Annotated in this window: 92 protein-coding genes and 1 pseudogene (1 of these 93 running past the window's edge); 67 read left to right on the forward strand and 26 right to left on the reverse strand. The window is 58.5% G+C overall.

Features of this window, described 5'->3' with window-relative positions; all coding sequences use genetic code 11:
• From H8699_RS08965 to H8699_RS09070, 22 genes are all read left to right on the forward strand, one after another.
• A protein-coding gene (locus H8699_RS08965; RefSeq protein WP_249285381.1) for a D-alanyl-D-alanine carboxypeptidase family protein crosses the window boundary here: on the forward strand, positions 1-129 show its 3' portion. Its footprint begins 1,209 nt before the window's first position; the window shows 129 of its 1,338 coding nt (coding positions 1,210-1,338); its start codon lies off the left edge, out of view; the stop codon is at positions 127-129.
• Positions 130-160: 31 nt separating this feature from the next.
• Positions 161-820 carry a YveK family protein gene (locus H8699_RS08970; protein WP_138294453.1) on the forward strand — a complete coding sequence of 220 codons (660 nt, stop codon included), beginning with the start codon at positions 161-163 and terminating at the stop codon, positions 818-820.
• Between the two features lie 20 nt (positions 821-840).
• Complete coding sequence (locus H8699_RS08975) at positions 841-1,545, forward strand: CpsD/CapB family tyrosine-protein kinase (RefSeq protein ID WP_138294452.1); 705 nt, start codon at positions 841-843, stop codon at positions 1,543-1,545.
• 24 nt (positions 1,546-1,569) lie between these two features.
• The gene (locus H8699_RS08980) at positions 1,570-2,250 is read left to right on the forward strand and encodes a tyrosine-protein phosphatase (protein WP_249285382.1); all 681 of its coding nucleotides are present in this window, start codon (positions 1,570-1,572) and stop codon (positions 2,248-2,250) included.
• Between the two features lie 25 nt (positions 2,251-2,275).
• The gene (locus H8699_RS08985; RefSeq protein ID WP_249285383.1) at positions 2,276-4,216 is read left to right on the forward strand and encodes a polysaccharide biosynthesis protein; all 1,941 of its coding nucleotides are present in this window, start codon (positions 2,276-2,278) and stop codon (positions 4,214-4,216) included.
• Between the two features lie 32 nt (positions 4,217-4,248).
• Positions 4,249-5,373 carry a DegT/DnrJ/EryC1/StrS family aminotransferase gene (locus tag H8699_RS08990; RefSeq protein WP_249285384.1) on the forward strand — a complete coding sequence of 375 codons (1,125 nt, stop codon included), beginning with the start codon at positions 4,249-4,251 and terminating at the stop codon, positions 5,371-5,373.
• Positions 5,374-5,545: 172 nt separating this feature from the next.
• Positions 5,546-6,325 (forward strand): sugar transferase, encoded by a 780-nt coding sequence (locus H8699_RS08995; RefSeq protein ID WP_283244182.1) that lies wholly within the window; start codon positions 5,546-5,548, stop codon positions 6,323-6,325.
• 7 nt (positions 6,326-6,332) lie between these two features.
• Complete coding sequence (locus tag H8699_RS09000; RefSeq protein ID WP_249285385.1) at positions 6,333-7,580, forward strand: glycosyltransferase family 4 protein; 1,248 nt, start codon at positions 6,333-6,335, stop codon at positions 7,578-7,580.
• A gap of 101 nt (positions 7,581-7,681) precedes the next feature.
• Complete coding sequence (locus tag H8699_RS09005; RefSeq protein WP_249285386.1) at positions 7,682-8,929, forward strand: glycosyltransferase; 1,248 nt, start codon at positions 7,682-7,684, stop codon at positions 8,927-8,929.
• 18 nt (positions 8,930-8,947) lie between these two features.
• The gene (locus H8699_RS09010; RefSeq protein WP_249285387.1) at positions 8,948-10,042 is read left to right on the forward strand and encodes a glycosyltransferase; all 1,095 of its coding nucleotides are present in this window, start codon (positions 8,948-8,950) and stop codon (positions 10,040-10,042) included.
• A gap of 17 nt (positions 10,043-10,059) precedes the next feature.
• The gene (locus H8699_RS09015) at positions 10,060-11,217 is read left to right on the forward strand and encodes an O-antigen ligase family protein (RefSeq protein ID WP_249285388.1); all 1,158 of its coding nucleotides are present in this window, start codon (positions 10,060-10,062) and stop codon (positions 11,215-11,217) included.
• Positions 11,214-12,488 (forward strand): glycosyltransferase, encoded by a 1,275-nt coding sequence (locus tag H8699_RS09020; protein WP_249285389.1) that lies wholly within the window; start codon positions 11,214-11,216, stop codon positions 12,486-12,488. The genes H8699_RS09015 and H8699_RS09020 overlap by 4 nt, the downstream gene beginning before the upstream one ends.
• A 1-nt stretch (position 12,489) precedes the next feature.
• Entirely contained in the window at positions 12,490-13,785 is a 1,296-nt protein-coding gene (locus tag H8699_RS09025) for an oligosaccharide flippase family protein (protein ID WP_249285390.1), read from the forward strand.
• Positions 13,785-15,374, forward strand: coding sequence for an asparagine synthetase B family protein (locus H8699_RS09030; protein ID WP_249285391.1), 1,590 nt, complete (start codon positions 13,785-13,787; stop codon positions 15,372-15,374). The genes H8699_RS09025 and H8699_RS09030 overlap by 1 nt, the downstream gene beginning before the upstream one ends.
• 153 nt (positions 15,375-15,527) lie before the next feature.
• Positions 15,528-15,971, forward strand: a complete 444-nt coding sequence (locus H8699_RS12540) for an acyltransferase (RefSeq protein ID WP_249285392.1) — start codon at positions 15,528-15,530, stop codon at positions 15,969-15,971.
• 201 nt (positions 15,972-16,172) lie between these two features.
• Entirely contained in the window at positions 16,173-16,673 is a 501-nt protein-coding gene (locus H8699_RS09040) for a GDSL-type esterase/lipase family protein (RefSeq protein WP_249285393.1), read from the forward strand.
• 14 nt (positions 16,674-16,687) lie between these two features.
• On the forward strand, positions 16,688-17,770 hold the full coding sequence (wecB, locus tag H8699_RS09045) for a non-hydrolyzing UDP-N-acetylglucosamine 2-epimerase (protein WP_249285394.1): 1,083 nt from the start codon (positions 16,688-16,690) through the stop codon (positions 17,768-17,770).
• A gap of 12 nt (positions 17,771-17,782) precedes the next feature.
• Positions 17,783-19,087: a nucleotide sugar dehydrogenase gene (locus H8699_RS09050; protein ID WP_249285395.1), complete on the forward strand. Its 1,305-nt coding sequence runs from the start codon at positions 17,783-17,785 to the stop codon at positions 19,085-19,087.
• A 15-nt stretch (positions 19,088-19,102) separates the two neighbouring features.
• Positions 19,103-20,203, forward strand: coding sequence for a Gfo/Idh/MocA family protein (locus H8699_RS09055; RefSeq protein ID WP_283244183.1), 1,101 nt, complete (start codon positions 19,103-19,105; stop codon positions 20,201-20,203).
• Positions 20,200-20,763: an N-acetyltransferase gene (locus H8699_RS09060; protein ID WP_249285396.1), complete on the forward strand. Its 564-nt coding sequence runs from the start codon at positions 20,200-20,202 to the stop codon at positions 20,761-20,763. Before H8699_RS09055 ends, H8699_RS09060 begins: the two co-directional genes overlap by 4 nt.
• Positions 20,764-20,767: 4 nt before the next feature.
• Entirely contained in the window at positions 20,768-21,901 is a 1,134-nt protein-coding gene (locus tag H8699_RS09065) for a DegT/DnrJ/EryC1/StrS family aminotransferase (protein WP_249285397.1), read from the forward strand.
• A 198-nt stretch (positions 21,902-22,099) separates the two neighbouring features.
• Complete coding sequence (locus H8699_RS09070; RefSeq protein ID WP_249285398.1) at positions 22,100-22,990, forward strand: class II fructose-bisphosphate aldolase; 891 nt, start codon at positions 22,100-22,102, stop codon at positions 22,988-22,990.
• Positions 22,991-24,085: 1,095 nt separating this feature from the next.
• Here the strand turns inward: H8699_RS09070 and H8699_RS09075 are convergent.
• Positions 24,086-24,469 (reverse strand): hypothetical protein, encoded by a 384-nt coding sequence (locus H8699_RS09075; RefSeq protein WP_138294437.1) that lies wholly within the window; start codon positions 24,467-24,469, stop codon positions 24,086-24,088.
• Between the two features lie 314 nt (positions 24,470-24,783).
• On the opposite strand from H8699_RS09075, the gene H8699_RS09085 reads away from it, so the two are divergent.
• From H8699_RS09085 to H8699_RS09110, 6 genes are all read left to right on the forward strand, one after another.
• Entirely contained in the window at positions 24,784-25,068 is a 285-nt protein-coding gene (locus H8699_RS09085) for a barstar family protein (RefSeq protein ID WP_249285399.1), read from the forward strand.
• 228 nt (positions 25,069-25,296) lie between these two features.
• Positions 25,297-25,500, forward strand: coding sequence for a barstar family protein (locus tag H8699_RS09090; protein WP_249285400.1), 204 nt, complete (start codon positions 25,297-25,299; stop codon positions 25,498-25,500).
• 279 nt (positions 25,501-25,779) lie between these two features.
• On the forward strand, positions 25,780-26,730 hold the full coding sequence (locus H8699_RS09095; protein WP_249285401.1) for an aldo/keto reductase: 951 nt from the start codon (positions 25,780-25,782) through the stop codon (positions 26,728-26,730).
• A gap of 156 nt (positions 26,731-26,886) precedes the next feature.
• Positions 26,887-28,269 carry an MATE family efflux transporter gene (locus tag H8699_RS09100; RefSeq protein WP_249285402.1) on the forward strand — a complete coding sequence of 461 codons (1,383 nt, stop codon included), beginning with the start codon at positions 26,887-26,889 and terminating at the stop codon, positions 28,267-28,269.
• Positions 28,270-28,347: 78 nt separating this feature from the next.
• A complete protein-coding gene (locus H8699_RS09105) occupies positions 28,348-29,484 on the forward strand; it encodes a serine hydrolase domain-containing protein (protein WP_249285403.1) in 1,137 nt (378 codons plus the stop codon).
• A gap of 43 nt (positions 29,485-29,527) precedes the next feature.
• Positions 29,528-30,100, forward strand: coding sequence for a GNAT family N-acetyltransferase (locus H8699_RS09110; RefSeq protein WP_249285404.1), 573 nt, complete (start codon positions 29,528-29,530; stop codon positions 30,098-30,100).
• A gap of 52 nt (positions 30,101-30,152) precedes the next feature.
• On the opposite strand, the gene H8699_RS09115 is transcribed toward H8699_RS09110, so the two are convergent.
• The 3 genes from H8699_RS09115 to spoVAD all read right to left on the reverse strand — a co-directional run bounded on the left by H8699_RS09115 (position 30,153) and on the right by spoVAD (position 32,745).
• Positions 30,153-30,554, reverse strand: coding sequence for a hypothetical protein (locus H8699_RS09115; RefSeq protein WP_249285405.1), 402 nt, complete (start codon positions 30,552-30,554; stop codon positions 30,153-30,155).
• A gap of 791 nt (positions 30,555-31,345) precedes the next feature.
• On the reverse strand, positions 31,346-31,711 hold the full coding sequence (spoVAE, locus tag H8699_RS09120; protein ID WP_249285406.1) for a stage V sporulation protein AE: 366 nt from the start codon (positions 31,709-31,711) through the stop codon (positions 31,346-31,348).
• A gap of 2 nt (positions 31,712-31,713) precedes the next feature.
• Entirely contained in the window at positions 31,714-32,745 is a 1,032-nt protein-coding gene (spoVAD, locus tag H8699_RS09125) for a stage V sporulation protein AD (protein ID WP_249285407.1), read from the reverse strand.
• A 57-nt stretch (positions 32,746-32,802) separates the two neighbouring features.
• On the opposite strand from spoVAD, the gene H8699_RS09130 reads away from it, so the two are divergent.
• From H8699_RS09130 to H8699_RS09150, 5 genes are all read left to right on the forward strand, one after another.
• On the forward strand, positions 32,803-33,042 hold the full coding sequence (locus tag H8699_RS09130) for a hypothetical protein (protein ID WP_249285408.1): 240 nt from the start codon (positions 32,803-32,805) through the stop codon (positions 33,040-33,042).
• A gap of 88 nt (positions 33,043-33,130) precedes the next feature.
• Positions 33,131-34,432 carry an MFS transporter gene (locus tag H8699_RS09135; RefSeq protein WP_249285409.1) on the forward strand — a complete coding sequence of 434 codons (1,302 nt, stop codon included), beginning with the start codon at positions 33,131-33,133 and terminating at the stop codon, positions 34,430-34,432.
• A gap of 208 nt (positions 34,433-34,640) precedes the next feature.
• On the forward strand, positions 34,641-35,630 hold the full coding sequence (locus tag H8699_RS09140; RefSeq protein WP_249285410.1) for an anti-sigma-I factor RsgI family protein: 990 nt from the start codon (positions 34,641-34,643) through the stop codon (positions 35,628-35,630).
• A 109-nt stretch (positions 35,631-35,739) separates the two neighbouring features.
• Entirely contained in the window at positions 35,740-36,321 is a 582-nt protein-coding gene (locus H8699_RS09145) for an RNA polymerase sigma factor (protein ID WP_283244184.1), read from the forward strand.
• Complete coding sequence (locus tag H8699_RS09150; protein WP_249285411.1) at positions 36,311-37,276, forward strand: anti-sigma-I factor RsgI family protein; 966 nt, start codon at positions 36,311-36,313, stop codon at positions 37,274-37,276. Before H8699_RS09145 ends, H8699_RS09150 begins: the two co-directional genes overlap by 11 nt.
• A gap of 66 nt (positions 37,277-37,342) precedes the next feature.
• Here the strand turns inward: H8699_RS09150 and spoVAC are convergent, their stop codons facing one another.
• The 4 genes from spoVAC to H8699_RS09170 all read right to left on the reverse strand — a co-directional run bounded on the left by spoVAC (position 37,343) and on the right by H8699_RS09170 (position 39,130).
• Entirely contained in the window at positions 37,343-37,807 is a 465-nt protein-coding gene (gene spoVAC / locus H8699_RS09155) for a stage V sporulation protein AC (RefSeq protein WP_249285412.1), read from the reverse strand.
• Between the two features lie 148 nt (positions 37,808-37,955).
• Positions 37,956-38,378: a stage V sporulation protein AB gene (locus H8699_RS09160; protein ID WP_249285413.1), complete on the reverse strand. Its 423-nt coding sequence runs from the start codon at positions 38,376-38,378 to the stop codon at positions 37,956-37,958.
• Complete coding sequence (locus tag H8699_RS09165; protein ID WP_249285414.1) at positions 38,375-38,974, reverse strand: stage V sporulation protein AA; 600 nt, start codon at positions 38,972-38,974, stop codon at positions 38,375-38,377. Before H8699_RS09165 ends, H8699_RS09160 begins: the two co-directional genes overlap by 4 nt.
• Positions 38,975-39,130: a hypothetical protein gene (locus H8699_RS09170; protein ID WP_171025885.1), complete on the reverse strand. Its 156-nt coding sequence runs from the start codon at positions 39,128-39,130 to the stop codon at positions 38,975-38,977.
• A 168-nt stretch (positions 39,131-39,298) separates the two neighbouring features.
• On the opposite strand from H8699_RS09170, the gene H8699_RS09175 reads away from it, so the two are divergent.
• Positions 39,299-40,150, forward strand: coding sequence for a pyridoxamine kinase (locus H8699_RS09175; RefSeq protein WP_249285415.1), 852 nt, complete (start codon positions 39,299-39,301; stop codon positions 40,148-40,150).
• Between the two features lie 643 nt (positions 40,151-40,793).
• Here the strand turns inward: H8699_RS09175 and H8699_RS09180 are convergent.
• A complete protein-coding gene (locus tag H8699_RS09180) occupies positions 40,794-41,798 on the reverse strand; it encodes an NAD-dependent epimerase/dehydratase family protein (protein WP_249285416.1) in 1,005 nt (334 codons plus the stop codon).
• A gap of 183 nt (positions 41,799-41,981) precedes the next feature.
• Here H8699_RS09180 and H8699_RS09185 point away from each other — a divergent pair, with 183 nt between their 5' ends.
• Together H8699_RS09185 and H8699_RS09190 are read left to right on the forward strand one after the other, a co-directional pair.
• Positions 41,982-42,563 (forward strand): TetR/AcrR family transcriptional regulator, encoded by a 582-nt coding sequence (locus tag H8699_RS09185; RefSeq protein ID WP_249285417.1) that lies wholly within the window; start codon positions 41,982-41,984, stop codon positions 42,561-42,563.
• A gap of 68 nt (positions 42,564-42,631) precedes the next feature.
• The gene (locus H8699_RS09190; RefSeq protein ID WP_249285474.1) at positions 42,632-43,213 is read left to right on the forward strand and encodes a hydrolase; all 582 of its coding nucleotides are present in this window, start codon (positions 42,632-42,634) and stop codon (positions 43,211-43,213) included.
• A gap of 51 nt (positions 43,214-43,264) precedes the next feature.
• Here H8699_RS09190 and H8699_RS09195 read toward each other — a convergent pair whose 3' ends face one another.
• The 4 genes from H8699_RS09195 to H8699_RS09210 form a co-directional block, all read right to left on the reverse strand.
• Positions 43,265-43,450 carry a hypothetical protein gene (locus tag H8699_RS09195; RefSeq protein WP_249285418.1) on the reverse strand — a complete coding sequence of 62 codons (186 nt, stop codon included), beginning with the start codon at positions 43,448-43,450 and terminating at the stop codon, positions 43,265-43,267.
• 4 nt (positions 43,451-43,454) lie between these two features.
• Entirely contained in the window at positions 43,455-43,661 is a 207-nt protein-coding gene (locus H8699_RS09200) for a CopG family ribbon-helix-helix protein (protein ID WP_249285419.1), read from the reverse strand.
• 236 nt (positions 43,662-43,897) lie between these two features.
• Positions 43,898-45,076 (reverse strand): iron-containing alcohol dehydrogenase, encoded by a 1,179-nt coding sequence (locus H8699_RS09205; protein WP_249285420.1) that lies wholly within the window; start codon positions 45,074-45,076, stop codon positions 43,898-43,900.
• Positions 45,077-45,270: 194 nt separating this feature from the next.
• Entirely contained in the window at positions 45,271-46,065 is a 795-nt protein-coding gene (locus H8699_RS09210) for a helix-turn-helix transcriptional regulator (protein ID WP_249285421.1), read from the reverse strand.
• Between the two features lie 150 nt (positions 46,066-46,215).
• Here H8699_RS09210 and H8699_RS09215 point away from each other — a divergent pair, with 150 nt between their 5' ends.
• Together H8699_RS09215 and H8699_RS09220 are read left to right on the forward strand one after the other, a co-directional pair.
• Positions 46,216-47,322 carry a Gfo/Idh/MocA family protein gene (locus H8699_RS09215; protein WP_249285422.1) on the forward strand — a complete coding sequence of 369 codons (1,107 nt, stop codon included), beginning with the start codon at positions 46,216-46,218 and terminating at the stop codon, positions 47,320-47,322.
• Positions 47,323-47,621: 299 nt separating this feature from the next.
• Entirely contained in the window at positions 47,622-48,440 is an 819-nt protein-coding gene (locus tag H8699_RS09220) for a sugar phosphate isomerase/epimerase family protein (RefSeq protein WP_249285423.1), read from the forward strand.
• A 107-nt stretch (positions 48,441-48,547) separates the two neighbouring features.
• Here the strand turns inward: H8699_RS09220 and H8699_RS09225 are convergent, their stop codons facing one another.
• From H8699_RS09225 to H8699_RS09240, 4 genes are all read right to left on the reverse strand, one after another.
• Positions 48,548-49,891 (reverse strand): MATE family efflux transporter, encoded by a 1,344-nt coding sequence (locus H8699_RS09225; RefSeq protein ID WP_249285424.1) that lies wholly within the window; start codon positions 49,889-49,891, stop codon positions 48,548-48,550.
• 51 nt (positions 49,892-49,942) lie between these two features.
• Positions 49,943-50,356 (reverse strand): MerR family DNA-binding transcriptional regulator, encoded by a 414-nt coding sequence (locus H8699_RS09230; protein ID WP_249285425.1) that lies wholly within the window; start codon positions 50,354-50,356, stop codon positions 49,943-49,945.
• 128 nt (positions 50,357-50,484) lie between these two features.
• Positions 50,485-51,360 (reverse strand): LysR family transcriptional regulator, encoded by an 876-nt coding sequence (locus tag H8699_RS09235; protein WP_249285426.1) that lies wholly within the window; start codon positions 51,358-51,360, stop codon positions 50,485-50,487.
• Positions 51,361-51,476: 116 nt separating this feature from the next.
• Entirely contained in the window at positions 51,477-52,301 is an 825-nt protein-coding gene (locus H8699_RS09240) for an alpha/beta hydrolase (RefSeq protein WP_249285427.1), read from the reverse strand.
• Positions 52,302-52,927: 626 nt separating this feature from the next.
• Here H8699_RS09240 and H8699_RS09245 point away from each other — a divergent pair.
• The 3 genes and pseudogenes from H8699_RS09245 to H8699_RS09255 form a co-directional block, all read left to right on the forward strand.
• Positions 52,928-53,716, forward strand: a pseudogene (locus H8699_RS09245) (sigma-E processing peptidase SpoIIGA); the annotation flags it as partial.
• Positions 53,717-53,849: 133 nt separating this feature from the next.
• Complete coding sequence (sigE, locus tag H8699_RS09250; protein WP_249285428.1) at positions 53,850-54,527, forward strand: RNA polymerase sporulation sigma factor SigE; 678 nt, start codon at positions 53,850-53,852, stop codon at positions 54,525-54,527.
• A gap of 229 nt (positions 54,528-54,756) precedes the next feature.
• Entirely contained in the window at positions 54,757-55,851 is a 1,095-nt protein-coding gene (locus tag H8699_RS09255) for an LPXTG cell wall anchor domain-containing protein (protein ID WP_249285429.1), read from the forward strand.
• Between the two features lie 154 nt (positions 55,852-56,005).
• Here H8699_RS09255 and H8699_RS09260 read toward each other — a convergent pair whose 3' ends face one another.
• Positions 56,006-56,836 (reverse strand): pyrroline-5-carboxylate reductase family protein, encoded by an 831-nt coding sequence (locus H8699_RS09260; RefSeq protein ID WP_249285430.1) that lies wholly within the window; start codon positions 56,834-56,836, stop codon positions 56,006-56,008.
• A gap of 1,006 nt (positions 56,837-57,842) precedes the next feature.
• Between H8699_RS09260 and H8699_RS09265 the strand changes: the two genes are divergently transcribed.
• The 5 genes from H8699_RS09265 (at position 57,843) to H8699_RS09285 (ending at position 63,287) form a co-directional block, all read left to right on the forward strand.
• Entirely contained in the window at positions 57,843-58,883 is a 1,041-nt protein-coding gene (locus tag H8699_RS09265; protein ID WP_249285431.1) for an ROK family protein, read from the forward strand.
• Between the two features lie 122 nt (positions 58,884-59,005).
• On the forward strand, positions 59,006-60,214 hold the full coding sequence (locus H8699_RS09270) for a glycosyltransferase (RefSeq protein ID WP_249285432.1): 1,209 nt from the start codon (positions 59,006-59,008) through the stop codon (positions 60,212-60,214).
• 47 nt (positions 60,215-60,261) lie between these two features.
• Complete coding sequence (locus tag H8699_RS09275) at positions 60,262-61,752, forward strand: amino acid adenylation domain-containing protein (protein ID WP_249285433.1); 1,491 nt, start codon at positions 60,262-60,264, stop codon at positions 61,750-61,752.
• Positions 61,753-61,755: 3 nt separating this feature from the next.
• Positions 61,756-62,253, forward strand: a complete 498-nt coding sequence (locus H8699_RS09280; RefSeq protein ID WP_249285434.1) for a GNAT family N-acetyltransferase — start codon at positions 61,756-61,758, stop codon at positions 62,251-62,253.
• Entirely contained in the window at positions 62,250-63,287 is a 1,038-nt protein-coding gene (locus H8699_RS09285) for a S66 family peptidase (protein ID WP_249285435.1), read from the forward strand. The genes H8699_RS09280 and H8699_RS09285 overlap by 4 nt, the downstream gene beginning before the upstream one ends.
• A 56-nt stretch (positions 63,288-63,343) precedes the next feature.
• Here H8699_RS09285 and H8699_RS09290 read toward each other — a convergent pair whose 3' ends face one another.
• Both H8699_RS09290 and H8699_RS09295 read right to left on the reverse strand, forming a co-directional pair.
• On the reverse strand, positions 63,344-64,288 hold the full coding sequence (locus H8699_RS09290; RefSeq protein ID WP_249285436.1) for a M15 family metallopeptidase: 945 nt from the start codon (positions 64,286-64,288) through the stop codon (positions 63,344-63,346).
• 124 nt (positions 64,289-64,412) lie between these two features.
• Positions 64,413-67,148 carry a transglycosylase domain-containing protein gene (locus H8699_RS09295; protein ID WP_249285437.1) on the reverse strand — a complete coding sequence of 912 codons (2,736 nt, stop codon included), beginning with the start codon at positions 67,146-67,148 and terminating at the stop codon, positions 64,413-64,415.
• A gap of 235 nt (positions 67,149-67,383) precedes the next feature.
• Between H8699_RS09295 and yunB the strand changes: the two genes are divergently transcribed.
• The 7 genes from yunB (at position 67,384) to H8699_RS09330 (ending at position 72,687) form a co-directional block, all read left to right on the forward strand.
• Positions 67,384-68,055 carry a sporulation protein YunB gene (yunB, locus tag H8699_RS09300; RefSeq protein WP_249285438.1) on the forward strand — a complete coding sequence of 224 codons (672 nt, stop codon included), beginning with the start codon at positions 67,384-67,386 and terminating at the stop codon, positions 68,053-68,055.
• Between the two features lie 133 nt (positions 68,056-68,188).
• A complete protein-coding gene (locus tag H8699_RS09305) occupies positions 68,189-68,614 on the forward strand; it encodes an NUDIX hydrolase (RefSeq protein WP_249285439.1) in 426 nt (141 codons plus the stop codon).
• 217 nt (positions 68,615-68,831) lie between these two features.
• Complete coding sequence (locus H8699_RS09310) at positions 68,832-69,572, forward strand: YebC/PmpR family DNA-binding transcriptional regulator (RefSeq protein WP_138294396.1); 741 nt, start codon at positions 68,832-68,834, stop codon at positions 69,570-69,572.
• A 138-nt stretch (positions 69,573-69,710) separates the two neighbouring features.
• Positions 69,711-70,601 carry a DMT family transporter gene (locus H8699_RS09315; RefSeq protein WP_249285440.1) on the forward strand — a complete coding sequence of 297 codons (891 nt, stop codon included), beginning with the start codon at positions 69,711-69,713 and terminating at the stop codon, positions 70,599-70,601.
• A gap of 253 nt (positions 70,602-70,854) precedes the next feature.
• Entirely contained in the window at positions 70,855-71,169 is a 315-nt protein-coding gene (locus H8699_RS09320; RefSeq protein WP_147517150.1) for a PadR family transcriptional regulator, read from the forward strand.
• The gene (locus H8699_RS09325) at positions 71,166-71,756 is read left to right on the forward strand and encodes a DUF1700 domain-containing protein (protein WP_249285441.1); all 591 of its coding nucleotides are present in this window, start codon (positions 71,166-71,168) and stop codon (positions 71,754-71,756) included. The genes H8699_RS09320 and H8699_RS09325 overlap by 4 nt, the downstream gene beginning before the upstream one ends.
• Before the next feature lies 1 nt (position 71,757).
• Positions 71,758-72,687 carry a DUF4097 family beta strand repeat-containing protein gene (locus tag H8699_RS09330; RefSeq protein WP_249285442.1) on the forward strand — a complete coding sequence of 310 codons (930 nt, stop codon included), beginning with the start codon at positions 71,758-71,760 and terminating at the stop codon, positions 72,685-72,687.
• A gap of 59 nt (positions 72,688-72,746) precedes the next feature.
• Here the strand turns inward: H8699_RS09330 and H8699_RS09335 are convergent, their stop codons facing one another.
• Positions 72,747-73,955 carry an MFS transporter gene (locus tag H8699_RS09335; protein ID WP_249285443.1) on the reverse strand — a complete coding sequence of 403 codons (1,209 nt, stop codon included), beginning with the start codon at positions 73,953-73,955 and terminating at the stop codon, positions 72,747-72,749.
• Positions 73,956-74,304: 349 nt separating this feature from the next.
• Between H8699_RS09335 and H8699_RS09340 the strand changes: the two genes are divergently transcribed.
• Positions 74,305-75,153 carry an alpha/beta hydrolase gene (locus H8699_RS09340; RefSeq protein ID WP_249285444.1) on the forward strand — a complete coding sequence of 283 codons (849 nt, stop codon included), beginning with the start codon at positions 74,305-74,307 and terminating at the stop codon, positions 75,151-75,153.
• A gap of 168 nt (positions 75,154-75,321) precedes the next feature.
• On the opposite strand, the gene H8699_RS09345 is transcribed toward H8699_RS09340, so the two are convergent.
• Together H8699_RS09345 and H8699_RS09350 are read right to left on the reverse strand one after the other, a co-directional pair.
• Positions 75,322-75,690: a DUF2500 domain-containing protein gene (locus H8699_RS09345; protein WP_249285445.1), complete on the reverse strand. Its 369-nt coding sequence runs from the start codon at positions 75,688-75,690 to the stop codon at positions 75,322-75,324.
• 258 nt (positions 75,691-75,948) lie between these two features.
• Positions 75,949-78,216 carry a HelD family protein gene (locus tag H8699_RS09350; protein ID WP_249285446.1) on the reverse strand — a complete coding sequence of 756 codons (2,268 nt, stop codon included), beginning with the start codon at positions 78,214-78,216 and terminating at the stop codon, positions 75,949-75,951.
• Between the two features lie 1,148 nt (positions 78,217-79,364).
• Between H8699_RS09350 and H8699_RS09355 the strand changes: the two genes are divergently transcribed.
• The 7 genes from H8699_RS09355 to H8699_RS09385 all read left to right on the forward strand — a co-directional run bounded on the left by H8699_RS09355 (position 79,365) and on the right by H8699_RS09385 (position 84,878).
• Positions 79,365-79,568 carry a DUF896 domain-containing protein gene (locus tag H8699_RS09355; protein ID WP_249285475.1) on the forward strand — a complete coding sequence of 68 codons (204 nt, stop codon included), beginning with the start codon at positions 79,365-79,367 and terminating at the stop codon, positions 79,566-79,568.
• A 57-nt stretch (positions 79,569-79,625) separates the two neighbouring features.
• Positions 79,626-80,441, forward strand: a complete 816-nt coding sequence (locus H8699_RS09360) for a histidinol-phosphatase HisJ family protein (protein ID WP_249285447.1) — start codon at positions 79,626-79,628, stop codon at positions 80,439-80,441.
• Positions 80,442-80,457: 16 nt separating this feature from the next.
• Complete coding sequence (locus H8699_RS09365; protein ID WP_249285448.1) at positions 80,458-81,519, forward strand: oxidoreductase; 1,062 nt, start codon at positions 80,458-80,460, stop codon at positions 81,517-81,519.
• Positions 81,512-81,976 (forward strand): GNAT family N-acetyltransferase, encoded by a 465-nt coding sequence (locus H8699_RS09370; protein WP_249285449.1) that lies wholly within the window; start codon positions 81,512-81,514, stop codon positions 81,974-81,976. The genes H8699_RS09365 and H8699_RS09370 overlap by 8 nt, the downstream gene beginning before the upstream one ends.
• Before the next feature lie 36 nt (positions 81,977-82,012).
• Positions 82,013-82,594: an NUDIX hydrolase gene (locus H8699_RS09375; protein ID WP_283244186.1), complete on the forward strand. Its 582-nt coding sequence runs from the start codon at positions 82,013-82,015 to the stop codon at positions 82,592-82,594.
• A 4-nt stretch (positions 82,595-82,598) separates the two neighbouring features.
• The gene (locus H8699_RS09380; RefSeq protein WP_249285450.1) at positions 82,599-84,080 is read left to right on the forward strand and encodes a sulfatase-like hydrolase/transferase; all 1,482 of its coding nucleotides are present in this window, start codon (positions 82,599-82,601) and stop codon (positions 84,078-84,080) included.
• Positions 84,081-84,458: 378 nt separating this feature from the next.
• Positions 84,459-84,878 carry a YjdF family protein gene (locus tag H8699_RS09385; RefSeq protein WP_249285451.1) on the forward strand — a complete coding sequence of 140 codons (420 nt, stop codon included), beginning with the start codon at positions 84,459-84,461 and terminating at the stop codon, positions 84,876-84,878.
• Between the two features lie 1,337 nt (positions 84,879-86,215).
• Here the strand turns inward: H8699_RS09385 and H8699_RS09390 are convergent.
• Positions 86,216-88,468 (reverse strand): glycoside hydrolase family 3 C-terminal domain-containing protein, encoded by a 2,253-nt coding sequence (locus H8699_RS09390; RefSeq protein WP_249285452.1) that lies wholly within the window; start codon positions 88,466-88,468, stop codon positions 86,216-86,218.
• A gap of 1,207 nt (positions 88,469-89,675) precedes the next feature.
• On the opposite strand from H8699_RS09390, the gene H8699_RS09395 reads away from it, so the two are divergent.
• A complete protein-coding gene (locus H8699_RS09395; protein ID WP_249285453.1) occupies positions 89,676-91,028 on the forward strand; it encodes an MATE family efflux transporter in 1,353 nt (450 codons plus the stop codon).
• A 15-nt stretch (positions 91,029-91,043) separates the two neighbouring features.
• Positions 91,044-91,475 carry a GNAT family N-acetyltransferase gene (locus H8699_RS09400; protein ID WP_249285454.1) on the forward strand — a complete coding sequence of 144 codons (432 nt, stop codon included), beginning with the start codon at positions 91,044-91,046 and terminating at the stop codon, positions 91,473-91,475.
• 53 nt (positions 91,476-91,528) lie between these two features.
• Here the strand turns inward: H8699_RS09400 and H8699_RS09405 are convergent, their stop codons facing one another.
• Together H8699_RS09405 and H8699_RS09410 are read right to left on the reverse strand one after the other, a co-directional pair.
• The gene (locus tag H8699_RS09405; protein WP_249285455.1) at positions 91,529-92,716 is read right to left on the reverse strand and encodes a Gfo/Idh/MocA family protein; all 1,188 of its coding nucleotides are present in this window, start codon (positions 92,714-92,716) and stop codon (positions 91,529-91,531) included.
• 241 nt (positions 92,717-92,957) lie between these two features.
• Positions 92,958-93,809, reverse strand: coding sequence for an alpha/beta hydrolase (locus H8699_RS09410; protein WP_249285456.1), 852 nt, complete (start codon positions 93,807-93,809; stop codon positions 92,958-92,960).
• Between the two features lie 232 nt (positions 93,810-94,041).
• Between H8699_RS09410 and H8699_RS09415 the strand changes: the two genes are divergently transcribed.
• The 4 genes from H8699_RS09415 (at position 94,042) to H8699_RS09430 (ending at position 98,301) form a co-directional block, all read left to right on the forward strand.
• On the forward strand, positions 94,042-96,507 hold the full coding sequence (locus tag H8699_RS09415; RefSeq protein WP_249285457.1) for a transporter substrate-binding domain-containing diguanylate cyclase: 2,466 nt from the start codon (positions 94,042-94,044) through the stop codon (positions 96,505-96,507).
• Positions 96,508-96,536: 29 nt separating this feature from the next.
• Complete coding sequence (locus H8699_RS09420; RefSeq protein WP_249285458.1) at positions 96,537-97,364, forward strand: AraC family transcriptional regulator; 828 nt, start codon at positions 96,537-96,539, stop codon at positions 97,362-97,364.
• 125 nt (positions 97,365-97,489) lie between these two features.
• Entirely contained in the window at positions 97,490-97,882 is a 393-nt protein-coding gene (locus H8699_RS09425; protein WP_249285459.1) for a DUF134 domain-containing protein, read from the forward strand.
• Positions 97,879-98,301: a NifB/NifX family molybdenum-iron cluster-binding protein gene (locus H8699_RS09430; protein WP_249285460.1), complete on the forward strand. Its 423-nt coding sequence runs from the start codon at positions 97,879-97,881 to the stop codon at positions 98,299-98,301. Before H8699_RS09425 ends, H8699_RS09430 begins: the two co-directional genes overlap by 4 nt.
• Positions 98,302-98,470 lie beyond the last annotated feature (169 nt).

Genomic DNA, 98,470 nt, shown 5'->3' on the forward strand with positions numbered 1-98,470 from the left:
GAGAGTGCGCCGCCCTACCGGCAAAGCCTGTACGACCGGTACGGATGGATATTCTGGATCGTGGCGAGCGCCGTGCTGGGGGGCGTTGTACTTTTGATCTGCAATATGATCAACAAGCGCATGAAATAGTGCGCTAAGAGCGCGGAGAGGGAGGGCATTGATGAAGGAGCTTAGCATCAAGGATGTATTTAAATCCATTCTGGGCCATGCCAAATTGATCGTTTTAGTGGTGTTTGCGGTGGTCGTGGTGACGTCGTTTTATACCTTTAAGATGATGCCGGACGAGTATACGTCGGACACGACGCTGTACGTATTGACCCAGCAAAACGAAAATGTGATTTCCAGCAGCGACCTGAGCGCCAGCGCCTTGCTGGTGAACGACTACCGCGAGCTGGTGTTGAGCTACAAGGTGACCAGCGCCGTCGCCCAGCAGCTGGGGCTGGAGAGCTTGAAGGGCTATGATATCAACGTGACCTCGCTGAGCAACACCCGTTTAATTCAGATCAGCGTGACGGGACGGGAGCCGCAAATGGCGGCGAACATTGCAAACGGTTTGGCGCAGGTCTTCTCACAATCGGTTACCGACATCATGCGGGTGGATAACGTGTCGGTGATCGACGAGGCGCGGGTAGCGGAAAAACCATCGGGCCCCGCGCGGGAGCGGACGATTGTTTTGGCGGCGATGGTCACCGCGCTTGTGATGATGCTGATCGCAATCTTGAAAGACGCACTTAATACCACGCTCAAGACGGCGGCCGATGTGGAGCAGCAGGTCGGCCTATCGGTACTGGCGCAGGTGGCCAGAGTAGACGGTAAATAAGAAGGGGCGGTTTTAAACGGATGGACAATTCCTATCAGATATATTTTAACAGCCCGGAACTGCGCGAGGCGATCAAGACCCTGCGGGTCAATATTGAATTTGCCGGTATCGACGAGCCCGTCCGCTCGGTGGCGGTGACCAGCGTGGAGGCGGGGGTAGGTAAATCGACCATTGCGCTGAGTTTGGCCATCGCCATGGCGGAGACCGGGAAGACGACGCTGATCATCGACAACGATTTTCGCAACCCGCAGATCGCCAACCGATTGATGGTCAGGGGCGTATATTCCCTGACGGAGCTGTTCTCCGGCAAGGTAGACCCGCGGGAGGCTTGCGTGCCCACCAAGGTAAACAACCTTTTCATGCTGGACCTGGGCAGCCGGCGGCTGAATAACCCCATCGAGGTGCTTTCCTCAGGACGGTATAAGGCGCTGTTGGCAAAAGTCAAGCAGGATTTTGACTTTGTGGTGATCGATACCCCGCCGCTGGGGCTGTTTATCGACGCGGCCATCGCCTCTACACAGGTGGACGGGGTACTGATGGTGATCAGTAGCGGAAAATCCACCGCCGCCGAGGTAAAAGAAAGCCTGGCGCAGCTGGAAAAGGCCAATGCGCATGTGATCGGCTGCGTGCTGAATAACCTTAAACACAAGCCGGCGGACTATTATGGCTATTACTATGACAAGCGGGGCGACAAAAAGAGAAAGAAGATCCGCCGCAAGCAGTAAGGCGGCTTTGAAACGGGAGAGAAGATGCTGGATTTGCACTGCCATATCATTCCGGGCGTGGACGATGGCGCGCGGGACCTGGACGAGGCACGGGCCATGCTGGATTGCGCCAATGCGCTGGGGGTAACCCATATCGTGGCGACGCCCCACGTGAAGCGGGCGGACGCGGACTTTGAGGCCGTGGCCGCGGGGATGGAAAAGATCAGGCCCTATGCGCGGGAGCTGGGCATCACCCTTTTGCAAGGGTATGAGTTTAACATCCGGGCCCTGGAACAGGGGGATTTCGGCCTGGCCAGGCGCTGCTGCATTGAGGGGAGCGAGGTTTTGCTGACGGAATTCCCCTTTGACGACTGGCCGGCCAACTGGGAGGACATCGTCTATGCGCTGCAGGCCCAGGGGCTGACCCTGGTCATCGCCCATCCGGAGCGCTACCTGCCCCTGCAGCGAAGGGGCGATATGCTGCAAAGATTGATCGATATGAACTGCCTTTTTCAGGTCAACGCCAGCGCCTTCAAAAAGAGATTTGGGCCCAAGCGCGAGATACTGCGCAGGCTGCGCGGCGTGGACAAGCTGCACTTTATCGCTTCGGACGCCCACAGCCCGGAGGATTATGCGCTGCTGGAAAAGGCGTATTACCTTGTTGGAAAAGGGAAGGTCACGCCGCAGTTTCTGGAATGGGAACGGTTAGAAACGCTATGGCGCTGAATCGTTGATGATAAGGGATAAATAAATGGAGAGATTGCAAGTGAGGGATATGAAAAAAACGGCGCCACAAAGGCGGGCGGCTACAAAAAAGCTATTGCTGGTGTTAGGGGATATGCTGCTGGTATTGGCTGCCCTGGGGATTGCCCTGGTGCTGCACTTTGACGGGCGCATCCCTCCGGCGCAGCTGGAGCTTTGGCTGGCGTATGTGCTGACGAACCTGTTTGCCTATCTGGCGATGCTGCTCTCCATGCGCATGTATAACATCATGTGGCAGCTGGCGGGCTCAAAGGAGCTGCTGAAAATGGTTTGCTTTATGGGCGCAGGCGGGCTTTTGACCCTTGCGATGAACGTGATCTTTGCGGCAGGGCTATCCAATTCTGTACTGATCCTCACCTGTATGTGCGCGGTCGCGCTGATCGGCTGCATGCGTCTGATCCTGCGCGTTCTATACAAATTGCGCCGCCAAGGACGCAGTGAAGCTGCAAGAGGCGCAAATGCAGATGAAGAATCCAGACAGGCGCACCCCGTACTGATCGTGGGCGCGGGAGAGGCGGGGCGGTACTGCATCAGCATGTTCCACGAGGGCAGCCTGCTCAAAGGCATGCCGGTGGCCTGCGTGGATGACGACCCCGCCAAGTGGGGCATGCGCCTGCAGGGCGTACCGGTGCGGGGAAAGCTCAATGAGATTCCCCAGATCGTAGCGCGCTACCACATCCGTGAGATCATTATCGCCATCCCCTCACTGGATAAGGCGCGGATGCAGCAGATCGTCACCCTGTGCAGCGATACCCGATGTCAGGTGCGCATTTTGTACCTGGCGCAGGACCTGGACGCCCGCAGCCAGCGGGCCACGCCCCGGCTGCGCAACATCGATATTGCGGACTTTTTGGCCCGCAAAGAGGTGGATATCGACGTTGAACCCATCAGCGATTACCTGAAGGATCAAACCATCCTGGTCACGGGCGGGGGCGGCTCCATCGGCTCGGAGCTGTGCCGGCAGATCATGCGCTTTGCGCCCAAGCTGCTGCTGATCTTCGATATATACGAGAACCACGCCTATGAGCTGGAATGCGAACTGCGCCAGAAATATGGGGAAGACTGCCGTACCGTCGTGCTGGTAGGCTCGGTGCGGGACCGGAAGCGGCTGGACGAGGTGATGGCCCGGTACCGCCCGCAGGTGGTGTTCCACGCGGCGGCCCACAAACACGTGCCGCTGATGGAGATCAGCCCAGCGGAGGCGGTGAAGAACAACGTCGCGGGCACCAAAAACCTGATCGAATCGGCGGACGCTCACGGGGTCAAGCGCTTTGTGTTGCTCTCCAGCGACAAGGCGGTAAAGCCGGCCAACGTGATGGGCGCCACCAAGCGGATCTGCGAGATGATCGTACAGACCTATGCGCTACGGACGCAGATGAAGTGCATGGTGGTGCGCTTTGGCAACGTACTGGGCTCGCGGGGCAGCGTGATCCCGCTGTTTGAAGAGCAGATCGCTTCCGGCGGGCCGGTGACCATTACAGACCCCGAGATCACCCGGTATTTTATGACCATCCCCGAGGCGGCCCAACTGGTGCTGCAGGCGGGCGGCATTGCCGAGAACGGCGCGATCTTCGTGCTGGATATGGGCGAGCCGGTAAAGATACTGGACTTGGCGCACATGCTGATCCGCTACCATGGCTTAGAACCTGAAAAGGATATCCCCATCAAGATCATCGGCCTGCGGCCGGGGGAAAAGATGCACGAGGAATTGATGAATCCCTTTGAAAAGGCGCAGATGCACCGCACGGAAAAGGAGACCATCATGGTGGCGCCGCCGTATGAGATCGAGGTGCTGGCGTTTAACAGAAAACTCAACGACCTGATCGCCACTGCGCAGACGGAACCGGACGCGGTATCAGAGCTGATATTTGAACTTACGGGAACGAAACAAAGCCGGATGGAGGTCTACCGGCAGACCATGGCCAATTAATGGACTGACCAGTGAGAAAAGAGGGCGAATGCGTGGAAAAGCGGATCTATCTCTCCTCGCCGACGATGCACGGCGAAGAAATGGAATATATAAAAGAAGCATTTGAAACCAATTGGATCGCCCCGTTGGGGAAAAATGTGGATGCTTTTGAAGCGGAGCTGGCTCAATATCTCGGAGGAGGGCATGCAGCGGCGCTCTCTTCGGGTACGGCAGGTCTGCATTTGGCAGTGAAGTTAACCGGTGTTACGCCGGGAGATATCGTTTTGTGCAGTGATTTTACCTTTGCAGCTTCCGTCAATCCTGTATGTTATGAAAAGGGCGTTCCGGTTTTTATCGAGTCGGAAAGAGAAACCTGGAACATGGACCCGCGGGCGCTGGAGATAGCGTTTGAAAAATACAGAGGGGAGCGTAAACCGCGTGCGGTCATCGTGGCGAATCTGTATGGAACGCCCGCTAAGCTGGATGAGATCGCACAGATCTGTGCGCATTATAAAACGCCTCTGATCGAAGATGCGGCGGAAAGCCTGTCTGCTACCTATAAAGGAAGGCAGACCGGTACTTTTGGACAATATAATGTGTTTTCTTTTAATGGCAATAAGATCATTACCTCTTCAGGAGGCGGGATGCTGGTTTCCCCGGATGAGCAGGCCATTGCCAAGGCGCGCTTTTGGGCAACGCAATCCAGAGATCCGGCGCCACATTACCAGCATTCAGAGTTGGGATATAACTATCGCATGAGCAATGTGGTAGCGGGGATTGGCCGAGGACAGCTGAAGCATTTGGAAGAGCACCGGGCAGCGAAGGAAAAAATATTTGAGCGTTATCAAAAGGGACTTAAAGACCTGCCATTGACGATGAATCCTAGCTTGAGTTGCTCGGAGCCTAACTATTGGCTCAGCTGTATTTTGTTAAATCAGGATTGTAATGTATCGCCAATTGCGTTAATGGATAGGCTGGCCGATGAAAATATTGAAGCCCGACCGATTTGGAAACCGATGCATTTGCAGCCATTGTATGCGCACAGCGATTACATCTCTATAGGAGATGAGGTGGGCAGCGATGTGTTCTCTCGAGGCCTGTGCCTCCCCAGCGACATTAAGATGACACAGGAGGAACAGGAAAAGATCATGGAGATCATAAGGGGAATGTTGCGGTGAAAACAGGGGCAGAGGGGGCTGTTAGGACGAATCGGAGCAGCTTTTAACTGAGGGTATATGAGCTTTATAGGAGCTGGCCATATAGATGAAGGACGGTCAGGGCAGTTTCCTGAATATATGCTGTATATGCTGTTGCCCAGCATGATTTGCCGTTTTCTGAGGGGGGATGAAGATGGGACATAAAAAGGGAGTTTATGAAAAGTATATTAAACGGCCGCAGGATTTTTGCGTCGCGCTTGCCGCGATCATTGTCCTGTCCCCGATTTTACTGATTACGGCATTGCTGGTACGTATTAAATTGGGTTCGCCGGTAATTTTCAAGCAAAAAAGACCTGGATTAAACGAAAAAATATTTACACTGTACAAATTCCGCACAATGCTGGATGCATTAGATAAAAATGGACAACCGCTGCCCGATGGAGAAAGACTGACCTCTTTTGGCAAAAAGCTGCGGATGACTAGCTTGGATGAATTGCCAGAGCTGTGGAATATTTTAAAAGGTGATATGAGCCTGGTAGGTCCGCGGCCCCAGCTGGTATGGGACATGGTTTTTATGAGTGAACGCCAAAGGCAGAGACACAACGTGCGCCCAGGATTGACCGGGCTGGCCCAGGTCAGTGGGCGCAATGGGATTACCTGGGAAGAAAGGTTGGAATATGATTTGGCCTATATCCAGACACTGAGTTTGGGACAAGATATAAAAATTCTTTTGCGCACAGCAGCGCAGATCCTGTCTTTCTCAGGTGAAGGCGTTAACACAGAGGGGATGGATACGGCGGAGGACTTAGGGGACTACCTATTGCGTACGTGCCAGATCGACAGGAAGGCCTATTTCGCTGGGCAGCGTGATGCATTGCAACTGATAATAGATGAACAAGAGAGCGGTTCTCACAGCGACGAGTTGATACCCAAAACCGGTGTGGATGCAGATAACGTTATACGGAAGGGTTAAGGGATAAATGAAGATCCTTTACATTAATCACTATGCAGGTTCACCTGATCTAGGTATGGAGTTTCGGCCCTATTATCTAGCGCGGGAATGGGTAAAGATGGGACATACGGTGCGGATCATAGCGGCGGATTTTTCACATTTGCGGCAAAAAAATCTCGAGCGCAAAGTAGACTTTGCACTTGAGGAGATAGACGGAATCGAATACCAGTGGGTGCATACCGGGAAGTATGAGGGCAATGGCATTCGGCGTGCATGGACGATGCTGCAATTCTGCGGCAAGCTGTATGCGTGCGCGGGCCAGCTGGCTCGCGCTTACCGGCCTGACGTGGTGATCGCTTCATCGACCTATCCGCTGGATAACTATCCGGCCAGACGAATTGCACGCAAAGCCGGGGCGCGTATGATTTTTGAAGGACACGATTTGTGGCCCTTGACGCTGACTGAACTGGGGGGAATGTCGAAGTTCCATCCTTTTGTGTGGATGATGCAGATCGCCGAACATGCGGCATATCGCAAGGCAGACGCGGTGGTTAGCCTTTTTCCTTATGCTTATCGCCACATGCAGGCGCATGGGCTAAGGAATTTAGAGGCGTTTTGCTATATCCCCAACGGAGTAGCATTGCAGGATTGGGCAAAAGTGGATGATTTGCCCCGAGAACATGATGAGGCGCTTTTACAGGCGAAAAGGGATGCATGCTTCAGCGTACTCTATGCGGGCGGACATGCATTATCCAACGCACTGGATGTGCTGATCGAAACGGCGCGGCAGATGCAGGGCGAGCCGGTGCGGTTCATCCTGATTGGCAATGGAATTGAAAAACCACGCTTGATGGAAAGCGCCAGAGGGCTCAATAATATTATATTTTTACCACCGCTCCCTAAAAAGGCGTTGATAGGCATTTTAGCGCGAGCGGATGCGTTATATGTTGGCGCCGCGCCCTGCGCACTTTACCAGTATGGTGTATCGCTTAACAAGCTATATGACTATATGATGGCGGCGCGGCCGATCCTTTATGCGGTACAGGCAGCCAATAATGAGGTGGAGATGGCAGGCGGGGGAATAACTATTGAACCCGGAGACGCCCGGGCGCTGGCAGAGGCGATCCGAACACTGCAACAGATGGAACCGTCACAACGCGATGCGATGGGAGAGCGGGCACGGACATGGGTGATGCGGGAGAGACGATATGATCTGCTGGCGGAGCGGTTTTTAACAGTGCTAGAGGATAGGACACTAGACGAGCAAAGGATTTAAGGTGGGCGCTAGTTTTGGAGCCGCAACAATGATAGATGCGCGAAAGGAGAGAAGGATACGTGCAAACGAGGTTAAGCTCGACAAATGACAGATGTCTAATTATGCTAACCAAGCAATATCCTTTTGGGGCAGGCGAATCCTTTATAGAAAACGAGATCAATTTCCTGGCAAGGGGATTCCAAATGGTCTACCTATTCCCAACCGAGGTGGCGCGCGGCGAGGAGCAGACGAGGGAAGTACCGGCTAACGTTAAAGTGGCGCCGATATTTAGCGGCAATGATGGGGGCAGCTGGCGCAGGCATATGCGATACGGCCTGAAGGCTTTGCCGCATATTGCTGATGCACAGTTGCGTAAGGAGTACAAAAATTGTACAGGCGTAAAGCAAGCTGCCGCCGCAATGTATGTAGAGGGAGTAAGCCGGTTTATTTATCAGCAGATTATACAGTATATAGATAAGCTTTCCCTGGCAGAATATCGAGCGATTACCGTCTACAGCTATTGGTTAATTGATATCGCGCGGGTAGGCTTTATGGTTAAAAATCACATTCTGGCGCTGGCACCGCACGCGACGGTTCGTGCAATATCGCGTGGGCATAGATATGATCTTTACGCATACCGCAATGCATTAGGATATTTGCCCTTTCAAGGTGAGATTATAGAAAAACTGGATGGCGTGTACCCTTGCTCAGAGGATGGAACGCAGTATTTAAAAGGCATTTATAAGCATCAGGCCGATAAAGTGCGTACGGCGTATCTGGGCACGCAGGACCATGGCCTGGGCTCATGGGAAGGGGAGCGGGCGTGTTGGAGGATGGTGACCTGTTCGAGCTTGGTAGCGATAAAGCAGGTCGCGCTCGTGGCGCAGGCACTGGCAAAACTGGAGCAGAAGGGATTAAGTGGAATTGTATGGGAGTGTTTTGGGGACGGCCCCTTGCGGGAAGAAATCGAAAGGTATGTAAAGGATAATGTCCACCAAAACAGCGTAATTTTTCATGGCGCAGTGCCGAACAAAAAGGTCATGGCATTTTATAAACAAAATGTCGTGCAAGTATTTATCAATACCAGCCAAAGCGAGGGGCTTCCGGTTTCGATCATGGAAGCGCAGTCCTTTGGCATACCTGTACTGGCTACGAAAGTGGGCGGGGTAGGCGAAATCATAATAGATGGTGAGAACGGCTACCTGATGCCGGCGAAAATCGGCGCCGACGAAGTTGCACAGTATATTGAAAGGCTTTATCGCTTAAATGAGGAGGCCTATCGCGCGATGCGTACGCGCGCGCGTGAGATTTGGCTTGAAAAGTTCAATATGGAAAAGAATTACCCCGATTTCGTCGAGGAGATTTCTTGACTTTAAGGAGGATGCGGATTGAAGATTTTGCAAACGATCCCAACTTTAGGAGTCGGCGGCGCGGAGCTGTTTGTGCTGCGTTTATCCAAACAATTGATGAACCAGGGCCATGAAGTAAAGGTGGTTTCCTTTTACTCGAAAGAGCATGCCATGCCGGTATGCCGAAAAGCTATTGAGGAATATGGGATACCTGTTACCTACTTAAATAAGCATACAGGTATGGATTTGTCAATTTTACGTGTGCTTAAAGAAAAATTGGATTTGTATAAGCCGGATATAGTGCATACGCATACGTTGACAGGGCTCTATCTGCTGGTAGCAAAGCGCCTTTATGGAGGAGAGTGGAAGCAATTCCATACTGTACATTCTCTGGCACAACAGGAATTACCATGCTTTCATCGAGCGGGTATGCGTTACGGTTATAAAAAAGGCCATATTGTCCCGATTGCCATTTCAGATGCGGTAAAAAAGAGCATTTGCCAAGTGTATGGGCTAAAAGAGCGGCAGGTAGAATGTATTTATAACGGCGTTGAGCTAGACCGTTTTAAGCCTAAAGCAAAGCAATGTTGTATAGATGATAGGATCAAGCTGATACACGTGGGTAGCTTCACCGAGGTTAAAAACCATGCGCTACTAATTGAAGCATTTGCGCGTGCCTGTGGCAAAGTGAATAAAAATTTATATCTGACGTTGGTGGGAGATGGTCCGCTAAAAATACAGATTGAGCAAATGGTCGCCTCGCGCGGGCTGAAAGAAAAGGTGGAGTTTATTGGGAATACACCTGATGTAGCGCGCTATTTACAGGCAGCGGACATATTTATAATGCCATCGCGCTATGAGGGTTTGCCCCTGGCGATGCTGGAAGCGATGGCGACGGGTTTACCGGTAATTGCTACAGCGGTTGGAGGCATAACTGATATTGTCAAAGCGAATGGTCTTCTTTGTCATAATGGAGACGCTGATGGGTTGGCCGATGCGATCGTGTGCTTAGCGCAGGATAACAGACTAAGAGAGCAGATGGGCCGGCTCTCTGTAAAGGAGAGCGTAAAGTACGATTTTGTCAAAACGGCTCAAAATTATATTTTACGGTTTAATGGAGCGCTGACTTGTTAATAAAGGCGGGCTGAATATTGGGGAACGTATTGCAAACTGGAGAAAAACCACGAGTCGGTATAGCGACAAAAGCGTTGGCACTTTACTTTTTTTTGGTGCCTTTGGATTTTGTGCCCCTTTTAGGCGGCTCGGTTAGTAAGCTGTTGGCTGCTATCCCTTTTTTGGGGCTAGTGATGGAGTACCGTGAAATCAAATTCAGCACCAGCAAAGAGATTGGGCTTTTGATCGCGTATTTCTTATATTGCGCGATAACAATGCTGTTTTCGCAGGATATGACAGATTCGATCAGCAAGCTCATTACACTATTTCTCAATATTGCTTTGATCGTGGTCATAACGGGATTTAGGCGCAGGGAAGCTGAAGTGGCGTTTTTAGAAAAAGCGATGGTGTATAGTGGTTGGCTTACACTTATACTATTGCTTGTTTTTGCGCGATTTGAATACAATCGTATTTGGCTGTCGATTGGGGGGGAGCAACAAGACCCGAATTACTTATGCGGGTATTTTATTTTTGCTATTGCTTTTTATATTAAAAAATTTATTTTTGAGCATAAAAAGTCAGCAATCGTCTGTTTGCTAATTTTTTTAACCGTAATTTTGATGACGGGCTCGAGAGGGGGCAGCTTATCACTCGTAGCCGTCGTACTGTTCTCGGCTATTTTGTGGCTTTACCGTACCAAGAAAACATGGAAAGAAAGCGTGCGCCTCATATTGATTTTGGCGGTAATCGCCGCAGCTATAGTGTATATATTAACATTATTGCCGGTGGAAGTTACCCAGAGATTTTCTTTTGAATATATAGAAAAAGATAAAGGAGCAGGCCGTTTTGATATCTGGAATAATTTAATTGAGCAATTTAAGTGCTTCTCTTTCCCCAGGCAGTTATTTGGCACAGGCTTGGGCACGATTTTTTTATTCTCAAATAAAGTAGCACATAACCTTTGGATTGAAATGTTAGTGGAGACTGGCTGGATTGGGTTGGGCTTATTAACGATAGTATATTTAGCGTTTCTGCTGCGGGCATTTAAAGAAAAAGCGGATGTGATGCTGATTGCATTGATGGGATATATTACAATGACTTTTTCACTTTCACTTACTTCATATAAACCAGTATGGAATGTATTTATGATGATTATAATCTTTTTCCATCGATATAGGGAGGAAGAAAGAAAATGAATATCATTGTAATCTCGCAGCTGACTGAGCCATCTGCGGCAATTGGCGCGGTAAGGCCATCCAATTTCATCCGTTATTTGGCAAAAAGACATAAGGTAACCTGCTTTACCGGCAATCCACTGACGGATTCGGATATTCTTGGTGGCGCGCAGGTGCGGTGCGTGCCCGAAAAAGAAAAAAAACGAGCGAGTACCGCACGGCAGGCCAAGCCCGGAACAGCCATGGTATCGGCTACACGCCGTGCATCGCTAGTAAGGCGAACCGCGTTTCAGATCAAGATATTCCTCAAGCAATTGATCTGGGCGCGCCAGATTGCCGTTATGATAGAGGCGGAATGGAAACAGCTAAAACCAGATGTATTATTAACGAGTTTCGGTCCGTTTTCAAGCGTAGCCTTGGGACTATATTTGAAAAGACGACATCCACAGGTATATTGGATCAGCGACATGCGCGACCCGATGGATTCGCATACCTTACAACCGTGGCTCCGCGTTTTTATGGCGTGGAGGCAAAAGAAAATGCTGCGTAAAGCCGATGCGGTGACGACGGTTTCGCAGGCTTTGGGCCGGCGCTTTGCTTCGATTAGTGGCCGACAAGATAGTATACATGTGATTTTTAACGGCTATGAGGGCAAGGCTAAATGTGTGCCGGGGGCCATGGATAAGGTATTGCGCATTGGATATACTGGCAGTTTATACAATGGGATAAGAAGAGTAGATGCATTGTTTGAAGCTATTCAGCAGATTGAGAATGAAATGAACGATATATCTATCGAATTCCACTATGCTGGCGTAAACAGCACAGATTTCATGCAGCAAGCTAACCGATATGGCGTGCAAAAAATTGTGGTCGATCATGGTGTATTGGAGAAAGACAAAGCGCTCGCCTTGCAAGAAAAGTGCGATATACTCTGCGTTGTATCTTGGAATACAAAGAAAGAGCAAGGTGTTTTAACGGGCAAATTTCCCGAGTATTTGCGATTGGGTAAACCGATTATAGCGCTTACCAGCGGAGAGATGCCGCATGCGGAACTGACGCAGCGTGTGCGCGAAATGAACCTGGGCTGTGCTTTTGAATACGTGAACCGGGAAAGGGATTTCCCTGAATTGGTAAAATATCTGCATAAATCCTTGGATGAAAAAAAGGCGGGAATACAGCTGGGAAACGGCCAGGACAGGGCGGCCATAAAACGTTATTCCTATGATTTTCTAGCGCCGACATTAGAGAAACTCATGCTGGAATTGGTGAAAGAAAGGGAAGAAAACCTTTGAGATGATGGGCATAAAAAACATACAAGCGAACTTAAAACAGACCCTTCAAAACCAGATTAGCGGCGGCCTTTTGCATATTTTATCGGGCAACCTGCTGGTCAAGGGTATTAGCGTGATCGCCAGCATAATAGTTGTAAGGTTGGTGGACAAGACAGAGTATGCGTATTACTCCTATGCCAATAACCTGTATGGTTATATTAACCTTTTAAGCGGCTTGGGTCTGTCTACCGCGCTGCTGAAGTTTTGCGCCCGCGAAAATAGTCCGGAGTTGGACAAGGCCTATTACCGTTTTGCGTTGATACGGGGCAGCGCATTTCAATTTTTGTTTGCATTGATTTTGTGCATTGGGGTATATTTAACGCCCATTCCTTTTCCGCAGGCCAGGCCGTTTGTTTTGACTATGGCGCTTCTGCCGGTATTATCGTTTGTACAGGAATCCTCGCAGATTTACCACAGGGCGCATGGTAAGAATAAGCGCTATGCATATATCGGAATATTGCAGGCGACAGTGTTATGCGTTGTGGGGATAGGCCTGGCCTTTGTATTGGGCACGATGGGGATGGTGGCGGCGCAATATATTGCGTTGTGCGCGACGATCCTGGTGGGATATCGCTTTGTACGCAGCAGGCAACGAGGCGTTATTACCATGCGATTGGAGCCAGCAGAGAAGAAAAAAATATGGGTAATGGCGCTATCGTTAATGGTTGCCAACTTGTTTAGCGCGATGATGCCGCTCAACGAAACCTATCTGGTCAACAATCTCATTCAGGATGAAGTGATTACGGCCAACTTTAAAGTGGCGGATGTAGTACCTAGCCTGCTGGGGTTACTGACCGGATCGCTGATGGTTTACTATTTCCCCATTGTGGCAAGAATGAAAGACCCCAAGCTGATTTTAAGCAAGGTGATACGCATTGGAATTTTTACCTTTGCCATCATTGCCATTTGCGCAGCTTTGGGTGCAATATTGAGCCCGGTCATTATTAAGCTCTTATTCGGCAATAAGTATATTGATGCGATCCCGATCATGAATATTTTGTGGGTGATGCGCGCCATTAATGCCGGGGTTCGGATGGTACCGATGAATTTGTTGCCGGCAATGGGATATACGCGCTTCAATGCAATTTCGGCAATTGTCAGCTGTATTATTCAAACGGGGCTGGATTACTTCCTCATTTTGAATATGGGAATCTATGGCGTGGCATATGCCAGTATTATCGTATATATATTATCCGGTGCGGCCAGCTGGGGCTATCTGATATATGTATGCAAAAAAGGGCGGAGGGCTGAGATTTAATGAACATACAAATAAAATTGAATCATAACGCGGGTTACCGCTGGTGGGTGCAGGGTGCTGTGGCAGCCAAGGGTTTTGCATATATCTCGGGCAAGCTATACCAGGACCAGGAGCTGGCGGATTATTTGAACAATATGGGTCAGCAGCAGGCGATAGTAAATATTTTGGAGCAAATGGCAGGACAATTTGCGTTTGTTATCCGCGCGCCCGGAATGTTTTTAGCTGCAGTTGACCATATACGCAGCTTTCCGCTATTTTACGAGGAAATGAAAAGTGGGTTGGATATAACGGATGAGCTGAGAGAAAAACGCATTGCCAAAAGCGGTTTGGATGAAGAACAAATTGACTTTTTACAGCACAGCCTTTATACACTGGAAAACAAAACGTTATTAAGGAATGTAAAGCAGATCCCGGCGGGACGATACTTGACGCTAGAAAACGGCAAATCCGTTTTAAAAGAATACTGGCGCTTTAGCTATGCAGACCAGCAGATAACCAACCAATGCGAGGCGGTAAATGAAATTGCTAAGGGCTATGAGGATGTGTTTAGTAAATGCGCTGAGTTGCTGCAGGGCCGCACTGCCGTTGTACCGCTTAGCGGCGGGTATGATTCACGCCTAGTCGTACAAAAGCTACTGGATGCAGGCATACCCAAAGAACGTATTGTGGCGTACACTTACGGCGATGAAAAAATGACGGATGTGGTGATTTCTAAGCGCGTGGCGCAGGCATATGGTATACGCCATTATTTTGTACCCTATAACAAAAAAGAAACTGTTCCGTTCTTTAACAAGCAGTTTCGTACGCTTGTATTGCAGGCAGGCAATGCTTCTTCGCTACCCTGCGTGCAGGAATGGTACGCGGTACATGTTTTAAAACAGATGGGGATATTAAATGGCAGTTGCGTAATGGTCCCTGGTTATGGAGGGATATTGCCGGGCCACTATATGAAGGAAGAATTGTTGACGCCTCAAAAACAATGGAGGGAACTGATCGGCCGTTTTATCAAAAAAGACTTTTTGGGTGTGAGTCCGATGAAAAGTGCGGAGCAGGGAGAAAAGCTGAAGGACTTGATCATGTCTAGTTCGTATTTTAAAGGCCTGAAAGAGGATGGGGCAGATTTAGGATATGTGATGGCCTATGAGCGGTATATCTACCAAGAGGAGCAAAGCAAATTTATCCAAAATGCGGTGCGCTGTTATGAAATGGAGGGCATGGCTTGGCTGACGCCGTTTTTATTTAAAGAACAATTTGCAACATGGGGAAAACTGGATAACCATCTCCGGCTACATAATCAAGCGTTTTTCGCCTATACACAGGAGGCGTTTGATGAAACAGCCAAGGCAATTCCTTTTACGGGAAGCAAGGTAAGGCGAGAAAAGAAAAATGTGCCCGTGCCAATTAGTAAGATAGGCACTTTAGCTAGGCTGATTTTTAAAAGAGAAAAAATACACTATTTGCTGGCACTAGTACCCTTTCCTATTTATTTTCGCAGTGGGATAAAAAAACGGTGGGGGATTAACGATATTATCGGTCAAGAATACATCCGAGTATTGAGGGAAATCGCCGGCCGTGAAAGGCGGGAATAAGCGTTGAAGCATTTTAGCAGACGTGTACGAGCAGCGTTTTTTGGACTATGGGGAAAAATCGTCGCCGCTAAAAGCTATGATAAGGCGTATCTCCGGGGCCGCTGGTTTGAGGGAAGGCTGGGGGGATTGTGCGCTACGGGATGGCAATGGGTAGTGTGCGACGCACGCGGCTGCAAAAAGCTGGGCGTGAACCGGGATGTGCCCTGGCCGGTATCTCCGCGGACGCAGGTTTTAGGTGCGGAAAATATCTCTTTCCATCCGGATGACCTGAACAACTTTCAAACCTTTGGATGCTATTTTCAAGCGCTGGGGAAGATCACCATCGGCAAAGGCACGTATATCGCCCCGAATGTGGGCATTATTACCGGCAACCATGACCCGATGGACCCGGACAAGCGGCTGCCCCCGCAACCTGTGATGTTGGGGGAGAAGTGCTGGATCGGTATGAATAGCGTAGTGCTGCCTGGCGTGACGCTTGGGCCGCATACGGTGGTCGGCGCGGGCGCTGTGGTGACCAAGTCCTTTCCGGAGGGGTACTGCGTGATTGCCGGAAATCCAGCCAGAATGATCAGAAAGTTGGACATCAATCATGAATAAACTGAGCAAAAAGCTGACCATCGCTTTGTGTATATCTTTAGGCTTAAACGCTGTGGCGGCAGGAGTTGCAGGCGTAAAATATCTGCCACAGATAATGAATAAATATTCGGGGGGGGGGTATATTCATTCGCCGACAATCCTCAGTATTCTGCTAAAGTAAGTTTGTTTAACCAATCCGAGGTGGTTAAGGCGGACAGAGTTATGCTGGGGGACAGCCTGACGGCTGGGTGCGCGTGGCAGGAGTATGAACCGGACAAAGTGGTGTTAAACCGAGGAGTTGGTTCGGATATATCCGAAGGCGTGCTGAACAGGTTGGATTCCGTTACCAAACACCGCCCAGACGAGGTGATGTTGATGATCGGCATAAACGACCTGGTCAAGGGCATTGCACGCGAAGAGATCGTGGAAAATGTGACCCAGATACTGACGGCGCTGAAGGAGAAATTGCCACAGGCCGATATCTTTTTGCAAAGCGTGCTGCCGACGAATGGAGAAAATGTAGCGGCGGAGGAGATTATAGCATTGAATAACGCTTACCGCTATGCGGCGAGCCAAACCGGCGCACACTATATTGATCTTTATCCGCTTTTTGCAACGGAGAATGATGCGATGATCCCTGAACTTACCTATGATGGCGTCCATCTAAATGGCGAAGGTTATGTTATATGGTTGCAGGCTTTAGAGGATAGTTCAGGTAGATAAAGGACGGAAATACGATGAAAATTTTAACCATAGTAGGCGCGCGGCCGCAGTTTATCAAGGCCGCGCCGGTCAGCCGGGCGCTGCGAAAGGCGCACCGGGAGGTGCTGGTGCATACCGGCCAGCACTACGATGCGAATATGTCGGATATCTTTTTTGAGGAATTGCACATCCCCAAGCCCGACTACAACCTGGGCATCGGCGGGGGGAGCCATGGGCAGATGACCGGACGGATGCTGGAAGCCATCGAGCAGGTGATGCTGAAGGAAAAGCCGGATGTGGCGCTGGTATATGGGGACACCAACTCGACCCTGGCCGGGGCGCTGGCGGCGGGAAAGCTGCTGATCCCCGTGCTGCACGTGGAGGCGGGGCTGCGCAGTTTTAACCGGGCGATGCCCGAGGAACAAAACCGCGTGTTGACCGACCATATTGCCGCGCTTTTAAGCTGCCCCACCCAGACGGCGGTGGAAAACTTACACGCCGAAGGGGTTACGCAGGGGGTACGCAATACCGGGGACGTGATGCTGGACGCAGTGCGCTATAATGCACAGCTCGCGCAGGAGGCAAAGCCGCTCCATAAGACGCTGGCGCAATTAAGGGTGCTGCGCGGCAAAAGCGCGGCCTTGCTGGAAGATAAAGGATATTACCTTGCGACCATCCACCGCCAGGAGAATACCGACGCGCCGGACAAGCTGTTAACCATTGTGGAGGCGTTAAACGAGCTGAATCATCCGGTGATCTGGCCGGTGCATCCGCGCGTGCGGGAGAGAAAAGAGATGGCGCGGTTGGGCGATCACATCCGCCTGGTGGAGCCGGTGGGCTACCTGGACATGCTGATGCTGACCGGCCACGCGCGCATGGTGCTGACCGACAGCGGCGGGCTGCAAAAAGAGGCGCTGTTTCTGGGCACGCCCTGCACCACGCTGCGGGATGAGACCGAATGGGTGGAAACGCTGGAAGGCGGGTGGAACGTACTGGCCAAGATCGACCGGGCGGATATTTTGGCGAAGGCGACGCGCGCGGTGGACACACGAAACGGGACGGCTTGCAGCGCCTTTGGAGATGGAAACGCGGCGGAAAAGATCGCCCGAATGGTATAGGAGGACGAAGAGATGGACTTGAAGGAAAAACTGTTGAAAAAGCAGGCCACGCTGGGAGTGGTAGGCCTGGGATACGTGGGGCTGCCGCTGGCGGTGGAAAAGGCCAAGGCGGGCTTTGCGGTGCTGGGCTTTGATGTGCAGGCGCAAAAGGTGGCCATGGTCAACGCGGGAGAGAACTATATCGGGGACGTGGTCAACGAGGATCTGGCGGCCATCGTAAAGGATGGAAAGCTGCGGGCTACCACAGATTTTGCGGACGTTGCCCGGTGCGACTGCGTGTGCATTGCGGTGCCCACGCCGCTGGACGCGCATCAGCAGCCGGATATCAGCTATGTAAGAGCCTCGGCGGAGAGCATCGTGCCCTACATGCACAAGGACATGCTGGTGGTGCTGGAATCCACCACCTACCCGGGAACGACGCAGGAGCTGCTGCAGCCCATTTTGGAGCGCAGCGGCCTGAAGTGCGGGGAGGATTTTTACCTGGCCTTTTCGCCGGAGCGGGTGGACCCGGGCAACCTGATCTACAAGACCAAGAACACGCCCAAGGTGGTGGGCGGCATAACCCAAAAGTGCACGGATGTGGCGGCCACCATGTACGAGATGGTGCTGGAGGCGCCGGTACACCGGGTATCGACCCCCGCGGTGGCGGAGATGGAAAAGATACTGGAGAATACCTACCGCAACATCAACATCGGCCTGGTCAACGAGCTGGCCATGCTGTGCGATAAGATGGGCATCAGCATTTGGGAGGTGATCGACGCGGCCAAGAGCAAGCCCTACGGCTTCCAGGCCTTTTACCCCGGCCCGGGGCTGGGCGGGCACTGCATCCCGCTGGATCCGTACTATTTAAGCTGGAAGGCGCGGGAGTACGGCTTCCACACCTCCATGATCGAGAGCAGCATGATGGTCAACGACAGGATGCCCGAGTACTGCGTGCAGCGGGCCATGCACATTTTAAACGGGTTCCAAAAGGCCATCAGCGCCGCCAAGGTATTGGTATTAGGCGTGGCCTACAAGCAGGATATCGACGACTTCCGGGAAAGCCCGGCCATCCGCGTGATCGACGAGCTGAAAAAGGTGGGGGCCGACGTATGCTATTACGACCCGTACATCCCGCAGTTTAAGGAAAACGGACAGGTAATGGAAGGCGAAAAGGCGCTGACGGCGGATCTGATCGAAAGCGCGGACCTGGTGATGGTGACCTGCGCGCATACGAACGTAGATTACGCGCTGGTACAGCAAAAGGCCAAGGTGATCTTCGATACCAAAAACGTGATGAAGGATATTGCCCCGCGGGACAACATCGTGTTGCTGTAAAGGGAGGGAAAGACAATGGCGGAGAAGATACGCTATGCGCTGATCGGCTGCGGCCGGATCGCGCCCAACCACATCGCCGCGGCGCTGGCCAATGTGGAGGCGCTGGAGCTTTGCGCGGTGTGCGACCCGGTGGAAGAGAATATGGAAAGGGTGCTGGAGCAGGCGCCCGAGGCGGTGCGCCAGACGGTGACGCGATATACGAACTATGAGGAGATGCTGGAAAAAGAGCGCCCGATTTTGGTGGCAATCGCTACCGAGAGTGGGCGGCACGCGGCCATTGGGCTGCGCTGCATCGCGGCGGGCTGTAACCTGATCATCGAAAAGCCCATCGCCCTGTCCATTGCGGATGCGGACGCGCTGATCGAAGCGGCGGAAAGCAAGGGTGTGCAGATCTGCGCCTGCCACCAGAACCGCTTTAATAAATCCATCCAGAAGATCCGCCAGGCGGTGGAGGCGGGGCAGTTTGGCCGGATGCTGCACGGCACCGCGCACATCCGCTGGAACCGGAACCAGAATTACTATACCCAGGCGCCCTGGCGGGGCACCTGGGAGCAGGACGGCGGGGCGCTGATGAACCAGTGCATCCACAATATCGACCTGCTGCGCTGGATGATGGGGGATGAGGTGGAGGAGGTATTTGCCTATACGGACAACCTGAACCACCCCTATATCGCCGCCGAGGACCTGGGGCTGGCGGTGGTCCGGTTCAAGGGCGGCGCGTACGGCCTGATCGAAGGGACCACCAACATCTACCCCAGCAACCTGGAGGAGACGCTGTATCTGTTTGGGGAAAAGGGTACGGTCAAGGCCGGCGGTAAATCGGTAAACGTGATCGAGGAGTGGCGCTTTGAAGCGCAGACGGAGGACCCGGAGGCGGTGAAGGCGCGGTTCCACGAGAACCCGCCCAACGTGTACGGGTTTGGGCACACGCCGCTGTACAGGGACGTGATCGCCGCGCTGGGCGAGGGGCGGGCGCCCTATGTGGACGGCTATGCGGGCAAGCGGGCGCTGGAGATGGTGTTGGCCATCTACCAATCCGCCGCCACGGGCAAGCCGGTACATCTGCCGCTTAAGGAGTGCGCCACCACCGATTTTATCGGGAGGTTTGGACGATGACGGCGTTTGTGCACCCTTCGGCCTATGTGGACGCGGGGGTCACGCTGGGCGAGGGCACCAAGGTATGGCATTTTTGCCATATCCAAAGCGGCGCCTCCATCGGCGCGGGCTGTACGCTTGGGCAGAACGTGAACGTGGCGGGCCATGTGCGCATCGGCCCGGGGTGCAAGATACAAAACAACGTATCGGTGTACGAGGGCGTGGAGCTGGAGGCGTACGTGTTTTGCGGGCCCTCCTGCGTATTTACCAACGACTTGACGCCTCGGGCCAAGTACCCCAAAGGGCGCAGCGGATACCTGCGCACGCTGGTAAAGGAGGGCGCCTCCATCGGGGCGAACGCCACCATCGTATGCGGGCATACCATTGGGCGCTGGGCGCTGATCGGCGCGGGGGCGGTGGTGACGGGCGACGTTGCCGACCACGCTCTGATGTTGGGGGTGCCGGCGCGCCGCTGCGGCTGGGTATGCGAATGCGGGGAGATACTGGGCGCGGACCTGCGCTGCCAAAAGTGCGGGAGAAGCTACCGGGAAACGGCCGAAGGCTTGAAAGAAGAGGTGTAACGATATGCAGTTTCGAGATTTGGGCGCGCAGTACGCTGCGCTAAAGGACGAGATCGACGCGGGGATCGCGCAGGTGCTGGACAGCAGCCGGTTTATCTTCGGCCCGCAGGTGGCTATGCTAGAGCAGGCGCTGGCGGACTATGTGGGCGTTAGGCACTGCGTATCCTGCGCCAATGGGACGGACGCACTGCAGCTGGCGCTGATGGCCTGGGGCGTAGGCCCGGGGGACGCGGTGTTTACAGCCGACTTTACCTTTTTTGCCTCGGCGGGGTGCGCGTCTATCCTGGGAGCCACGCCGGTGCTGGTGGATATCGACCCGCGTACCTTTAACATCTGCCCGGACGCGCTGGAGGCGGCGATCCGGCGGGTGGAGAAGGAGGGCAAGCTGCGGCCAAAGGTCATCATCCCGGTGGACCTGTTCGGGCTGCCGGCGGACTATCCGCGCATCCGCCAGATCGCCCAAAAGCACGGGCTGCGCATTTTAGAGGATGGGGCCCAGGGCTTTGGCGGGCAAATCGGCGAAAAAAAGGCCTGCTCCTTTGGGGATATGGCCACCACCTCGTTTTTCCCGGCCAAGCCGCTGGGCTGCTATGGGGATGGCGGGGCGATCTTTACCGACGACGATGCCACGGACGAGCTGCTGCGCGCCCTGCGGGCGCAGGGCCGCTCGCCCGAGGATAAGTACGACAACCGCTTGATTGGCATGAATTCCCGACTGGATACGCTGCAGGCGGCAATATTGCTGCCCAAGCTGCGCGCCTTTGCCCGCTATGAGGTGGATTGGGCCAACAAGGTGGCCGGGTGGTATACGCAAAGGCTCAGTGGACTGGTGGAAGTGCCCTATGTGCCGGAGGGGTACCGCTCCTCCTGGGCGCAGTATACCATCCAGTTGCGCGACCGCGCCCAGCGGGACGGGCTGCAGGCGGCGCTAAAGACGCAGGGCATCCCCACGATGGTATACTACCCGCGGGGCCTGCACCAGCAGACGGCCTATGCCGGCATGGCCTTGAGCGACGCGGACTTCCCCCATACGGCGCGGGCGGCCGGGCGGGTGCTCTCGCTGCCCATGCACCCCTACCTGAAAGAGGAAGAGGTTGAGCAGGTGGCAAACGCTGTAGCCAGCTATCTCAAAGCGTAAATTAAGCGCCGGAGGCGAAAGCCTCCGGCTTTTTATCGCGATTTTTCAAAGAAGATTGGGGTTGACGCTACCCAGAAAGGCTCAAGTGTGCTATACTACCTTTGTTAACAAAGTTATATAATAGAACTTGCGCCGGGGGCGCGCTTTGTTGCGGTACCAATGCAGTTTTTACATACGAACGATCAGGAGGTAAAAGAAATGTTTGTTCCCATGAAAAACATCGTTGACGCGGCGTATGCCGGCAAGTATGGCGTACCTGCGGTGCCCAGCAATGACGAGGTGCAGATCCGCGCGGCCATCCAGGCTGCGGTGGAATCGCGCTCGCCGCTGATTTTCCTGACGAATAACCGCAAAGACCCCCACTTTACCCATTACATGATCAAGCGCTTTGCCGACGAAGTGGATGTGCCCGTGGCCTCCTGCCTGGACCACAGCCGCACCTTTGAAGATTGCGTGCTGGGCGTGTCCTCCGGCTGCTCGGCCATCATGGCGGATCGCTCGACCCTGCCTTACGAGGAGAACGTGGCCGACGTGCTGCGCCTGGCGCAGATCGCCCATGCGGTGGGCGTGAGCATCGAGGCGGAGCTGGGCCATGTGGGCCAGGGCGACAACTACGCTGTGGACGGCGTAAGCGCGCTGACCGACCCGGAAGAGGCCAAACGCTTCATCGCCGATACGGGCGTGGACTGCCTGGCGGTGGCCGTGGGCACGGCGCACGGCGCCTATGTGGGCACCCCGAAGATCGACTTTGAGCGCCTTAAGGAGATCGACGCGGCCTGCCAGCACCCGCTGGTACTGCACGGCGGCTCTGGCTCCGGCGAGGATAACATCCACCGCTGCTGCGAGCTGGGCGTGGCCAAGGTCAACGTGGTCAACGACGTGATGCGCCTGACCCTGGAAGGCCTGAAGAATACCGATCTGTCCGGCAACAAAGCCTATGGGCTGTATGCGGCCATCAACGATATTACGGTGAATATCGTCAAACATCTGTTTGAGGTGACCGGCTCTGTGGGCAAGGCCGCTTCCTGCTGCTGCGGGAGCAAGAATAGCGCCAGCGAAGGCAACCCCTTTGATTCCACCAAGGAATAAGCGAGGATGAAAAAGGCCCTGCGGAATTTCCGCAGGGCCTTTTTGTATGCTATAGAGCATTGCGGTGGGCTGAACCAGGCGCGATAAGGCTGCTTTTTACTTACCGGGCAGAGCCTCCCAGGCATAGCGAAAGTCTGGCAAGAGAGGCTGGAGAGGATGGTGTGCGGACAAATGTATAGGTTTTTGTGCAAGGAATCTCTCCCTCCGGCGCACCTAAAGGTGCGCCACCTCCCTCGTCAGAGGGAGGCAAGAGGGGGTTGATCCAAACGGCATAGCATAAGCGAAACGGCTGGAAAATATAACTGTTTATTTGCCTAGGAGAGCTTGGGAAACCTCCGTCCCCACCACTTCAGTGGCCGTTTGGGGGAATCTATAGCGCCCGCCGCCAGTGGCGGAAAAAGGGCGCGATGATTTCTGTGAACGTGAGGTGCGCCCGAGCGGCCGACACGCCGCGATGGGCAAGCCCACAGTGAACAGAGGACCTTCAGGGTTAGGGATTGTTAAGGGAAATCTATAGCGAGCGCGTCCGGTGGACGAGCAAGCGAGCGGTGATTTCTGTGAGTGCGTGGTAAGCCCGAGCGGCATAAGCCGCGACGGGCGAGCCCGCTACGAACAGAGGGGCTTTAGCCTAAGGGGGAAATCGGAATCCCCCTGCTTGCGCCCCCTCTGTTCGCTATGGACGCAGGCTTCGCGGCACGTTGGCCGCTCGCCTTTGTCACATGCTCACAGAGCGCTGCACTCACTTACTCCGCCACCGGCGACGTTCGTTCCGCGCTCCCTTAACATATAAAACTCGTTCCCTAACTTTTCTCTCTGTTTCGCATTAAGCCTTGGTTTTCTACTGAACAAGAACCTATAGGTTTATGCGCAGGCAGCAGGCTCCCCTTGTCATTCCGAGCGTAAGCGAGGAATCTCGTTACTACCTCTCGCCTGTGGTCTGCATCCTCGCAGTCCCGATAAAGCGCCTCTTTCCAGCTACGCCATCAGATTCTTCACTCCGGCTTCGCCTTCGTTTTGAATGACACACTTGCGTATAAAGGTATACAAAAAAGCACGCCCCTTCATATTTAAAAGAGGCGTGCTTGGCGAAAGGTCTTACTTTTCCCGGCTGAGCAGCTGGCAATAGACATAGGTGTTCCAGATCTTTTTGGCCTCGACGCCGTCCACGTGGATGACCGGCTGGGTCTCAGACGGGGTGACGTAGAGCTTGAATACCAACGCATCCTGCCCCACGCGCATGTTGCGGATGCTTTTATAGCGATACTCCTTGCGCGCGACCCCCAGATAATCGAAGATTACGTTCTCCAGATCTTTATTGGAAAAGCAGCGCAGGATGCTGTCCACGTCCAGCGTCTCCAAGATCGCCCTGGCCTCCTCAAAGGTAAGGTTGTGGCAGCGGAACTCCCCCTCGTTCAAAACAGAGATCATATTGCTGTTATCCAGCAGCAGCAACGGCAGGTCGGGACTGTTTACATTCATAAATACGCTCCTTTCCGAAATGAGATTGCAGAAATGTTTCTACCTGCAGTATAGCATTGTGAAAATAAATTTGCAATAAAAGGCCTGTAAATGAATAAATTTATTGGCTAATTGATAAAAAATAAACAAACTTATTGGAGAGGGGAGCGGGTTTACGATAATAAATTCACGAAAACAGGAAGTGGGGCTTGGCCTTAATGATGGCGGGAGGCGGATACCGAAACGGGCACCGCATCCTATATTCAAGCGATGGATTGATCTTTGCGACCTATGACCACTATAATACCTTTTATGAGATCGTATAGGGAGGCAGTATGAAACGATATGAGATCGACCTGGGGGCGGTCAAGACCTACTGGGATTTTTATAAGGCGCTGCAAAAGGGATTGGAGCTTCCAGCGTGGTGTGGAATGAACATGGATGCGATATGGGACATGTTGACGGGGTACTGCGAATACCCGGCGCAGATCATGGTGACGGGGGGAGAGGGGCTGCCCCGGGACTTGCAGGACGAGTATGAACGGCTTTTAAATGTGCTGAACGACTTGCGGCGGGAATATCCGCAGGATCGGTTTGAGGTTTTGATCTTGAAAGCATAGGCTTTTGCGCGGTATAGGTTTTTGTCATTCAGAGCGGAGGCGAAGCCGAAGCGAAGAATCTCTTGCATCGGCACTTGGCCGTGCCTGAAGCGGCGGCTTCGAGGTGACGTGATTCGGGCCAGGCGGCGACGGTTGCCGTGAGATTCCTCGCTGACGCTTCGGAATGACAGGAAAAAAGTATTGCGCAACAAAGCATAAGTTTTTGATGAGATCGTATAGGGAGGCAGTATGAAACGATATGAGATCGACCTGGGGGAGGTTAAGACCTATTGGGATTTTTATAAGGCGCTGCAAAAGGGGCTGGAGCTTCCAGCGTGGTGCGGGATGAATATGGATGCGATATGGGACATGTTGACGGGGTACTACGAATACCCGGCGCAGATCATGGTGACGGGGGGAGGGGGTGCCCCGGGACTTGCAGGACGAGTATGAACGGCTTACAAAAGTTTTGGCGCGGCTGACGCATCAGGACGAGAGCTTTACGGTAACGATGGGGTAAAGCGCAGGATATTTTCTGGAGATAAAAGGCGTCTGCGCGGGCAGGGGAGCTTCTGCGCGGGGTTGCCTGTTACTTTCTTAACAATGATTGATAATTTCTGCGATTGCATTATAATGGAAAGGTAGGTTTTTTCTAAAGCCCTGCGCGGGGCGCTTTAACGCGGCGCGCGGGTAAACGTACTTTTTATCTGGGTTAAGGGAGGAAAATTAAACATGCGTTTTAAACGATTTGGCAAGACGGAGATGAACGTATCCGTGGCGACGGTGGGCACCTGGGCCATCGGCGGCACGGGCTGGGGCGATGTGAACAAGGCCGATTCCATCCGCGCGATCCGCGCCATGGTGGACAACGGGGTCAACTTTATCGATACCGCGCCGGTGTACGGCAAGGGCCACTCGGAAGAAGTGGTGGGCGAGGCCATCCGCGGAATGAAGCGGGAGGATCTGATCATCTCCACCAAGGCCGGCCTGATCTGGGGCGAGGGCATCGACGGGATCGAGCGGGATATCACCTACAAGAGCATCATGTGGGAGATCGACCAGAGCTTAAAGCGGCTGGGCACGGACTATGTGGACCTTTACCTGGTGCACAAGCCGGACTTTAAGGGCACGCCCACCGAGGAGACCATGCGGGCGATGATGGAGATCAAAAAGAGCGGCAAGGCCCGCCACATTGGCCTGAGCAACTACAGCGTGGAGCTGACCAAGGAAGCCGAGCAGTACGGCGATGTGGAGGCCATCCAGCCCCCCTTCTCCATGGTGGACCGCTCTGAACTTGCGGTCATGGAGTATGCCAAGAGCCGCGACATGGGCGTTATGACCTATGGTTCTCTGGGCGCGGGCATCCTGACGGGCGCCATCCGCACCCTGCCCAACTGGGACCCTTCGGATACGCGGTACAGCTTCTACAACTTCTTTAAAGAGCCCAAGTTCTCCAAGTGCCAGGAGCTGCTTAAGACCCTGGACGCCATCGCGGCGGCCCACGGCAAGCCGGTGGCCCAGGTGGCGGTGAACTGGAGCACCCAGAACCCGCTGGTGGATACGGCGCTGATGGGCGTGCGCAACGTGGCCGAGGCCGACGAGAACTGCGCGGCCACCGACTGGACGCTGACGGACGAGGAGATCGCCACCATCAATGCGGCGATCGAGAAGTACGAGGCGTAAACCGTTATATCAGACTTTGCAAGGCCCTGGGGAACCCTTTCTCCGGGGCCTTTGTCTACCGGGAATAGAGCCATTTGTGAGAAAGTAACGATTGAGAGAGAAAAGGGCGGCTTGGAGCCGGCCTTTACGGGGAAAACGTTGGGGGAATGGAAGCAAATGGGTTTTTTGAGGGCGAACCGGGATATCAACCGGCTGGAGACGCCAGAGGGGCAGATCACGCTGCTGGGGCTGTTTTTGCCGCTGCTGATCGAGACGCTGCTGCGCAACCTCATGGGGACGGTGAGCGTGGTCATCCTCTCGCAGTATTCGGATAACGCGGTGGCGGCGGTGGGCGCGGCCACCCAACTGCTGAATATGGTGCAGATCTTTTACACGTTGGTGGCCACGGGGGTAGCCATCATCATCAACCAAAACCTGGGGGCGGGCAACCGCCGCTACTCGGGCGAGGTGGCCACGGTGGCGCTGGTGCTGTGCGCGGGACTCAGCATCCTGACGGGGGCGGCCATGTCCATCTTCGCGCTGCCGCTGATGGGGATGATGCAGCTCACAGGCGAGGTGCTGGTATTGGCGGCGGATTACTTCCGCATCGTCACGGCGCTGGCCATCACCCAGGCGCTGATCACGCTGTTCTCCTTTATCGTGCGCTGCTATGGGCGCACGCAGATCGCCATGGTGGTGGCGCTGGTGATGAACGTGATCAACGCCCTGCTCTGCCTGCTGGTGGTCTACCGGCCCTTTGAAACGCCGCTGCAGGGCGTGGCGGGCATCGGCTGGGCGCGGATCATCAGCGAGGCGGTGGCCCTTGGCATCATGATCATCGCCATCCGCCGGGTGAAGGTGGGCTTTACCTTAAGAGCGCTGCGGCCGCTGCCGGTGAAGATGATCCGCCAGATTTTTGCGGTGAGCATCCCACCGGGGATAGCCAACCTTTCTTACGGGGTGAGCCAGGTGGTATCCACCGCCATCATCGCCACGCTGGGCATGGCGGCGGTCTCGGCCAAGGTGTACCTGAGCAATATCTTCTTTTACGTGTACCTGCTGGGCATGTGCCTGGGGCAGGTGACCACCATCATGATCGGACGGATGGTGGGGGCAGGGGAGTATCAGAAGGCCGAGCGGCTCAACCGGCAGAATATCGTGATCGGCATCGCCTGCAACGTGGTGCTCTCGGTACTGGTGGTGGCCTTTTACCGGCCGGTGCTGGGGATGTTTACGAGCAGCGAGGAGATTATCGCCATGTGCCTGCCGGTGATGTTTGCGGATATTCTGGTGGAGATCGGCCGGGCGTTTAACAACATCGAGGGCGGGTGCTTAAACGGCGCGGGGGACATGGTGTTCTCCATGGCGATATCGGTGCCCAGCTGCTGGCTGATCAGCATCCTGTTCTCCTACATCCTGGGCGTGGTGTGCGGCCTGGGCCTGGTGGGCTGCTGGATCGCCTTTGCCATGGACGAACTGGCGCGCGGCATGGCGCAGATGATGCGCTGGCGCAGCAGAAAGTGGATGAGCAAGAGCCTGATCCGCCGGGCGGACGGATAGGCGTTGACGAGGGATACCGTGGGGTGTTAAGCTATATACAACATGTAAATAGATCGATCGGGGAAAGGGTGGGGGAATTTGAGCTTTACCAAACTGACGGCGTATCTGGATGGATTAAAGGAAAACTACGGTGTGCCTTCATTTGACTGTGTGGTGCAAAGAGGGCATGAAAGGCTATACCGCCACATGGGCGGCTTTTCGGACGCGGCGGGCACAAAACCCGTGACGGCGCAGGATGAGTACCGGCTGTTCTCCTGCACCAAGGTGATGACCGTGACGGCGGGCATGCAGCTGGTGGAGCAGGGCAAGCTCTTTTTGGGCGACCCGGTGGCCAAGTACCTGCCGGAGTTTGCGCAGATGACGGTGCGGGAGGGGGAGACCCTCCGCCCGGCCAGCACCGTGCTGACGGTGGAGGACCTGTTTACCATGAGCGGGGGCTTTAACTACGACATGGGCACGCCGGCCTTTCAGGAGCTGATGGCGCGCACGGACGGGCAGGCCACCACGCGGGAGATGGTGGCGGCGCTGGCCGCAGGGCCGCTGGACTTTGACCCCTCGACCCATTTCCAGTACAGCCTGGGGCTGGACGTGCTGGCGGGCATCATCGAGGTGGTGAGCGGGCAGACCTTTGGCGAATACTTAAACGAGCATATCTTCCTGCCGCTGGGGGCGCCCCCGGTGACCTTTCACCTGGCGCCCGAGGTGGAAAAGGCCCACTTTTCCCAGATGTACGGGGTGGACGGGACAGGGCATATCGTACCGTTTACCTTTATCCACCCCCGCTCTACCGACCTGAACTATGAGAGCGGCAGCGGCGGGCTGATCTGCAAGGTGGATAGCTACGCCCCGGTGGCGGACGCGCTGGCCTGCGGGGGCGTGGGGGCCAACGGCGCGCGCATTTTGCAGGCGCAGACCATTGAGGAGATGAAGCGCAACCGGCTCTCCGGCGTGCGTCTGGCGGATTTTGAAAAAATGGGCAAGGCCGGTTACGGCTATGGTCTGGGCGTGCGCACGCTGATCGACAAGCGCGCATCCAAAGGGCCGGTGGGCGAATTTGGCTGGGACGGCGCGGCCGGGGCCTATGTGGCGCTGGATACCGAGCACCAGCTTTCCATCTTCTACGCCCAGCACGTGTGCGGGATGGGGCAGGATATCGAGGATATCCACTGCGCCATACGGGACATGGTGTACGAGGAATTGGGGCTGGCGGAATAGAAAAATACTACGCCATGGTTTATAGCTTGGAAGGAGGGATCGTTTGGCGGGCCGGATAACGATACGCCCAGAAACCCATAGGGATTTTAAGGATATTATTGCCCTGGTGCTACGCTCGTTTCAGGAGGGGACGGATTACTCTGATGGCACAGATATACTGGCGCTGATTGAAGAAATCAGAGATTCGGCCTATCATATCCCGGAGCTATCGTTTGTAGCAGAGGAGAACGGCAAGGTCGTTGGGCACTTTATGTTTTCCCGCTTTCCGCTTTCGCCAACGGCCGAGGGTGGGCATGGGCCAGCCCGGGACGCGGAAACCGTACTGCTTGCCCCTGTTTGCGTACATGCTGAGCATTTCAGACAGGGCATTGGAAAAACCATGCTATCCCTGGGGATTGAAAAAGCGCGGGAAAGCGGATATAAGGGGATCATTTTAGAGGGAGACTACCATTATTACAACCGTTTGGGTTTTAAGACATCCGCCGGATACGGTATTTATCCAACAAGCGGCTACCCGATGAAGGAGCCAAGATGTATGATGTGCCAGGAAACTTATCCCGGTGCGTTGCAGGATATCCATGGATTTGTGGTATACGATATGTACTTTAATGCATGAAAACAGGGAACCTAAAACAAAGCGCCGCGAATTTTCGCGGCGCTTTGTCCGTCTATTCCCCCTGGGATAAAATCAGTACGGAGCTCAACTGATCGCTCGTCAGGGTGACCTGCACCACATCCCCGGTCTCCAGCTGTAGAAAATCCGCGCCCACGGCCTCCTCGCCGCTGAGGCAAAACAGCTGTCCATCCTCGGGCATGTACAGCGTCTGGCTCTCCCCGCTGGGGATAAGGGCACCGGGCGCGGCAGCCTCCTGGGGCTGCAAAGAGGTCTCCCCTTCGAAGAGGGAAAGGGTGAATTTACCGCCCTCGATGGCGGATACCTGGCCGTAGAGCACCTGCTGGGAGGTGGCGTTTTGAGGGGTCACCTCGGCCTGCTCGCCGCCGGTACAGCCGCTTGCCCCTACGGCTAGAAATAAAAGCCCGACGAAGAGGCATAAAAGTTTCTTTTTCAATCTCGATCCCGTCCTTTTTAAGCCCTCCCTGATAAGGGGAAGTATAGGCCTAAGATGGGAAGAATTTATGATGCTTTTGTAAACTTTTTTTGCAGCTTCATTGGCGGCCAGGTGGGGCTGGCGGACAGATTGCAGGATAGGCGCAGGCAAGGGCCTGCAGGAGATTCTTCGCACGGCCTGCGGGCCGCGCTCTGAATGACGGGGCTATCGCCCTTTTAGCCGCTCCTGGCTTCCTGTGTTTCTTAAGCGCTTACCCGCCACAAGCGTTATACCTGCCCCAAGCCGCCCTCCGTTCTGAACGACAGCGCAGCGAGTGCTAAAGTATGGGTGTTTGAGCAAGGAATCTCTCCCTCCGGCGCACCCTTTGGGTGCGCCACCTCCCTCGTCAGAGGGAGGCAAGTGTGGGTTAATCGAAGAGCAGAGCACAAGCGAAACGGCTGGAGAATTAATTGATTCATTAGCATCGGAGAGTTTGAAAAACCTCCGTCCCCACCACGGAGTGGCCGTTTCAAGGGGTTAAGGGATCGTTAAGGGGGATAAGGGGGAAATCGGAATCCCCCTTCCCCCTTAACCTAGTGGAGTCGTTCCCTTACTTTCCTCCCTGTTTCGCATTAAGCCTTGGTTTTCTACTGCACAAAAACCTATACTTTCCCACTCATAAACAGTATGCTGCGCTGTCAATCCGAGCGTCAGCGAAGAATGACAGACAGATTACAGATACGGCGAGAGGAGCCGAGCCCTAAATGACCGTGCTATTGCAACTGCTGTGCATCAAAGCGCGAAAGCGCGGCCTATTTCATGCGGGGGCGGAAGATCAGCGCACAGACATAGCCAAAGAAGATGGCCGCGGCGATGCCGCCGGCCGCCGCCGTAACGCCGCCCAGGAAGATGCCCAGGAAGCCCTCGGTCTTTACGGCGGAGATCGCCCCCTGAGCCAGCGAGTGGCCAAACCCGGTGAGCGGCACTGTGGCGCCCGCGCCGGCGAACTCCACCAGCGGCTCATAAAGGCCCAGGGCGCTTAATACCACGCCCAGGGTGACGAACAGCACCAGGATACGGGCGCTGGTCATCTTGGTTAAGCTGATGAGCAGCTGGCCCACCACGCAGATGGCGCCGCCCACCAGGAAGGCCTTGGCGAATTCCCAAAACAGATCCATGATTATTCCCCCTTTCTGCGCACGATGGAGACCGCGTGAGCGATGCCGGGGATGGTCTCCCCCTGGAGGCTGGTGGTGGGGCTGTGCAGCGCGCCGGTGGCGCAGACCAGAATGCGCTCAAAATCCCCCTGCTCCAGCCGCTTTAAAAGGTAGCTGTTGAGTACGGAGGCCACGCAGCCGCAGCCGCTGCCGCCGGCGTGCACGTCCTGCGCCTCCCGGTCGTAGATCTCGAGACCGCAATCGGTATAATGGGGGCCCATGTCGATGCCGTGCTGGCCCATCATCTCCCGCAGGATCTCGCTGCCGATGGCGCCTAAGTCGCCGGTGGCGATCAGGTCGTAATCCTCAGGGCGGCGGCCGGTATCCTCAAAATGGGTGAACAGGGTATCCACTGCGGCGGGGGCCATGGCCGCGCCCATGTTGTTGGCGTCGGAGATGCCCCAGTCGTTGACCTTGCCCACCGTCACCATCTCCACAAAGGGGCCCTTGCCCTCGGCCCCCAGCAGGGTGGAGCCCGCGCCGGTCACGGTCCACTGGGCCGCGGGCGGGCGCTGGCTGCCCAGCTCCAGGGGGTTGCGGTACTGCCGCTCGGCCGTGGCAAAGTGGCTGCAGCTGGCGCACAGTACCGTATCGGCAAAGCCTCCGTCGATCAGGATAGAGCCTAGCGAGAGGGACTCGCACATGGTGGAACAGGCCCCGTACAGGCCGAAAAAGGGCATGGTCAGCTCCCGGGCGGCAAAGGAGGCCGAGACGATCTGATTGAGCAGGTCTCCGGCCAGGAAAAAGTGCACGTCATCCTGCGCCAGCCCCGCGCGCTTGACGGCCATGCGGGTGGCGGTGAGCAGGATCTCGTTTTCCGCCTGCTCGAAGGTGGATTTGCCGCACATATCGTCGGACAGGGTCACATCGAACCAATCCTTTAAAGGGCCCTGGGCCTCCTTGGTGCCTACCACCGAAGCGTGGGATAAGATGGCGGGCGGGTTTTGCATTTTCAGCGTCTGTTTGCCCAGGCGCTTGGACTGTCGCTTGGCCATTTTTCTCTTTCCTCCTGTCCCGCATCAGGGCAAGTATGCCCGGCGCGGGGATATAAAATGGATTTTATCAGCTTGATTGCTTTTTTTAGTATGGCTTTGCACAGGGGTTTTATACGGATAACGGCCAGGATTGGGCGGCAAGAGACGCAAAAAGCGGGATATCGCATGGGATTTGGCAAAGGTTGCGCATTGCGCGCGCCCCGCCGGGTGTGGTACGATAAAACGGTAGAAAAACCGGAAGGGGGGAAACAAGATGATCCTGTGCAGTGGCAAAGCTCTATGCAAAGTCTGATTTAAGGGCGAACTTGCATAGAGCGAAGGGAACTTCGCCCGGAAACAGACTTTGCGACGGATGAAAATATTTTCAGTAAGGAGCAAAGTCAAAATGAAAAATATTTGGAGCACCTTAGGGGAGCTGCGCGGCTTCCTGATTTTGTGGTGCACGCAAACCCTATCCACCCTGGGCAGCGCGATGACCAATTTCGCGCTGGTGATCTGGGCGTATCAGCAGACGGGTTCGGCGCTGTCTACGGCGCTGCTCACGGTCGCCTCCTACGCGCCCTACGTGGCGATGAGCATTTTTGCCGGCGCTTTGAGCGACCGGTGGAACAAAAAGCTGACCATGCTGGCCAGCGATACCTTTGCGGCGGCCTGCACGGTGGCTGTGCTGCTGCTTTTGGCCACGGATAACCTGCAAATCTGGCATCTATACGGCTTAAACGCCCTAAACGGCCTGATGAATACCATTCAGCAGCCGGCTGGGGACGTAGCCATCAGCCTTTTGACCCCAAAAAAGCATTACCAGAAAGTGAGCGGACTGCGCTCGTTTTCAAACTCCCTTGTCAGCATCCTTACGCCGGTCCTGGCTACCGCTTTGCTGGCCTTTACCAGCATACAGACGGTGATCTACATCGACCTGGCGACGTTTTTGCTGGCCTTTTTCGCGTTGGCGGCATTTGTAAAGATCCCCGAGGCCGCCCGGGAGGGCGAAAAGGAGGGCGTGCTGCGGGCGGCGCGCAAGGGGCTGGCGTATTTAAGGGACAACCGAGGCATCCTGAACCTGATGCTGTTTCTGGCGGCCATCAACTTTACCGCCTCGATTTATAACGCCGCCCTGCCGGCCATGCTGCTCTCCAAGACGGGAAGCGAGACGGCGCTGGGCGCGGTGAACGCGGCCAGCGGGCTGGCCATGCTGGTGGGCAGCGCCATCGCCACCCTTGCACCCGCGCCCAAGAGCCGGGTGCGGGTGATCTGCAATACGCTGCTGATCTCCATGAGTACGGAGAACTTTTTTCTGGCCTTTGGGCAGAGCACTCCGGTCTGGTGCCTGGGCGCCGTGCTGGGGTGGCTGCCCATCCCGCTGATGAACGCCAATATGGACGTGCTGTTCCGCAGCAGGATCCCCGTGGCGATGCAGGGGCGGGTGTACGCCTGCCGGAACACCCTGCAGTTTTTTACCATACCGCTGGGGTACCTGGCCGGCGGCGCGCTGGTGGACCGGGTGTTTGAGCCCTTTATGGCCGCGCAAAGCGCCGATGGGTTGCTGGCGCAGTTGTTTGGCTTGGGCAAGGGCTCGGGCGCGGCGCTGCTGTTTTTAGTGCTGGCCGTTATGGGGATATTGACCTGCCTGATCTTCAGGCGTGTAAAGAGCATCTGGCATCTGGAAGGAATAGAGCAAAACCGATAGGGAAATAGATAAGCGGCAAAAGCGCATGGCGGAATATCCCCATGCGCTTTTGCCGTGCCTCGGAAGGAAAAGCACGCATCCGGAGGCGAGAGCGCAGAATATAAAAATTTTAAAAAAACTGCGTTTACTGCAATAAAACCGCAAGCTGAGGCGTTAATAGGTTGAAAGGGCCCGAAACCAGAATCTTATCAGTTAGAGGAGAAGGCGTATGAAAAAATTTAAGCAATTAAAACGCTCGGTAAAGGCGGCTATGATCGGTACGGCAGCTACGTTGGCGGTGGGCGCGGCGGCGCTGGGATTTTACCTGACGGCGCCCAGCGGCTATATCGCGCTGGATGTAAACCCCAGTTTGGAGATTAGGACCAATCGCTTGAACCATGTAACCAGCGTAGAGGCGGCAAACGAGGATGGACGCAAGCTGTTGGAGGGCTATCGCCTGGATGACCACGACCTGGACGATGTGATCGAGGATCTGGTGGACCGGATGCTGCTGCAGGGATACTTAGGCGGCACGGGAGAGAACGATGTGCTGGTGACGGTGGAGGACGGAACGGTCTCCCCGGATACGGTGGAGCAGGTCAATCACAAGATCGCGGCGTATTTGGAATACCGCAGGGTGGACGCCCATGTGATGAACCAGAGCATCACACTGAGCCAGGAGCTGAAGGATAAGGCGCAGCAGTACGGCGTATCGGCCGGGAAGATGTCGGTGATCGACCGGTTGGTGGCGGGAGATCCCACGCTGACGCCGCAGGATCTGGCCCAGACGCGCATCAGCGATATTCTGAATTACGCGCAGGAGAAGGGCATTAGCCTGGCCTTTTTGGAGCAACGGCTGGACGATATGGAAGACCGGCTGGATGACCAGGACGACGAACATGTGGATGCGCTGGCTGATGGCGTAGAAGATGTGATCGATCCGGATGACGATGCGGACGACCGTTATGACGACGTGGACGATCGCGATGACGATGCGGATGACCGGCATGACGACGTGGACGATCGCGATGACGATGCAGATGACCGATATGACGACGATGACGATCGCGATGACGATGCGGATGACCGATATGACGATGTAGACGATCGCGATGACGATGCGGACGACCGCGATGACGACATGGACGATCGCGATGACGATGCGGACGACCGGTATGATGACGATGATGACGATATAAACGACGATGATGACGACTAGATAGCCTAATGTAAAGATTATGTCAAGTTTATCGGGAAAACTGTAAGCGAAGGCCCTGCTTATGGTACATTATTGAGGAGAGAAAACTGTACTGAAAGGGGCTGTTGGCTTGATATTTGCGGTCGTGCTGGCCGGCGGGCAGGAAGAAAGGCGCGCACAACCATTGCGGATAGACGAGACGCTTTTCCCCCGGGTGGGGGAGGGCGACAGGGCAGCTTTTGAGCAGTTATACCAACTGACAGAGCGCGCCCTGTACGCGTATGTCCTCTCGATAGTCAAAGATCCGCACGACACGGTTGACATCGTGCATGCAACGTATGTAAAAATTCGATGCTGCGCGCACCTGTACCAGCCGATGGGCAAGCCCCTGGCATGGATGTTTACGATCGCCAGAAATTTAGCCAACAGCCTGCTGCGTCAGGGCGCGCGCACGCGTCCGCAGGGGGAGGAGATGCCCGAGGAGGCCTATATTTCCGAACCGCTGGACCGGATCGTGCTCAAGGCGGCATTGGAACGGCTGGAACAGAGTGAGAGCCAGATCATCCTGCTGCACCTTGTCAGCGGACTTAAGCACCGGGAGATCGCCCAGGATCTTGGGATACCGCTGGCTACGGTATTATCCCGGTACCATAGAGGGCTAAAAAAGCTGCGGAAAATTTTGCTGGAGGGAGGCGGATATGATGCGCGCTAAAAAAATCGGACAGCGGCTGCAACGCGCTGTGGATCAGCTGCCCCACCCGGAACTGGATAAGATCTGGAAAGAAAGCGCTCCCCCCATGCCCGAGCATGACTACATCACCCGGCAGGAGCGTGCGCCGGCGCGGCGCGCAAAACATACCTGGAAGTGGGCCGCCGCCTGTACAGCCTGCCTGGTGGCCCTGCTGGTGGGCGGGTATAGCTGGTACGGAGAAAATCTGTCCGTCTCGGCCGTGGTGGATCTGGATGTGAACCCCAGCTTCGAGATCGCGTTAAACCGCCAGGATAAGGTTTTGAAGGTAGACGCGCTCAATGCAGATGCGCGCAAGATCCTCAGTGGGCGGAACTATCAGGGCTGGGATATAGAGGATACTTTAGAAACGCTGCTGATCGCCATGGATGAAGGGCAGTATCTCTCCGACAAGGATAACGCGGTGCTGCTCTCCGTCAGCGCGGGGGAGCGCACCCAGAGCCTGACGCAGGCGCTGGAGGGGCGGATCTACTTAGCGTCGGACACGGCCCAGATCCCGGTGACGGTGCATAGCCAGACGATGGACGGTGATGACGCGCTGCGCCAGACGGCCGCGGACTATGAGGTTTCTGCCGGCAAGCTGTACCTGGTGCGCGAGGTGGCAGGGATGCTGCCTGATTATACCGAGGCGGAACTTGCCAACCTGTCCATAGGCGAGCTGCTGCGCCTGGCGGGACTGGTTCACCTTGCCGATTTGGAGGACCCGCAGGCAGCGCCCTCTGCGACGCCTGCGCAGAGCACGCCTGCCCCAACGCCCGCGCCTGCGCCCACCCCGGCCCCGACGCCGGTCCAGACGGCACGGCCCACAAAAACGCCCGTGCAGGATGATGACGATGACCAGGAGGATGACGACGATGACGATGGGAACGAGCGAGATGACGATGGGGATGACGACGGGGATGACGAGGACGACGATTAAAGATGTATAGCAGATAAAATAAAACAAAGGCCGCCCTTGCCGGGCGGCCTTTTGCTAAGGACGGGCTTAAGAGATGTTAAATACCAAGTAGATTAGCCCCACCACGATGGAGGCGCTGATGCCGTAGACCAGCACGGGCCCGGCCAGGGTAAAGAGCTTGGCCCCCACGCCCAGCACCAGTCCCTCGCTTTTAAACTCCATGGCCGGGGCGACGATGGAGTTGGCAAAGCCGGTAATCGGGACGATGGAACCGGCACCGGCGAATTTGCCGATCCGATCGTAAATGCCAAGGCCGGTGAGCAGCGCGCCTAAAAACACCATGACGATGGCGGTAAAGGCCGCGGCGTGCAGATCGCTGTAGCCTAGCACGATGCGACCCAGGTAGCTGACCCCTTCGCCGATGGTGCAGATGATGCCGCCCACCAGAAAGGCTTTGACGCAGCCTGAAAACAGCTTGGTGTTCGGGGTCTTTTGGTTGACATAATCGTTATACGCCTTTTGTTTGGGCGTCATTTGACTTTTCAATTGCATTCCCTCCATTGTTGGTATCCGACCGAGCCTCGAAGCTTGGAGACGGGCCGCGGTAGCGGCTTTCGTGCTCCTCGGTGGCGTTCATGCCGGACAAGTCGTTCACCGGGATATTATGCACCTTCATGCAGCCGATCATTCCTTTCTTTTCTCAATAAAGGGGGTAGAGCCAGAACAGCAGCGAGGCCGCCAGCTTGCCCAGGATAATGCCGCCGATCAGATACCGGGCGGTGTTCATCATGCGCAATCTCCGGATGCCCAGGGAGATAAACTCCAGCGACTCGGCCAGCGCGGCGGCCAGGATGCCCACGAATATGCCTAGCATCAGCCCGGGCAGGGCGCCAAAGGCGGGGGCCAGGTTCCAGTGGGGCTGGGTCAGAGAGAGCAGCGAGAGCGCAAAGGCCCCCAGCGCGATGCACCCGCCCCAGGCATTAGAGGGCATGCGCACCCGCAGCGCCTGCGCCATGCGGGGCACTACCCCCAAAAGGTTTAAAAGCGCGCCCAGCGCCGCACCCACCACCGCCCCGGCGATGATATACAGTAGAACCAGCAACGCGGCTTGGAAAAAGTTCACGATCCGCCGCCCCCCAGCTGGTTTTTGCGGAAGTTCTCCACATCCTGCGCGTAGGTAAACTCCTTAAGCTCCAGCGGCGTAGGCTCCTGATATTTGCGCGCGCCGGGGCGCAGAAAGAAGATGCCCGCCCCCACGGCCAGCCCCACGCTGTAGGGCAGGCTGACCCAAAGGGGGTGCTCATCCATCTGCCCGGTGACCATCTCGTAGATCTGCTGGTGAACTTTGGGCATATCCACATCCGCGTGGAAGTAGACCACGCCAAAGCCCGCGCCCAAGGTCAGGATCAGCACCGCTAGCGCCGTGCGCCAGAATGCGGAAAACCCGCCCTTGGGGGAAGGGGGCTGGGGCATCAGCCAGACCTCTATCTCCCCGGCCTGGATCAGCTCGTAGCCGGGATAATGGGCCTGGATCAGCGCGCAGACCGCTACGAAGGAGACCGGCTCCATGCCCTGGGGGCGGGCCTGCTGCACGCGCAGCTTTTCGATCCCCTTGGGCAGCCCCTGGGGGGACCAGAGGGTGGCGATATCCTTTAGGCAGATGCCTTGCCCCTTTTGAAAGACGAAGCGCTGCTTGAGCGCGATATAGAGCTTGACCATTTAGAGCAGGCTCCTTTCCACCGGCGTTTGGACAAAATACTGCCGCCCCACCGTGCCGCCGCCGTTTTGCAGCGAATCGGTCACCCAATAGATCACCACGGCCATAAAGATGGCCGCCAGCAGCGCCAGGATCGAGCGCATCTCCCACTTTGCCATAAATTACCACCTGCCTTACGCTTTTCTTCCCCTCTAGCATGTACCAAGGGGGCGTTTTTCAAACCCGATTTTAAAAAACAAAGCGCCCGGGCGGCGAATTGCGCCCGGGCGGGTAGGGGTGCTATAATGGTACGAAGCAAAAACCCTGAAAGAAAGGTTTGACCCTAAATGAAACCACAAAAGCGCGTGGCGGCCATCCACGATATTTCCGGCTTTGGCAAATGTTCCCTGACGGTGGCGCTGCCCATCATCTCAGCTGCGGGGGTGGAGACCAGCGTGATCCCCACGGCGGTGCTCTCCACCCATACGGGCAATATCGAGGGGTTTACCTACCGGGACCTGACTGAGGATATTTTGCCCTTTGCACGGCACTGGAAATCTTTGGGAATACATTTTGACGCAATCTATACCGGGTACCTGGGCTCATACCAGCAGATCGGCCTGATCGAAGAGGTGATCGACCTGCTTTCGGATGAGGATACCCTGGTGCTGGTGGACCCGGTGATGGGGGACTATGGCCGGATGTACGCCCTGCTGGGCGAGGACTTCCCCCAGGGGATGCGCCGGCTGTGCGCCAAGGCGGACGTGATCATCCCCAACTACACGGAGGCGGCCCTGCTGCTGGGCGAGCCTTACAGGGACGGGCCCTACGAGGCAGCGTTTGTGGAGAAGACGCTGAAAGGTCTGGCACAGCTGGGCTGCCCGCGCGTGGCGCTGACCGGTACGTGGCTGGAGGAGGCAACCTTAGGCGCGGCGGTGTACGACGCGCAAAGCGGGCAGGTGACCTATGCCATGGGGCAGCGGGTGGACGGGCCTTATCACGGCACGGGAGACGTATTTGGCAGCGCGCTTTTGGGGGCGCTGATGAACGATAAGCCCCTGGGGCAGGCCGCGCAGATCGCCGTGGATTTCGTGGTGGGCAGCATCCTGCGCACGAAAGAGGCGGGGACGGACTGGCGCTACGGCGTGAACTTTGAGGCCGGGCTGCCGGCCTACATCCGCGCGCTGGGGCTGGTATAAAAGTGTAAACGGGCCGGAAGAAGCAGGGGAATAGCGTCACGCATGCGTGAGAAGTATGGGTTTTGGTTCAGCGGCATCTCTCCCTCCGGCGCACCTTTAGGTGCGCCACCTCCCTCTGAGGAGGGAGGCAAGTGTGAGTGAAACCCAAGGGCGGAGCACGGGCGAAATGGTTCGTTTTATTTTCATTCAGAGGGAGGCCGTAAGGCCGAGGAAGAATCCCGCGCATGGGCGGGAAAGCGGCGCTTGACCTGCGCTGCGTAAGTGCAGCATACGTGCTCGCCCTAGAAACGGCAGAACCAAACAACTCGGGGTTCGCTGCGGATTCGCCCTTCGCAGCACGTCGGCTCGGGCTTATCTCGCGCTCATTGGGCGCTGCATCCGGCACTGCCGGCGCTCGCTCCGCGCCCTCGCTGGCAGCTCGGAATGACAGGAAATAGTATTGGCGGGCTTTATCCAGGTATCAGGCGGATTTGCGCACTGAAGAGGCAGGCAACTTTTTATTTGGCAAGGGTGGACGCAAAGCGACCCTGGCGGCCCGGACGGGCGGGATGGGTTTGCTCGATAGAGATTACGATTTTATACGCGCCAATGACATTTATCAATAAAAAAGCGGGAGGCTGTCTGCCTTCCGCTTTTTGTACCCTCAAACCGCCACGGCGGCTTTTTTGCCCCGCAACCAGGCCACGGTATCGGCCAAGGTATGCGTCAGGTCCCGCGGGCGGTAGCCCAGGGTAGCGGTGGCCTTGTCGTGCGAGAAACGGTCATTACTGCGCAGGGTATAGAGGGAATAGCGGGTGTAAAGCGGCCGGGCGTGTTTGCGCCGCGCCACAAAACCCATCAGCGGCGCGGCGGCCCGGGCCACCCAAAGGGGCAGGGTGAGGAGGCGGCGGCCCCCGCAAAGGCGCCGGACGATGGCCAGCACTTCCTGAACCTCGTAATGGCGGTTGGAGAGGATATAGCACTCGCCCGCGCGCCCTTTTTCCGCAGCCTTGAGGCAGCCATAGGCCACATCCCGCACGTCCACCAGATCGTACCCGCCCTTGACGCAGGCCGGGAGCTTGCCGGCCATATAATCCCGCACCAGCTGGACCAGATGGTTGCCCGCCTCATCAAAGGGGCCGATGATGCCGGAGGGCTGCACCACTACCGCATCCAGCCCTGCGCGGGCCGCCTCCAAAACCGCTCTGGTAGCGGCGGCCTTACTCTTGGCATAGCCGCCCACCACCTGATCCGGATCGAAATCGCTGACCTCGGCCATGACCTCTAAGGGCTGTTTTTCCGGAATGGCATGGACGGAGCTGACATAGACCAAGCGCTTGACCCCATACTCCCGGCAAAGCGCGATGATGTTGCGGGTACCCTGCACGTTGACGGCGTATAGGGCCGCGCTCTCTCCGCTGCCGATATCCACCAGCCCTGCGGCGTGGATGAGATAGACCTGGCGATCTTGGAGCCCTTCAAAAAAGGGACGCAGGGTATCGGGCTTGCGCACATCGCCATGGTAATAGGTAACCAGCGGCCCATCTTGCGTGGGCTCGCCCGGCAGGGCCAGGGCGCGCACCTGCGCCCCCCATTTTTGCAACATCCGCACCAGCGTTCCGCCCAGGTGGCCAGTGGCGCCGGTTACGCAGTAGATCCGTTGTTTCATATTGAACACCTCGAATTTTATTGAACACAATGTTGATTTTCTTTCTCATCTATATTATATTCTAATCAGCCTGTTTCAACAATCGCCCGCCGGATGCGGCAGGGGAGATAACCGACATAGCAAACAGGGGATGTGCGGAAACAGAGCGTATTCACAAAAATTTTTCAAAGGGAGGCATGGGAGATGAAGGAGCGGGACCATAGGGTGCGGGTAACGCGAATGCTGCTGCGCCGGGCGCTTTGCGACCTGCTGCGGCAAAAGCCCTTGCAGAACATCTCCATTAAGGAGCTTTGCGCCCAGGCAGGGGTGAACCGGGGTACATTTTACGCCCACTATACCGACCTGCATGGCCTGCTTGGCCAAATGGAAGAGGAGATGCTGGGAAATTTCCGTCAGGCGCTGGAGCCACTGCTGGCGGTGGGGGAGGGCCACCTGACCCCGGCGGACATTACCGCGGGCATTTTTGAGCTGTTAAAGGAGAATGCGGACCTTTGCACCGTGACTTTGGGCCCTTATGGGGACAAGGCCTTTGCGCTGCGGCTGCTAAACATCGGCCGGGAGGCGTATATGGAGGCGTACTCGCGCTTGTTTGCCGGGGCCAGCCCCAAGCAGCTGGCGTACTTTTACGCCTTTGTCAGCGCCGGGTGCATAGGGCTTATGCAAAAGTGGCTGGATGAGGGCATGGCGATACCGGCGCAGGAGGCAGCCCGCATGGCCGAGGGGTTCATGGTAGGCGGGATGGGCAGCCTACAGGGCCGGCGTTGACTTTTGGGGCCGGCCGCCCTACAATAGGGCCTAAAGACAGGGGAACCAAAGGAGGAGAAAATGCGATGATGACGCGGGAGGCGGCGCTTGGACTGCTGCAACAATATAACAAAGAACCCTTCCACATCCGCCATGGGCTGACGGTGGAGGGCGTGATGCGCTACTTTGCCCGGGAACTGGGCTATGGCGAGCAGGAGGATTTCTGGGGCCTGGTGGGGCTGCTGCACGACCTGGATTTTGAGCTGTACCCGGAGGCGCACTGCATCAAGGGCCAGGAGATGATGCGGGAAGCGGGGCTGCCCGAGGAAATGATCCGCGCGGCGGCCAGCCATGGCTACGGCCTCACGGTGGATATAGCCCCGGAGCAGGAGATGGAAAAGGTGCTGTACGCCTGCGACGAGCTGACCGGCCTGATCGGCGCGGCGGCAAAAATGCGGCCCAGCAAGAGCGTGCAGGACATGGAGCCCAAATCCGTCAAGAAAAAGTACAAGAGTGCGGGCTTTGCGGCGGGCTGCTCCCGCGAGGTGATCGCAAACGGGGCCGAGATGCTGGGCTGGGGGCTGGACGAGCTGATCGCCAGGACGCTGGAGGCCATGAAGGCCTGCGAGGCCAGCGTGGATGAGCAGATGCACGCGCTGGGACTGGAATAGCCGGGGATAAGAGGAGGCGCGCGGGAGACCGCGCGCCTTTTGCGTTATGGATCAGCGCCGCCCGCCCAGCGCTTTAAGGGTCTTGATGCGCAGGCGCTTTAGCTTCCATCCGGCCAGGGTGATATAGATACAATCCTCACAGCCGCCCTGCACGTCCAGCGAGATCTGCTCCAACGTGCAGCGGTTTGAGGCGTTATAGACGCAAAAATAATTGGCGCAGGCTTTGATCGAGGGCATACGCTTACACCCCGCCCGAAGGCCCGGGCCCGCGATCATCCTGATCGCGCAGGAGGTGATCAAGCCCATAATCGATACACTGGTTGATCAGGCTGCTGCGGCTTATATCGTATTGCGCCGCCAGTTGATCGATCTGCTCGATCTTATCCGGCGGGATGCGGATGGTGATTGGATTTTTGCGATAGGGTTTGGGTATAAAGTTATCGTGCATCGTCTTATCCCTCCTATCCTATCGTAATCGAGATGCGCTGCCGGATAAAGATGCTTTTTCCGCATACATTTGCGACTACGCTACCTGATGATTATAAGAGATGGGAAGGGTTTTGTGTGGAAATGACGCAATTATGACGCCATGAAACGCAAGAAAAAAACAAATAAAAAGGCCGCCTCCGCTGTAAAATGCGAAGACGGCTTTTTTGATCTATTCGGTTTAACTTTGCCGGAGGCTTACCGGTCGGCCGCCAGGTTGTAGATGGCGGTGACGTCCTTGGCGTTCAGCTTGACAAAGCCGCCCAGGGGGTTCTCGTCGCTGACGCCCAGGGTTTTGACCAGCAGGGGGATATCCTCTTTCTTGGCGCCGATCTCGGCAAAGGAGAGCGGCATGCCGATGGACTTGAGGAATTTCTCCAGGGCCGCGATGCCCGCTAGCGCCGTCTTTTCAGGATTCTGCTCATCCATCTGACAGCCCCAGACCCGCACGGCCAGGTTGGCAAAGCGGTTCACATCGTGCTTGTAGACATATTTCATCCAGGCGGGGAAGATCACCGCCAGGCCCGCGCCATGGGCGCAATCGTACAGGGCGCTAAGCTCATGTTCGATATTATGGCTGGCCCAGTCCTGCTCGCGGCCTACGCCGCAAAGGTTGTTATGGGCCACCATGCCGGCCCACATCACGTTGGCCTGGGCATCGTAGTTGTGGCTGTCGGCAATCACCCGGGGGGTCTCGCGGATCATGGTCAGCAGCACGGCCTCGCACAGCCGGTCGGTGATCTCCACCTCTTTGGTGTTGGTGAAGTAGCGCTCAAACACGTGGGCCATGATGTCGGTGGCGCCACAGGCGCTCTGGTAGGCGGGCAGGGTGAACACCAGTTCCGGATTCATGATGGAAAAGCGGGGCCGCAGCGCGTCCGAGCCGGTACCGCGCTTGTGCATGGTCTCCTCATTGGTGACCACACTGTCGCCCGAGCCCTCGCTGCCCGCGGCGGGGATGGTCAGCACTGTGCCCACAGGCAGGGCCTTTTCGATGGCCACGCCGCCCTCGTAGAAATCCCAGAAATCTCCATCGTACAGGACGCCCGCGGCGATGGCCTTGGAAGAATCGATGGTGGAGCCGCCGCCCACGGCCAGGATGAAATCCACGCCCTCTTTGCGGCACAGGGCGATGCCCTCGCGCACCAGGCCGCTGCGGGGGTTGGGCTTGACGCCGCCTAGGGAGACAAAGCTGATGCCTGCGGCCTTGAGCGAGGCCTCTACCCGGCCGATCAGGCCGCTGCGCACGGCCGAACCGCCGCCGTAATGAATCAGCACTTTGCTGCCGCCAAAGCGCTTGACCAGATCCCCGGCCGAGGACTCCATGCCCTTACCAAAGGCAAAATACGTGGGGCTGTAAAAACCAAAATTCTCCATAAAAACCGTTCTCCTCCTTCATTTGTGCGCAAACGCTGCCGATAATTGCAGCCTGTTTATAAACAAAAATTGCTTCCAAGGTAAAGATACCATAAACTGGTGGCGGGCGCAATGCGCAAATACCGGCCCGCACCCTATCTGTAGAAATGTGGAGGCGCAAGGGTGAAACAGATCCGGCATTGGGGAGAGCGGCCCTACCCCTGCCGCTCGCGGTAGGCGCGGGGGGTCATAGAACAGTGGCGCAGAAAGGTGCGGTTAAAGGTGCGCTGGTTTTCAAAACCGCAGTCCAGGGCGATCTGGGCGATCTTCCGGTCGGTAGCGCGCAGCAGGCCCTGGGCCTGGCGCACCCGGAGGCTACCCACATAATCGCTAAAGCCCATGCCCAGCTTTTGGGAAAAAAGGCGGGAGAGGTAGTACTTGCTGGAGCCTACGGCCTGGGCGACCTGCCCCAGGGTAAGGGGCTTTGCGATGTTTTGGTTGATATAGGCGATGGCGCGGGCGGTCAGGTCGTAGGGCGCGCTCTCTAAGGGGCGGCGCAGGGACAGCTGTGCAAAGGCGTGCGCCAGGATCAGCTGGGTGAGCGCCGCGCACACGGCGGGGGAACGCTCCCCGCGGCTTTGGGCGCGCAGGGCGCGCAGCGCGTACACCATATCCGGATGCACGGCTTCCGGGGGCAAAAAGGGGTCCTCCGGCTCAAGGCGGGTGAGGGTGCGCAGCGCCTCCCCGGCCAGGCGGGGATGGCAGATGGCAAAGAGGAAATGTCCATTTTTCTCGTCCGCATCGGTTACGTACGAATGGATGGCATTGGGGAAGATGACCGCCATCCACCCCGGATAAAGCGTGTGCGTGCACCCGGCGCAGGTGACGGTGATGGCGCCGGATTCCACGTAAAAAAGCTCTACGCCCTCATGCAGATGGGGCGGAAAGGTGAGCGTACGGTTCTCGTAAACGTCCAGATCCTCCGGGCGGTTTTCATAGGTGGGAACCACAGGATAAGACCCCCTCTCAAGTGCGCAATAATTGTCTATATTTTTATTCTAACCGTCCTGTACACAGAAGTAAAGCGTGATACAATCAAGATAAAGACCATTCGCACCGCATATGCGGTTAGCGCCAATGGAAGGGGGAGCTAGAAAAAGATGCAGAAAGTAAAGATCGGCATGGTGGGCGTGGGGGACATCAGCGGCATCTACCTAAAGAACATCACGGGGATGTTTAAGGAGATTGAGCTGGTGGCGGTGTGCGACCTGATCCGCGAAAAGGCCGAAAAGGCCCAGGCGGAGTACGGCGTGCCCAAGATATACGACACCATGCACGAGCTGTTTGCGGACCCGGAGATCGACATCGTGCTCAACCTGACCCGGCCAAACGAGCATTACGGCGTTTCCAGCGAGGCGCTCAAGGCCGGCAAGCACGTCTACAGCGAAAAGCCGCTGGCCGCCACCCTGGAGGATGGCAAAAAGCTGGTGGCCCTGGCGCAGGAAAAGGGATTGATGCTGGGCGGCGCGCCGGATACCTTTTTGGGCGCGGGGATACAGACCTGCCGCAAGCTGATCGACGACGGGTACATCGGCCGGCCCATCGGCGCGGCGGCGTTTATGATCTGCCACGGCCACGAGAGCTGGCACCCGGACCCGGAGTTTTATTACGAATTCGGCGGCGGCCCCATGATGGACATGGGCCCGTACTATATCACGGCGCTGATCAACCTGCTGGGCGGGGTCAAGACCGTGACGGGGCTGACGCGCAAGTCCTTCCCCACGCGCACCATCACCAGTGCGCCCAAGTTTGGCAAGGTGGTGCAGGTGGAGGTGCCCACCCATATATTGGGGATGATGGAGTTTGACTCCGGCGCGGTGGGGACCATTACCACCACGTTTGACGTACACTACCCCACCCAGGCGCGCTTTGAGGTGTACGGCTCGGAAGGCACCCTGATCGTGCCCGATCCCAACTACTTTGGCGGCCCGATCCAGCTGTACCGGCCGGAGGAGAAGCGCTATCTGGAGATGCCGCTGACCTTCCCGTATCCCGAGAACAGCCGGGCGCTGGGGCTGGCGGATATGGCCAAGGCCATTGTCACCGGGCGCGTGCCCCGAGCCAGCTACAAGCAGACCTACCACGTGTTGGAAGTGATGACGGCCTTTGCCCGCAGCAGCGACGCGGGGGCGAAGGTGGAGATCGAATCCCGCTTTGAGCGGCAAAAGCCCATGGTGAACAGTCCCTTAACCGGCGTGTTGGATTGAGGGCGCACGGCGCTTGGCAGAGAAAGCTGTAAGCCGCGGGAAATGCGGAAAAGCATGGCCCAGAGGTGACGCCTAAGCTCCCTCGCCGATGGACTTGGGATGACAGGGGCGGCAAGCAGCTCGGAGGAACGTGCGGGAAGCGGCGTGTGAAAAAGCGCAGGCTAGAAGCGCCGTCCAAGATTCCTCGAATGACGAGAGCAGGGTGGCAAGAGCGGAAAAAAGCAGATAAAGGCCCATGGCGGGCGAAAACGATAAAAAGCTCCATAATAGGAGCGGAAAAGAAAAGGGGAAAAGAGAAGATGAAAGTAGCTTATACGGGGTGGACGTGGCTGGTCAACCATCAGGACAACTACAAGTACGAGTTTGAGCAGTTTTTAAAAGAGGTGGCGGACATCGGGTACGACTCGGTGGAGAACTTTGCCTTTATCACCAAGTATTTTGACAATAACGCCGAAGAAGTGAAGGGGCTGCTGGACAAATACGGCCTGGAGATGGTGAACCTGTACGAGCACTTCTCCACCGACCCGGAGGAGGATTACAAAAAGGCGGGCGAGTACATCGATTTTATGAAGAAGATTGGCGCGACCTACCTGAACCTCCAGGGCGTGATGTGGAAGGACGCCCCCTTTGACCGGCCCACCGACGAGGCCACGATCAAGGCGTATGCGGAGCTTTCCAACCGCATCGGCAAGCTGTGCAAGGAGAACGGGTGCGTGGCGGTGTTCCATCCCCACGCGGCGACCCCGGTGTATACCGAGGAGCAGATCGACATCTTCCTGGCCAATACGGACCCGGCATACGTGTGGCTGTGCCCGGATACCGCCCATACCACCCTGGCGGGGATGGACGCGGTGGAGGCCTTTAAAAAATACCTGCCCCGCATCGGGTACGTCCACCTCAAGGATGTGGACCCGGATGTGAACAACTCGCCCGAGTGGCCCATGAACCGCTTTTGCGCGCTGGGCCTAGGGACGGTGGACTTCCGGGGCGTCTATCGGGTGCTCAAGGAGGGCGGATACGACGGGGTGCTGTGCGTGGAGCTGGATAAGCCGCTGGTGTGCAACTACAAAAGCGCGCTGGTCTCCCGCGAGTATATCCACAATGTGATGGGGTTGTAAAGGTACAAAGACCTTGTGCAATATTCCTAAGCCCTTAGGGCCGGCAAAAGCCGGCCCTTTTTTTGTGCCGTACGCTAAACCGGCCAAAGGGAAGAGGAGGGGCGCGCTTAGATCACCCGCATACGCTGCCACTTGCCGCCCCGCCACCGCAGACAGTAGATGACCGCGCGGAAGCCCCAGTCCAGCAGGGCCATGGCGGCCCAGACCCCCACCGCCCCCATGCCCAAGGGATAGGCCAATAGATACGCGCCGCCAAAGCGGAAGGCCCACATGGACAGGATAGAGATCAGCATGGGGAACTTGACATCCCCGGCCGCGCGCAGGGAAGAGGGCAGGTCAAAGGCCAGGGGCCAGATCAGCGCGGCGCCTAGGGTGTGCCACAAGACCATATCGCCCGTCAACTGCGCGGTGGCGGGGGACAGGTGATACAGCGAGAGGATCCAGGGCAGGCAAAGGTAGATGGCCCCGCTCAGCGCGGCCAGGGAGATGTAAGCGGTCATCAGCAGCCGTTTATTGTAATAACGGGCCTGGGCATAGTCTTTGGCGCCCACACAGCGGGCGATGATGGTGACCATGGCCAGGGAGATGGCGCTACCGGGGATGACCTGGATGGAGGCCAGGGTCTGGGTGATGGCGTTGGCCGTGATGGCAGAGGTGCCGAAGGTGGCGGTCAGGTTGAGCAGGACGATCTTGCCCAGCTGGAAGATGCCGTTTTCCACGCCGCCGGGCACGCCTACGGACATGATCTGCCGGCTCAGCGCCAGGTCGAACCGGTGGCGGAGGGACTTGAAAAGGTGCAGTTCCAGCTTTTGGTTGAGCAACAGCCCCACCACGATGACCGCCGCCACCCAGCGGGCGGCCAGCGTGGCGATGGCCGCGCCCACCGCGCCCATGGAAAGGCCGTAGATCAGCGCGGCGTTGCCGGCGCAGTTGATGGCGTTCATGAGCAGGGAGAGCTTCATGGTGACCCGGGCATTGCCCATGGTACGGTAGATGGCCGTGCCCGCCTCAAAGATGGCGATGGCGGGGATGGACAGCGCCACGTAAAATAGATAGCCGCTGGCGTGATAGGCCACCTGCGCCTCGATCTGCCCAAAGAGGCTGCCCACGATCCACCGGGAGGCCAGCAGCACCGCCAGCATGATGACCAGCGAGAGGGCCATATTCAGCCACATCAGTTCATCCGCAGCCCGGCGCGCCTTTTCGCCATTGCCGCTGCCCAGATACTGCCCGGCCACAACGGCGCCGCCCGAGGCCATGGCCGCGAACACATAGATCACCAACTGCATCACCGTATCCACCAGCGATACGCCGGAGACCGCCGCCTCGCCCGCGCTGGCCACCATGACGGAGTCCACCATGCCCACGACCAGCTTGAGCGCCAGTTCCACGATCAACGGGAGGACCAAAAGCCGCAACTGTCTGGGGGTAAAAAGCCGTTCCTGCTGCATGCCCAAAACCAACTCCTGTTCCGTTATATGCTGACTGATGAGATAAAAAAATCAGATGGCCATTTGATCGATACGGCGCAACTTTTCCTGCGCATCGCATATGGCGTCCAGCATTTGGGCGCGCGTGCGCAACAGGATGGCGCGCCGGGCCTGCGCGGGCGCCTGGCCCGAGGATAGCATCCGGCGATATTGCACCAGGGTATCGATGCGCACGCCCAGCGCCCGCATGGAAAGCACGAATTCGATATTGCGGCAGGCCGCCTCATCATAGACGCGCCGGCCGCCCGGCGTGCGCGCCGCCGGGGGGAGAACGCCCGCCCGCTCATAATAGCGCAGAGTATCCTTGGAGATAGAATAGCGCTGGCAGACCTGCGAAATGCTTGCGGGGGCCTGCGGCTGCCACGCGCTTGCCGCTCGGCGGGCCGCTGCGTCGGGGCGAGGCGAGGACGAAACGGTTTGAGGCATCCTGAACCCCTCCTTTTTACGGAAAGATTTTTGCAATGCCCGCGCGGATGCAGCGCAGGCACTTTTTAGAACACCTGCATTGTATAATGAGAAAATAAAAATGTCTAATACTTATATTGCATGTGCGATTATGCCTGTAAAGTATTTTTAATATGGGCCACGAACCGGGAGACCGCGGGGGAGAGCGCCTGATCTTTAGGCCAGACCAGTACGCTGGTATTGGCCAGCTCCGGCGTTATGGGGCGCAGGCACAGCCGGCTATCCCCATTATCGAATTCATGCGTCAAGGACAGGCCCATGCCGTTGGCTACCAGGATGGCGCGGTTGCTGTAAGAAAGGTTACAGGTGGCGACCACGCGGACAGAATCGTACGCATCCCCCAGCCAGTGCTCCAGCTCGTTGCGCACAGAGGGGCGCCCGGGAATGATGACGCGCTGGCCGGCCAGGTCCGCCGGGGCGATACAGGCCTTTTGGGCCAGGGGCGCGTCGCTGCGCATCAGCACGCACCAGCGCTCCCGCAGGGGCATGCGCACATAATTGTAAGCGTCAAATTCCACCGGCTCCACCAGCAGCCCCATATCCAGCGTGCCGTTGGCGATGCGCTCTTTCACATCGTCGGCCACGGCGGTATAAATATCAAACCGCACATCCGGATACCGGGTTTGAAAGGCGGCGATCATCCGGGCAAGAGCCTCCATATTCCGGGTCTCGCCGCAGCCGATGGCCACCTCGCCCGTAAGCGGCGCGTCACCCCCGGCCAGCTCCCGCTCCGCCTTGCCCGCCAGATCGACGATCTCCTGCGCGCGCCGCCGCAGAAGCAGCCCCTCGGGCGTCAATACGATGCTGTGACGGCTGCGGCGAAACAGCTTGACCCCCAGCTCCGCCTCCAGCTGCATCAGCTGGCGCGAGAGGGTGGGCTGGGTCACGTGCAGCAGCGCGGCGGCTCGGGTAATATTCTCCTCCCGGGCCACGGCCAGAAAGTATTTCAGTACGCGCAGTTCCATCGCACATCCCCCCTTTATGCAGTATAAGGACATTATACCAGTTTCCCAGCGCCGGTCTACGGGGTAGGCAAAGGCAGGGCGGTTTTTCCGCCCTGCCTGCGTTTAAAAGGTCTACATTAAAAGGGATTGCCCCCGTCCCGAGATTCAAAGCCGAAGAACTTGAGCGCTCGCTGGATGGTCAAGTCCCAAAAGCGCCACTCGTGCTGGTAACCGGGATATTCCTCAAAGGCGGCGTCAAGGCCGATCTTTTCGGCATAGGCCCGGAAGGCCACGAAGTTTTCGTAAAGGAAATCGTCCTGACCGATGGCGAAGTACAGCCGGGGCAGCACGCCCTTTTCGATCAGCCCGGGCAGCTTATCCCATACGTTAATGTCGCTGGCCAGGTAGTTCTCCACCCCACCCAGGGAAGCGATGCGGTTGGCCTCGCGCGGAGAATCGGGCAGCTTGCCCTCCTTCAGGCGGGCGCGCAGGTCGATAGGCGCCCAGCTGAGTACCGCGGCCGCCGCGAACCGATCGTGCAGGGCGCAGGCGTATTGAATGGTGCCCATGCCGCCCATGGAAAGACCGGCGATAAAGTTATCCTCCCGCTTGTCCGAGGCCGGGAACCAGTTATAGATCAGCGGCATCAGCTCCTCGGTCAGATAATCCCAGGCGTTGTAGCCGGTGCCAAAGCCCGGCCAATTCCAATAATCGCTGTTGAGGGCGCTGAGCATGACCACGATGATATCGTTCTCGCAGGCGTACAGCTCAATGTTGCTTTTGCGCACCCAATCGCTGTGGTCCCCAAAGGTGCCGTGCAGCAGCCAGAGCACCGGGTATTTTTTGCCGCTGCCGTAGAAATCGGCTGGGGATTGTTCCCGCGGCTTATCCGGCAGGATCACGCTGATCTCATGGTTGACCATCAGATACTGGCTTTCAAAGTTCATGGTGACAAGTGCCATTTTTCTTTTCCCCCTTTGATGAATCTGGTCGATGACGGGCTGACGGATTTACAGCCTGTCTACCTTATTTATGGGTTTAGCATAGCACAATCAGAACGGGAAACGCCAGTACCCGGAAGAAAAAAAGGGGAACAAGGCAAAGGGTGCAGGCGATACCGCAGTATGAGCGGACGCGGCGAAAACGATATGGGCGGGTAGTTTGTGGAGACACCCGGCGGAGAAACGATGCCGGAGATCCTTCGCTGCGCCCTTTGGGCTGCGCTCTGGATGACAAAAGTGGGGCAGAGAGTGGGAGCGAAAGGGATAAAGGTAAGAGCCTGTTTGGTTTAGGGGGGGGAGGTTACACCCCTGGATGGATAAAGGCAGGGCAAGGGGGGAACGTGTAGTACGGGAATAGACGGAAGTGATAAGGACAAAAGCCAATGCGGTTAAGAGGGGTTACACCCCCTGGATGGATAAAGGCAGGGCAAGGGGGAGCGTGTAATACGGGAATGAACGGAAGTGATAAGGACAAAAGCCAATGCGGTTAAGAGGGACTACGTCCCTGGTTAGACAGTTTTTGCAGGGTGGATAGACGTATAATATCCCTGCGGTGCATAGGTATAACAGTATGGGGGGCGTTATGTATGGTGGCGTATGTGGAAACATTGCTGCTGGATAATGCCCTGATGAACGTACTGATCCTGTACCTGACGGCAGTGGCGCTGCGGCTGAAGTTTAAGCGGTGGCGGGTGGCGCTCTCGGCCCTGTGCGGGGCGGGCATCGCCATTGCCGCGCTATACCTGCCGGCGCTGACGGGGGTGGTAGGCAAGCTGGCGGTAAGCTACCTGCTGATCGGCCTGGCCTTCGGCTTTCGCGGGGTTAAGCGCAAGGCCGTACAATTGGCGGCCTATTACCTGGTGACTTTTTTGCTGGGGGGCGCGGCGCTGGGGCTGTTCTTTTTCCTGGGCAAGGAGGCTTACCTGCAAAATGGGGCCATCGTGGTGCAGGGCTTCCCGGTGGGGCTGCTGGCGGCCAGCGGCATTTTTGTGACCTACGGGATACGGGCGATCTATTCGTACTTTGCCGGGGGCGCGGCCCAGAAACACTACCTGTACAAGGTGCGGGCCACAGGCCCGGCCGGGGAGATGGCCTTTACAGCATTGCTGGATACCGGGTGCACGCTGCGCGAGGCGCAAAGCGGGCTGCCGGTGATGGTGGTACAAAAAAGCGCATGGCCGCAAAGCTTTGATGAAAACGCGGCACGGGCGCGGTACGTGCCCTTCCGCTCGGTAGGGCGGGACGCGGGATATCTAAAGGCCTGGCGGGCGGAGCGGATCGCCATCCAGGGCCCGCAGGGGCAGTTTAGCCCGGCGGGGGTCTACCTGGCGTATTATGCCGGGGAGCTTTGCACCGGCGACCGGTTCCAGGCGCTGATGCCGCCGGACGTACTGGCGGGGGCACAGGCATCCGAAGACAAAACGATAACGCTGCAAAGAGGGGGAAGCGAACATGAAAAATCAAGTGGGGATGACATGGGAGGAGATCCGCCGGGCGCTGCGGCGGCTGATGCAAAAATGGTTTACACCCGATGGCGGGGAAGTGCACTACATCGGCGGGAGCGAGGCGCTGCCCTCGCCGCTCAAGCCCGAGCAGGAGCGCGAGCTGGTCAGCGTGCTGCACGAGGGGGACCCGCAGGTGCGGGCCACGCTGATCGAGCACAACCTGCGGCTGGTGGTGTACATCGCCAAAAAATTTGAGAACACCGGCATCAATATTGAGGACCTGATCTCCATTGGCACCATTGGCCTGATCAAGGCGGTGAACACCTTTGACGCCAGCAAAAAGATCAAGCTGGCCACCTATGCCTCGCGCTGCATTGAAAACGAGATTTTGATGTTTTTGCGGCGCAACGGCCGGGTGCGCATGGAGGTATCGCTGGATGAGCCGCTGAACGCCGACTGGGACGGCAACGAGCTGCTGCTCAGCGACGTTTTGGGCACCGAGCCGGACCTGGTGACCCGGATGCTGGAGGAGGAAGTGGACCGCACGCTGATCAGCGAGGCGATTAACAACCTGCCGCCCCGGGAAAAGCGGATCATGAAGCTGCGCTTTGGCATGGAAAACGGCAAGGAGCGCACCCAAAAGGAGGTGGCCGATCTTTTAGGCATCTCCCAATCCTACATCTCCCGGCTGGAGAAAAAGATCATCCGCCACCTGCAAAGCGAGATGGCCAAGCTGATGTAGGGGCTTGAAGGCATAAAGAGGAATGAACGCAGAGATCGATAAAAAGGCAGGCGAGCAAAGAGCCTGCCTTTTTTGTGCGAATAGGATGGCGTAATTGCTGATAAGGCGCTGAGGCTCAATCGTCCATTAAAGGGCATTTTCCAAAAGTAAGTCAATGAATATACCTACTATATGGTATACTAATATTGCAAATGGATAGGTATTATTTGCATAAGAAGGGAGAAGAACGATGAAGTTTAAAGTAAAACGTGTCCTAGCTGTTTTCTTGGCTGCGGTGTTGATGAACGGCTCTTTTTCGCTCACTGCTTTTGCTGGGCAGGCGACGACATCCGCCATAGCCGAGAGCCGAACCTATGATGGCACCACAAAGGTAAAAATAACGGATATGTATTTTGCTTCTGCAGCTGAAGTTTCTGATGAAGATTACGAAAGGCTTTCCGCAGACGCGGAGGGAACGCTTTCTTCTCCTAACGCTGGTACCTATAACGTAATAGCGGAGATCAGAAATATTGTCCTAAAGGAAAGGCATCCGGAAATCGAATATCCAGGTTATCCTATATATGATTTTTACTCTGCGCCGGAGGTTATGAACAATATTGCAAGCAATGTCATTATCGAAAAAGCACTGCCGGATTTATCCGTTACAGTAGCTGATCCATCGGGAATGGGAGGATCAGAAATCAGCATAACGGTTAAGATTGCCAATGACTTTGGATACCCTGAAGGGTTGCCAACGGCAGATCAGATTCGCATTGATGCGGTGAATGCCACTTTAAAAGAGGGGGAGAGCCTCAAACAAAATGGCAATGAGTATACAGCTGTGTTTGTTTTAGCAGACGATGCGAAGGCGCAGGAAGCAGTTTTCTCTGCAAATGTAACCGCTGATGCGGTGAACTATTCTGCGCTGGAAGAGGATGTTTCGGCAACGGTTACGATCATGCATGGCGCCGACTATTCTAAGGTGGATGAGGCGATCGCCAAAGCCAATGCCCTAAACAAAGAAGATTATATTGATTTTTCAAAAGTTGAGGCTGCTATAAACGCTGTAGTTCGCGGTAAATACAGCACAGAGCAGGATGAAGTTGACGCAATGGCGCAAGCCATAGAAGAGGCTATTTTGAAATTAGAGAAGAAGACGGTGGCTGTGCCGGCAGAGCCCACGCCTTCTGCGCAGCCTAGCGGCAATACAGAAGAAACGACCACGACGGCGGTACCGAAAACTGGGGAGGATGACCATAACGCTGCCTTGTGGCTGTCCCTGGCATTGGTTTTGTCGGCAGGCGTTGCGGGGGTTTCCCTTTTGCTGAAAAAGAAGAGAGCGTAAAAGCGTATACGGCGGTACAAAGTAGTAACGGCGGCATCGTCTCGATTGGACGGTGCCGCCGTTTTTTTAAAAACCAAGCTATCATAGGCAGACAAAATGAAGTATAGATGGCGGAAAGATGAGCTTTCACTGCATTGTTGTTTTAACAGGCAATCTATTGCTTGGGCGCCTCATACATGCTGTTGGTCTTTTCCTCGTTGCGGGCGCGCTTTTCCAGCGTGCGGCGGAACATGGCGTCAAACACGGCGTTTAAGTTCATATCGGCCATGGCGCGCACGCCCTCCTCGGTGATGCCGCCGCGGGTGGCCACGCCGCTTACGATCTCATCAAAGGTCATATCCGTAGCCTCGGCCAGGGCGATGGTGCCGGCAAAGGTCTCCATCAGCCAGCGGCGGATCTCCGCCTCGCCCACCGTATCGGTATACTTTTGCGCGGCGCTGGCGATCTGCCCCAGGATGTAGGCGTAAAGCCCCGGGCCGCAGCTGGTCAGCTCCGTAGCGTAGGCCAGGTCCCCTTCGGGGAGCTCCTGCAGCTCGCCAAAGGCGGCAAACAGCCCGCTTATATCCTGCTTGTCCTGGGGGGTGATCTTATCGTTATAGCTGACCAGGGTGACGCCGCGGCCCACCTTGCTGGTGATGGTAGGCACGAGCTTGGTCACCTTGCAGGGGATCAGGCTCTCCACATTGGCGATGGTCACGGTGCTGGCGATGTTGCCGATGTGGCTGCTCTCGCTAAGGGCGGGGAGGATCTCCAGCAGCACGTCTTTAAACTGGCCGGGTTCCACGCAGATAAAGACGATATCGCTTTTGGCGGCCTCCAGGTTGCTGCCGGTCTTAAGGCCGGGATAGCGGGCGGCAAACTGCGCCAGCTTTTGGGGGTTATGCGTTGCGGCGCAGATGTTGCCCGCGGGCGTGCCGCCTGCGATGAAACGGTCCAGCATCATGCCGCCCATGGAGCCAAGACCAATGATACCAATGCTTTTCATAATCAAAATCGCCCTTTCATCAATACGTTAATCGCTATGGGCCGCTTAAGGTGCGGCTCTGTTTTATTTTACCACCCCGGCGGCCCAAAAGGAAAGGGGCGGGGGCGCAGATCGCGCGTGCCGAGGCGGCATTTACTTTTTTGATACCAAAAATTCATGGATTATTCATAGATTGGATGTATCCCGTTCACGAAAAGTGGGTATTCTATATTTGCAGCAGAGAAAGAGCAACAGACAACCTAACATTACCAACAACGTTTTATTTGTACATACCCCTCTCTCATACCAAAAGCCTCCCGCACCCTCGGGAGGCTTTTGGTTTCTATATTTTTATATAGGACAGGTGCGGATGTATAGACTTAGTGCAGGCCGGGCCAAAAGGGAGGGGAAGGCGGATAAAAGATTTATCTGGCAGGGAGCGGGGCTTTACCGATGCGGGGCGGTGCGGGCATGGGTAAGCGGTTGCAAGGAGATTCCTCGCCCAGGCTCGGAATGACAAAGAGGTTAGGCCCATAGCGGGCGCGAATGCGTGATGAACATCCAAAGCGCTGAGCGGTAAAAAGGGGCGATAGCTCAGCTTACAAGAGGTGAAATAAGCCCATGGCGGGCGCGAATGCGTGATGAATATCTAACGCAGCGAGCGGTAAAAAGGGCGATAGCCTAGCTTACAAGAGGTGAAAGAGCAAAGCCCATAGCGGGCGCGAATGCGTGGGGAACATCCAAAGTTTGAGCGGGAAAAAGGGGCGATAGCCTAGCTTACAAGAGGTGAAAGAGCAAAGCCCATAGCGGGCGCGAATGCGTGATGAATATCTAACGCAGCGCGCGGTTAAAGGGGCGATAGCTCAGCTTACAAGAGGTGAAAGAGCAAAGCCCATAGCGGGCGCGAATGCGTGATGAATATCTAACGCAGCGCGCGGTAAAAAGGGCGATAGCCCGGTTTGACAAGCTGAGGGGCGAAGGCTATACTGACTTTAGATAATATTTATTGAAAGCCGGAGGTTGAACGATGGGCCGCAGCAGCAATAACGCGCAGGTGCGCTTGCGCAACCTGCAACTGATACGCGATACGCTAAAGACCATGGCCTGGGGAACGAAAAATACGCTGGCCGAGCAGACGGGGTTGAGCGTGGCCACCTGCGGGAACCTGCTTAGCGTGATGCTGGAAAAGGGCGAGGTTATAGAACTATCCGCGGACAGGCCCAGCGGCGGGCGGCCGGCCAGGCGCTTTCAGTATAACGCGGACTACTACCACACCCTTTGCCTGGCCTGCGAAGCGGGCGGCGCAGGGGAAAAAGCAAGGGCCGGCTATACGATATGCGACGCGCTTGGGCAGACGGTCAAGGCCGGGGAGGCGCAGCTGGAAAGCCCGGTGCGCGATGGGATTGAGGGGCTGATCGCTCAGGCGCTGGAGGCCTTTCCGGACATCCGCGCCATAGGCGTTGGCCTGCCCGGCGTGGTGGCCCAGGGGCGGGTGCTCTCCTGTGACCTTGTGGAGCTGCAGGGCCTGGACCTTGGCGGGGATTGGGAGAAGCGCTTTGGCGCGGCTGTTGAGCTGTGCAACGATATGAACTGCTGCGCCTATGGCTACCACCAGAGCGCCGCGCTGCCCGCGGGGGACACCAACGCCTACCTGATATTCCCCCAGGGCGGGGCCGGGTTCGGGCCGGGCTGCGGCATCGTGGTAGAAGGCAAGGTGATCTCGGGCTCCACCCACCTGGCGGGGGAGGTGGGCTGCCTGCCCTATCCCGGCGGACTGAAGAAGATGCTGAGCGATTTAGAGGACGCGGCGGGCAAGATCGCGGCGGCGAGCTTTGTGATCGCCGCCATCGTGGCGGTGGTGAACCCCGCGGTGGTAACGGTCTCCGGCGCTGGAGTGGCCCAGGCGGACCTTGAGGCGGTGCGGGCGGCCTGCGAAGCTTACATTCCGGAGGGGCACATGCCCGCGCTGGTCTACCGGGCGGATAACCGGGCGGACTACCTGCGGGGATTGCTGGCGCTGACGCAGCAGCGGCTGCGCTACCCGGAGGGAGAAGGGCAGCCGGTTTAAAGAAAGATTTTTCCTTTTTATAGACGCGACAGATGCGGTAAAATGTGTTATCCTAGTAAAAAAGAAGGATATGTCCGGCCGCGGGGAAAAGGGCCGGCACGCATCCGGCAAAGGAAAAAGCAATGCGGCAGATCGCAATTTTTACCATGGGCACGCGGGGAGATGTGCAGCCCTATCTGGAACTGGGCCGCGCGCTGACCGAGGCGGGCATGGGCGTTACGCTGGGCACGCACCCCTGTTGGGAGGGGCTGGTGCGGGCGGCTGGGATCGGGTTTGCCCCCATCGGGCCGGATATCGACATCCAGCAGGAGGCGGCCGCCATCCGGGGCAGGAGCAAGAGCCCCATGACCAGCATGCTCAAAACCATGAATTTCGTCTTTCAGATCATCAAAAATGCATCGGGGGATATTTACGCATCTTGCAGGGATAAAGACCTGATCGTGGTTTCTCACAGCCAGATGGGCGCCACCGAGGCCGAGGCGCTGGGGCTGCCCACGGTAAACGTGACGCTGCAGACCGAGATGATCGCCCAGCCCGGCAGGCCGCGAGGCCCGGGGGGCCGGGCGATAGACGCCCTGATCGGCCGGCAGATGGCCAGGCCCTACAATAAGATACGCAAGCTGTACGGGCTGTGGTGGGTAAGCTCTATGGACGAGGTGATGTCGCCCCGGCTGAACCTGATCCCCATCAGCCGCTACGTGGTTCAAGCCAACCCCTATTGGGACGGGCGCAACCAGATCGTAGGGTATTGGTACCATGAGGATGAGGGCTACCAGCCGCCCGAGGCGCTGCGCGCCTTTTTGGAGGCGGGCGAGCCGCCGGCCATACTGGCGCTGGGGGCCATGGCCTTTGAGAGCAGGCAGGAGCGGGAAAAGCTGGACCTTTTTGTGCGCGCCCTGCAAAATGCCGGCATGCGCGCGGTGATCCAGGGCTTTAACAAGAGCCTTGAAGGGTATGAGCTGCCCGGGACGATGCTATCCTGCGGGGCGGTGCCCCATAGCTGGCTGTTCCGGCAGGGCGGGTGCGTGATCCATCACTGCGGCTTTGGCACCAGCGCCGCGGCCATGCTGTACGGCGCGCCCAGCGTGCCGGTGCCGCACGTGCTGGATCAGTTTGCCTTTGCACAGCGCCTGTACGAGCTGGGCGTGGGGGTGGAGCCGGTCCGGGCGGATGCGCTGAGCGAGCAGCGCCTGACCCGTGCCCTGGAGCAGGTAAAGGATCAGCGGGAGGCGCTGGCCGGACGGGCCGCAGCGCTATCCCGGAAGATGCGGGCGGAAAACGGGCTGGAAAAGGCTGTGGCGCTGATACAGGATGTGTTGGAGAACCCATGAGCAAAGGCGGTTAAGGACGGAACCACGGGAAAGGGATGGCACGGGCAATGGAAAGAATGGAGATTGGGACGGACATCGTAACGGCGTTTAGCAGGGCGGCCAGGGTCAACAGCGGGCGCGCAGCCATTATCGAGGATGGGCGGACGCTGAGCTATGCGCAGCTGCAGGCGCGGGCGCAGGAATTTGCCGGGCGGATCGCCGCCCGCTCCCAGGGGCGGTTCGTGGGCATCGTGATGGACCATGGGGCGGACATGATCGCCGCGATACTGGGCGCGCTGATGGCGGGCAAGGGCTATGTGCCCATCGAGCCGGATTTCCCGCCCGAGCGGATCGGCTACATCCTGGGGCAGGCGGAAGCGGACCTGGTGGTGACCCAGTGCCGTTACCGGGGGCTGTTTGACGGCGGCCCGCATACCCTGTTTGCAGGAGATATGCAGGCGCAAGCGGGCGCACTGCCCCAGCAGATCGACCCGGAGGCGCCGGCCTATGTGCTGTACACCTCCGGCACCACGGGCTTCCCCAAGGGGGTGACGGTGGCCCACCGCAACCTTTGCCATTACGTGCGGGCCTTCCAAAACGAGTTTCACCCCGGCCCGGGGGACGTAATGCTGCAAAACTCGGTATGCACGTTTGATATTTTTGTGGAGGAAGTGTTCCCCATCCTGCTCTCGGGCGGGGCGCTGGCCATTGTGGACGCGGGCGCGCGCGGGGACTTTGATAAGCTGCTGGCCTTTATTAAGCGCCATGACGTTACGATGGTCAGCGGCTTCCCCTACCTTATGATACGCTTTAACCACCTGGACAAGCTGCCCGGGAAGCTGCGGCTATTGATCAGCGGCGGGGACGTGCTGCGCTATGAATACGTGAAAAACCTGCTGGGGCGGGTAGCAGTGTACAATACCTACGGCCCCTCGGAGACCACGGTGTGCGCCACCTATTTTCGCTGCGGGCCGGCAAGCGCCCTGGCCGACGGCACGTTCCCCGTAGGGCGGGCGGTGACCGGCGCGCGGGTGCGCGTGCTGGACGAAAGCCTGCGCCCGGTGCCGCAGGGGCAGGTAGGGGAGATCTGCATTTACGGCGGGGGCGTGAGCCTGGGCTATCTGAAAAACAGCGCGGAAAACGCCGCGCACTTTGCCCGTGACCCGGAAACCGGGGAGCGGCTGTACCGCTCCGGCGACCTGGGGCGGGTGTTACCCGACGGGGAGCTGGCCTTTTTAGAGCGCAAGGACCAGCAGGTGATGATCCTGGGCAAGCGGGTAGAGCCTATGGAGGTGGAAAACGTACTGAACCGCTGCCCCGGGATCGAACAGGCGGTGGTGGAAAGCGCCCTGGACGAGCAGGGCCTAAGCTACCTGACGGCCTATCTGCTGACCGAGGGCGCGCTGCGCCTGAAAGAAGTGCGGGCCTACCTGGGCCGCTACCTGCCTGCGTACATGGTGCCGGAGTTTTTTGTGAAGATGGAGAGCTTCCCCAAGACCAGCGGCGGCAAGGTGGACCGCAGGGCCCTGCCGGTGGTGCTCAAAGAAGGGGCGGTGTAGGGCATGGAGCCAATCGCGCGCCGGGGAGAGTATACGCTGTACCGCTGCGGCATAGAGGACTTAGAGGTTTTGGTGCAGGCCCGCGTCGAGGTGCTGCGCGCGGTATTTGCGCTGCCGGAGCAATACGATATGGAGGCGCTGGCCCAGGCCAACCGGGCGTACTATATCCGCTTTTTGCCCGCAGGGGGGCACGAGGCCTGCATGATCTTCCGGGATGGGGAGATGGCGGCCTGCGGCGGGGTTTGCCTGTACGAGGAGATGCCCCTGCCGGATAACCCCACGGGGCGGTGCGGGTATTTGATGAACATTTATACAAGGCAAGCGCACCGCCGCAGGGGCCTGGGGGCCTGGGTGGTGGAATACCTGACCGGCCGGGCCAGGGCCTACGGGGCGGGCCGCGTCTTTTTAGACAGCTCGCAGCAGGGGCGGGCGCTGTACGCCGCCTGCGGATTTGTACCCATGGAAGATATGATGGAGCAAAAAGGGGAGGGAGAAGGATGAAACCGCTGATAAAGCCCCCGCGGCTGCGGCCGGGGGATCGGGTGGCTATTGTCTGTCCATCCAGCGGCATTGCCGGGGATGCGGAGAACCGGGTGCGCTTTGACCGGGCGCTGCGCCGGTTGGAAAACGAGTTTGCCCTGCGTCCGGTGGTGATGCAGAACGCCTTGAAGGGCAGCCGCTACCTTTGGGAGCACCCGGAAAAGCGGGGCGAGGATATAAACGCCGCCTTTGCGGACCCGGAGATCAAAGGGGTGATCGCCGTCACCGGCGGGGATGACGGCATACGGGTACTGCCCTATGTGGATATTGACCTGATTGGCGCGAACCCCAAGATCTTTACCGGCTTAAGCGATGTGACCAGCGCCCATTACTTTTGCCTGAAGGCGGGGCTGGGCAGCTTTTACGGGGCCAGCCTGTTTTCGGACTTTGACGGCGAGGGCCCCATGCTGCCCTACACCAAGCAGTGGATCGTGCGCGAATTGTTTGAGAGTGGACCGGTAGGAGAGATTCCCCCGGCGACAGGCTGGATCGGCCGGGCGGCGCGGGGGCTGGATAACGCGCAGGTGCTGCGCAGGCTGCAGCCCCATAGGGGCTATAGGCTATTGCAGGGGCAGGGCCGCGCCCAGGGACGGCTTTTGGGCGGCTGCCTGGAGGTGGTCTACTCCCTGCGAGGCACGCCGCTGTTCCCGGCGGCGGAAGAATTTGAGGACGTGATCCTCTTCCTTGAGACCTCGCCGCTCTGCCCGCGGGCCTGGGTGATTGAGGACTTTATGCGCTCGCTGGGGGCGGCTGGGATATTGGAGCGGCTTAGCGGCCTGCTGCTGGGCCGGCCGCTGGACGGGGAGCGCAGCGAGGAATACGATGCGGCCATCGTAAAGGTGCTGGGCGAGTATGGCCGGAGCGACCTGCCGGTGCTGGCGGATATGAGCTTTGGGCATAACGCCCCGCGCGCGCTGATCCCCTTTGGCGCGCTGGGCCAGATCGACTGTGATAAGCGCGCCTTTATCATCCCCGAAGCGGTGACGGAAGGATAAATATGCGCAACAAAAAAGAGCCCCCGGCTGTGCCGGGAGGCTCTTTTTATTGCAGGTCAGGATACCTTAACGGCGACGACCACGCCGCCGCGCCCATCCGAGGCGATGGTGCGCTCGCCCTGGGGCAGGGTAAGGCTGCCGCCCTCCGGGGCGTAATAGACCTGATAGGTGCCGCTATCCACGGTCTCGGTAATGGGGCCGCTTTGCAGGGCCTGCCAATACTCCTCCAGGCACAGGCCCTGCTTTTGCATGATCTCCGAATGGGGCAGGCCCACATAGCGCACATGCCAAGGCTCGGGGATGGTGCCGGTGATGGACTGCTTATCCTCGGGGTAGCGGATGATAAAGCCGTATTTGTAGACGTTGTTCTTCAGCCACGCGGCGTGGGCGGTCTGCCCAAAGGGGATGCCATCGGCCTCGACGGAGCCAAAATCAAAGCACAGCCCGGTGTGGTGCTCGCTATAGCCCGGCACGGCCACCTTGCTTTTGGTGATGGTCATGGCCTCCTGCTCGGTCTTTTTCTCCTGCGTTTTATGGTAATTGACGGTGCTGTCGAAGATCTCCTTTTGCCGGCTATAGCTGCGGTAGCCGTTTTGGATGCGCATGGTGGCCTCTCCGTCCGCCTTGGCGGCGGCCAGCATGGCGTTCATGGCATCGGCCACGCAGGGGTCGGCCTGGATGGAATCGTCATCCAGCTTGACGGGCTGGGTGATCAGGGACTTGAGGGTTTTGAGCGCCGGGGGCTGAAAGCCTTCGCCCACGGGGTTATCGGCATTGACTAAGATCATGCTCTCGCTGGCGCCCTGGGCCAGGGTGGCCACATCCTCTGCGACGGGGGCGGGGGTAGCCTCCTGCGCGGAGGCGGAGGCGGAAGCGGACGGGGAAGCCTGCGCGGCGGACGTACCGCTGGCGGCGGGCTGGGCCGCATCCGTGCAGGCGGTCAGCGCCAGGCACAGAGCAAGGAGCAACGGAAGCATAAAAGAACGTGGGAACTTTTTCATCTCTTTTTCCTTTCTGTATAGGGTATCGATCCGTGCGGCAGGGGCGCCGCACAGGCAAAAGCCATGCCCCCTTTTTATAAAGGGGGCAGAGCGTGCACAAGCTTTAGATGAAGCGCATCAGGCCCTACTCCGTTTCGGGAGGCTCCTCGCCCTCGCCGCCAGGCGGCGTAGCGGGCACCTGCGGCGTAGCGGCGATGGCGGTGCTCAGGGTATTGTACAGCGCGTCGTAAGCGGCTTTGGTATCTTCGTAAGCGGCGCCGGTATTGATGCAGTTTTGCAACTGAGTAATGGCGCTTTGCACCAGGGCCGCATCGCCCTCGGACAGGTTAGGCAGCCAGGCTTGGGCCGTGGCGACCAGGCTGCTGGCTTGGGATACCAGACCGCTGTTTTGCGCCGCCCATTCGGCGGTATGTACGGTACAGGTCTGCCCGTTGCCCAGAGACGTGCCCAGCGTCGCCCCGGGGAAGAAGCGCTGGATCGTGGCCAGCGGCAACTTGGCCAGTACGTTATCCTGGGGGATCACGATGGCCGCCCCGCCCGAGTGGGTGGATTCTGGACAGTAGGGGCCTACGCGCATGCCGCTGGTGGTGCAGATTTCGGCCGACACGTGCATATCGCAGGTCTCCTCGGGCACGGTGCCCTGGCGGAAGTAATCGGTAGCGGTGCTGGGGCAGCTGCCGCCCGGCTTTTTGCCCGAGATGGCGCAGACCGTGGCCTGTACCAGGCCGGCTTCTTCGGCGCTCTCTTCCAGTATGGGCATATTCATCAGCCCCGAGTGGATCTTGGCCATAAAGTCCTGCCAGATGGGGGCGGCGGAGCGCCCGCCCTGGGAATCCGAACTGAGGGATTTATACTCGTCGCTGCCCACATAGACCGCGGCGGTGTAATAGGGGGTCATCCCGGCAAAGGTAACGCCCTTGTTATCCTGGTTGGTACCGGTCTTGCCGGCTACGGTCATCCCGGGGATCTTAGCACGGGTGCCGGTGCCGTGGTCTACCGCGTCCTCCAACATATCCACCAGCATCCAGGCGGTGGACTGCTCGAACACCTGGCGGGTGGCGCGCAGGGCGGTGGCGTCGATCACCACGTTGCCATCCTCATCCTCTACCCGGGTGAAGCTGATGGGCTGCTGGTAGATGCCATCGTTGGCGATGGCGCTAAAGCCGCCGGCCAGCTCCAGCGTGGTCAGCCCGCTGGAACCTAAGGCCAGCCCGCTGGGCGTGACCTCGATATGGGAGGCGCTGACCCCCATGCGCAGCAAGTAATCCTTGGAGGTCTCCACGCCTACCCGCTCTAACAGGGTACGCGCAGAGGATACGTTGATGGAGCGTACGATGCTCTCGCGCAGGGTGACCGCGCCCCGGTTGCCTCCGCCAGAGTTGGAGGGGTAGCCCTGGCCGCCCACCCAGCCCTCGATGGGGGCGGCGATATCGTAGACGATGCTGGCCGCGCCCGCGCCCAGATCCAGCGCCGGGCCGTAGACCGCCAGGGGTTTGATGGAAGAACCCACCGGCATGGAGCTTTGGTAAGCGCGGTTGAGCTCTTTCATGCTCTGGGGAGGCGTGCGGCTGCCCACCATGGCCTTGATCTCGCCGGAGTGCTGATCGATCACCACGGCGGAGACCTGCGGCTGGGTGATGGTGGTAATGGTGCCGTCGCTGCTGGTATCGGTCGTCTGGCTGTCGGCCGAGTTGGCCATGCGCGGGTAGTTTTTCCAATTATAGATGGTGGATTCCACCGTCTTTTGAATGGTGGGATCGCAGGTGGTATAGACGTGGTAGCCGCCGGTGCGCAGCTCCCGCTCCATCTCGCGGCGGTTGGCCGTATTATCCTCCAGGTCCCGCTGCTGGAGCATGAAGGAGACCACGTCATAGATCACGTACTCCACAAAGTGGGGCATTTCGTAGAGATCCTGCTGCTCGCTCTCCTCTTTGACCACCAGCTGGTCGGCCAGGGCGGCCTCGTATTCCTCTTTGGTGATAAAGCCCACGTGGTACATGCGCATCAGCACCGTATCGGTGCGGTTATCGGTCTGCTCGGGCTTTTCGCGGGTATAGTAGTTTTTGCGCGGGTTATAGGAGTAGGGGTTTTGGGTGCAGCCGGCCAGGGTGGCGCACTCCCGCAGGGTCAGCTCGTCTAAGTCCTTGCCAAAGTAGTCCTGCGCGGCGGCCTTGACGCCGTAGTTGCTGTCCCCCAGGTTGATGGTATTGAGATAGCTCTCCAAAATCTGCTCTTTGGAGTACTCGCTCTCCAGCTCCATGGCCAGGTAGGCCTCCTGGATCTTGCGCTTATAGGTGCGCTCGGGCGAGAGCACGCGCATTTTGATCAGCTGCTGGGTGATGGTGGAGCCGCCCTGGGTGGAGGAGTTTTGCATGTTGTTGACAAAGGCCCCCACCAGGCGCTTGATGTCTACGCCATTGTGGGAGAAAAAGCGGGTATCCTCAATGGCGACAAAGGCGTTGATCAGCTGCTGGGGGATCTCGTCATACGAGGCCCAGATGCGGTTTTCGGTATTGCGCAGGGTGGTGATCAGGTTGCCGTTGACATCGTACACAAAGCTGGTGCGGTCCTGATCGTCCAGCTCCGAGACCGAGAGGGTGGGTGCGGTCTCCACATAGGCTTTGACCAGCCCCACCAGCGAGCCCGCACCGGAGATGCAAAGCAGCAGGATGGCGATCACCGTGATGCGGATGGTGTTGATGGCCACCGATAAAAAGAAGTTGGGCTTGCGGGTACGCTTGGTAAATATCGAGGTACCGGTAGTCCCTTTCAGCAGTTTTTTAAAATTCTGGCCAGATCGTTTTGCCTTTTCCGCGCCCTTTTTGGCGCCGGATTTGAGCTGGTCCTTCATCTTTGCCATATAAAGCCTCCTTGAGGATGCGTATCAAAAAATACGTACAAGTACAAATATTATAACACAACACCCGCCCCCGTGCAAAATGCCGCGCATTGTTAACCGAACTGTAATGGAAGCGTAACACTTTGACGGCGCGCCGGCGCAAATGCGCCAGGATGCAACAAAACCCGCGCACGGGCATAAGGTAGAGGGAATGGAGTAGAGGCGACAAAGCGGAAAGGGCAAAGGAGGGGGCAGGATGCGTGCAAGGCGAATCAAGCGCAAGACGGCGGCGGTATTGACGGCGCTGGCCCTGGCGCTGGGTGGCGCGGGGCTGGGCTTTGAGCTGGGATTAAAACCGCTGGTGATCTCCATCAGCGCGGCACAGGCCCGCTCGCAGGCGGCGCAGATCATCAACGATTCGATCCGCGACGTGTTGGGCAACACCTTCCCTTATGAGGCGCTGATCACCATAGAAAAAGACGAAAACGGCAGGGTGACGGCGGTGCAGACCGATACGGCCAAGCTGAACAACCTGGCCAGCCGCACGGCGCTGGATATACAGGATAAGCTGCAGGCCCAGCAGGATCAGGAGATCATGATCCCCATCGGGTCGGTATTTGGCGGGGCGATGTTTGCCGGGCGCGGGCCGGCGTTTCCGGTCTATGTGATGCCGGTGGGCTGGGTGAATACCGAGTATATCACCTCCTTTGAGCCGGCGGGCATCAACCAGACCAAGCTGGAGATCAGCCTGAAGGTGACCGCGCAGATCCGCGTGGTGGTGCCGGTGGGCGGCGAAACGGTGAGTATCGATACGGTCAACCCTGTGGCGCAGACCATTATCGTAGGCACGGTGCCCGAATCCTACGTCAACGTAGACGAGACCGACCAGATGCTCAACCTCATCCCCGATGTGGGGGGCGGCAGCTAGGGCTTGCGCTTTCGCGCCGGCGGGGTTATCATGAGGTTAAGCATAAAGCGCCGCGGAAAATGCGGCCTCATTTCCTGCAGGATAAACACCTTGAAGCGACTATAAAAATACATAAGATGAAGGGGGAAGGGCGATGCTGTTTCGTTCCTGTGCCGGTGGGCTGGTATTTTGCGAGGATAGCGTACTGATCCTAAAAAACGAGAAGGACGAGTGGGTGCTGCCCAAGGGCGTGATCCGCGCCGGGGATTATGCCCGGGAGGTGGCGCTGCGGCGGGTCAAGGCCGAGGCGGGGGTGGAGGCGGAGATCCTCTCCTCCATCGGGGAGACCAACTACGAGTTTTACTCCATCACCCGCAAGCGGCCGGTGTGCAACCAGGTGACCTGGTATTTGATGACGGCCGGGAGCCTGCAAAGCCGCTTTAGCCGGGAGGACGGCTTTGTGGACGGCGGGTTTTACCCCATCGACCAGGCGCTGGAGATGATCACCTACAGCCAGGACCGGGCGCTGGTCAACCTGGCGGCCAAGCGCTACCGCGGCTTTAAACAGGGCAAGCTGTAACGCGCACCGGGCGTAAGGGGCCGCCGGAGGATAGGGCCGGGGGCCGGAGCGGCCCTGGACAGGCCGTGACGCAACGTACGGCCTGCGGCAAAAAGCGGGCAGGCGCCGCCCTTTAGAAGGGGCAAAGGCGCCGGAACTGCGGCGGGCAGCCTTGCGCGATGGCAATGGATATGGTATAATTCACGCTTGGAAGAATAGTGAAAGCGAGGAACTTCGGATGTCAGGACACTCCAAGTGGGCCAATATCAAGCATAAAAAAGAAAAGACCGACGCACAGCGCGGCAAAATCTTTACCAAGATCGGCCGCGAAATCGCCATCGCCGTGCGCGAGGGCGGGGGGGCTGACCCGGAGCAGAACAGCCGGCTGCGCGATGTGATCGCCAAGGCCAAGGCGGCCAACATGCCCAACGACAACATCAACCGCTCCATCAAAAAGGCGGCGGGCGAGGGCGATGGGGCCAATTATGTGGACCTGCAGTACGAGGGCTATGCCGCAGGCGGGGTAGCCGTGATCGTCGAGGTGGTAACGGATAACCGCAACCGTACCGCGGGGGAAATGCGGCATATTTTTGATAAGCGCGGCGGCTCGTTAGGGGCCACGGGCTGCGTAAGCTGGATGTTCGACCGCAAGGGCGTGCTGGTGATCGACCGGGAGGGCCTGGACGAGGACGAGGTGATGATGCAGGCGCTGGAGGCCGGGGCCGAGGACTTTGAGGCCCAGGACGACGCCTTTGAGATACACACCGACCCGGCGGATTTTTCCGCCGTGCGCGAGGCGCTGGAGGGCCAGGGCTTCAGCTTTGAAACGGCCGAGATCGAGATGCTGCCCCAGAATACCGTGGCGGTGAGCGACCCGGATACGGTGCAGAAGATCAACCTGATGCTGGAGATGCTGGACGACCACGACGACGTGCAAAACGTGTGGCACAATGCCGAACTGCCCGAGGAGGACGAATAGGCCCCGGGCGCGGCGTAAAAGTAAAGCGGATGCGGCGCCTCAAAGGGGCGCCGCTTTTTTATGGCGGCGAACCATAATAGGCCGGCAGCCTTTAACCGGGGCCGCTGCTTTGATCCAAGAGAACGGGAGGGGAAGTACATGGCCAGGCTGACGCAAAAGCAAAAGGGCATATTGCTGATGATCTTAAGCGCGCTGCTCTTTAGCAGCATGCAGATCGCCGTGCACCTGTCCGGAGACCGCATACCGGTGATGGAGCAGGTGTTTTTCCGCAATTCCATCAGCCTGGTGGTGGCCTTGATCCTGATCCGGCGCAATCACCTATCGGTCTTTGGGCCGCGCCGGTACCAAAAGTGGCTGTTTGGACGCAGCTTTTTCGGCTTTCTGGGCGTGATCACGGTGTTTTACGCCTCCAATAACGCGGCCCAGGCGGATGTGGCGATCTTAAGCAAGCTCTCTCCCTTTCTGGTCACCCTGTTTGCGGTGATCTTTTTAAAAGAGAAGCTCTCCAAGGTCCAGATCCCGGCGCTGCTGCTGGCCTTTGGCGGGGCGGTGCTGGTGGCCAACCCCAGCTTTAACAGCAACCTTTGGCCGCTGGCCATGGCCTTTATCTCCTCGGTGACCTCGGGGGTGGCCTATACGCTTTTAAGCTATTTTAAGGACAAGGTGGACGCGCTGACCGTGATCATGCACTTTTCCACCTTCTCGATGGTGGCCTCCATCCCCGTTATGCTGGCGGATTTTGTGTGGCCCACCCCCTTTGAGCTTGGCTGCCTGCTGGCCATCGGCCTGTTTGGCTCCTTTGGGCAGATCTGCCTGACCTATGCCTACCGCATGGCACCGGCCTCGGAGGTGAGCGTGTATAATTACGCGGGCATCCCGTTTTCCATGGTGCTGGGCTTCCTCTTCCTGGGGGAGGGGCTAAGCCCGACTTCGCTGGTCGGCGGGGCGCTGGTGGTGGCCGCATCGGTCCTGGTGTACCTGTACAGTGGACGCAAATCCGGTAAAATGGCGGATAAGCGCCAGCCATAGCGCGGGAATGAGCAAGAGGCGCAGCGGGAGAAACTCCCCCTGCGCTTTTTTTATTGTTGCCAGCCCCGGGAGAAAAGAACAAAACCTGGGCGGGAAACTGTTTACAGACCAGCGGACAGGCCGGAGATTCCCCCGCTGGCTAGGTTTGCGTTTTAAATAGACGGTAGACCGACGCCTCTGACTAAAATGTCGGATACCTCTTGACACATTATACTATGCGTTATATAGTATTATGCGTAAGGAGGTGTTGGGCTTGGACGCACAACTCAAGCGCGGCATCCTGGAGATCGGGGTGCTCAAGGTGCTGACCCGGGGCGACTCGTACGGCTACCAGATCATTAAAGATCTCAGCGGGGTGCTTCAGATATCCGAATCCACGCTCTACCCGATCCTTAAAAGGCTGGAGGGCAGCGGATGCGTCAGCGTCTACTCCGCGCAGCACAACGGCAGGCTGCGCAAGTACTACGCCATCACCCCGGAGGGGGAGGCGAAAATTCGGGATTTCCTTGGCGAGTGGCAGGAGATCGACCGGATCTATACCTTTATCAAGGAGGGGATCGAGCAATGAACAAACAGGCATTTTTGGAGGGGCTGGCGGGCTATCTGGACGCGCTGGACCCAGAGGAGATCAAAAAGACCTGCGCCTATTACGCCGAGATGATCGACGACCGGGTGGAAGAGGGCATGGAAGAGGAACAGGCCGTGGCCAGCATGGAGCCGCTGCCGGTGATCGCCAAAGAGATCTTGAGCCAGGCGCCGCTTGGCAATCTGATCCGCGCCCGCGCCAAGACGGGGCGCAGGCTCTCGGGCGGGTCCATCGCCCTGATCGCCATCGGCTCGCCCATCTGGCTGCCGGTGGCGCTGGCGGTACTGGCGGTGGGGCTGACGCTTTACCTGGTCTTTTGGGTGCTGGTGCTTTGCCTGTTCGTGCTGGACGCGACGCTGGCCCTTTCCGGCCCGCTGATGTTTATCAGGGCGTTTGGCGCCGGCGGCGGGGCCAACCTGGTTTTCTGCATCGGCATGGGTTTAAGCGCGTTGGCGCTGGCGGTATTGGCCTTCCCCTGTGCGATGGGCGCGGCCAAGGGTACGCTGTGGCTGGGCAAGTGGCTGCTGCGCAAGATCAAGGCCCCGTTTATCCGTAAGGAGGTGGCGTAAGATGATGAAAAAGCTATACAGGATCGCCGCGATCGTACTGGCCCTGGGGCTGGTGCTGAGCTTTTGCGGCGTAGCGGCGGCCGGGTTCGACTTTGAGAAGCTGGGCACGCAGCTGGAGTATGAGCAGCGCACCTTCTCCGCCCAGCCGCAAGGGGTGAGCGCGCTTTCCATCTCGGTGACGAACGAGCCGGTGCGGATCATCCCCTCCGAGGATGGGCAGATCCACATCACCTACTGGGAGACCGAGTTCGACCACTATAACGTGACGCAGGAGGGCGGCCTGATCAGCTGCAATTACTGGGACAGCCGGGCCTGGTACGATCACATCATGGTGCTGAATTTTTCCTTTACCCCGCATGAAGTGACGGTGGCCCTGCCCGAAGGGGTAACGCTGAAGGCCAGCGTGCGCAACGTCAACGGCCCGGTGGAGGCCGAGGGCGTAACGCTCAATACGCTCAGCGCCAGCACCGTCAATGGACGGATCAGCCTGAGGGATGTGCAGGCCCAGGGCGAGATCAGCCTTGTGAACACCAATGGCGGGATCGATGGCTCGGCCGTGAGGGCGGGCGCGTTTACCGCGACGACCCAAAACGGCGCGGTGGACCTGGCGGGCCTGGAGAGCGGCGAGGGCGCGGCGGCGCGCAGCGTCAACGGCCCGGTCAGCCTTGTAGACTGCCGGGTGGGCGGTTTGACGGCGGAGAGCATGAACGGCCGCATCGACTTAAGCCGGGTGCGCGCGCAGGGCAATGTATCGCTGACTACGGTGAACGGCCCGATCGGCGGCACGCTGATCGGCGAGCAGGCGGAGTACGCTGTGAGCACCTCCACCGTAAACGGGGGCAGCAGCCTGCCCAACTCCGTGGGCGGGGAATGGGAACTGATGGCCCGCTCCACCAACGGCGGGATCGACCTGAGGTTTGTCGAGCGATAGTAAAAAGCATGTCAAAAAGCGGCCCGCCAAGATTGGCGGGCCGCTTTTACGTAATCCTTTTAGGCTTGGGCCTTGGGTTTATCCTCCTTGATGATGAGGGCTGCGGCCATATTGATCAGCGAAAGGCCGGCGGCGATAAAGAACACGTACTGGTAGCCCCACTCGTACCAGATCCACCCGCCCAGGGCGGAGGCGGCGATGGAGACCAGGTGATCCAAACTGATGCCGGTGGAGAGGGTGGGCATGATGTCCTCCGGCGTTTCGGCGATGTTGCGCAGGTAAACCGTGCGTGCCACCGCAAACTGCATGCCCATGCGGTTGAGCACGTAAAAAGCAAAGCAGCACCACAGCGCCACCTCCGGGGAGAAGGCCTGCTGCACGAAGGCGTAGCCCAGATAGACGAAGATGAAGACGAGCCCCTCGCCGAACATCACCTTTTTGACGCCGAACTGATCCACCAGGCGCCCCAGCAGGGGGATAAACAGCACCCCGATACCCGAGCCGATGACCGAGAGGATGGCCATGGTATCGGTCTGCTGCAGCATCAGCTCGATCAGCACCCAGGGGCCGAACACCGTCATGATCTGCTTGTGCGCGCCGTTGACGATGGCCAGCACGTAATAGATGGCATACCGCTTTTTAAATACGAAGCGGAACTTGGGCCTGCCTTTTTCGTACACCTCGCCGGCGTTGCGGCGCATTTTGATAAACAGAACCGCCGCCGCGGCCGAGCAGGCCGCCGCGATGATAAAGATCACGATAGGATTGGAAAAGCTTAAAAAGCCGCTGCCAAAGCCGAAGAATACCAGCAGGCCCGCCACCATGACAAACGCGGTGCGAAAGCCGGTAAACTTGCCCAGCCAGCTGCCGGTCTTGCCGTCCTTGATGAGGGAAACGGCGATGGATTCCTGCAAGGGCATGTAAAGGTGCATGCCGGTGGAGTTGATGAACAGGAAAACCAGCATCAGCCCAAAGGGCGGAGTCCACAGCCCCAGCACCAGCACGCCCGCCGCGCACAGCAGCTGGGCGATGATGGCCAGGCGCAGATCCCCCAAAAAGCCGGCCAGCGAGGTCATCACCAGCAGCAGCATGCCGGGCAGCTCGCGCGGCGTTTCGATCAGCCCGCGCTGCAGGGCGGTCACGTCATAGACATCCTTAAAATAGTTGCTGTACACCGAATCGCTCAAGCCCATGCCCAGGCCGATCAGGGCGGAGATGATGAAAAACAGCTTGACGTTCGGGTCCATCTTGCGTAGATACTCCCTCAAAACCATACCCCCTCAATTTTAAGCGCCAAACGGGCGCAAGATATCCCCTTTTAAATACCCGTAAAAATGACCCGCGTGAGTAAAGAACGGACGGCCTTAAAGGCCACAAGCGCGGCCCGCGCGAGAAAATGATATGCCACAGCGCCCCATTGACATTTTATGGGAGCGTTCCCCAATATTCTACCATAAGGGCCGCTTTTCACCTAGCATTTTTTGCGCTATAGGGCGAGGGGGAACGGCGTTTGATATTTAGCTGGCAAAGGATTTGCTTTTGGCCGCGCCTGTGGTATCATAATAGGGTAGACGGGGTGTAAAGCCCCGAGAGAGAAAAAAGAGGGGGAAAAGAAAAATGGCACTTGTCACCATGAATTTTGAAAGCCAGTACCTGATGGTCAACCACGAGGTCAGCGTGATCCTTCCCGACAAGCCACGGGAACAATCCCCTGCCGATTTTTACGGCAGCGGCAAAAAGTACCCGGTGCTTTGGCTGCTGCACGGCACCTTTGGGGACCACAGCGACTGGCTGCGAAAGAGCATGATCGAGCTGTACGCCTGCGAGAACGACCTGATCGTGGTGATGCCCAGCGCGCTCAACAGCAATTACATGAACTGGAAGGGCTTTGGCACCGGCTTCTTTATGGAGGATTACCTCATCAAAGAATTGATGCCGCTGATCTATAACTGGTTCCCGGCCTCGGACAGCAAAGAGGACAACTTTATCGCCGGCCTCTCCATGGGCGGGGGCGGCACGATGCAGTATGCCTGCGCCTACCCGGAGCACTTTGCCGGGGCAGCCATCCTCTCGGCCGGGCCGATGGATTACAAGGCGCTTTTCGCCTGCCAACCGGGGGAGGAGGGCGACCCGTTTATGACCCGGTTCCGCGGGCGGGTGCAGACCCAGGTAGACCAGCTGGGCGGGCTGGACGCGTTTTTGGACAGCGCCTGCAACCCCTGGGATAAGCTGCCCGGGCTGATTGAAAAGGGGACGCTGCCCCGGCTGTATTTCGCCATCGGCAGGGAGGACTTTGGCTACCAGAACTACCTGAAGTTTAAAGATTATGCCGGCAAGATCGGGCTGGAGGCGACCTTTGAGGAGTTTGACGGATACGAGCACGAGTGGCGCTTTTGGGACTTGACCATCCAGCGGGCACTCAAGTTCTTCGGCTTTGACTCTCGGGACGCGGGCAATCCCTTTTAAGGGCAGGGGACGAAAAAAGCGGGCGGCGAAAGCCGCCCGCTTGGCGATTGAGAGGACGCTGCACGACGGAAAAAAGCGAAAAGCAGCCGCAACAGCAATGCCCAAGTTTTTAATGGAATCAGCCGTTCAACCCGGGAAAACGCTTGTATGGCGGCAGACAGCGACGGATTAATCTCTTTCAAACCCGATATACCTTGCGCTTTGATAGGTAAGCGTACCCTTATATCCCTTTTTCAGCTTCAGGTATTGGGGTTTGCTTACGCGCAGCTCAATTTGTCCGCCGCTTTCCAGGGCAAAGGTCACATAGTAGGTGATGCGCTTTTGCGCGCGCATCCCGGGGGCGGTATTTCGCTGGCGATAAACGTAATCTTCTTGAGCGCGCTTGTTGGACAGGGCCGCGCGAACCACGATGCGTGGCGCGCGTTTGTCTTTGAGCCAGCGCGCTGCCACATAAATAATTGAGAACCCCAGTATAGCGGCAAATAGCATCATGAATAAGGCGATAGAAAGATCCCTGGATGATTCAAAGAAAGGCATTTCGTCTCCTTCCGCACAATTTTCCAAGCGGCGTATGGCGTGCGCGCCAATGCGGTTTATAATCTGTCATTCCGAGCCTGGCGAGGAATCTCGGGGCAACCAATTGGTTGGGCCCGTGCCGCTGCGGTGCGGGTAAAGCGCGGCTAAAAGAGGATGCGGGAGATTCTTCGCGCGGGCTTTCGTCCCCCGCTCTGAATGACGGGGGAATAAAGGGGGCCTCGCATGATATGGGGACGGCGGTTTCGGGCGCGCCCCTCTCTATCCTTCCACCTCAAAGTCCTCCGCTTTGAGCAGCGGGCTTAGCTCCCCGGTGCAGTAGCAGTACAGCCGGTGCAGGGGACGGGTCATGGTCACGTAGAGCAGGCGCGCGTCCAGATCGCTGCCCGGGTAGCGCCCGGCGCTGACATCCGGGATGAGCACTGCGTCAAACTCCAGCCCCTTGGCCAGCGGGGCAGACACCACCATCACCCCGCCGGCATAGTGGGTATCCTTGGGGGTGAGCCGCTGTACCGGTTGGCCCAGCGCCTTTTGCAGGGCGCGGTGCAGCGGGCGGCACTCGTTTTCATCCCGGGCGATGACGGCGATGGTGCGGTACCCCTCATCCAGCAGGCGCTGGATACGGGCGGCCAGCGCCCCGCCAAGCGCCCGGGGTTTGACGAAGAAAAGCGCCGGGGCCTCCCCATGGCGCAGCACGGGCTGGGCCGCCACCATGCCGGGATAGGGCCGGCGGGCGCAGACCGTGCCCGCCAGGCGCATGATCTCCACCGTAGAGCGGTAGCTGGTGGTCAGCCCCAAAAAGGCGGGCGCGGGGTCGGAGAATACGGCGGACAGGTCCTCGCGCCAGGCGGTGGTGCCCCGGTAGGCGCGGATGCCCTGGGCCAGATCCCCAACCAGGGTGAAGGAGCTGTTGCCCGCCAGGGTGCGCAGCAGGTCAAACTGGAAGGGCGAAAAATCCTGCGCCTCGTCCACCACGGTATGGCGGATAGCCATCTCCTCGTGCAGGCCGTAGAGATAGCGGCGGATCAGCACCAGGGCGGGCAGATCCTCCTCGGCGGCGCGCCCGGCCTGAAGCGCGGGCAGGGCTACCCGCGAAAGGGCGGCCCAGGCTTGCGGATCGATCCCCTGCGGCACGGGGCCGGAGAGAAAGGCGATATAGGCATCCATCACCCGGGGTGGGGTGAGCGCCGCGGCGGCCGCAGCGGGATAGACCCGGATCTGCTCGCGCAGGGCATGAACGGCCTGATCCCGCTGGGCGTAGATGCGCTGCATAGCGGCCCGGCGCTGGGGGCTGTCCTCCGGGGAGGTGCGGCGCAGCAGCAGCGCCATGGCGGCGGCCCGCTCCTCCCGCGCGGCGATCAGCGCCCCCAGCATCTCGCTTACCCGGCGGCGCAGGGGTTTTTTCAGCTCCTCCATCCGCCGCTTAAGGGGGAAGGGTTTGAGGTCCTGAAGATAGAGCCTTAGCACCTCCTCACCCGAGAGCACGGTCTGCCCCTCCAGCGTAAAGCCCTCCTTAGGCGGCAGGCTGCGTTCTACCTGCTCCAAGTAGCGCGCCACCGCGTCCCGGAAGGCCAGCGTGCCCCGCAGGCGGGCCGCCAAGGCCAGATCCTGCTTTTGCGCCTGGGGCGCGGCGGGGTCCAGCAGGGTAAAGAGCGGGTCCTCGGTTTGCAGGCGGGGCATATCCTTGCCCAGCAGGCGGGCACATAGCTGGGGGAATGTCCACTGGCGCACCTGGTCCACGCCCAGCTCCGGCAGAACGGCGGAGATATAGTCCAAAAACAGGGGGCTGGGGGCCAGGATCAGCATCTGCGAAGGGGCCAGCTCCCCCCGGTGGACGTATAAAAGGTAGGCGATGCGGTGCAGGGCGATGGTGGTTTTTCCGCTGCCGGCGGCGCCCTGCACCACCACCGGGCCGCGCAGCGGGGCGCGGATGATGTCGTTCTGCTCGCGCTGGATGGTGGAGACGATGTCTTTAAGCCGGTCGTCCTTGCTCTGGCCCAGCACGTTTTGCAGGTAGGCGTCCTGCGCCACCACGTCGGTATCAAAGATGGTTTGCAACTGGCCGTCCTGTATGGTCATCAACCGCTTAAGGCTAAGTTCCCCTTCGATCTCCCCATCCGGCGCCCGGTAGGAGACCTGGCCCAGCTGCCCGGCGTAGTACAGGTTGGCCAGCGGCGCGCGCCAGTCGATCACCCAGGGGGTCTGGGTGCGGCTGTCCAGCACCCCGGCCTTGCCGATATAGTAGGCGGTAGGGGCGGTTTCGCCGCTCTGGGTAAAATCCACACGGGTAAAATAGGGGGCCTTTGCGGCCAGCTGCAGGTTGTGGAGGGCCTGGGACGTCATGCGGTATTGCAATTCGTGCAGCATCAGGGCCGCACCCTCGCCGCTGCGGCGGCGGGTATCCTCCAGCGCCTCCCGGCGCTCGCGCTCCTCCTCGCGGGCCAGGCCGGTCTCCCGGGCGATGAGGGAGAGGGTTTTTTGCAGGTGCGCCTGCTCCTGCGGATATGCGGGATGATCTTGCAAAGACATGAGCAGCCCTCCTTTATCAAAATAATCTGCCCTGCGGGCAGCAAAATACGCCCCGCGGCCTGGAAGGCCGGGGGTGCAAAGCGCGCAGGGAATTAATATTATAGCATGCCGGGTGCGAATGTAAAGGGGACCGCAAAAAAAGACAGCGCCCCTAGACCGCCGGGCGCGAAAGACGCGGCCCAAAGCATGGGTTTATCAATGCCGATCAAGGCTTCCTGCCCTGTGATGCGGAGCTTGCGCGGGGAAGCTATTGACAACTACCGGGCCCGGCTATTCTCAAGCCGCGCGAGTCGGGCGTAGCTGTGAGGTGAGGCGGGAGATGCTTCGCGTAGCCTTACGGCCTCGCTCTGAATGGCAAGGCTATCGCCCTATTAGCCGCTCCCGGGCTATCGCCCCCTCATCCGCTCCTGATTTCCTATGTTTCCCCTATTCTCTCGCCCACCATAAACTAGCCGCCCTCTGTTCCGAATGACAATGTAGCGAGTGCTAAAGTTTAGGTTTTCATACAATGGCATCTCTCCCTCCGGCGCACCCAACGGGTGCGCCACCTCCCTCGTCAAAGGGAGGCAAGTGGGGGTTAAATCAAAGGGCATAGCATTCCTCTCTCTGTCATTCCGAGCATAAGCGAGGAATCTCCTGATCTCCTGAGCAGCCCCGCCCGCACCGCGTAGCACAGGGGCCACCCCTGCCGCGCAGGTTCAGCGCCGCTTTCCTGCCTATGCCCTGAGATTCTTCACTTCGGCTTCGCCTTCGTTCTGAATGACAGGCTTGCGCATAAACCTATCCTTTCCCGCGCAGATTATCGTTTCTAATTCTGTCATTCCGAAGCCGTAAGCGAGGAATCTCTTTACGCCCTGTTGGCCTTGCCTGCATCACGTAGCCATAGGTCAAACACTGCTTTCTCGCCCATGCACGAGATTCTTCGCTCCCTCTGAATGGCAAAAGCCGTGCAGCGTGCATGAACTTAAGGGCGGCGGACCGAAACCAGCTGACGAACCGGTTTGCAGGGAGGAAAAGCGGCCGGGTGCGTCGAATAATATAGGCGTTGTATAGACATTGTAGGGACATCGTATAAATGAACGAGGGCATTGCCTTTATCGGGCGGCGGGGCCGCACGGGGGAAAGGAGAACGGGTTATCGTGCTTCCGATGGAGAAGATCAACCGCATCAACGCCCTGGCGCACAAATCCCGCACACAGGGGTTGAGCGAGGCGGAAAAGCAGGAGCAGCTGGCCCTGCGGGCGGAATACCTGCAGGCGCTGCGCAAAAATGTGAGCGCGATGCTGGACAACGTGATCATAGAGGAAGAGGACGGGACGCGCCACAGGCCGGCCAAGCGCAAGGAACGGTAAAGCCGCTTAAGATTTTAGGCGGCTTTCTCATTACGGGATAAAGGAGGCGGCAAAAAAGTGTTTGACTGCCATATGCACACCCATCTTTCGGGAGATTCGCAGGCGCGTTTGGATGAGATGTGCCAGGCCGCGCTGCAAAAGGGCATCGGCACCCTTTGCACCACCGAGCACGTGGATATCGGCCATCCGGACAAAGAGACGTTGTTTTTGTGCGAGCCCTACCGGGAGCGCGAGCAGATTGAAAGGGCGCGGGAGCGGTTTGCGCAGCTGAAGATCCTTTGGGGATTGGAGGTGGGGTACATGCCCGCCACCATTGTCCAGACCCGGCTGTACGCGCAGCGGTACGAGCTTGATTACCTGCTGTACTCAGTGCACGTGGCGGGGGAATGGGATTGCTACGATAAAGAGTATTATGAGGGGCTGACCCGCCGCCAGGCCTACCTGCGCTACCTGGACGCCGTGATCGACTCGCTGGACGCCTGGGATGGGTTCGACTGCATGGGGCACTTGGGCTATATCGCCAAATGCGCGCCCTATGAGGACCCGGCCCTGCGCCTGGGGGACTACCGGGAGGCGGTGGAGGCGATCCTGCAAAGGCTGGTGCGGATGGGCAAGGGACTGGAGATCAACACCTCCAGCTTCCCCAAGACCGGCGGGCCCATGCCGGAGGCGGATATTTTGCGCCGCTACCGGGAGATGGGGGGAGAGATCGCCACCATCGGCTCGGACGCGCACGCGCCCGAAGCGGTGGGCCAGCACTTTAAGGCGGCGCTGGAGCTGGCCCGGACGGCGGGCTTTGAGCGGCTTTGCTACTTTGAAGGGCGCAGGCCTGTATTTGAACCGATCGATAAAATGATGGCCGCGCTGCGGTAAAAAGGGGGATGTGGGGATGAACCAATTATTTGAGACCTTTACCCTGAAGGGCAGGACGGCGCCTAACCGGCTGATGCTACCGCCCATGCTGACCCGCAGGGACGACCGGGAGCTAAACGGCCGCGCGGACGCGGGGCACGTGGCCCATTACGGCGCGCGGGCCAGGGGCGGCGCGGGGCTTGTGGTGGTGGAGTGCACCGCCATCGCCCCTGAGGCGCGGCTGGGCCGGGGCGAGCTGGGCCTATGGGAGGACGGGCAGATTGAAGGGATGGCGGCCATCGCCCGGGCGGTAAAGGCGGCGGGCAGCTTATGCTTTGTGCAGCTGCACCACGCCGGGTTCAAGGCGGCTGCGACGGTGACTGATGATCTGACCGCGCCCAGCGACTGCGAAAGGGAGGGCCGCAAGGCCCGGGCGCTGCGGGCGGAAGAGATCGAAACGATTATCGGGCAATTCGTGGCGGCGGCCAGACGCGCCCATGCGGCGGGGATGGACGGGGTGGAGCTACACGGCTGCCATGAGTACCTGCTCAACGAATTCACCTCGCCCACCTATAACACGCGCACGGACGCATACGCCGGGTATGCCCTGCCGCTGCGGGTACTGCGGGAGGTAAAGGACGCCCTGCCGGAGGACTTTATCGTAGGCTACCGCATGGGGGTAAACGATAACGACTTTGATGCGGGCGTAAAGCTGGCCCAGGCGCTGGAGCAGGCGGGGGCGGATTACTTGAGCGTATCGGCGGGGTTGGGGCCCGTGCCGGACTCCGTTCCGGAGGACTTTGGATACAACTGGTTCGTGTACGGCGCGTCTCTGGTGCACGCGGCGGTAAAGGTGCCGGTGGTGGCGGTCAATTCCATCCGCACGCCGGAGCAGGCAAAGGGCGTGATTACCCGCGACCTGGCGGATATCGTAGCGGTGGGCCGGGCCTTTTTGGCGGACGAAAACTTTGGCGCGCGGGCCCGGGCGGGGGAGCCGGTCAACCCCTGCTATGGCTGCCCCGGCGGGTGCAACTGGTTAAAAGGCCGGGACTGCCCGGCGCTTTTGAGGGCCAAAAGGAAGGAGAGGGACCATGTTTGAGGGTAAATTCGTCCAGGGGATGGAGGCGGCAAAGCCCGCGCTGGCGGTGCGCTGGGCCGTGTTTGTGGAGGAGCAGGGCTTTTCCGGCGATAAAGAGGTAGACGAGCACGACGCGCTGGCCCACCATGGGATGATTAACGTGGGCGGAAAGACGGTGGCGGCCGGCCGGCTGATCATGGAAAAGCCGGGGGTGCTGCGCATCGGGCGGATTGCGGTGCTGAAGGAATACCGGGGCCAGGGCTATGGGGATTTGATGGTGCGCATGCTGCTGGACCGGGCGCTGCGCTACGGGGCAAGGGAAATTTTGGTCAACGGCCAGGAGCGGGTGGCGGCGTTTTACGAGCGGTTCGGCTTTAAGCGCTGCGGCCCCAATTACGACGAGGAAGGCTGCCCCCACGTGCCCATGAGCGTGCAGGCGGAGGATGTGCGCTTCCCCAGCGCGTGCGGAGCACAGTAGCCTAGGCGGGGGCGAACAGTGAAGGAGGCAATGCAGATGGCCGAGGAAATGCTGACGATATATGACGATGATTTAAACCCCGTGGGCGAGCTGCCCCGGGCCCAGGCCCATGGTACGCAGCACTGGCACCGGGTGGTGCACGTGTGGCTGTACGGGACCTTCCGCAGGGAGAAATGCGTATTTTTGCAAAAGCGCGCGGCACAGAAAAAAACCTATCCCGGGTTTTACGACGCCGGCACCACCGGGCATATATCGGCCGGGGAGACGCCGGAGCAGGCCGCCCTGCGGGAGGTGCGCGAAGAGGTGGGCCTTGCGCTGCAGGCCCAGGATTTGACGGAGCTGGGCCAGTGCCGGGAGGACGAGGCGGGCGACCGGGAGGTGGCCACGGTATTTCTGGCCCGGGCAAGCGCGCAGGACTTTGCCCCCGGCGAGGAGGTCGAGGGGATGATCGCCATGCCGCTTGGCCGCTTTGAATCCCTGGTGCGGCGGGAAAAGGACGGGGCCGCGGCCCGCACGCTTAGCGGGGAGCGGGTGTTTTTGACCCGGGATAAGCTCTGCCGGCACCCGGAATCGGCCCTGCTGGCCATCAGGGCCCTGCAGGCGATCAAGGAGGAATAGTAAAATGGCAGATAAGCGGCAGATCCTCTTTTTAATGACCGATACCACCCGGTGGGATATGCTGGGCTGCTACGGCAATGCCGCCATGCACACCCCCAACTTGGACGCGCTGGCGGCGCGGGGCACCCGGTTTGAACGGGCCTATACCTGCCAGCCGGTGTGCGGGCCGGCCCGCAGCGCCATCTTTACCGGGCTTTACCCTCACTCCTGCGGCGGGTGGACCAACTCGGTGGCGCTGGCGGCGGACGTCAAGACCCTGGGGCAGCGGCTGACCGAGGCGGGCGTGCACTGCGGCTACATCGGCAAATGGCACCTGGACGGGGGCGATTACTTTGGCAACGGCGTCTGCCCCGAAGGGTGGGACGCGGATTACTGGTACGATATGCGCTGCTATTTGGAGGAACTGACCGAGGAGGAGCGGCGCTACTCCCGAGTGGAGGGCAACCCCGTAAAGCCCGAATTTACCTATGGCTACCGGGTGGCCGACCGGGCGGTGCGCTTTTTGCAGGAGAACGGCGGGGAGGACTTCTTTTTGACCGTCAGCCTGGATGAGCCTCACGGCCCCTCGCTCTGCCCCGAGCCCTTTGCCTCCATGTTTGAGAATTATCAGTTCCCCAAAAGCGCCAATGTGTGGGACGATCTGCAGAATAAGCCGCCCCACCAGCGGGCCTGGGCGGGGGAGAACCTGAAGCGGGATGCGGACGCGCTGAAGCTGACCCCGCGCTACCTTTTGGGCTGCAATGCCTTTGCCGACCAGCAGCTGGGCCGGGTGATCGATGCCGCGCGGGAGTTGGCGCCCGATGCGATGATCGTATTCACCTCGGATCACGGGGACTTTATCGGCTCCCACGCCTTAAGCGGCAAGGGCCCGGCGGGGTATGAGGAGATCTGCCACATCCCCCTGATCATAGCGGGCGGCGCGGCGCTGGAGGGAAGGGTGTATCCCCACCCGGTCTCCCATATCGACCTGGCGCCCACCCTATTGCATTACATGGGGGTGGCGGCGCCCACCCTGCCGGGGCACGACCTGGCGCCCGCGCTGGCGGGCGGGGCGGAGCCGGTGGATGAGCAGGTGTTCTTTGAATTTGGCCGCTATGAGGTGGACCACGACGGGTTCGGGGGCTTCCAGCCCATGCGGGCGGCCTTTGACGGGCGCTATAAGCTGGTGGTGAACCTGCTGAGCACCGACGAGCTGTACGACCTACAAGAGGACCCCTGCGAGATGGAGAACCTCATCGGCCGGGAGGATACCGCCGCGGTGCGGGACGCCCTGCACGACCGGATTTTGGAGATGATGAACCGCACCCGGGACCCCTTCCGGGGCTATTATTGGGAGCGGCGGCCTTGGCGGGCGGACGCGCGGCCCGCGACTTGGGCCTATACCGGCTATACCCGACAAAAGGAGACCGAGCCGGGGGAAGCGCGCCAGCTGGATTACGATACCGGGATGCCCATGGAAGAGGCCACCCGCTTTAAAAAGGTGTAGGGGTTCGGCTTGGCCTTATCGCGCCGTCTTTCTGAGTGCAGCGAGGAATTTCGAGGGAAGACCGCTGGGAAGGTTTTTCCACAGGCGCTGTGGGGAGGCGGAGCGGGGCATGTGACGCGAGAGATTCTTCGCGGTGCCTGCGGGCTCTTCAATGACGGGGAAAGGCTATGCGTACTTACGCGACATATGCCCCGCTTACACGGCGGGGAAAGGATATAAAGATTGAAAGAGGTGCTTGAACAGAAGAAAACAAGCTGATCTTACGCAAAGGGGAAAACACAGTCCCGGTTGGTAGTCCGGGCGCGGCTTCAAGCAAGCTGCCAGTAACCTGCCTCCTTGGTTGTCCACCCTTTGCGGTTTAAAATAAAGGAGGAAATGATGGAACAGGTAAAAGCGACGCTGACGGTGCTGTTTGAGGACCCTTTTTGGGTGGGCGTGTATGAGCGGGAGAGCGGCGGGCGCTATGGCGCCTGTAAGCTGACCTTTGGCGCGGAGCCCAGGGACTATGAGGTGTATGCCGCCCTGCTGCAAAACTGGGAGCGTTTGGAACCGGGACAGGAAATGGCCGCGCAGGCGGCAGCGCAAAGGCGGATCAACCCCAAACGGATGCAGCGGGCCGCCCGGCGGCAGATGCAGGACGCGGGCGTGGGCACCCGGGCCCAGCAGGCGCTGAAGTTGCAACAGGCGGCGGGGAAGCTGGCCCGACGCAGGCGGACCCGCGAAGAGCGGGAGCGGGAGGCGCGGCGGCAGTTTGCCCTGCGCCAGCAGCGCAAAAAAGATAAGCACAAAGGGCACTGAGGCAGCGCGAAACAAAACGGGAGCCGGCCGGATCGAGCGATCTGGCCGGCTTTTTATGAAGTGGAACCCGCAAAATAAAGGCTGAAACCGTGCTGCGCACAGATGGATTTTGTCGCGCGGGAGAAGCGACCGCTGGGACGGGCGTTTCCATGGCGCTGTGGGGAGGCGGGGCGGGGCAGGTAACGCAGGAGATTCTTCGCAGGCCTGCGGCCTTGCGTTTCAATGACAAGGAAAGGGCGAGGTGCAATGGGGGAATGAGTGAAGGTTTTTCAGTCCGGTTCGAGCGGGAAGATATAGATGGAAGGGTATAGGTTTTCGTTCAGTAGAGAACCAAGGCATAATGCGAAATAGGGAGGAAAGTTAGGGAACGTGTTTTATATGTTAAGGGAGCGCGGAACGAACGCCGCCGGTGGAAATCTATAGTGCCCGCGCCCGGTGGGCGATGAAGGGCACGATGATTTCTGTGAGCGTAAGTTGAGGGCAAGTGCCCTTTGGCACGAAGGCCGAAACCTCAGCGAACAGAGGTGGCCCCAGAGATGGTCCCGGTAAGTGAGTGCAGCGCTCTGTGAGCATGAGACAAGGGCGAGCGGACAACGTGCCGCGAAGCCTGCGTCCATAGCGAACAGAGGGGGCGTAAGCAGGGGGATTCCGATTTCCCCCTTTAGGCTAAAGCCCCTCTGTTCACTGTGGGTTTGCCCATCGCGGCGTGCCGGCCGCTCGGGCGCACCTCACGTTCACAGAAATCATCGCGCCCTTTTCCCGCCACTGGCGGCGGGCGCTATAGATTTCCCCAAACGGCCACTCCGAGGTGGGGACGGAGGTTTTTCAAACCCTCCGATGCTGATGAACCAATTAATTTTCCAGCCGTTTCGCTTATGTTATGCCTTTTGACTTAATCCACACTTGCCTCCCTCTGACGAGGGAGGTGGCGCACCCAAAGGGTGCGCCGGAGGGAGAGATGACGCCGAGCGAAAACCCATAGGTTTATGCGCAGGCAGCAGGCTACCCTTGTCATTCCGAGCGTAAGCGAGGAATCTCGTTACAACCTCTCGCTTGTGGCCTGCATCCTCGCAGTCCCGATAAAGCGCCTCTTTCCAGCTACGCCATCAGATTCTTCACTCCGGCTTCGCCTTCGTTCTGAATGACACACTTGCGTATAAAGGTATACTATATTTGTCATTCCAAGAGCAGCGAGGAATCCTGAAGGTTAGCCGCTGAGGGTAGCTTGCGCTCGGTCGCGGTGGAGTTGGATAGAGCGCTGTTGCTAAAGCGGGAGGGGGCCCTGGCAAAGGCAAAGCCCCCGCACGTTGGCGGGGGCTTTGGCGAATCTTTTGGCGTCAGCCGCCCAGGGCGGCGTTCATCTTGTCGATCAGGCCGCGCAGACGGTCGTTATCAAAATCAGCGCCCACAAAGCTGCGGACCGAGCGCAGCGGCAGGTTGAGCATCACGTGCAGCATCATATCGTCCTTAGCCTTTTCGTCCTCCAGGTCCAGGTCGGGCATCATCTGCCCCAGCAGCTTTTTGGCGGCCGGGCCGGTGCGCGGGTCGGCCAGCAGGTCGCCCACGGTCCAGTTCTCGTGCACCTGTACGGGAGCTTGGGCGGGATTTTGGAATCGCACCTGGCCGGTCAAGCGGATATCCCGGGAGGAGGCGCCCACTAAAATCTCAAACGTACCATCGGCCGCGCGCCAGGCATGGCTTTCCACATCGTAAAAGGCAAAGGCGCGCATATCAAGGGTCAGGGTCACTTCCTTTTCTTCGCCTGGCTGCAGGGTTACCTTGGCAAAGCCGCGCAGCTCTTTATCCGGCCGCAGGGCCGCGCCGGTGCAGTCCCGCACGTAGAGCTGGACGATCTCCTTGCCCGGGCGGGAGCCAGTGTTTTTCACCTTGAGGCGGCAGGTCAGGGTATCGTCCGGGCCCAGGGTATCGGCGCTTAAGCAAAGATCGCTGTAGGCGAACTGGGTGTAGCTTAGGCCAAAGCCAAAGGGGAAGCGCACCGGCATCTTTTTACTGTCGTAATACCGGTAGCCCACAAACACGCCCTCCCGGTATTCCACGGTATCCTTGACGCCGGGGAAGTTGAGGTAAGAGGGGTTATCCTCCAAGCGCAGGGGGAAGGTCTCGGCCAGCTTGCCGCAGGGGCTGCAATCGCCAAAGAGCAGGTCCACCGTGGCGGCGCCCACGGCCTGCCCGCCCAGATACCCTTCCAGCAGGGCGTTGACCTGATCGATCCAAGGGGTCTCCACCGGCGAACCGTTGTACAGCACCACCACCGTATTGGGCTGGGCCGCGGCCACGGCCTCGATCAAGGCGTTATGGCTCTGGGGCATGCGCATGTGCGTGCGGTCATACCCCTCGGACTCAAAGGCGTCCGGAAGGCCGGCGAACACCACGGCCACATCCGCCGCCTTTGCCACGGATACGGCTTGCGCAATCAGCGCCGGGTCGGGCGTTTCCCCCTCCAAAGAATAGCCGGGGGCATAAGTTACGTTGAAGCGCCCCTGGGCCGCCTCCAGCGCGCCGGTCACCTTGGTGGCGTTGATGTGGGAGCTGCCGCCCCCCTGGTAGCGAGGCGTTTTAGCAAACGCGCCGATAAAGGCCACCTTTTGCTCCTTGGCGATGGGCAGGGCGCCCTGGTTTTTCAGCAGCACCATGCTCTCCCTGGCCACCTTGCGGGCCAGCTGGTTTTGCGCATCCAGATCGCAAACGGTGGGCTTGTGATTTTGCAGGTAGCGCAGGGTGATGTTTAAGATGCGCTCCACCGCCCGGTCCAGCACGGCCTCGTCCAGCCGCCCTTCGCGCACGGCGCGCACGATCTCCCGGTCGTTCACCCCGCCGCTGGCGGGCATCTCCAGCTCCAGCCCGGCTTTCAGGCCCTTGACCCGGTCGTTGCAGGCGCCCCAGTCGGTCATCGCATAGCCCTCAAAGCCCCATTCATCCCGCAGCACATCGGTGAGCAGCCACTTGTTCTCGGAGGCAAATTCGCCATTGATGCGGTTATACGAGCACATCACCGTCCAGGGCTGGGCCTTTTTTACCGCCCGCTCAAAGGCGGGGAAGTAGATCTCCCGCAGGGTGCGCTCATCCACCTGGGAAGAGGAGGTCATCCGCCGGTACTCCTGGTTGTTGGCGGCAAAGTGCTTCAGGCTGGTGCCCACATTTTGGCTTTGCACGCCCCGGATGTGGGCGGCGGCCATCTCGCCGGCCAGGCAGGGATCCTCAGAGAAGTACTCAAAATTGCGTCCGCACAGCGGGCTGCGCTTGATGTTGACCGCCGGGCCCAGCAGCACGCTGACGTCCTCGGCCTGGCACATCTGCCCCAGGGCCGCGCCCATTTCCTCCAGAAGGGCGGTATCAAAAGAGCAGGCCGTGGCCGAGGCCGCCGGGAAGCAGACCGCCGGCACGCTGAGCTTCAGGCCCAGATGATCCGCCTCGGAGGCCTGCTTGCGCAGCCCGTGGGGCCCGTCGCACACCATCACGCCGGGCAGGCCGAGCCGCTGCACCGATTTGAGATGCCAAAAATCCTCCCCGGAGCACAGGCCCGCCTTTTCCTCCAGGGTGAGTTGGGAGATGATCTCTTTTACCGTCATGCGTTAACGCTCCTTTCAAAGCCCGAAAAAGGCTTATCCGCTTTTCTCCATTGTAACGCGAAACAAAGGGGTTGTCTAGGTGTAAACCCTTTGCAAATTTTGGGGAACAGCCGCCCGCACAGCGCGCGGGCGTGGCGGGTGAAAGATGGGGCAAGCGCAAGGGTAAGGTGGAAAAGCGCATGGGCAGGATGGGGCAAGCGGAGCTGGACCGCATCGATCAAAGTCGGGCCAAGCGAATATAAAGAAATTCTTCGCAAGGTTCGGAACGACATTTATTCTGCTGAGGACGGCAGATTTCTCCCGGCACAAGAGCACGGGGATAGCGGGAGTTGTTGGGGGGATAAACGGCCCGCCTGGCGCCAAGCGTTTGGGAAAGTGATTTTTTACATTGGCTGTAAGGTCAAAGGGAGGGGGGAATTGTGATGGAAAAAACGGCAAGGGCAGGGAATTTTCCCTGCCCTTGCGCTTGCATCTATCCAATTTATCTTTTGATGGGCCTTGAGGCGCCCGCCCTTTACCCCGCCTTTGGGGGCCTGTGGCGGCGGGCGCATGCATCGCCGGCGATAGAGTCCCCCAAAAGGCGGCGCCCTTTTTTCCGCGGCTGGGGGGAGGTATGATCAATCTATCTATATTCTATCGGAGGAAAAGCATCTTCTCCTTTCCGTTCGTTTTGGGGCGCTTGGGCCCCGCGTCTTGTGGCATGTATATTGCGGCAAAGCCGTCTTTATCTATGTGAGAGAGAAGGGGTTGATTCGGGTTTACCGCCGCAAAAAAACCGGGGCAGCCAAAACGATGGCGCCTGGCGGCGGGCCCGCCGGTACTTGTACCTCGCTATCTTCCATAACCTCGTTCACTTCCTTTCTCCGGGCCGCCCCTTTATCCATTATAACTTTGGGGGTTCCCCGTTTCGTTATATTGAATATATCAGGGGGTTATGACCAATTCGTGAGTAAGTTTTTAATAAACTGTTACGACACCATTTTTTTACAAGCCTGAACGGAATGTGAAATTCTGCCAATTCGTGCAGGGAATGTAAAGATTATTTAGCAGCCTAAATTGTTTTTTGCCGCTATCCGTGCTATGATTAAAAGTACGCTAATATCGGTGTTTGGCGCATTCGCCGCGCGGCTGTCGGGGGCAGGCCGTGCGGCTTTTGGCCGCCCGGGCGGGGACACCATCATTTCACAATTCGGGGGGAGAGGGACGAGTGCACAAGATTTTCGTGCGGGATAAGAGCTTTTACAAATTGATTTTGACGCTGGCTATACCGGTGGTGCTGCAGAACATGATCACCATCGGCGTAAACATCATGGATACCATGATGCTGGGCAGCTATGGGGAGGTGCAGATCTCCGGCTCGTCGCTGGCCAACGAGTTTATCAACATCTTCCAGATCCTGTGCATGGGCATGGGCGGAGGCGCGGCGGTGCTTACGGCCCAGTACTGGGGGCGGGGAGACGTAGGGTCGCTTAAAAAAGTGGTGACCATTATGCTGCGGGTTGGGGTGGCTGTGGCCGCGGCCTTTGCGCTGGTCACCTGGATATGGCCGGATGCGCTGATGCGCCTGTACACGCCGGATGCGGCCATCATCGAAAAAGGGGTGTTATACTTCCGCATCAGCGCGCCCTGCTATCTGCTGATGGCCGTATCGCTGACGCTGACCATCGTGCTGCGCTCGGTCCATCTGGTGCGCCTGCCGCTCATCGCCGCCATCGTCAGCTTTGTGGTAAACATCTTTTTTAACTGGGTATTCATCTTCGGCAACCTGGGCGCCCCGGAGATGCAGATCGAAGGGGCGGCGCTGGGCACACTGATCGCCCGCATCGCGGAGTTTGGCATCATCGCGGGGTACTTTCTGTTTGCAGACCAGCGCGTGGGTTACCGCCTGCAGGACCTGGTGGCCAAGTGCGGGGACCATGTGCGCACCTTTTTCACCTACAGCCTGCCGGTGATCGTTTCAGACACCCTGCTGGCCCTGGGCAACAATATGGTGGCCATCATCGTAGGACATATCGGTGCCAGTTTTGTGGCGGCCAACGCCATCATCGCCCAGACGGTCAAACTATCGACCGTGTTCAACCAGGGGTTGAGCAACGCGGCCTCCATCGTTACGGGCAACACGCTGGGCAAGGGGGAGCGGGAGACCGCCTACCGCCAGGGCGTGAGCTTTACGGCTTTAAGCGTATTGATCGGCCTGGCGGCCGCGGGCATCCTGCTGGCCATCACCCCGGCGATCATAAACGGTTTTAACATCACCCAAGAGACCCGGGACATTGCCTTCCAGCTGATGATGGCGGTATCGGTGATGGTGATCTTCCAGACCATGCAGGGCGTGCTGACCAAGGGCGTACTGCGGGGCGGCGGGGATACCAAGTTTTTGATGATCGCAGACGTGGCGTTTTTGTGGCTGGCCTCGGTGCCGCTGGGGTACCTGGCGGGGCTGGTGTGGAGCTGGCCGCCGTTTTGGATCTATACCGCGCTGAAGATCGACTGGGCCATCAAGTCCATCTGGTGCCTGTTCCGCCTGAAATCCAAAAAGTGGATACGGGTGGTGGAATAGGTGGCCGCAGAGCGGGTGAGGATCAAAAGAGCCGGCGGGCAGGAGCTGGACGCGGTGATGCGCCTGTGGTTGGCAGGCAATGTGCAGGCGCATGGCTTTATTCCCGAGGCATATTGGCATGGGCATTTTGAGGAAGTGCGTAAGGCCGTCAGCCAAAGCCGGGTATATGTCGCCTATGCAGGCGGCGCGGCTATAGGCTTTATTGGGCTGGTGGATGGATACGTCGCGGGCCTTTTTGTGGATGAGCACAGCCGCGGCAGCGGCGTGGGCCGGCGGCTTTTGGCGCGTGCCAAGGCGGAAAACAGCGCGCTGACCCTACAGGTATACCGGCAAAACGCGGGTGCGGTGCGCTTTTACCGGCGGGAGGGCTTTGTTGTGGCCTCAGAGCAGTATGATGAGCAGACCGGCCAGCGCGAATATACGATGCGCTGGCAAAGAGAGAAATAAGGGACACAAAAAAAGGATGGCGTTTAAGCCATCCTTTTTGTAAAGCCGTATAATTAGTTGTCCAGGCAGGCCTCGGCAGCGGTGCCGTTTACATAACCGCTGGGCAGCGGAGCCGGCTGGGTGAAGGGGGTCTGCATGGTGTAGACCTTGCCATCTTCCTTGCAGCTCTCCATAATGCCGTGGACGATCTCCATGGCGTGCAGGCCCATCTCGGCGCTGCAGCGCGGGGCACGATTGTTGCGCAGGGCATAGGCCATATCCGCCACGCCGATGCCGCGGATAGAATCCTGCCACATGACCTCGGGGGCCGTGCCGGGCTCGTAGAACACCTTGTTCTTGTTCACATAGCCATGGGTGAGGGGCACCTCGTAGCGCTCCATCACGTTGTTGCGCATCAGGTACACCGGGCCGCCGTAGGTGTTCGGATCCGGGCAGATGATGCAGCCTTCGGTACCCCAGATCTCCAGGCGGGTGGTCTCGCCGATGCTCTCGGAGAGCACCGTCAGGTTGCCCAGCACGCCGTTTTCAAACTCCAGGGCGCCCTGGAGGATGTTGGGCTGGGGCAGATCGAACTTCTCTTTATACCGGGGCGAGCGCGGATTGCTGAAAGCCTTCTGCTCGCTGGACTTTTTGGCAAAGCCGTTGACGCGCTTGACCGGGCCCAGCAACGCGAGCAGGGCGTGCATGTAATAGCTGCCCATATCGAACATGACGCTGCCGCCGTACTGCATGACGAACGGGAGCGAATCCCCCTCGCCGGCGGGCTGATAGTTACGGGTGAGCACCGCCTGGGCGTTGACCGGCTGGCCGATCATCCCGGCGTCCAGCAGCTTGCGGCAGGTCTGCAGGCCGCCGCCCAGGAAGGTATCCGGGGCCATGCCCAGGTAGAGGCCCTTTTCCTTAGACAGATCGTAAAGCTTTTTGGCCTCCAGATATTCGCCCGCCATCATCTTCTCGCTCTGCACGTGCTTGCCGGCCTTGAGCGCCGCCTCAGTCACCTCAAAGTGGCTTAAGGGGTAGGTGGTGTTGACCACGATCTGGATCTCGGGATCGTTCAAGATCTCCTCATTGGTCATCTGGCGGATGCCGAACTGCTCGGCACGGGCCTTGCTGCGCTCGGGGATGATGTCCGAGCAGCCCACAACGTCCAGGATGCCAAAGGTGTTGACCATGGTGTTCAGGTAGGTGTAGCTGATTGCGCCCGAGCCGATCAGGGCGACTTTTACCGGTTTGATAGCCATAATCTTTCCTCCCTTAAATCTCTTGCCCGGCGCAAAACGCCGGGATTGTCCTTGCGTGTCCCCCTGTTTATAGCCGACTTCACCGTTTATAAACAGTCCAAGTAAACAATACCACATTCTGCCTGAAGGTGACAACAGTTTTTATGGGCTGGGGCACAATATTTTAGCGGGCGCGCGCCCGTTGCGGGCGGCACGCAAAAAGGGGCGGAATGATCCGCCCCTTTCAGCATTTAAAGGAACCTTAAAAGGGATTGCCCGCATCCCGGGAGTCAAAGCCGAAGAACTTGAGCGCCCGCTGGATGGTCAAATCCCAAAAGCGCCACTCGTGCTGGTAGCCGGGGATCTCCTCAAAGGTGGCGTCTAGGCCGATTTCCTCGGCATAGGCGCGGAACTCCTTAAAGTTCTCATAGAGCATATCGTCCGTGCCGATGGCGAAGTACAGCCGGGGCAGCACGCCCTTTGCAATCTGCTCGGGCAGCTTATCCCAGGCGTTGCGGGGGCTGTCAAGATAGGCCTGCTCCCCGCCCAGGGAGGCAATGCGGTTTTGGATGCGCTTTAGATCCATGGCGCCGAAGCCCTCGGGTGCCTGGCCCGCGCGCACCCGCTCGATCTCCTTATGCAGGTTGCGCGGCGAGTTGGAAAGTATCGCCGCCGCGGCAAATTTCTCCGGATAGAAGGCGGCGAACTGCCCCGTGCCGCCCCCGCCCATGGAGAGGCCGGCGATAAAGTTGTCCTCCCGCTTGTCCGAGGCCGGGAACCAGTTGTAGATCAGCGGCATCAATTCTTTGATGAGGTAATCCTCCATAAAAAAGCCGGTGCCGAAGGTGGGCCAGTTGATATAATCGCTGTTCATCGCGCTGGGCATGACCACGATCAGGTCGTTCTCGCAGGCGTACAGCTCGATCATGCTCTTTCGCAGCCAATCGCTATGGTCCCCAAAGGTGCCGTGCAGCAGCCAAAGCACCGGGTACTTTTTGCCGCTGCCGTAAAAATCGGCTGGGGATTGTTCCCGCGGCTTGTCGGGAAGGATCACGCTGACCTCGTGGTTGACCATCAGGTACTGGCTTTCAAAATTCATGGTGACAAGTGCCATTTTTCTTTTCCCCCTTTAAAACTGCGTTTTGTGCAGGCTGCCTCTCTTAAACGCTGCAGGGCAGCTTTACACGGTGTTACTGATGAAGATAGAATACCATGTTTTAGGCGGTTTGTAAATCGTTTTAGCTCCCGCCCGGCGCGGAATAAATCAACTTGATTGGCGCGCGGCGCGCAAAACGTGTATAATGGAGCTATTACAAAAATGAATTGGATAAATTGGGGGTGGCGGCGTGAAAAAGGTCCTGGCACTGATCTTAGCGGCGCTGCTTTTTTGCTGCATGGCTGCCCCGGCTTTAGCACAGGCGCCGGGCGGGCGCGTGGTGCGGGTGGCTTATCCCATCCAGCCGGGGTTATCCGATAAGGATGAATTTGGCAAATACAGCGGCTATACTTACGAATATTTAGAGGAGCTGGCCCAGTATACCGGCTGGGATTACGAGTTTGTCGAGGTGGAGGGAAGCGCGGACGAAAGCCTGACGAAGCTGATGGAGATGGTGGAAAACGGCCAGGTCGACCTGATGGGGGGCATGCTTTACTCGGACGCGCTGGCCCAGCAGTACGATTATTCCAGCTACAGCTACGGCACGGTGGAAACGGTGCTGCAGGCGCCCTATGAGACCGCGCAGACGGCGCTGATCAACTCCCAGGCCAACCAACACATGCGCATCGCCGTGGTCAAGACCAGCGGGGCCAGGATAGGGGAGCTGGAGGAGTTTTGCAAGATCAACCTGGTGGAGCCGGAGTACGTGCTGTGCGCCGACGCGAATGAGCAGGTCGAAGCGGTGCGCCAGGGCCGGGCGGACGCGCTGCTCAACACCAGCCTGAACTATCTGGAAGGGGTGCGCACGGTGGCCCGGTTTGCGCAAAAGCCCTTTTACTTTATCACCACCAAGGGGCAGAGCACGGGGCTGATGGAGGAGCTAAGCGGCGCGATGCTGGCCATGGAGCAGGCCAACCCCCAGTTCAGCGCGGCGCTGTTTGAAAAGTACTTTGCCTCCACGGCCGGGGAGCTGGCCCTGAGCGAGGAGGAGCAGGCCTATGTGGCCCAGGCCGGCACGCTGCGGGTGGGCTACCTGCAAAACAAGGCGCCCTTTCAATACCAGGGGGAGGATGGGCAGGCCCGGGGCATCTCCATCGACCTGCTTACCCAGATCGCCAACAACACGGGGCTGCACTTCAGCTTTATCCCCGCTAAGGATATGGAGGCGCTGAGCAAATTGGTACAGGGCGGCCAGGTAGACCTGGTGGCCGGCATGACCTATAATTACGACGCCGCGCGGGCGCAGGGCCTTTCCATGACCCGCAGCTATCTTTCTGCCCAGTACATCATGCTGGTGCGCGAGGGCACGCAGGAGGCCAACCTGGCCCAAAGCCCGCTGGCCCTGCTGGAGTGGAGCCAGTATGAGGGCAGCGCGGATACCCCCATAAAGCGCTACCCCACGCAGGAGGCCTGCATCCGCGCGGTGTTGGACGGGCAGGCGGGCTATACCTATGTGGATACCTATACCGCCCAGTATTATATGAACCAGCCCGGCTACAGCGGGCTAAAATCCATCCCCCAGACCTATGAGGCGCGCAAGGTCTGCTTTGGGATGGCCAAGCCGGGCAGCAAAGAGCTGCTGAGCATCCTCAACAAGGCCGTGGCCGATATCCCGGAGCTGGATATGCAAAGCGTGATCTTCCAAAACACGGTGCAAAAGCAGCCGGTGACGCTGCTGACGCTGCTGGCGCAGTACCCGCTGGAATCGGTCTGCATCTTGGCCGGGGTGGCGCTGGTGGTGATCGGCCTACTGCTGGCGCTGCTGCGCCTGCGCGCCCGGGCCGGCCGGCGCACGGCGCTGGAGCTGAAAAGACATTACCAGGTGTACGCGCTGGTGAACGAGTATTTTTTTGAGTACGATTTTAAAAAGGACGAGGCCGTGATCTTTATCCCCTCCGAGGCGGGGGAGAACCGGCGGATGGTGCGCATGAACGCGAGCCAGGCCAGCCAGCCGGGCATGGAGGAAAGCCAGCGGCTGTTCCGCCAGACGATCACCTCCGGCCAAAACGGCGTGCAGGAGATCTACCTCAAGTGCCAGGATGGCCGCTACCACTGGCTGCGGCTGATTATCGAGACCGTGTACGATGGAGAACAGGCGGCCTACGCGCTGGGGCGCATCAACGTGATCGACTCGGAAAAGAGGGAGAAAGACGCCCTGGAACAAAAGGCCCAGCTGGATGGGCTGACGCGGCTATATAACGCGGAATACAGCCGCCTCTTCGTCCAGGAGGCGCTGGAGCGCGGGGAGATGGGGGCGCTGGTGCTGGTGGATATTGACCACTTTAAGCAGGTGAACGACCGTTGGGGCCACCCCCAGGGGGACGCGGCGCTGCAGCGGGTGGCCGCGCTTTTGAAGGAGAACTTCCGGGAGGGGGATATACTGGGCCGGCCCGGCGGGGATGAATTTTTGGCCTACCTGCCCGGGACGATAGGCCCCGAGGCGCTGGGGCAAAAGTGCGCGGCGCTGTGCCGGCGGGTCGAGGAGACCGTGCTGGAAAACGGCGGCCGCATCACCGTCAGCGTAGGCGCGGCCCTGGCCCTGCCGCAGGAGGGCTATGCCGCCCTTTACCGCCGGGCAGATCAGGCGCTGTATGCCGCCAAGGCGCAGGGGCGAAACGGCTGGACGGTGGCCCCTAGGGAAAAAGAGGCGACTTAAGGGACGCCGGATGGATAAGGAGGCTTGCTTTGGAGATACAGTTGGCGCCCATGCCGGTGGTTTGCCGTACGCTGGACGCGGGGGCGCTGGCCGCGCCCGGGATGGACAGCCATAAGGAGATGGAGGTGGACCTGGTGCTCTCCGGCGCGCTGGCGCTGGAGGCCGGGGAGGCGCTTTATACCCTGGGGGAAGGGGATATTCTGGTGCTGCCGCCCAACCTGCCCCACCGGGCGCACCCGGCAGGGGGGATGCTGGAATTGCAAAGCCTGACCTTTGACCCCGCGGCGCTGCGCAGCACGGGCGAGGTTACCCGCAAGTATATCGAACCCATCCTGGCAGGCAGGCTGTGCGCGCCGGGGCTGATCGCCCGGGACAGCTTTGCCGGGGCGCAGGTGGCCCGCAGCATGCAGGCGATATGCGAGGCCCTGGACGCCCGGGCCGCGGGGTGGGAGCTGGCGGTGAGCGGCGAGCTTTACTTTTTGCTTTATCACCTTTACCGCCTGGGCAAGGGGCTGCAGCCGCCCGCCCAGGACCCGGCCGCCGAGGGCGTGCGCCAGGTGCTGGATTATATCGCCCTGCACCTGGACGAGCCGCTGGGGGTCGAGCAGCTGGCCCGTATTTCGGGCTACAGCCCCTCGCACCTGATGCACGTCTTTGGGCGGATGATCCATACCCCCATCCGCCAGTACGTGCTGGCCATGCGGCTGAAAAAGGCCCGCCTGCTGCTGGAGGAGGGGCGCATGCCCGTGGCTCAGGTGGCCGCCCAGGTGGGTTTTGACAACCCCAGCTATTTTATCAAGGTATTTAAGCGGCGCTACGGGGTTACCCCGGCGGCGCTGCGGCGGATGGAGAAATAGTATTTGACATATGCCCGAAAAAGAGTATAATCTAAATAAAGGGCATATGCCAAAAACCTGCCGGGCGCGGCGGGTATGCGCGATGCCCCAAAAGACCGGTTATAAGAGGAAGGGACGCTTAAACGATGCCAAGACCCAGGAAGTGTAAGCGCGTGTGCGGCATGCCGCTGTGCAGCCGGTTTGGCCCGATGGACCGGGAGCCGGCCGGCCTTGTGGAGATGACGGTGGAGGAGTATGAGACCATCCGCCTGATGGATCTGGAAGGGCTGAGCCAGGAGGCGTGCGCGCAAAGCATGGGCGTGGCGCGCACCACCGCCCAGCGGCTGTATAACGATGCGCGGGCCAAGCTGGCGCGCTGCCTGGTGGAAGGCGTGGCGCTGGCCATCGCCGGGGGGGATTACCGCCTGTGCGATGGGGAGAGCGCGCCCTGCGCCCACAGACGGTGCCGCCGCCACGGCGGGTGCTGCCATGGACGCCCCTGCGCCCCGGCCGGGGAATGGGAGGAAGATAAAGGATGATGAAGATCGCGGTGGCCGCCCAGGGCGGCCAGGTCGCCGGCCATTTTGGCGGGTGTGAACAGTTTGAATTTTTTACGGTGGATGATAAGGGGCAGGTGACCCAGCACGAGGTGGTGCAAAACCCCGGCCATGACAATGCCAAAGGGCCGCTGCCGGCGTTGGTAGTAGGCCTGGGCGCCCAGGCGATCATCGCGGGCGGCATGGGCGCAGGCGCGCGGGAGAACTTTGAGGGCAGGGGATTGCAGGTGATTACCGGGGCCACGGGCCCGGCAGAAGACGCCGCGCTGGCGCTGGCCCGGGGCGAGCTGGCGGACGCGGGCAAGAGCTGCGCCGGCCACGAGCACGGCGGGCAGGGCGGCTGCGGCGGGCACCACCATCACCACGGCGAGGGGCATGTTTGCCGCTGCCGGCAGGGCTGACCGGCAACCGATGGATCAAAGGGCTGCGGAAGGAAGCTTCCGCGGCCTTTTTTGTAAAGAAAACCACGCGTTAGACGCGTGGTTCAAAAGAGCCTATGGCGATGAAGAAGAAAACTCCCTTTGCTAAAATAAAGTGTAGTCTGCCAAGTGCACAAAGAAAGCAAAGGGA

Origin of the sequence: Luoshenia tenuis, from assembly GCF_014384745.1 — a bacterium.
Lineage (GTDB): Bacteria > Bacillota > Clostridia > Christensenellales.

Coding starts and splice junctions, on each gene's coding strand:
- H8699_RS08970 (WP_138294453.1), top strand. CDS start 161: ATGAAGGAGCTTAGCATCAAGGATGTATTTAAATCCATTCTGGGCCAT.
- H8699_RS08975 (WP_138294452.1), top strand. CDS start 841: ATGGACAATTCCTATCAGATATATTTTAACAGCCCGGAACTGCGCGAG.
- H8699_RS08980 (WP_249285382.1), top strand. CDS start 1,570: ATGCTGGATTTGCACTGCCATATCATTCCGGGCGTGGACGATGGCGCG.
- H8699_RS08985 (WP_249285383.1), top strand. CDS start 2,276: ATGGAGAGATTGCAAGTGAGGGATATGAAAAAAACGGCGCCACAAAGG.
- H8699_RS08995 (WP_283244182.1), top strand. CDS start 5,546: ATGGGACATAAAAAGGGAGTTTATGAAAAGTATATTAAACGGCCGCAG.
- H8699_RS09000 (WP_249285385.1), top strand. CDS start 6,333: ATGAAGATCCTTTACATTAATCACTATGCAGGTTCACCTGATCTAGGT.
- H8699_RS09005 (WP_249285386.1), top strand. CDS start 7,682: ATGCTAACCAAGCAATATCCTTTTGGGGCAGGCGAATCCTTTATAGAA.
- H8699_RS09020 (WP_249285389.1), top strand. CDS start 11,214: ATGAATATCATTGTAATCTCGCAGCTGACTGAGCCATCTGCGGCAATT.
- H8699_RS09025 (WP_249285390.1), top strand. CDS start 12,490: ATGATGGGCATAAAAAACATACAAGCGAACTTAAAACAGACCCTTCAA.
- H8699_RS09030 (WP_249285391.1), top strand. CDS start 13,785: ATGAACATACAAATAAAATTGAATCATAACGCGGGTTACCGCTGGTGG.
- H8699_RS09040 (WP_249285393.1), top strand. CDS start 16,173: ATGCTGGGGGACAGCCTGACGGCTGGGTGCGCGTGGCAGGAGTATGAA.
- wecB (WP_249285394.1), top strand. CDS start 16,688: ATGAAAATTTTAACCATAGTAGGCGCGCGGCCGCAGTTTATCAAGGCC.
- H8699_RS09050 (WP_249285395.1), top strand. CDS start 17,783: ATGGACTTGAAGGAAAAACTGTTGAAAAAGCAGGCCACGCTGGGAGTG.
- H8699_RS09055 (WP_283244183.1), top strand. CDS start 19,103: ATGGCGGAGAAGATACGCTATGCGCTGATCGGCTGCGGCCGGATCGCG.
- H8699_RS09060 (WP_249285396.1), top strand. CDS start 20,200: ATGACGGCGTTTGTGCACCCTTCGGCCTATGTGGACGCGGGGGTCACG.
- H8699_RS09065 (WP_249285397.1), top strand. CDS start 20,768: ATGCAGTTTCGAGATTTGGGCGCGCAGTACGCTGCGCTAAAGGACGAG.
- H8699_RS09070 (WP_249285398.1), top strand. CDS start 22,100: ATGTTTGTTCCCATGAAAAACATCGTTGACGCGGCGTATGCCGGCAAG.
- H8699_RS09075 (WP_138294437.1), bottom strand. CDS start 24,469: ATGAATGTAAACAGTCCCGACCTGCCGTTGCTGCTGCTGGATAACAGC.
- H8699_RS09085 (WP_249285399.1), top strand. CDS start 24,784: ATGAAACGATATGAGATCGACCTGGGGGCGGTCAAGACCTACTGGGAT.
- H8699_RS09090 (WP_249285400.1), top strand. CDS start 25,297: ATGAAACGATATGAGATCGACCTGGGGGAGGTTAAGACCTATTGGGAT.
- H8699_RS09095 (WP_249285401.1), top strand. CDS start 25,780: ATGCGTTTTAAACGATTTGGCAAGACGGAGATGAACGTATCCGTGGCG.
- H8699_RS09100 (WP_249285402.1), top strand. CDS start 26,887: ATGGGTTTTTTGAGGGCGAACCGGGATATCAACCGGCTGGAGACGCCA.
- spoVAE (WP_249285406.1), bottom strand. CDS start 31,711: ATGGATCTGTTTTGGGAATTCGCCAAGGCCTTCCTGGTGGGCGGCGCC.
- spoVAD (WP_249285407.1), bottom strand. CDS start 32,745: ATGGCCAAGCGACAGTCCAAGCGCCTGGGCAAACAGACGCTGAAAATG.
- H8699_RS09130 (WP_249285408.1), top strand. CDS start 32,803: ATGGATTTTATCAGCTTGATTGCTTTTTTTAGTATGGCTTTGCACAGG.
- H8699_RS09135 (WP_249285409.1), top strand. CDS start 33,131: ATGAAAAATATTTGGAGCACCTTAGGGGAGCTGCGCGGCTTCCTGATT.
- H8699_RS09140 (WP_249285410.1), top strand. CDS start 34,641: ATGAAAAAATTTAAGCAATTAAAACGCTCGGTAAAGGCGGCTATGATC.
- H8699_RS09150 (WP_249285411.1), top strand. CDS start 36,311: ATGCGCGCTAAAAAAATCGGACAGCGGCTGCAACGCGCTGTGGATCAG.
- spoVAC (WP_249285412.1), bottom strand. CDS start 37,807: ATGCAATTGAAAAGTCAAATGACGCCCAAACAAAAGGCGTATAACGAT.
- H8699_RS09165 (WP_249285414.1), bottom strand. CDS start 38,974: ATGGTCAAGCTCTATATCGCGCTCAAGCAGCGCTTCGTCTTTCAAAAG.
- H8699_RS09170 (WP_171025885.1), bottom strand. CDS start 39,130: ATGGCAAAGTGGGAGATGCGCTCGATCCTGGCGCTGCTGGCGGCCATC.
- H8699_RS09175 (WP_249285415.1), top strand. CDS start 39,299: ATGAAACCACAAAAGCGCGTGGCGGCCATCCACGATATTTCCGGCTTT.
- H8699_RS09180 (WP_249285416.1), bottom strand. CDS start 41,798: ATGAAACAACGGATCTACTGCGTAACCGGCGCCACTGGCCACCTGGGC.
- H8699_RS09185 (WP_249285417.1), top strand. CDS start 41,982: ATGAAGGAGCGGGACCATAGGGTGCGGGTAACGCGAATGCTGCTGCGC.
- H8699_RS09190 (WP_249285474.1), top strand. CDS start 42,632: ATGACGCGGGAGGCGGCGCTTGGACTGCTGCAACAATATAACAAAGAA.
- H8699_RS09195 (WP_249285418.1), bottom strand. CDS start 43,450: ATGCCCTCGATCAAAGCCTGCGCCAATTATTTTTGCGTCTATAACGCC.
- H8699_RS09200 (WP_249285419.1), bottom strand. CDS start 43,661: ATGCACGATAACTTTATACCCAAACCCTATCGCAAAAATCCAATCACC.
- H8699_RS09205 (WP_249285420.1), bottom strand. CDS start 45,076: ATGGAGAATTTTGGTTTTTACAGCCCCACGTATTTTGCCTTTGGTAAG.
- H8699_RS09215 (WP_249285422.1), top strand. CDS start 46,216: ATGCAGAAAGTAAAGATCGGCATGGTGGGCGTGGGGGACATCAGCGGC.
- H8699_RS09220 (WP_249285423.1), top strand. CDS start 47,622: ATGAAAGTAGCTTATACGGGGTGGACGTGGCTGGTCAACCATCAGGAC.
- H8699_RS09225 (WP_249285424.1), bottom strand. CDS start 49,891: ATGCAGCAGGAACGGCTTTTTACCCCCAGACAGTTGCGGCTTTTGGTC.
- H8699_RS09230 (WP_249285425.1), bottom strand. CDS start 50,356: ATGCCTCAAACCGTTTCGTCCTCGCCTCGCCCCGACGCAGCGGCCCGC.
- H8699_RS09235 (WP_249285426.1), bottom strand. CDS start 51,360: ATGGAACTGCGCGTACTGAAATACTTTCTGGCCGTGGCCCGGGAGGAG.
- H8699_RS09240 (WP_249285427.1), bottom strand. CDS start 52,301: ATGGCACTTGTCACCATGAACTTTGAAAGCCAGTATCTGATGGTCAAC.
- sigE (WP_249285428.1), top strand. CDS start 53,850: ATGCAAAAATGGTTTACACCCGATGGCGGGGAAGTGCACTACATCGGC.
- H8699_RS09255 (WP_249285429.1), top strand. CDS start 54,757: ATGAAGTTTAAAGTAAAACGTGTCCTAGCTGTTTTCTTGGCTGCGGTG.
- H8699_RS09260 (WP_249285430.1), bottom strand. CDS start 56,836: ATGAAAAGCATTGGTATCATTGGTCTTGGCTCCATGGGCGGCATGATG.
- H8699_RS09265 (WP_249285431.1), top strand. CDS start 57,843: ATGGGCCGCAGCAGCAATAACGCGCAGGTGCGCTTGCGCAACCTGCAA.
- H8699_RS09270 (WP_249285432.1), top strand. CDS start 59,006: ATGCGGCAGATCGCAATTTTTACCATGGGCACGCGGGGAGATGTGCAG.
- H8699_RS09275 (WP_249285433.1), top strand. CDS start 60,262: ATGGAAAGAATGGAGATTGGGACGGACATCGTAACGGCGTTTAGCAGG.
- H8699_RS09280 (WP_249285434.1), top strand. CDS start 61,756: ATGGAGCCAATCGCGCGCCGGGGAGAGTATACGCTGTACCGCTGCGGC.
- H8699_RS09285 (WP_249285435.1), top strand. CDS start 62,250: ATGAAACCGCTGATAAAGCCCCCGCGGCTGCGGCCGGGGGATCGGGTG.
- H8699_RS09290 (WP_249285436.1), bottom strand. CDS start 64,288: ATGAAAAAGTTCCCACGTTCTTTTATGCTTCCGTTGCTCCTTGCTCTG.
- H8699_RS09295 (WP_249285437.1), bottom strand. CDS start 67,148: ATGGCAAAGATGAAGGACCAGCTCAAATCCGGCGCCAAAAAGGGCGCG.
- yunB (WP_249285438.1), top strand. CDS start 67,384: ATGCGTGCAAGGCGAATCAAGCGCAAGACGGCGGCGGTATTGACGGCG.
- H8699_RS09305 (WP_249285439.1), top strand. CDS start 68,189: ATGCTGTTTCGTTCCTGTGCCGGTGGGCTGGTATTTTGCGAGGATAGC.
- H8699_RS09310 (WP_138294396.1), top strand. CDS start 68,832: ATGTCAGGACACTCCAAGTGGGCCAATATCAAGCATAAAAAAGAAAAG.
- H8699_RS09315 (WP_249285440.1), top strand. CDS start 69,711: ATGGCCAGGCTGACGCAAAAGCAAAAGGGCATATTGCTGATGATCTTA.
- H8699_RS09325 (WP_249285441.1), top strand. CDS start 71,166: ATGAACAAACAGGCATTTTTGGAGGGGCTGGCGGGCTATCTGGACGCG.
- H8699_RS09330 (WP_249285442.1), top strand. CDS start 71,758: ATGATGAAAAAGCTATACAGGATCGCCGCGATCGTACTGGCCCTGGGG.
- H8699_RS09340 (WP_249285444.1), top strand. CDS start 74,305: ATGGCACTTGTCACCATGAATTTTGAAAGCCAGTACCTGATGGTCAAC.
- H8699_RS09345 (WP_249285445.1), bottom strand. CDS start 75,690: ATGCCTTTCTTTGAATCATCCAGGGATCTTTCTATCGCCTTATTCATG.
- H8699_RS09350 (WP_249285446.1), bottom strand. CDS start 78,216: ATGTCTTTGCAAGATCATCCCGCATATCCGCAGGAGCAGGCGCACCTG.
- H8699_RS09355 (WP_249285475.1), top strand. CDS start 79,365: ATGGAGAAGATCAACCGCATCAACGCCCTGGCGCACAAATCCCGCACA.
- H8699_RS09365 (WP_249285448.1), top strand. CDS start 80,458: ATGAACCAATTATTTGAGACCTTTACCCTGAAGGGCAGGACGGCGCCT.
- H8699_RS09370 (WP_249285449.1), top strand. CDS start 81,512: ATGTTTGAGGGTAAATTCGTCCAGGGGATGGAGGCGGCAAAGCCCGCG.
- H8699_RS09375 (WP_283244186.1), top strand. CDS start 82,013: ATGGCCGAGGAAATGCTGACGATATATGACGATGATTTAAACCCCGTG.
- H8699_RS09380 (WP_249285450.1), top strand. CDS start 82,599: ATGGCAGATAAGCGGCAGATCCTCTTTTTAATGACCGATACCACCCGG.
- H8699_RS09385 (WP_249285451.1), top strand. CDS start 84,459: ATGGAACAGGTAAAAGCGACGCTGACGGTGCTGTTTGAGGACCCTTTT.
- H8699_RS09390 (WP_249285452.1), bottom strand. CDS start 88,468: ATGACGGTAAAAGAGATCATCTCCCAACTCACCCTGGAGGAAAAGGCG.
- H8699_RS09405 (WP_249285455.1), bottom strand. CDS start 92,716: ATGGCTATCAAACCGGTAAAAGTCGCCCTGATCGGCTCGGGCGCAATC.
- H8699_RS09410 (WP_249285456.1), bottom strand. CDS start 93,809: ATGGCACTTGTCACCATGAATTTTGAAAGCCAGTACCTGATGGTCAAC.
- H8699_RS09425 (WP_249285459.1), top strand. CDS start 97,490: ATGCCAAGACCCAGGAAGTGTAAGCGCGTGTGCGGCATGCCGCTGTGC.
- H8699_RS09430 (WP_249285460.1), top strand. CDS start 97,879: ATGATGAAGATCGCGGTGGCCGCCCAGGGCGGCCAGGTCGCCGGCCAT.